The organism is Aeromonas sp. DNP9 (assembly GCF_001728955.1).
Classification (GTDB): Bacteria; Pseudomonadota; Gammaproteobacteria; order Enterobacterales; family Aeromonadaceae; genus Aeromonas; species Aeromonas veronii.
Map to the genome: position 1 here is coordinate 1 of NZ_LYSQ01000014.1, position 113,870 is coordinate 113,870.

The following is a 113,870-nucleotide window of genomic DNA, read 5'->3' on the forward strand; positions in this document are numbered from 1 at the left end:
CGGACAATAAAAAAGCCAGCTGATGCTGGCTTTTTTATTGTCCGTTATCTGCAAGTCGCGGGCGACTTATTCGTCGTGCTTGCACTCACCGGTAGCACAGTGACCGTAGAGGTAGAGGCTGTGGTTGGTGAGACGGATATTGAATTTCTTGGCGATCTCGCGCTGGCGCTGTTCGATCACTTCGTCGGAGAACTCGATCACCTTGCCGCAGTCAAGGCAAACCAGGTGGTCGTGGTGCTCCTGAGTGGCCAGCTCGAATACCGACTTGCCACCTTCGAAGTGGTGACGGGTAACGATACCGGCATCATCAAACTGGTTGAGAACGCGATAGACGGTAGCGAGACCAATCTCTTCACCCAGGTCGATCAGTCGTTTATAGAGATCTTCGGCGCTGGTGTGCTGGCAGTCCGGCTGTTGCAGGATTTCCAGGATTTTGACCCGGGGCAAGGTGATCTTGAGCCCGGCCTTTTTTAACGCTTGGTTGTTGTCTGCCATATTCTACTTATTCGCATTCTCGAAGGTGGGGTTATTCTGATGGACTGCCGCAGGAATGGCAACCTTGAACTCGCTTGGCCTGTCATTATAGGTCGTAGCCTCCCTAAAAATAAACCCAGCAATTCAAGGGGTTTAGCCATAAATGGCCGGTTGGATTGAAATAATCAATCGTGTCGTCCGACTTGCTGGCATGGCAGATGTTGATAAGATGTAACTTTCATATTCTGGTCGGATGAGATCCATGGATTGGCTTTTTGACAATGCGGCCTGGGTGCGCCGTGCACTCAACGCCTGGCCCCCTTTCTGGGGCGCCGGTATCAAAATAGAGACCCTGAGCGATGACTTTCGCTACTGCCGGGTTACCCTGAAATCCCGCTGGTGGAACAAGAATGCCAACCGCACCCAGTTTGGCGGCAGCATGTTTGCCATGACGGACCCCATCTATCCGCTGATGCTGATGGGCTACTTCAAGAATCGCTACTACGTCTGGGACAAGGCGGGCAGCATCAACTACATCAAGCCGGGCAAGGGCAAGCTGGTGGCCGAGTTCAACCTGACCGAGGGCAAGCTGGCCGAAATCGTGGCGGCGACTGAAGGTGGCAACAAGCACTTCCCCGAATTCGAGGTCACGGTACAGGACAAGAGCGGCGAGCTGGTGGCGCAGGTCAAGCGCACCCTCTATGTGCGGGCCAAACCGGAGCACAGAGGTGAATAACAGGGAAGAATAAAGGCAGGCATCGCAACAAGCAGATACAACAAGGGCCCCGTCGGGGCCCTTGTTGTCAGAGGTATGAGGGGAAGCGGATTACTCCAGCTCGCCCAGGCACATCTCTTCGTGCAGCTGCTTGCACCAGCCCTTGACGCGCTCGGCGGTCAGCTCCGGTTGGCGATCTTCATCGATACCCAGACCGACAAAGTGCTTGTCATCGACCAGTGCCTTGGAGGCTTCGAACTCGTAGCCGGCAGTCGGCCAGTGACCGATGATGATGGCGCCTTTGGCTTCGACGATGTCGCGCAGGGTGCCCATTGCGTCGAGGAAGTACTCGGAATAGTCTTCCTGATCACCGCAACCGAAGATGGCGACCAGCTTGTTGGTGAAGTCGATTTCGCCCAGATCGGGGAAGAAGTCGTCCCAGTCGGCCTGGGCTTCGCCGTAGTACCAAGTCGGGATGCCGAACATCAGCAGATCAAAGCTCTCGATGTCGGCCTTGCTGCTCTTGGCGATGTCACGGACTTCAATCAGGTTTTTGCCCAGCTCTTTCTGGATCATCTTGGCGACAGCTTCGGTGTTACCGGTATCGCTGCCAAAAAACAGACCTACACTTGCCATAGTGTTTAGTTACCCGTATTTGGTGTTAATGCTCAACGCTCAGACTGCAATGTCCACCGCAAAGGCGGACTCAATCTGTTGTTTCAGGATAGATTGGATCAGCTCGGCTCGGCTGATGTTCTGTTGTAACGCAAGTTGGTTCAGGCGCTCCAGCAACTCGGCCTCCACCTTTAACTCTACCCGCTTCAGCCCATTTTCCCGATCGCGCTTAAGCTGGTTACGCTTGTTGATCTTGAGCTGGGTCTCGCGGGGGAGTGGATTGGTCTTTGGCCTGCCGGGGCGCTTCTCATTTGCGAACAGATCCAGTGTTGTTCGATCAGTTTGCTGTTTGGCCATACATCACAGATGAAAATAAGTTAGCCGAGTCCTGAGCCTTCCCAGCCCAGTTCGATCAGCCCCTTGGCGACAAAACCCGCACAACCCAGAAACAGTACCAACCAGACGATAAAACGACCGAAACGGGGCACGTTGCCGCGCTTGAGCACGTCCTGAATGGCCAGGCCAATCAATATGAAAATGGCCACAAAGAATAACTTGAGGCCCAAACTTTCGATCAGGTCGATATGTTCACTTAGCATGGATTGCGCACACTCCTTATGACCGGCGCACTATATCACAAAGGATTTGAAACTGTTAACCGCCTGTCGACAGGAAATCCACAACCAATTTGTTGAACAGAGCCGGTTTTTCCGCATGCAGCCAGTGGCCGGTACCCGCGATGACACGCACCTTTGCCGCCGGGAATTGAGCCAGTGCCGTCTCGCTGTATTGGGGCTGCATATAGTCAGAATCCCCCCCTTTGATAAAGAGCACCGGCCCCTCGAAGCGATGCTCATCCTCTGGCCAGCCCATGATGTTGGCGTAGTTTTGCTCAAGAGCAGGCACATTGAAGCGCCAACCCCAGCCATGCTCGCCTCTGGCGAAGGATTTGAGCAGGAACTGGCGCACCCCGGCGAGCTCGATATGCTGCGCCAGCATGGCTTCCGCTTCACTGCGGCTTTGCGGCGGCGTGCGCAGTGTGGCGTTGAGTCCGGCGAACACATTCTGGTGGCGGGAGTGGGGATAGGCGACCGGCGCCATGTCGGCCACCACCAGCTTGGTCACCCGCTCTGGCGCCAGCTTGGCGACCTGCATCGCCACCTTGCCACCCATCGAGTGGCCAATCAGGGTCGCTTCGGCAATCTCCAGCCGATCCATCAGGGTCAGGATATCGGCCGCTTGCGCCGGATAGCTCATCTCGCTGCTATGAAAGGAGGCACCGTGGTTGCGCAGATCGACGCTGATGACCCGGTACTGTTCGCAGAGGGCACGGGCCAGCAGTCCGAGGTTATCGAGGCTGCCAAACAGGCCGTGGATCAGAATGACCGCCGGGCCCTGACCCTGCTCCTTGAAGTTCAATATGCTGTTTTGTTGCAAAATGACACCTTGTCGGTCGTGGGTGCGTATCGCTGTTTTATTTAACGCACTGGAAAGAAAAGGATTTCGTCCAATGAATTGGGATTTTATGTGGTTTTTTTTCTAAAAAATCCCGTCCGGATCGGCTATCAGTGCGGCTGATCACACACTTGGGCCGCTATTATGCCGTATTCTCGATGAGATTCATGTACATCTGCCAGCCCCTTGCTTGGGCTGTCGGGTTTGCCTATGTATAATCGCCGCATCCGAATTTCGACGAGTCCAGCGCATCCCTATGAAAACCATCGAGCTTGATGACGATCTCTACTTCTATATCGCCAGCCAGACCCGGCACATTGGTGAGAGTGCCTCCGATATCCTGCGCCGTCTGCTGGAACAGCCTGCTCACCAAGGTGTGCCGGTTGCCGAGCCCGTTGCCGTCGCGCAGCCCAGTGCGGTAGCCACCCAACAAGGGCTGCAAGCCCTGCTCGATTCCGGTGAACTGCAAAAAGAAGAGAAGTCCATCAACCGCTTCATGCAGGTGCTCAGTACCCTCTACCGGGATAACCCGGAAGGCTTTACCCAGGCCACCGAAATCAAGGGGCGCAAGCGCGTCTATTTCTCGCAGGATCCCGAGGCTCTGCGTGCCAGTGGCAGCACCACCAAGCCCAAGCCGGTACCGGAGACCCCGTTCTGGGTGATCACCAACACCAACACCAGCCGCAAGCAGAATATGGTGGCCCAGCTGATGGCCAGCATGGGCTATGGCGAAGAGGTGATCGCGCAGGTGTGTGGCGCAATTTAACGATTCTTCAAGACTCAGGCCTTGCCCGGCAAGGCCGCCATTACGCAAGGAAAACGCCATGGCTCAGCATTCCCACGCCGGTCAACCGGCCCGTTTAAGCGACCTGACCAACATTCCCCGTCTGGTCAGCGCCTACTACCTCAACAAGCCGGACATGAGCCGCCCCGAGCAGCGGGTTGCCTTCGGTACCTCCGGCCACCGCGGCAGCGCTCTGCACAATGCCTTCACCGAATCCCACATCCTGGCGGTGACCCAGGCCCTGGTGGAGTATCGCCAGCAGGTCGGCATCACAGGCCCGCTGTTTGTCGGCATGGATACTCACGCCCTGTCCGAATCCGCTTTTGCCAGCGCCGTCGAAGTGCTGGCGGCCAACGGCGTTGAAACTCGCATTCAAGCCGGTATGGGCTTTACCCCGACCCCGGTCATCTCCCACGCCATCCTGCGCCATAACGCGGGCAAGCCTGCAGCGCGCGCTGACGGCGTGGTGATCACTCCGTCCCACAACCCGCCGGAAGATGGTGGCTTCAAGTACAACCCGCCCCATGGTGGCCCCGCCGAAGGGGAGATCACCAAGTGGGTGGAGGACCGTGCCAACGCCATTCTGGAAGCGGGTCTGGCCGGCGTGAAACGGATGCCGTTCGCCGAGGCGCTCAAGAGCCCGTTCGTGGTCGAGCACGACTATGTCACCCCCTATGTGGATGATCTGAAGAACGTGCTGGATATGGATGCCATCAAGAACGCGGGCATCAAGATCGGTGTCGATCCGCTGGGTGGCTCCGGCGTTGCCTACTGGGACGTCATCGCCAAGACCTACGGTCTGAATATCGAGGTGGTGAACTACAAGGTCGATCCGACCTTCTCCTTCATGACCCTGGATAAAGACGGCAAGATCCGGATGGACTGCTCCAGCCCGTTCGCCATGGCGAGCCTGATTGCCCTCAAGGACAAGTTCGACATCGCCCTTGGTAACGACCCTGACTACGACCGTCACGGCATCGTCACCAAGTCCGGCCTGATGAACCCGAACCACTATCTGGCGGTGGCGATCCAGTATCTGTTTACCCATCGCACTGGCTGGTCTGCCGATGCCGCCGTCGGTAAGACGTTGGTCTCCTCTTCCATGATCGATCGGGTTGCCGGCGAGATTGGCCGAACTCTGAAAGAGGTGCCGGTCGGCTTCAAGTGGTTCGTGGATGGCCTCTACAGCGGCGAGTTCGGCTTTGGTGGTGAAGAGAGTGCGGGCGCCTCCTTCCTGCGCAAAGATGGCACCGTCTGGACCACCGACAAGGATGGTTTCATTCTGGCGCTGCTGGCGGCGGAAATTCTGGCGGTGACTGGCAAGGATCCGCAAGCCCACTACGACGCACTGGAGGCCAAATTTGGCCGCTCCAGCTACCGCCGCATCGACGCCCCGGCCAACAGCGCCCAGAAAGCAGTGCTCTCCAAGCTGGATCCGGCACTGGTCGAAGCCTCAACGCTCGCCGGTGAACCCATCATCGCCAAGCTGACCAAGGCGCCGGGCAACGATGCCGCCATCGGCGGCCTCAAGGTGGTGACCGAAAACGGCTGGTTCGCGGCGCGCCCCTCCGGCACCGAGTCCATCTACAAGATTTACATGGAGAGCTTCAAGGGCGACGCGCACCTAGATCTGATCCAGCAGGAAGCCCAGCAGATCGTCTCCGCGGCACTGGCCAAGGCTGGCGTCTGATTTTCGGGCCAATCAGCCGTGAATAAATAAAGTATTTAGCTTAAAAAAAAGGAGCCGTTAAGGCTCCTTTTTTTATCTGCTGATCGCGGTTTGTCAGCGCGCTGCCTTCACCGCCAGGCCCAGCTGCCATACCGCCATCGCGTAGTGGGTGCTGTGGTTGTAGCGGGTGATGGTGTAGAAGTTGGGCAGACCGTACCAGTATTGGTAGCCGGTGCCGACATCGAGGCGCAGCAGGCTCGACTCGCTGTGGTTGCCGAGGGTGCTGGTTGGCGTCAGCCCTGCGCGGCGCAGGGTGGCGACCGGGTAGCGGGTCTGGAAGCCATGCTCATAGCCGGGCAGTTGGCCCTGACCGCGTACTGCAACCGGTTGACCTTTCTCCCAGCCGTGGGCCTTGAAGTAGTTGGCGACGCTGCCGATGGCATCCACCGGATCCCACAGGTTGGTGTGGCCGTTGCCGTCAAAGTCCACCGCATAGCGCTGGAAGCTGGAGGGCATAAACTGGCCGTAGCCCATGGCGCCCGCATAGGAGCCCTTGGGTTCGGTGGGATCCATTCCCTCATCGCGGGTCATCACCAGGAAGGCTTCCAGCTCGCTGGTGAAGAACTCGGCCCGGCGCGGGTAATCAAACGCCAGCGTGGCCAGTGCATCCAGAATGCGGGTCTTGCCCATCACCCGGCCCCAGCGGGTCTCGACCCCGATAATGCCGACGATGATCTCCGGCGGCACCCCGTAGATCTGCTCCGCCCGATTCAGCTCGCTTGCGTATTCACGCCAGAAGTTGACGCCGTTCTGTACGTTGTCGGGGGTGATGAACTTGGCGCGATAGCGGTTCCAGGCACCGGTCGGGCCGGTGGGCTTGGCGGTGGTCGGCGCCTGGGCATCCATCAGGCGAATGATCCAGTCGTAACGCTCTGCCTGTGCCAGCACCTGATGCAGCTGGGCGTTGTCAAAACCGTGCTTCTCGACCATTTTCTGGACGAACCGGTCCACGTTGGGGCGATTGGCGAAGTCCCCCTTGCTAACCCCTTGTGTATAAACGGGTTTGCTGGATGGCGCCTGATTGATAAAGGCGCTCGTGGGCTGGGGGACGACCACGGGTTTTGGCGCTGGGGCGCTGCTGCAGCCACCGAGCAGGGGGAATAATGACAGAGTGAGAAGAGAGGCAAGGCGACGCATAGGGTTCTCAAAGAGACTGATAAAAGTGCCGTCATGGTAAAACATTGTCATCCCCGTGCAAGTGTTCCGTGTGCCTTGTTTGCCGCCAATTCATCGTGCGATGGACTAGCCCTCCGGTGAGGGCTGTGCTGTTTAGCGCTGGGGGGGACGCAGGGTGTGGTAACCGCTCCAGAGCCGGGTCAGGGTGGTGATGGCGCAGAGCAGGGCAAAGCCGTAGGCGAGCGGGGCGAAAGCGGCTGGCCACAGGCACATCAGCACAAAGAGGGCGATGGTCTCGCTCCCCTCGGTGAGGCCACCCAGATAGTAGAGGGATTTGTGGTGGTAGACCGGATTGTCGATGCCCCGTTTGCCCGCCATGATGGCAAACGCCAGAAAGCTCGAGCCGGTGCCCATAAAGGCAAACAGCAGGGTGGCGGCGGGCAGCGCATTGGCGGGGGCGGCGAGGGCAAAGCCCAGCACCACGGCGGCGTAGAAAATAAAGTCCAGCGTGATGTCGAGAAAGCCGCCGCAGTCGGTGATGCCGGTTTCCCGCGCCACGGCGCCATCGAGCCCGTCCAGCAGCCGGTTGAGCAGGATGGTCGCGAGTGCCCACTGATAGCTGCCAAAGGCCAGCAGCGGCAGCGCCAGCATGCCGATGGCAAAGCCGGTGAGGCTCACCTGATTGGCACTGATCCCCGCACGGCAGAGCGGTTTGGCAAGCTGGGTGAGGGGGCTGCGGATCACGGGGATCAGATGGCGATCAAACAAGGTGAACACTCCTCGGTTAACAGTGGCATTCGGTGAGGTTGAGTATGGTGCCCGGCGCGTCTTCCGCATCGTGGGTCACCAGGATGGCGGGGATGGCCAGCGCCTTGATCTGCGCGAACACCAGTTCGCGAAAGGCGGCCCGCAGCGGCTTGTCGAGGCGGGAGAAGGGCTCGTCCAGTAGCAGGGCGTCGGGTTCGGCCAACAGCGCCCGCAGCAGACTGACCCGCGCCCGCTGACCCCCTGACAGCAAGTGCGGCAGCTTGTCAGCCTGATCCTCCAGCGCGACTTGTGCCAATGCGGTCAGTGCCTTTTCCCGCCGCGCACATTTTCCCTTGATGGTCGCTGGCATGCCGAACATCAGGTTCTCCGCCACCGTCAGATGGTCGAACAGCAGGTCATCCTGAAACAGCATGCCGATGCGCCTCGCTTGCGCAGGCAAGGTGTTGAGTGGTCGCTCGCCGAGTCTTATCTCCCCCTCCAGCCGGATCGGGCCGCCATCTGTCTGCGCGCCGGGCAGTACCCCCGCCAGCACCGCCAGCAGCGAGCTCTTGCCACAGCCGCTGGGCCCCATCAGGGTCAGCACCTCGCCCGGCGCCACCTGCAGGGCAGGGAGCGAAAGCAGCAGATTTTCATCAAGGTAAAGTCGAAGAAGCGTGGTGCTCAGCATATGGTTGTTTCCATCATCAGAGTTCATCGTTGGCAGCTCCCCTTGAGCGCCGGATTGAGCCGCGTCGGCAGCCAGAGTGCCAGCAGATAGATAACGAGCGGCAGCAGCAGTTGCAGCAGGCCGTAGAGCCCCGCCAGCCTCCGGTTTAGGCCGCTGCCGATGGCTACCGCTTCGGTGGTGATGGTGACCACTCTGCCAGCACCAAAGAGCAGGGTCGGCAGATATTGGGCCAAACTCACCGCCGCCCCGACGCTGAAGGCAAATAGCAGCGGGCGCGCCAGCAGCGGCGCTTTCACCTGCCACCAGGCTCGCCATGGCGTTGCCCCCAGCAGCAGCGCGCTCTGGGTGATCCGTGGATCGAACTGGCGATAGGGGCCGTGCAAACACAAATAGACATAGGGAAAGACAAACAGCAGCTGGCTCCAGAGCACCCAGCCCCAGCCAATGCCGCTGCTTATCGAACCATGTGCAAGCCAGTCCACCCCGAGCCGGATACCAAACAGCAGGCTCGCCTGCGGCAGCAACAGCGGCAGGCAGATAAGCCAGAGCGGCCAGGGGCGGCGCCCGGCTTGCGCCTCCAGACTGCACACCGCCATCACCAGTGCCAGCAAGCCGCTCGCCAGCGCCAGCAGTGCACTGGTTGCCAGCAGCGGCAGCAGGGTTGGTAGCAGATCCAGCCAGTAGTGGCAGCTCCACTGGATGGGCCAGAGGGCGGGAAAGGGCCAACGGCGCGCCAGTGACCAGAGCAGCAGGGCCGCCAGCACCGCCAGATTGAGGGTGATCAGAGTGAAGGCAAAGCCCGCTGCGAGCCGGTTGGCAAAGAAGTGGCGCGCCGCCCGTTTGCCATCGAGCCAGCAGCCTTTGCCCACCTCTTGATGAAGCCACTCCAGTAATCTGAGCATGGCAATGAGCAGCGCCGTGATGGCGAGCAGCAGCAGGGCGCCACTGGCGGTGGCGCCGCGCCAGAGCAGATCCGGATCCTGATACCAGAGCCACAACCGCACCGCTAGCGGGGCGGGGGCATCGGGCCCTAGCAGCTGGGCGAGATCCACCACCGCCACTCCGTAGGCCGCCACCGCATAGATGGGCAGGCGCAGGGCAGGCCACAGCGCTGGCAGCAGCAGGCGCCACCAGATCTGGGGGGCGCTGAAACCGAGGCTCGCCCCCAGCCACTGCTGGCGTGCCAGTTGGATGGGTTGTTGCGCAGCCATCGCCATCAGCAGCAGAAAGGGGGTCTCCTTGAAAACGAGCAGTGCAATCAGCCCGAGCCCTAGAGAGTCGCGAATGGTTTGCCAGTCGGGGGGGAGAGCAAAACCCGTTAGAGCTGGCGAGAGGAGCCGCAGCAGCCAGCCGGAGGGGGCGAGCAGAAAGGCAAAGCCGATGGCAAAGGCGACGTGGGGCATGGCCAGCATGGGCGAGAGCAGACGACGGAGCAGCCCGAAAGCCCGGCTGTCGCTGTGGGCCAGCAGCAGGGCGGTCATCAGCAGGCTGCCGAGGGTGGAGGCGGCGCCAATCCACAGGCTCAGCGCAGCGGAGTGCCATAGGCCAGGCTGGGCCAGGAGCAAGGCGAGATGAGAGGCGGTCATCCCCTCCGCCAGCAGTTGCCACAGCCCCGCCAGCAGAGGGATGACGAAGATCGCCAGATAAATGACCGCCATCCCCGTACTCATACTGGGATGGCGTGTCAACCGGCGCCATGGTCGGGAGAGGGCAAGTTGGTGATCAGCAACACTCATCAGTGGCCGTAACGCTCGGCCCAGGCCGCTTCCAGTTTGAGCTGCCAGCTGGGGTGAGGCTCGGCTACCGATTTGAAGCGCAGTGCCGGTTGCCCTTTGGCGGGATCAGGCAGCGCATCGGCCCGCAGCACGCTGGGATCACCCCAGAAGGCCGGATTGGCTTTTCGCGCCTGCGCCGCCGGGCTCAGCAGGAAGTTGGCCACCACCTTGGCACCCGCACGGGCACTGGCGTTGAAGGGGATGGCGAGAAAATGGCTGTTGGTGAGCGCCCCTTTTTTCATGGCGACCGCTTCCACTGTGGGGGGCAGGGCGCCAATCTGGGCGGCGCTCTGCGCCTCCTGCGGGTTGAAGCTGATGGCCATGGCCAGTTCGCCATCATCGAGTAGCTGGCGGGTTTCGGCGGCGCTGGTGGGGAACAGTTTGCCCTTGCGCCAGAGTGCCGGATGCAGCTCATCGAGCCAGGCCCAGAGCGGGGCGGTGAGTTGGGCAAAATCGCTCTCGGTCGCCTCCCGATAGAGGGGGGCGGGGTTTGGCGTCAACTCCAGCAGGATCTGCTTGAGAAAGCTGGAGCCATGGAATTGGGGCGGCTTGGGATAGGTGAAACGGCCGGGATGGGCCTTGGCCCACGCCAGCAGGGCTGCTGCCGAGGTGGGCGGGCTGGCGACCTCTTCGGTATCGACCATCAGGTTGAGCTGGCCGATTCCCCATGGGGCTTCCAGCCCTTCCACCGGCAGGGTGAAGTCCTCACTTACCGGCAGGCTGCTGTCGACCAGCGCCATGTTGGGTAGCTCGGCGGTAAAGGGAGCGCCAAGCAGCCCCTGCTCCTTGAGCGCCTTGAAGTTCTCGCCATTGACCCAGAGCAGATCGATGGGGCCACCCGCTTGCTTGCCTGCCTGCTTGTTGGCCAGCAGTTGGCTGACGCTCTGGGCGATGTCATCCACCTTCACCTGTACCAGCTTGACCTGATAGTCGCGCGCCAGCTCCTGCCCGGCCCACATCAGATAGGCGTTGATCTCCGGGCTGCCGCCCCAGGCGTTGAAGTAGACGGTCTGTCCCTTCGCCTCCTCAAGGGTCTGTTGCCAGTCACCGTCTGGATTGGCCGCCAACTGCGAGCCGCTGGCCAGCAGTGGCAGGGCGCACAGCAGGGCGTTTAGCCGCTGTTTGAGCCAAGAGTTGCGGTGCGAGTTGAGGTGTGAGCCGAGCAGTGAGAATGGCTTGAGCATAAACGTTTCTCTGGTTGTCAGGCGCCACGGCGCCAGCGGTGATAACGGGCCAGCAACGCCAGTACCCGGGTGGGCTGGTGGGCCCGTTTCCATTCACCCGCCACATATTTGTTCCCCTCCATCAGGGTGGGATAGGCGTGAATGGTGCCGAGGATCTTGCCCAGGCCGAGGCGGTGACGCATGGCGAGCACGAACTCGGCAATCCGCTCACCGGCGTGAGTGCCCACTATGGTGGCGCCAAGGATAGTATCCTTGCCCGGGACGGTCAGCACCTCGACAAAACCGTGGCGCTCCCCATCGGCAATGGCTCTGTCCAGCTCGGCCAGCTCGAAGCGGGTCGCCTCGAAGGGAATCCCCTGCGCTTCGGCCTCCTTGCGATTGAGGCCGACCCGGGCAATCTCCGGCGTGGTGTAGGTGGCCGCCGGAATGACCCGATAGTCGGCCCGAAAGCGCTTGAACTGGCCAAACAGGGCATTGGCCGCCGCATACCAGGCCTGATGGGCGGCGAAGTGGGTGAACTGGTAAGGGCCCGCTACGTCTCCTACCGCCAGTATGCTGGGGAAGTTGGTGGCAAGGAAGCCATCGACCGCTATGGTGCCGCGGGGGGCAAGCTCGACTCCCAACGCTTCGAGCCCGAAGCCGCTTACATTGGCGGTCCGACCCAGTGCCAGCAGCAGTTGATCACCTTCCACCACCTGTGTCTCATCGCCACGGCGCAGTTGCAGCCGGATGGGGAGATCCCCATCGGCTGCGGGCAGATAGTCGGCTCGTTCGGCGCGCCAGCCGGTGAGTAGCTGCACGCCATCTCGGCTCATTTGCCCGGCAAGGGCGTCGGCTACCTCACTATCTTCGCGGGGCAGCAGTTGCTCCGAGAGTTCCACCAAGGTCACGGGAATGCCGAGCAGGGCGAAGCTCTGGGCCAGCTCGCTGCCGATGGGGCCGCCGCCCAGCACCAGCAGGCGGCGCGGCGGGGTGCGCAGCTGCCAGAGGCTATCCGAGGTGAGGTAAGGCACCTGATCCAGCCCCGGCAGCTTGGGCACCAGCGGCCGGGCGCCGGTGGCGATAACGATATGGCGGCTGGCGAGGCGCTGGCCGTTCACCTCCACCTCCCAGGGAGAGACCAGCCGCGCCTCTCCTTCAATGCACTCCACTCCAAGCCCCTGATAGCGTTCGATGGAGTCGTGTGGCTCGACCTCCTTGATTACCTTAGCCACCCGCTCCATCACGGCGGCAAAATCGGCGCGGGAGTGGCTTGGGCTAAAGCCCAGCTCGTCGGCTTTACGCTGCTCTGCGGCAAAGCGGGCGCTTCGGATCAGTGCCTTGGAGGGAACACAGCCGCTGTTGAGGCAATCGCCCCCCATCTTGTGTTTCTCGATGAGCGCCACCTTGGCCTTCACCGCCGCGGCGATATAGCTGGTGACCAGCCCACCTGCACCGGCACCGATCACCAGCAGGTTGTAGTCGTAGCGAGCGGGTTTGCGGTAGGGGGCGAGCAGGCGCCGCTGCGCAAGGTATGCGGTTAATTTCTTGACCAGCCAGGGCATCAGCCCCAGCAGGGTCAACGCGACCATCAGGCCGGGGGAGAGGATATTGCCGGTGCTGGTTAACTGGCCAAGCTCGCTGCCCGCCAGTACATAGACGAAGGTGCCGGGCAGCATGCCAAGCTGGCTGACCCAGTAGTAGGTGCTGACTCTGATGGGGGTGAGCCCCATCAGCAGATTGACCAGAAAGAAGGGGAAGATGGGGATGAGGCGCAGGCTGAGCAGATAGAAGGCTCCCTCCTTCGCCATGCCGGACTGAAAGGTGGCCAGCTTGTCGCCAAAGCGGGCGGTGACCCAGTCGCGCAGCAGAAAGCGGGCGCTGAGAAAGGCCAGGGTTGCGCCTATGGTGCTGGCAAAGGAGACCAGCAGCAGCCCCCAGGCGACGCCGAACACCGCGCTGCCACCCAGGGTGAGCAGGCTGGCTCCGGGCAGGGAGAGGGCGGTGCTTAGCACATAGATAAGCACGAACAGCAGGCTGGCCGAGACAAAGTGGCTGTCGACCCATTGCGCCACTGCCGCCTGCTGGGCCTGCAAGGCGTCCAGAGTGAGGTAACGACCGAGATCGAGGGCAAAAAAGGTGCCGATAAGGCCCCCCATCACCAGTGCAAGCAGCAGGCGGGTCCGGTTCATCAGGCGTCCTTGCTGTCTGGCTGTGCGGGGCGTTCCGGCTGCACCGGCAGCTGACAGAAGCCCTGCGGCGCGATATCGAGGGCGGCGTTGAACTTGGCCGACATGTTCTGGAAGGCGATAAGGCCGGTCAGTTCCACCATGGCGTCGTCATCGAACCAGGGTTTGAGGCGGGCCGCCTGCTCATCGCTCACCCCATCCAGCCCGGTCATCGCCTCGGTATAGTCGAGCACAGCTTTTTCCCGCTCGTCAAACAAGGGGCTTTCGCGCCAGTTGGCTAGCGCCTCCACCTTCTCGCTGGAGCCGGCTCTCTTTACCAGGGTCATGGCGTTGATGTCGACACAAAAACGACACCAGTTGAGCTGGGAGACCCGCACCGTCACCAGCGAGCGCAGCACGGGATCGATGGGGGAGCGCTTGCGGTTGATGACGCCGTAGAGGGTGGCGACGGCGGCAAAGAGGCGCGGCGAGCGGCCCCAGCATTTGCCCGGAATAAGCACCTGACCATAGTTGCGCTTTTGCAGCCAGAAAAAGGGACGGATAAACCAGGCATATTCCCGGTCGGGTTTGACCTCAACGCGCATCAGTTACCTTCTTGTTGTTTCACACTTACGGTTTCAAATTGGGTTTGTAGGCCTGACCGAGGCGCTCGTTCAGGCGGGTCAGGAAATCCTCGATCCGCGCTCGGTTGGTGCCCAGATCGCTTTGCCCCTGACGGGAGGCTGATCGCATATCGATGCGGGTCTCTTTGGGGCCAGCAAAGACCCGCAGCGCCACATCATCCTGAAAGCCGAACCAGCCGGTGGTGACCACTGCATCCAGACCATCCTGGCTCGGTCGTACCTGCCAGCCCAGCTCCTGCATCAGTTCGCTGGCTTCAATCACTACCTCGGCAGGAGAAGCCCTGGTAAAGAGAGGACCGGGTTTTGCCTCAACTGCTTTCAGCGGTGCGCTATTTATTGGCAGATCCTGCGCCGTTCTCAGCTCTGCCGCCCAGCGCAGTTGGGGGGGATTGTAGGGATCTGTGCTCACATCGTTGATCAGCGGCATGCGCAGCGCCTGTGCCACAAATGTCAGGGGCAGCAGTAGCGGCAAGGCGCCAAGGCCGCTGGCGTAGCGGTTGCGGCTCCAGGGCAGGCGTACCAGCAAGATCAGGGAGACAAGAGCTCCGATGAGACAGATCGCAAAACCGATCCACCATGGCCAGAGATGAAAGCGGCTGCCGAGTGCGCCAGCGAGCGGGAGTAACCAGGCCAGCAGGGGCCACAAGCAAGAGCGGGGCATAGCACGGGATCCATCGTCGAATGTGGACAATGTCGAGAAGGATAAACTTAATTGCCTGATAACGTTAGTAAATTGATGAGAGTTTGGCGTGGTTTTGGTCAGTTTTGCGAGGGGGGGATGCAGAGGTCGGTGAAGCCCGCCTGATGGGAGCTTCACCGAGAAAATGGTCAGTTGCGATGACTTAGTTGCGATAGAGCACTTTGATCAGATGAAAGCCGAACTTGGTGCGCACCGGTCCCAGCACCTTGAGCAGTTCGCCCTTGAAGACGGCATCGTCGAAGGGCTTGACCATATCCCCTTTATTGAACTCCCCCAGATCGCCGCTGCGTTTTGCAGAAGCGCAGGTAGAGAAGCGCTTGGCCATCTGGCCGAAGTCGGCTCCCTTCTCAATCTTCTCCTTGATCTCCAGACACTGTTTTTCGGTCTTGACCAGAATGTGCTGGGCACAGGCTTTTTTCATCGGGGCGCTCCTGGGAGTGATGGCGAAGGTTGTTAACGCCAAGGGTGGTAGCAAATGGGGGCGCAAGAGTACCCCAATTTGCCACCGGCGTCAGCCATCACAGCCCGCCATTTACCGGCGTTCGTCAGCCCTGTTACTGGCGAGCGCGGGTGGCCAGCACGGCGCGGGGACGCGCTTGCCAGATGATCTCCAGCCCGAGCAGGGCGTAGAGGCTCCAGATGGCCAGCGGATTGAGCCATTCGCCCCCCAGTTGCAGGGTCATCAGGGCGCAACCTGCCAGCAGCAAGGTGATCCCCGGCAGCCGCCAGTGGGCGGGCAGGGGGGCCAGCAGCGCCATCGCCAGCAAAATGCCGAGGCCAAACGGCAGGTTCAGGGCGGTAAAGGCCAGTGCCTGTTGGCCACTCATGCCGGTCAGCAGGGCCAGCAGGGCACTGCAACAGGCGAGAAAGGTGATGAACTCAAGACGATCGGCAATATAGTCAGCCATCTGTTCGCTACGTGCATGCATGATGTGTCTCCTTCAGTTGATGGTTCAAGTGTGAGGGAGGGGCGCTTGCAAAGGCAGCGGGATAATTCGATTGCGCTGAACGAGCAATTCTTAATCACCCGCAACGGCGGGCTTTGGTGTGTGCCGGGCCTGTTAAACGGTGAGGGTGGGGTGATGCCGACAAACTCTGTCGTGGTGGGTTTCTGGTTGCAAAGAGAGGAGGAGAGGTGACAAATGGTGCCTGATGGTGGGGTGAGCCTTATTCAGGGCGGGTCAATTCGCTTCCATCGGGAAAGCGGGCGGCGTCATTGTCACCAAAATGTGTGATTTGTGGTCAACCTCTTAAAAGATATGGCGAATTTGCCAATGGCGCCGCGCTGTCGCTGGCCGATGCCTATGTTAGGATAAGGTTCGCCATTTTTCTGGCGCGCATTTTTGTGTCACGGCCATGCACTGCATGGCGTGCTGCGCCGCATTCGGGGTTGGCCCGAAAGGGCGATGGTTTCCTTCACCACAGATTCAGGAATATTGACCTTTGACAGGATGCATTTCATCCCTGCTGGCAGGGCGTTCACTGTCCGGCCTTGCCTTTCGCCGCGGCCTGCGGGTTCTGGGGGGGGGCCTGTTGCTGTCGCTGCTGGCTTCGCCCGCGTTTGCCGCCAAGCTCACCTATCAGGTCAAGGGGTTGAAAGGGGAGAACAAGGATAACGTCGAAGCCTACCTCAATGCCCTGCCGATCTATCAGGAGCGGCAATACCGCCCGGCCCGCGCCAAAATCACCGAGAGCGTGCAAAAGGCGCTGCAGGTTTATGGCTACTACCAGCCGAAAATCACCCTGAGTCGCGACAAGAAAACCCCGTCCAAAGTGGTGATTGAGGTGGACAAGGGGGAGCCGGTCATCGTCTCCCGCCTCGATATTCTGCTGGAGGGGGATGCGGGCAGCGACGAGCTCTACAGCGCCCTGCTGGACAAGTTGCCCCTCAAAGAGGGAGAGCCCCTCAACCACGCCAAATATGAATCCATCAAGGCCGATCTCGGCAGCCTCGGGCTGGCCCGCGGTTACTTTGATGCCAAGCTGAGCAAGAGTCAGGTCAAGGTGTTCCCGGACAAGGGGACGGCAGAGATCTTTATTCTGTTCGAATCGGGCCATCGCTACCGTTTTGGCGAGATCCGCTACGATGCCACTCCCGAAGCGCTTCACCTTATTCGCCCGCTTATCAACATCAAGAGCGGCGATCCCTATCTCGCCATCCGTCTGGCCGAGATGTCGCAGGATGTCTCCTCCACCAAGCTGTTCCGTCAGGTCGATATCAAGCCGGTATTGAGCGAGGCGAGCAACTATCGGGTGCCCATCGCGGTGACGCTGGATAACCGGGTCGATCACGAAATCGAGACCGGTATCGGTTACGCCACCGACGTAGGCCCGCGGATGAGTGCTACCTGGGAGAAGCCCTGGGTCAACCGCTATGGTCATCGTCTGTTTGCCACCGCCAAGGTGTCGGCGCCGGAGGCAGAGCTCAGCTTCGACTATCAGATCCCGGTGGGCAACCCGCTGCGGGACTACTACTCCATCCAGACCGGCTACCAGTACAAGGACAACAACGATACCCGCTCCGATCTCACTACCATCGGTGTACACCGCTGGACGCGGCGGCCGGAGAGCTGGGATCGGGACGTCTTTATCCGGCTGGAGAACGAAATCTATACCCAGGGCGCCGACGAGGGGAACAGCTTGCTGCTGATCCCCGGGGTCTCCTGGTCTCGGTTGCGGGTGCGCGGCACCCTGGTGCCCGATTGGGGGGATCGCCAGCAGCTGACGCTGGAGTTCTCCGACCCCAGATGGGGTTCCGACATCAGCTTTATGCGGGTGTGGGGGCGCAGCAAGTGGCTGCGAACTCTTGGCGATAACCACAGATTCCTGATGCGGGCAGAGCAGGGGGCCATCATAGGTGACAGCTTCTCGCTGGTGCCACCGTCCTTGCGCTTCTTTACCGGTGGCGATCAGACGGTGCGCGGCTTTGGTTACGAGAGCATCTCCCCCACCGGGCCGGATGGCAAGCTGACTGGTGGCCGCTACACCAGCGTGGCCAGTCTGGAATACAACTACCGCTTCAGCGAGAAGTGGCTGGGGGCCATGTTTGTGGATGGCGGCACCTCCACCACCGATTACAGCGAACCCTGGAAAATAGGTACCGGCGTCGGTGTGCGCTGGGTCACCCCCATCGGTCAGGTCAGGCTGGATCTGGCGGTCGGGGTATCGGAGGAGGACAAGCCCTTGCGGCTGCATTTCGCATTGGGGCCTGAATTATGATGTTGTCTAAACGCTTTTTTCTTTGGCCGCTGCGGCTGTATCTTGCGCGGGGGTCTGCATTGTGATCTGGCTAAAACGTATTTTTCTCTGGCTGATGGGGCTGGTGTTCCTGCTGCTCATCGGCGTCAGCCTGCTGGGCTTTACCCATCAGGGCAACAAGTGGTTGTGGCAACAGGCCAAGGGAGCGCTGCCTTCTCTCAAGGGGGAGCTGGTGGCCGGTCAGCTTGGCTATGGCTGGACCCTGGAAGGGGTCGGCTGGCAGGATGAGCTGGTGGATGTGACGGTGGATCGCGCCGTGCTCGACTGGGATCTGGGCAAGTTGCTGCAGGGCAAGCTCTGGATAAAATCCCTGGCGGTGACTCATCCGGTGGTCAAGGTAGCCAATTCCGAGCCTGCTCCGGAAGAGCCTTCCGAACCCTTTGTCTGGCGCCCGCTGCCACTCAAGATCCAGGTCGACAGCCTCAAGGTGGCCGATCTCGATCTGGCGGTGCCCGGTGTGGCTGTGACCCTGGGGTCCCTCGATATCGGCGCCACCCTCAACCGCAAGGGGCTGATTGTACGCGGCCCGGTGCTCGATAACCTGACGGTGACGCTGGATGACGCGGCACCCGCCAGCGCAGCCAAATCTGCCAAGCAGCCGGCCGCTAACGAGAAGCAAGCCGGTGCTGCGGTGGCGCGCAACGACAAGGCCAGCGCCAAGACCCCCAAACAGGGCAACGGGGCGCCAGCTGCAAATACGGCAAAGGCAGCCCCCATTCTCCTGCCCGCCATTCATCTTCCTTTCCCCATCCAGCTGGAAGGGGTCAGCGCGACCCGGGTGCAATATAAGCAGGGCGAGCTGATTGAAGGGCTCGACAAGTTGCTGCTGTCGGCCACTGCTGCCGACGATCGCATCGAGGTGCGCGAGCTCTCGCTGCGCCACGCCATGGCCGATCTGGCGCTCAAGGGCCATATCCAGCTCAGTGACGACTACCCGCTGGCGGTGACCCTGGATGCCAAGGCCCGCAAGGGGCTGCTGGATGGCGAGCTGCAGGGTGAGCAGGCCACGTTGGCGCTGAGCGGCTCGGTCGGCAAGCTGGGGCTGGCGTTGTCGGCCAAGGGGCCGATCGCCGCCAATCTCAAGGGCTCTCTGGCCTCGCTCGACCCGGATCTCCCTTTTGATTTGGCCCTCGACTGGAAGAGCCTCGGCTGGCCGTTGCACAAGCCTGCCAAAGATGAGCCGAGCTATCGGCTGGACAAAGGGAGCCTGACTGCCAAGGGCAAGCTCTCCGGCTATCAGTTTGCCCTCAATACCTCCGGCAAGGGAACCGATGTCCCCCCCTTCAAGCTCGCGCTGGACGGCAAGGGGGATCTGGAGCGGCTCAGCAAGATCGCTTTGCAGCTCAACGCTCTCAAGGGGGAGCTGAAGCTCGATGGCAAGCTGGCCTGGAACAAGGGGATCGAGTGGCAGGGAACCACCCTGTTCAAGGGGATCAATCCGGCCGAGCTGCTGCCTGAGCTGAAAGGGACGCTGGCCGGTGAGCTGGAGAGCCGTTTCGTGATGAACGAAGCGGGCCACTGGGAGCTGAAACTGCCCAAGCTCAAGGTGGATGGCAAACTCAACCAGTACCCGCTGGCCCTCAAGGGGGAGCTTAGCGGTAACGACAAGATGGAGTGGCTGATCCCGGCGCTCTCGCTGCAAAGTGGCCCCAACCAGTTGCAGGCCAAGGGCAGTATCAGCAGCGCCCAGTGGAGGCTCGATGCCAACCTGCAGGCTCCCCAGCTGGGGGGCATCTATCCCGGCCTGAAAGGGGATATCAAGGGACAGGTGAAGGTCAGTGGCAATCAGCAGACGCCAAAAATCGATGCGGATCTCGCTTCCGAGCGGCTCTACTATGCCGGCACCGACCTGAAGGGTATTAGCCTCAAGGGCAATGCGGTGATCGGCGCCAAACCGGCCGGTGAGCTCGCGTTGTTGGTGGCGCAGCTGAAACAGGGGGAAACCAAGCTCAGCCAGCTTGCCCTGAACCTCAGCGGCGATATCAGTCAGCATCTGTTGACCCTGACCATGAAGGGGGACCCTGTTGCGGCCAACCTCAAACTGGGTGGCGGCGTACGCGGGGATCACTGGCGCGGGGCGCTCTCCGAGTTGCAGCTGAAAACCCCGCTGCGCCGTTGGGACTTGAGTTCTCCGTGGGCGCTGGATCTCGATCTGCCGCGTCAGCGGCTGGCGATGGGGGATCTCTGTCTCGGCTCCCAGGGTGCCAGCCTCTGCGTCAAGGGGAGTCAGGTCTCCGCTGCCCAGGGCACTCTGGAGTTTGCCCTGAGCGAGTTTGATCTCAAGCGGCTGCGCCCCTGGTTGCCAGACAACTTCCGCTGGCAGGCGATGCTCTCGGCCGATGGCCGCGCCAGCTGGCGCGGCAATCAGCCTACCCTGCATGCGGTGGTGCGCACCACGCCGGGCACTTTTGTGGCCGATGGCCTCAAGACCGACTATCAGCAGCTGGCTCTGGCCCTGGATTTCGAGCGGCAGCAGGCGGCCATTCGCCTCGATTTTGCCTCCAAACAGATCGGCAATATCGATACCGATCTGCTGATCAGGGAGCCCGCCGGTCGCGGTCTGCTCGGTGGTCAGCTCAAGTTTGACGATCTCAAGCTCAATACCTTTGCGCCACTGATCCCTGAGGTGCGCTCCCTGCAAGGGATCATCTCCGCCGATGCCCGCTTCGACGGCACCCTGGCGGCGCCCCTGTTGTTTGGCCAGCTCAACCTGCGTGACGGTGAAGTGCAGACCCACTCTGACATGGTGACCCTGACCAAGCTGGTGACCCGCCTCAAGATTGAAGGCAATCGGGCCGAGCTGGATGGTTCCATGCTGGTGGGCAAGGGGCCGCTGGCGTTGGGCGGCTGGCTCAGCTGGGCCAAGATGCCGGTCAGCGGCAGCCTCACCATTCAGGGCAAGGATCTGGAGGCGCAATATCCGGGCATGGGCCGGGTCAGAGTCTCGCCCGATATCGCGGTGTCGCTGGGGGAGGAGACCCGCATTACCGGTCAGGTGGATATTCCCTGGGCGCGCATTCTGGTCAAGAGCTTGCCGGATTCGGCGGTGGCGGTCTCAGACGATGTGACCGTGGTCTATGACGATCTGCCCCCGGCTCCCAAGCAGGCAAGTCTGCCGCTGGCGATGAAGGTGGCGATCCGCCTTGGCAACGATGTGAAGCTCGATGCCATGGGGCTGAAGACCGATGTCTCCGGTGGCCTCAATATCCGTCAGGATCCCGAGAAGCCGCTGGCTGGCAATGGCCAGCTGGTGCTGACCAACGGCCGCTTCAAGGCCTATGGTCAGAACCTCATCATCAAGGAGGGGCGGATCCTCTTCTCCGGTCCGCTGGATCGGCCCTTCCTCAACATCGAGGCTAACCGGGATCCCGATACCATCGAGGGTCAGGTGACGGTCGGGGTGCGGGTGACTGGCCCTGCCAGCAAGCCTGAAATCACGGTCTACTCCGAACCGCAGATGGCGCAGTCGGAACAGCTCTCCTATCTGCTGCGTGGCAAAGGGTTGCAGACTGGCGGTGAGGATGGCGGTTTCAACGGTCTGCTGGTGGCCGGTGCGGTGAGTCAGGCCAACGGTGTTGTGTCGAGCATCGGCGAGTCGCTCGGGATGAGCGATGTCTCCCTCGATACCGCGGGCAGTGGTGACAACACCCAGGTGACTCTGTCTGCATATCTACTGCCGGGCTTGCAGTTCCAGTACGGGGTCGGGGTTTTCAGCCCCATCGCCGAATTCAAGCTGCGCTATGAGGTATTGCCACGGCTCTATCTGCAGGCGATGAGCGGGGTGGCTCAGGCGGTTGATATCTTCTATCGCTTCACCCTGTAACGCTTCATCCCGTAACTGGGCTGATATGAACGTAAACGGGAGGCGCAGGCCTCCCGTTTTTTTATTGCGCGATCGGCAGCAGGCAAACGGCGATAAGGGACTGGTGTGCAGAGGAATAACGGATTGGGCAGACCAGAAATGCGAAAACCCAGCGCTAGGCTGGGCTTTCTGAATGATGGTGGAGGGAGAAGGATTCGAACCTTCGAAGGCAGAGCCGTCAGATTTACAGTCTGATCCCTTTGGCCGCTCGGGAACCCCTCCACGGGGTATTGCTTTCAAATTGTCGCACTTGAAATGGTGGAGGGAGAAGGATTCGAACCTTCGAAGGCAGAGCCGTCAGATTTACAGTCTGATCCCTTTGGCCGCTCGGGAACCCCTCCACAAGTGCGAGGCGCATACTAACAGATCTTCCGGTTTTGTGAACCCCCAAGCAGGATTTTTCCATTAAAAGAATTGGATTTGTGGCCGATAACCAGTGAAATCGCCATTTTCGAGAGTTATCTCATGTTGCCCAGTTCAATCCGTAATCACCTGCTCGTCGATGAGGGACAGTTGGGGCAGCGCCTCAATCGTGACCTGCAGCATGGGGATCGGGCGGATTTCCGGTTGCATCTGGCCCTGCTCACCGACGCGGTGGAGGAGCAGCCCTGGTTTGATGCCAAACCGGCGGCCACACCCCAGAGCCGTGACTGGCGTCTGCACTTTGAGCTGAGACCGGCAGAGGTGCTGGTGGCTGAAGGGGCGGGGAGTGACTGCAGTGCCATCAATGAGCGGTTGCAACAGGGGGGAAGCATGGTGGATGTGCGGCTCTGGCTGGCGCTGCAAACACCGCCGCTGGCGGTCAAACAGCCGCTGCTGGATGAGGCTGTCTACGACAACCTGTCACCGCTGGCGCGGGAGCGGTTGCAAGGAAAGCTGGCCGATGTGCCGAGGCAGGAAGATCCGCTGGTATTGCTGCCGATCCTCGACCGTTTGCAAGAGGGGGTGGATACCCGGTTGCACTGGCTCAGTTGATGGTGCCTGTTCACTGGTGTAACGCGATGCTTGTGGTGTAAATCACAGGCAACAAAAAGGCGGGTGACCCCGCCTTTATGCTCTTTGGAATTTTTAGCCTTGCGGCATGCTATCAAGCGTCAGCTTCATCCGGTTGCGGCTGCTCTTTGAGGGCGGCATTGGCACGACGGGCAATCGGCTTTTCGGTATGGCGATTGAGTTGACGCTCCAGTTTTTGCCCCAGTTCGTTGATGGCGGCGTAGAGATCCTCATGCTCTGCCTGGGCAAACAGTTTGCCGTTGGGGATGCCAGCACTGGCTTCGACAGTGAACATCAGACGCTCTTTGGAAACAATCACATGGGGTGTGATGAGAGGCACCTGAAGACGTTCGAGCTTTTCAAAACGGGATTCGATGCGCTCGCGGATAGCCGGGGTGATGTCGATGATTTTGCTGGTAATTTCGATTTTCATATTGGCCCCCTTCGGGTCGTCTTGCTTGTGTCTTCACCTTCAGATTACTCATTGGTAAAGATTGAAATGTGATCCATGTCACATAACCTTCCCTTGGCTATTCAGCAACTTATAAATTGTGATCTTTTCCGGTTTCGTGCCAAAAACAGCTTGAGCTCCATGAAACTGGCAGGCAGTATGACGGGAATAGGATCGTTTCTGTCCCTTCTTGGCAGCACTTCGTGTCGACCTCATGTCCGGTTTCCACTGCTTGATATCGCATGTTTGTACTCTTCCCTCGCAACCTCTGATCTGATGAGCGGATGCAGGGGGCGTTGCTATGCCTGATTGGACATCAAACGTGGTTGGTTGTTGTGTTGGAGTGGTAAATGAAGCAGCAGGCCACGCAAGTCATGTGGTTTTTCGATCGGCAACATGATCAGTGGAGTCTCTCTGATCAGGGGGCCTACCAGCAGTGGCAAGGGGAGGGCAATCATCCCTGGGCCGCTCGCCTGTTACCGGAAGATGAGGCAGGCTTTGCCGACTTTCTCGTCCGGCTTCATGAATCACATCTGCCTGAACAGTTCATCGGTCATCTGAAAGATGATCAGGGGCAGCTCAACCATGTGCTCTGGAGCGGCCAGTTTGTGCCTACCCAGCAGATCTGCTGTGGCTGGCTGGCCCCTCTTGATACCGCCAACAGTGCGGTCTCCTCCCTCAATCTCTCTTTGCCGTTGCTGCAAACCACCCTGCTTACCCAGTTGGCGCAGGCGCTCTCTGCCCGCACCGGGCTCGATTTCTTCAATACCCTGGTCAGCCAGCTGGCCCATATCCTCAAGGTGGATGCGGTCTGGGTGGGTGAGTTGTGCGGTGCCGACCGGGTCAAAGTGCTGGCTGCCGACGGTCTGGCGCAGAAGGACTATCCGCTGGCGGGTTCCCCCTGTCAGGAGCTCTACAAGCAAGGGGCCATCTGTTTCGAGGTGATCGACGAGTCGCAGGAGTATCAACCCTGGCTGGCGGCTGGGCAGACTTATTATGGTCAGCCGCTGTTTGATGCCAGAGGCCAACTTCTGGGCCATCTGGCGCTGCTCTATTCGGCCCCGGCAGATACCAGCAATCTCACCTCGGTGCTCAATACCTTTTCGGTACGGATGGTGGCCGAGCTGGAGCGATTGCAATCAGATGCCCAGATGCGCCTCTCTGCCGTTGCATTCGAGACCCACGAAGGGATCATCATCACGGATCCGGGGTTCAAGATCCTGCGGGTCAACAACGCCTTCAGCCAGATCACCGGCTTTGACAGCCAGTCGGTGCTGGGCCTGCATCTGGAAGAGGATCTCTGGCCAAATCTGGGTGGGCTCGGTTACGAGCTCAATACCCTCAGCCGCTGGCAGGGGGAGACCCAGCGTCGCCATGTCGATGGTCACACCTATCCCCAGTGGGAGATAGTGACGCCGGTGCAGGACGAGAAGGGGGTGATCAGCCACTTTGTCATCTGTTTCGAGGATATCTCCGAGCGCAAGGCGGCCGAGCGACGCATTCAGGATCTCGCCTATTACGACGAGCTGACCGGATTGCCCAATCGCCGTCAGCTCCACGAGACTCTGGTGCAGACCTTCAACGAGGCGACCCGCGACGGTCTGATTGGCGCGCTGCTCTTTATCGATCTCGACCACTTCAAGACCATCAACGACTCCCTCGGTCACGCTACCGGTGACTGGCTGCTCAAGGAGGTCGCCGCCCGTCTCAAACGGTTGGTGCGACAGGGGGATTGCCTGGCCCGCCTCGGCGGTGACGAGTTTGTGTTGCTGCTGCCATCGCTCTCGGCCAGCCCGCCCCAGGCGGAGATGCAGGCCGATATCATTGCCGAACGGCTTATCACCGAGATTGCCGCTCCTTATACCTATGTGGGGCAAGTGCTGCACATCGGCGCCAGTGTCGGCATTACCCTGTTTCCGGATCGGGAGCAGGGGGTCGATGATCTGCTCAAGCAGGCGGATACCGCCATGTATCAGGCCAAGTCCGCTGGCCGCAAGACCCGTCGCTTCTTCGATGCCTCGATGCAGCAGCAGGCGGATCGCCGTCTGCTCATTCACAACGAATTGCGTAACGCCCTCAGCCAGCAAGAGCTGACCCTCTACTATCAGCCCCAGCATATGGTCGATGGCGGCGATATCATTGGTGTCGAGGCGCTGATCCGCTGGCAGCCGGCCGGTCGCTCGCTGGTCTCGCCGGCAGAATTTATCCCCATCGCCGAGGAGACGGACCTGATTGTCGATATCGGCAACTGGGTGCTGCACGAGGCGTGCGCCCAGTATGTGCTGTGGGAGGAGAACGGCATCCATATTCCGCAGATCTCGGTTAACGTCAGTGCGAAGCAGTTCCATGCCACCGATTTTGTCGAGCGGATCCACGATGTGTTGGCGCAAACCGGCATGGATCCGGCCTGCCTCAATCTGGAGATCACCGAATCCGTGGTGCTGGGCCATGCCGAGGACACCATCAGCAAGATGACCGAGCTCAAGGAGCTCGGCATCAGCTTTGCCATCGATGATTTTGGCGCCGGTTACTCTTCCCTGAGCTACCTCAAGCGGCTGCCTGCCGATGAGCTCAAGATCGACCGCTCCTTCATTCAGGACATCCCGAAAGATGGCGACAACATGGCCATCGTCGAGGCGGTGATCGCCATGGCGCGACATATGGGGTTCAATGTCACGGCGGAAGGGGTGGAATCCCGTCAGCAACTGGAGTTTCTCAAGGCGCAGGGGTGCAGTTTCTATCAGGGCTATCTCGCCTCCAAGCCGCTGCCGGTGCCCTATCTGGAGAAATATGTACAGCGGCTGACCAGACCGGAGCAACTGCGCGAAATGCAGCTGAGCGAGGCAGAAAAATAGTCCCTGCTCCCCGCTGTAGCGCTGCTCGGCAACGGGTAGAATGAGAGGCAGTAGACCCACCGCCACCGGGCGGTGTATTGCCCTCAATGGAGATGTTCAGTGAAAGCTGTATGGGGAATTGTTTTGTCGGCGCTGTTCGTGCCGACCCTGATGGCGCAGACTGCCGACCAGACGCTCTACCGTCAGGCGTATGACGCCGTACGGGCCAATGATCAGGCCCGTTTCCAGCAAATTCGTGCCCGTTTGACCCATTACCCCCTGCTCCCTTACCTCGATTACTATCAGCTCGCCTTTCGTCCGGGGGCGGCGGATTACAACGATGTGACCCGCTTTATCCGCCAGCATGGGGATACCCCCCAGTCCAACCGGCTGGAGCGCAGCTATCTGACCTATCTGGCCCAGAGCCAGCAGTGGTCGCAGTTCCTGCGCTTCTATCCGGCCAAGCCGAGCTCCACCGATCTACTCTGCATGCACTATCAGGCGCTCTATTACACCGGCAAGCCGAAAGAGGCGTTGCAGGGGGCGGGCAAGATCTGGATGAGCGGCCAATCCCGTCCCGATGCCTGCTCACCGCTGTTCCAGCTGTGGCAGGCATCCGGTCAGCGTACCCAGGAGAAGATCTGGCAGCGGATGACGCTGGCGTTCGAGGCGGAAAACCCCAATCTGATCCGCCATCTTGGCGCGACCCTAGGTAGCGGCTTGCAAAGCTATGGCGATCAGATGGTGACCCTGTTCGAGCAGCCAGCCAAGGCGATGAACCCAGCCTATTTCAGCAGCAATCCTTATTCCCGTAAGCTGCTCTCCCTCGGTTTGACCCGCTATGCCAATCAGGAGCCGAAGTCGGTGCTGCGCCAGCTTGCGCTGTTTCGCAGCCGTTTCGGCCTGACCCAGGCCGAGGTGAAACCGGTAGAGCGTGCCATTGCCCGCCGCCTGCTGCTGGATCGCTCCATAGCCCAGCGCAGCTGGGTCGACAGCACGGTGAAAAAGCTGGCGGATCCCGACATTACCGAGCTGCGGGCGCGACTGGCCATCTGGGAGCAGGATTGGCGTGGCCTCTCCGGCTGGGTGAAGATGATGCCGATGGCCCGTCAGAAAGAGGATCGCTGGCGCTACTGGATGGCGCGCTCCCTTGAAGTGCAGGGGCAGCAAAAACCGGCGCGGGATCTCTATCTGGAGACCGCCAACCTGCGCGGTTTCTACGGCTTTATGGCCGCCCAGCGCACCGGCGTGCCCTATCGCATCAAGAACCAGAGCGTCAAGCATGTACCGGACTGGCGCACGGCCAGCCAGCGCTGGCCCTTCTTGTTGCGGGTGCGCGAATTGCTGTCGATGAACGAGATTGCGGCGGCCCGCTCGGAGTGGATCCACAACATGGATCGCAATCCGGTGGCCCAGCGCATCGAGTTTGGCCATATCGCCCTCAATCAGGGTTGGCACGAGCTGGCCATTCTCGCCAGCATTCGCGCCGAAGCGTGGGATGCCCTCGACCTGCGCTTCCCGCTGCCGCTCAAGCGCACCTTCTCCCAGATGGCGCAAGAGCGCACCATGAACACCAGTTTGCTCTATGCCATTTCCCGTCAGGAGAGTGCCCTCTATCCGCTGGCCCAGTCGCCGGTGGGGGCGCGTGGTCTGATGCAGCTGATGCCTGCTACAGCCAAAGAGACTGCCGGCAAGCTGGGGGTGCCCTATCGCAACGAGCAGCAACTGTTTGATCCGACGATGAATATTCGTCTGGGAAGCGCCTATCTCAAGCGCTTGCTGGATGTCTATGACGGCAACCGGATCCTGGCGGCGGCCGCCTACAACGCCGGGCCGGGACGGGTAAAACGCTGGCGAGAGCAGAGTGACAACAAGCCGATGGACGTGTGGGTCGAGAGCATCCCCTACAAGGAGACCCGCAACTACGTGCAAAACGTGTTGTCGTTCGATCTCATTTATCAGCACAAGCTGCAGCAGCCGCTGCGCTTCATGTCAGAGCGGGAGCTCAATCACGCCTATTGAGTCGGGGGCCGCCAGCCGGCCCCTGTTTTCAAATTTCCCTGCTGCCGGGTATCATCGGGTAAGGTTTTGTTACCAAAGGAAACATGCCTGGTGACCTGGCTCCGGGAATTGCATCAGGCCGCAGGGTATACTCGGGCGTCGGCACCGACAGGTTCCCCCACAATAAAGGAATGGATAGTGGCAACGATTAAAGACGTTTCTCAGCTGGCAAATGTGTCTATCTCCACCGTGTCGCGGGTTATCAACAACACGGCACAGGTAGCACCGGAAAAGCGTGAGGCCGTACTGGCGGCCATGAAGGAACTGAATTTTCGACCCAACAGTTTTGCCCAGGCACTGGTCAGCAAGCGTTCCAACTGCATTGGCGTGCTGGTTGGCGACCTCTGCGGCGGCCCCTTCTTTGCCCAGATGATGCGTGGCATCGAAACCATGGTCGATCAGGCCAACAAGTTCACCATCGTCATGTCTGGCAACCACGATATCGCGCGCGAGCGTCACGCCATTCAGGCGCTGCTGCAGCGCCAGTGCGATGCGCTGATCCTCCACAGCAAGGCGCTTCCGGACGAGGAGCTGAGCGAGCTAGCGGCAGGCTCTACCCCCATCGTGTTCATCAACCGTCAGGTGCCGGGAGCCGAAGATCGCTGCGTCTGGCTCGATAACCAGGCGGGGATCACCACCGCGTGCCAGCACTTGCTGGATGCCGGTCATCGCAACATAGCCTTTATCACCTCCGATGATGAAGAGTTTGTCGATGGTCAGCAGCGGATGGCCGGTTACACCCAGACCCTGGCCAGAGCCGGGATCGCCTTTGATCCTGCACTCGTCAGCCGCGCCTATGCCGACGAAAATGGCGGCTATGTGGCGATGAGTGAACTGCTGGCCCGTGGTGTCGAGTTCACGGCCGTGCTCGGTTTCAACGACGGTATGGTGGCGGGGGCGATCTCTTGCCTGCTGGAGCGGGGTTACAAGATCCCGCAGCAGGTATCGGTGGTGGGGTTCGACGATATCCCCTACGCCCGCTACATCTATCCCAAGCTCACCACGGTGCGCTACCCCATCGAGGAGATGGGCAGCCGCGCTGCCGAGCTGGCGCTGCGTCTGCTCGATCACAAGCCGGTGGACGGCCTGGCGCTCAAGTTTGAAGCCCAGCTGGTGGAGCGTGAGTCAGTCGCCTGATGTGCGTCAAACAGTGAACAACAAGGTGGCCCCATCGGGGCCACACTCTTTTCTGCGTTATCTCTCTAATCCGCTATTTATCCCGCCAGGGCGATCCGCTGTTGACGGCGCGCCTCCACTCCTTCTGCCATCATATCGAGCAGTTGCCTTGTCTGTTCCCAGCCGATGCAGCTATCGGTGATCGACTGGCCGTAGCGTAGCGGTTTGCTGCCGATATCCTGATGCCCTTCGCAGATAAAACTTTCCACCATGATGGCGGCGATGGCATGGCTACCAGCACCCAGCTGGTCGGCAATGTCACGGGCAACCAGCAGCTGGCGGGCGTTCTGTTTCTGGCTGTTGCCGTGGCTGCAATCGATCATCAGGCGAGGGGAGAGATGATGCTGGCGCAGCAGCTCGCCAGCCTCTGCCACATGACTGCTCTGATAGTTTGGCTGGCGGCCACCGCGCAGGATCAGGTGGCAGTCGGGGTTGCCATGGCTGCGCACCAGTGCCAGCTGGCCATCACCGGAAGGCTGGGTATAGAGGTGGGCCGCCCGGCTGGCGAGGATCGCCTCTACCGCGATCCGGATATTGCCATCGGTACCGTTTTTAAAGCCGATGGGGCAGGGAAGGGCCGAGGCCAGCTGGCGGTGGAGCTGGGATTCGGTGGTGCGAGCGCCAATGGCACCCCAGCTGATGAGATCCCCCAGATAGAGCATGCTGGTGAGATCGAGAAATTCGGTGGCACAGGCGAGCCCTTCCTGTCCAAGGGCCATAAGTAACTCCCGGGCCTGGGATAGGCCCTTTTCCAGTCGATCGCTGCCATCGAGGTCGGGATCGAAGATAAATCCTTTCCAGCCGAGCGTCGTGCGCGGCTTTTCGAAATAGGTGCGCATCACCAGTTGCAGCTGCTCCCCGTATTGGCCCTGCAGTTCAGCGAGCCGGCCACCATAGTCGCGGGCGGCTGCCGGATCGTGAATGGAGCAGGGACCGATCACCAGCAGCAGGCGATCATCCTCTCCCTGCAGAATATGGCGGGCTTGCTGGCGGCTGTGTGCGATTTGGCGAGCGAGCCGTGCCGGACAGGGTCTGGCCTTTAACATCTCGTCAGGGGTGGGCAGGGTGGCAAGGGGTGAAGCATTCAGAAGTGAGGTGAACATGAGCGATCCTGATGAAAATGGAAATCTGCATGCTCTTTGCTGTCCAGTGGGGATCTTCCCCTTATTCTCTTGGTTAACAGAGCGCGGGCATGGGCCCGCGCGCTGTTATATCGGCCTTGGCTACCTTAGAAGCGGGCTGAGCCGCTGACGTAGTAGCTGCGACCCGGTTCGACGTTCTGGAAGACGGTATCTTTCTCTTGCAGGCGCACGTCGGTCAGGTTGGTGATCCCCAGTCGCAGGTCAAAGTTCTCGGTGACCTTGAAACCGGTGCCGAGATCGAAGGTCTGATAGCTGGGCAGCTTGTGCAGCACCACGGCCTTGTTGACGGTCTGCTCGGCAAACTGGGTGCCGGTGTAGGTGGTGCCGACAAAGGCATTGACCCGCTCGGTGGCCTGCCAGTTGATCTTGGCGTTGGCCTTGTGCTCCGGCCGCTCGGGCAGTGCCTGACCCTGATCGCCTTCTGCTTTGAGGTAGGTGTAGTTGGCACCCAGACTGATGTCGTCGGTCAGATCGAGTTTACCGGTCAGCTCCAGCCCCTTGGTGGTGGCTTTCTCCAGGTTGTACCAGGTGCGGTCAGTGGAGTTCGGCAACTGCTTGAAGGTGAGCATGTCGTCGATGTCGGAGTAAAACAGGGTGGCGCTGGTTTCCCAGATCCCTTCTCCTGCGATCACTCCCAGCTCGTAGTTGGTGCTGGTTTCCGGCTTGACCTTGTCGCTGCCATAGATGCGGCAGCTGCCGCCGCAGCTCTCGATGCTGTAGCCGTTGGAGTACTGGTGCGGTGCTGGTGCCTTGAAGGCCTGGCTGACACCGCCTTTCACGGTCACCAGCTCGTTCATCTCATAGACCAGATAGCCGCGCGGGGTGAAGTGGCTGCCGTAGATCTCGTGGTGATCGTAACGGCCGCCCAGCGTGAAGGTCAGGCTGTCGGTCAGGCCAATTTCGTCCTGAGCGAACAGCGCCTCCTGAGAGTGACTCTCTTTGCCGCCGATATCCTTGTAGCTCACCGCATCCACCAGCTCCCGATCCAGATATTCACCGCCCAGGGTCAGGTAGTGGTTGGCCAGCGCCAGGTTGGTATAGCCCTTGAGGGTCAAGGTGTTCTCTTCCAGCTCCCGCTGCTGCGGGGCAGAGTAGCTGGTGTTGAAGTCGTCGATCTGGGAGGTCTCGTAGTTGGCCATGACGGTGGTGTCACCCCAGCTCCAGTTCCCCTTGTGTGTCAGCCCAAACAGGTTGCGATCGTTTTGCTGCTGGCGGCTGTGCACCTTGTTGCCGGTTTTGCGGAAGATATCGAGAGGCCGCTCATCCTGGTTGTAGAGGTAATCCAACTCGAAGCGCTGCTGCTCATCCACCAGCCAGCTGAGGGTAGAGGCGAAGTTGCGGGTCTGCTTTGCTTCGATAAGGGGGATACCTTCAGCAGCTTCGGTGGGGGTCCAGGCTTGACGGTCATACACCTCGCCGTTCATCCGGATCAGCAGGTTGTCGGTCAGCGGGCCGGTAAAGCCCAGGTTGGTTCTGTGCTGATCGCCGCCATCCTTGCCCTCGATGGCTTTGAAGTCGGCATCGGCCGCCCCTTGCCAGGTTTTGCCCGGCTGCTTGGTGATGATGTTGATGACACCACCGATGGCATCGGAGCCATAAAGTGCCGACATGGGGCCACGGATCACCTCGACCCGCTGGATCATGCCAAGGGGCACGGGAGTGTTGTCGAAGTTGCCGCCGCGCCACAGGGCATTGGAGGAGGAGAGGCGTTTGCCATCCACCAGTACCAGGGTGTACTTGCCGGACATGCCGCGAATGCCGATATCGCTGCGGCCATTGGTGTCAGCTTCAGCCTGAATGCCCACTTCGTGGCGCAGCAGGTCGGCAAGGTCATTGACGGGCGCGGCGGCGATCTGTTCGGCCGTGATGACAGAGATGGAGGCTGGTGCCGATCGGGTATTGTGCGCCGTGGTGGTGACGGTGATCACTTCATCGGCTTGAGGGGCGTTGCTGGCTGCGATCGCTTGCTGGGTCAGCAGAGTGACGATGGTGGTGGCCAGCAGGCTGGGAGCAATAAAACGGGAGGTTGAGGATTTCATTATTTACATCTTCCATAATATACAAATGATAAGCGTTATCATTATCAAGTTGAATTTGCTCCGATCGCAACTCTTTTTTATCGGCGAAGCTCAGTTTCGTTCGTCACCCTCTTTTGACTAAAAAGAAGTTAATGAAATTGATTCTCATTTGTATTGATCGTTTTTTCGCTCCTTGTTAGGATGCCGTTCACCCTGATATCTAGTGAGTCAAATGACTCACTTCAAGTCGTGTCAGGCAGTGATTCATTCCAAGGAGTAGCACCGTCATGTGTGACCATGCACTGGAAGGAGAGTGGCCCGCCACAGCGGTCGGGTTGGATAAAGTGTGCTGTTTTGCCAGCGGTGACAGGGTACTGGTCGCTTCCGGTATCCACGACAGTTTTACCGGCATCCCGCCGGAGAAGCTGCTCGCCCATCTGCGTCAGTTGCGCCAGCAGGGGATGGTCAATCCCATCGCCATCGGCGCCATTCCGTTTGATACCCAATCCCCCTGGCATCTGGTGATCCCGGCGCAATCGCAGTGGGTCGCAAGGGATGCAATGTTGCCCGCCAGCTGTTGCCAGCTCCATGGCGAGGTGAGTGAAGTGACCGGCGCTGCCCACTATCAGGGGGCCGTGCGGGCAGCGTTGCAGCAGTTCAGCGAGGGACAACTCGAGAAGGTGGTGTTGTCGCGCGCCATTGATGTGCAGAGTGCAGAGCAGACCTCCCCCGCACACGCCTATGGCTCTCTGCTGGCCCAGAATCCGGGGGCCTATGTGTTCCATATCCCGCTGCCGGAGGGGGAGACCCTGCTTGGCGCGAGCCCCGAGCTGCTGGTATCGCGCAGCGAGATGGCGGTGATGAGCAATCCGCTGGCGGGCTCCCGTCCGCGCTACGCGTTTTCCGATCAACAGGCGGCCAGTGCCGAGCTGCTGGGAGCGCAGAAGGATCGCTATGAACATGCGCTGGTGGCCGATGCGGTCGCCGCCGCCCTCGCTCCCTTCTGCCGAGAGCTGGACGTCCCTCCGGAGCCGCAGGTGATCGCGACCCCTACCATGTGGCACCTCTCGACCCGCATCGCCGGGCGGCTCCATGAGCCATCTCCCGTGTTGGCTCTGGCGCTGGCACTGCACCCGACACCGGCGGTGTGCGGCACGCCGCTCTCGGCAGCGCGTCAGGCCATCGCCCGGCTTGAGGGGTACGATCGCCGTTTCTACTGTGGCGCTGTCGGCTGGATGGATGCCGATGGCAATGGCGAGTGGGTGGTCACCATTCGCTGTGGCGTGCTGGCCGGCAAGCAGCTGCGGCTCTATGCCGGCGCCGGGGTAGTGGTGGGCTCTTCGCCGGAAGCGGAGTGGCAGGAGACCGCCGCCAAGCTCGGCACCATGTTGCGTGCCTTCGGCCTCGAAAGCCGGGAGCCGGAGGTAACTGCATGAAGCCGCTGGTACCCTTTACCCCCTGGCCCGCCGAGCTGGCAGCCCACTACCGGGCACAAGGGTGGTGGCGCGGACAACCGCTCACCGCCCTGCTCGATGAATCTGCCGAACGGTATCCCGAGCGCACGGCCCTGATCTGCGGCGAGCGAACCCTCAATTATGGCCAGTTAAAGCGTGAGGTTGATGCGCTGGCGGCGCGGCTGGCCGCGCGCGGGTTGGGCCATGGCGATACTGCGCTGGTGCAGTTGCCCAACTGCGCCGAGTTCTATATCTGCTGGTTTGCCCTGATCCGCTGCGGCGTGGTGGCGGTGCATGCCCTCTACAGCCATCAGCGGCGCGAGCTGGTGGCCTTTGCCCGCCAGATTGAGCCCGCCTTGCTGGTACTCAGCCCCTCCCATCCCGGCTTTGCCGGTGAAGCGGGGAGCTTGGCGGCCCTTGATGAGTTGGTATATCCCTCCTGCCAGACACTGCTGTTCGAGCAGGCTGAAGGCTCCGATCTTCAGTCAGGATTTGCATGGGGTCGGCCTGAATCCATGGTCAGAGCTGATGGTTTTGTGCAGGTGGCCACTGCGCCTACACCGACTCCAGCCGATCAGGTCGCCTTTTTCCAGCTCTCCGGCGGCAGCACCGGTACCCCCAAACTGATCCCCCGTACCCACGATGACTATGGCTATAGCGTGCGCCAGAGCGTAGCGGTGTGCGGTTGGGATGAGCGGGTGATCTATCTCTGTGCCTTGCCAGCGCCCCACAACTTTCCCCTGAGCTCCCCCGGGGCACTCGGGGTGTTTTATGCCGGTGGCTGCGTGGTGCTGGCAAAGGATCCCTCTGCTGCAACCTGTCTGCCGCTGGTGCAGCGCCATCAGGTCAACTGGGCGGCACTGGTGCCACCGGCCCTGGCGCTCTGGCTGGAGGCTGCCAGCCACTATCCGCAGACCTCTCTGGAGTGTGTGCAGGTGGGCGGCGCGCGCCTCAGCCCGGCTCACGCCGAGGCGGTAGCGAGCCTCCTTGGCTGCCGCCTGCAGCAGGTGTTCGGCATGGCCGAGGGGCTGGTCAATTACACCCGCATCGAGGATGACCAGTGGCACATCGTCAATACCCAGGGCCGCCCGATGAGCCCGGGCGACGAGGTGGAAGTGAGGGATAACGACGGGCGCCCCTTGCCCGATGGTGAGTGTGGTGAGCTCTGGACGCGTGGCCCCTACACCTTTCACGGCTACTTCAAGGCAGATGCCCACAATCAGCGGGCTTTTGATCGGGACGGTTTCTACTGCACCGGGGATCTGGTCTGCCGCTTGCCCGGCGGTCATCTGATGGTGGTGGGGCGCAACAAGGATCAGATCAATCGGGGCGGGGAGAAGATCGATGCCCTCGAGATTGAAGAGCTGTTGCTGACCCACCCGGAGGTACGGCAGGCGGCGCTGGTCGCCATGCCCGATCCCATGCTCGGGGAGCGCAGCTGCGCCTTTTTGATGTGCCGCGAGCCCCTCAATCTGCCCCGTTTGCGCCGTTTCCTGCGCGAGCAGGGGGTGGCCGATTACAAACTGCCCGATCGCCTGGTGCTGGTGGAGCAACTGCCCCACACCCCGGTCGGCAAGATAGACAAACAGACGCTGCGCGAGCAGCTCGCCAAGGAGTGTGCATGACCATTCAATCCCTCGCCGCCTATCCGCTGCCCACTGCTGAGGAACTGCCCAGCGGGCGGGTGAACTGGCCTTTCGAACCGGGCCGGGCTGCCTTGCTGGTCCACGATATGCAGCACTATTTCGTCGACTTCTACGGGCCGGGCAATCCGCTGATCAATCAGGTCATCGACCATATCGCTATCCTGATCCGTCAAGCGCGTGTTCTTGGCATGCCGGTGGTCTATACCGCCCAGCCCGCCGAGCAGAGTCAGGCCGATCGGGCGCTGCTCAACGACATGTGGGGGCCGGGGTTGACTCGGGCGCCGGAGCGCCAACCCATCGTCCCGGCGCTGGCGCCCGAGCCGCAGGATACGGTGCTGACCAAGTGGCGCTACAGCGCTTTTTGCCGCTCACCGCTGGCCGAGTTGATGGCCGGATGGGGGCGAGATCAGCTGGTGATCTGCGGCATCTACGGCCATATCGGGGTGATGCAGACGGCGGTCGATGCCTTTATGCGTGATATCCGCCCCTTCCTGGTGGCAGATGCCATCGCCGACTTTTCCCGCGAGGATCATCTGCTGGCGCTCTCCTATGTCAGCCGCAATGCCGGTCGGGTGATTACCGTGGCCGAGGTGATGGCGGCTAGCAAACGCCCTCTGACTCGAGAGTCACTGCGTGATCTGGTGTTGGCGCGGCTGCCCGCCGAGATGCAGCAGGAGCAGCCCACCGAGGATGACAACCTGCTCGACTACGGTCTCGACTCGCTGGCGGTGATGGGGCTGGTGGAAGAGTGGCGTCAGCAGGGGCTGGTGGTGGAGCTGGCCGAGCTGGCCCGCACGCCGACCCTGGCCCACTGGTGGGCGCTCCTCTCCCGTCAGCTTAAGGTCAGTCAGACCACGGCTTATCAGGCCAACGAAGTGCACGTCAGCGAACCGGAGTGCACCCCATGAGCGAGTGGCAAGGCAGAACCGTCTGGGTAACCGGTGCGGCGCAGGGAATTGGCCATGCGGTGGCGCGCACCTTTGCCGAGGCAGGGGCCAGCGTGGTGTCGTTCGATCTGCAACTGGCCGAGGCACTGCCCGGCAACGTGAAGAGGGTGGTGATCGACGTGAGTGACAGCGAGGCCGTGACCCGCTGCTGCGAACAGCTGCTGGACGAGGGGCTGGGGCCCGATGTGTTGGTCAATGTCGCAGGCGTACTGGCGACCGGCAGGATCGATGAGGTGGATGACGCCCTCTTGCAGCGCACCTTCGCCATCAACACTTTCGCCCCTTTCTACCTGATGCGGGCCCTGACCCCCTGGTTTCAGGGACGGCGCAGGGGCGCCATCGTCAATGTCTCCTCCAATGCCGGTCGGGTGCCACGAGTGGGTATGGGCATCTATGGCGCCTCCAAGGCGGCGCTGACCAGCCTCACCCAAACGGCGGGGTTGGAGCTTGCTCCCTACGGTGTGCGCTGCAATCTGGTGTCGCCGGGCTCGACCCGTACCCCGATGCTGTACGGCATGTGGCAGGAGGGGGAGGCGGCGCAGCAGGAAGGAGAGCTGCGTACCATCGCGGGCCTGCCCGGGCAGTTCAAGCTGGGGATCCCTCTTGGCAAGCTCGGGACACCCGACGAGGTGGCTGCCTGCGTGCTGTTTCTCGCCTCCGATGCCGCCAGCCATATCACCCTGCAGGATCTGGTGGTCGATGGCGGTGCCACCCTGGGGGGCTAGCCGACGTGCCGCCAATCTGGCAGGCGTGACACTCTCTTTATGGAGGAGGCCTGGCCTCCTCGCTTTTCAGCCATGCGGGCAGGGGCAAGCCGCTGCCCGCTTGATGTTTGCGCAAGGACATTCCCATGGAACAGACAATGGCGATGCGCGCCACCCACCAGCGTGGTGATCACCCGCGCTGGCCGCTTACCACCGCTCAGGCGGGCATCTGGTTTGCCCAGCAAAAATACCCGCAGAGCCCCGCCTGCAATACCGGCGAATACTGGTTGCTGGAAGGGGCGCTGGCTCCCCATCACTTCACCCGTGCGGTGCGTCAGACCATCGACGAGATCCCCGGTCTGCACTGCGCCTTTGTGGCCACTGCCGATGGCCCGCAGATGGTGGCCAACCCCGCCTGCTGGCAGCTGAGCGAGCGGGATCTGCGCAGCGAAGCCGACCCGCTCGCCGCCGCGCAGGCCGAGATGCGTGCGCAGCTGGCCGCCCCCTTCAATCTGGCCGGGGGGCCGCTGTTTGCCACCACCCTCTATCGCCTTGGCGAGGGGCGGTGGGCCTGGTTTATCGCCGTGCACCATATCGCTATCGACGGCTTTGGCCTGAGTTTGCTCTGCCAGCGGGTGGTGAGCTGGTATGAGGCGCTTTGTGCCGGCGAGCAGCCTGCCTCCTGCCGTTATGCGACTCAGCAGGAGTTGCTGGCCGAAGAGGCGGCCTATCAGGATTCGCCGCGCGCCGCGCGGGATCGCGATTTCTTCGTGCAGCAGCTGGCCGGGGTGGAGAGCCCTGCGTCGCTCTCCCGCCGTCCGGCGCAAGGGCCGGGCCCCACATATCGTCTTGAGCAGCGGCTTGCTGGCTGCCAGTGGCAGGCATTGGTGGCACGGGCGACTCGTTCGGCCTGCCACCCCTACAGCTTGCTGCTGGCGGCGGTGGCCAGCTATGTGCAGCGAATGAGCGGCGCTGGCAAGGTGGTGCTGGGTATTCCGCTGATGGGGAGGCTGGGCTCAGCGGCGACCGATACCCCCTGCATGAAGGTCAATGTGGTGCCCCTGCGCATCGAGCTGAGCGGCACCAGCCGGGTAGGAGAGTTGCTGGCACAGGTCGAGCGGCAATTTGCCGCCCTGCGCCGTCATCAGGACTGCCGTCAGGAGTGGTTGCAGCAGCGTCAGCCGGGCCAGCCGCTGTTTGGCCCTCAGGTCAATTTGATGCCCTTTGCCCGCACCCTCAGCTTTGGTGAAGGGCACAACCAGGTTCGTGGCGAGGTGCAGGTGTTGGCGGCGGGGCCGGTGGAGGAGTGCGCCTTCTACTTTGCCGAGGAGGCCGGCGCGATGACCCTGACTCTCGAAACCCGTCAGGGGCGCTTCAGCCATCAGGAGAGTGAACGTCATCTGGCCCGGCTGCTGGCCTATCTGGCCGCCTGGAGTGAGGCGGATGACGAGGCCCTGGCGGTGCGCTTGCCGCTGCTGCTGCCCTGCGAGCAGGCTGAGCTGGCGTGCTGGAATCAGACCGACCATCCGCTGCCGACCACTACCCTGAGCGCACTGCTGGCCGAAGGGCTGGCGGCGGCGGATCAGAGCGCCATCGCGCTGGAGTGTGGTGCCGAGCGCTGGAGTGTGGCCGAGCTGCGCCAGCGTACCCGCCAGCTGGCATGCTATCTGGCGGGGAGGGATGTGGGCCCCGGTTGTCGGGTGGCGGTAGTGATCCCGCGCTCTCCCGAGCTGATTCTCGCCCAGCAGGCCATCATGGCGGTAGGTGCCGTCTACGTGCCCGTCGACCCGGACTACCCAGCGGAGCGGATCGGCTACATTCTCGCCAGCAGCGATCCTGCGCTGGTGTTGACCAGCCGTACGCTTCAGATGCCGCTCGACGTGGCCGCGCCACTTGTCTGCCTCGATGCCCCCGGTGTGGCAGAGCAGCTGGCGGCGGTAGAGTTGGCAACGACAGCACCTTGTGAGCTGGCAGCCCCCGGGCCGGAAGATGCGGCCTACATCATCTACACATCCGGCTCTACCGGTCGGCCCAAAGGGGTGGTGGTGAGCCATGGCGCCATCGTCAACCGGCTGCTCTGGATGCAGCACATGTATCCCATCGGCCCGGCGGATCGGGTGCTGCAAAAGACCCCGGCCGGTTTCGATGTCTCCATCTGGGAGTTCTTCTGGCCCTTTATGACCGGTGCGAGGCTGGTTCTCGCCAAACCGGGCGGCCACAAGGATCCCGCCTACCTTGCCGAGCTGATTGAGCAGGCCGGGATCACCACCTTGCACTTTGTCCCCTCCATGCTGCAGATCTTTGTCACTCAGGCCGAGCCTGCGCGTTGCCGCGCCCTGCGCCAGGTCTTCTGCTCCGGCGAGGCGCTGCCCGCGGATCTGGTGCAGCGCTGGTATGGGACATTCTCAGCTCCCCTGCATAACCTCTATGGCCCGACCGAAGCGGCGGTGGATGTCACCTGGTATCCCTGCCGGGCAGACGAGGCGGTAACCAGCGTGCCCATCGGCTATCCGGTCTGGAATACCAGCATCCACATTCTCGACCCCTGGTTGCAGCCGGTGCCCCCCGGTGTAGCGGGGGAGCTCTGGATCGGCGGCGTGCAGGTGGCGGAGGGCTACTTTGGCCAGCCTGAGCTCACCGCCGAGCGCTTTATTGCCAACCCCTTCGGGGCGGGACGGCTCTATCGCAGCGGCGATCTGGCCGCCTGGCGCGAGGATGGCGCCATCGAGTATCTGGGGCGCCTCGATTTTCAGGTGAAGATCCGTGGTCAACGCATCGAACTGGAGGAGATCGAACAGGTGCTGCTGCGCCATCCCCGGGTAGCGCAAGCGGTAGTGCTGGCCCCCGAATTTGCCCCCGATGATCGCCGTCTGGTGGCCTATGTGGTGGCCGCAGATAGCAGAGCGCTGACGCTGGCCGAGCTTGCACCCGCCCTTGGCGCTGCCTTGCCTGACTACATGGTGCCGGGGCTCCTGGTCACTCTGGCTGAGCTGCCGCTCACCCCAAATGGCAAGCTGGATCGCAAGGGGTTACCGCTGCCCGATATGGCATCGGCAGTGGGTCAGTCGCTGCCGAAAACCCTGCTGGAGGAGCGGCTCTGTCGCCTCTTCGCCGAGGTGCTGGGGTTGGCGCGAGTCGGCGCCGACGATAACTTCTTTGCCCTCGGCGGCCACTCTTTGCTGGCGGCACAGCTGGTGGTGCGCATTGAAGAGTCGACCGGACAGGCGCTCACTCTGGCCAGCCTGTTCGAAGCGCCGAGCCCTGCCCAGCTGGCGCGCCGTCTTGGCGGCGAACGGGAGGCAATGCCCATGCTGTTGCCCCTGCGAGCGTCCGGTGCGCAGGCGGGTACATCTGGCCCCACCCTCTTTTGTGTCCATCCCGCAGGGGGGCTCGGCTGGTGTTATGCGCCGCTGGTGCCCCATCTGCCGGCGGACATGGCGGTCTATGCCCTGCAGGCGCGGGCGCTCTGCCAGCCGGATGCGCCGCTGCCTGCCAGCTTCGACGAGTTGGCCCTCGATTATGTGACCGAGCTGCGTCGTCAGCAGAGCGAGGGGCCCTACTGGCTGCTCGGCTGGTCGCTCGGGGGCATGCTGGTGCACCGGATGGCCGCCATGCTGCAAGAGCAGGGACAGGAGGTGGCCATGGTGCTGCTGCTCGATGCCTACCCCTGTCAGCAGTGGCAAACCCAGCCGTTGCCCGACGAGCAGCGGATGCTCGATGCGCTGCTGCGGATGGGGGGGATTGCGGTTGCGGACGAGGCGCTCGATTCCCTTACTCGGGGTGACGTGGTAGCCCGACTGGGGGCGGAGGGAAGTGCGCTGGCCATGCTCGACGAGCAGGTGGTGAGCGCCATGATTGAGCTGGTGGGCCACAACAACCGGCTGATCCGTGAGCCGGTCGACTACTGCTACCACGGGGAGGTGATCTTTATCGAGGCGTCAGCCTCCCGCCCGCCCTGGCTGGATGGACGCGGCTGGGCGTCGCTGACAAAAGGCGAAATCCGCTATGAGCGCTTCCCCTGCCTGCATCAGGAGATGGTGCATCCCGACTGGCTGGCAAAGATCGGCGCCCTTATTTGTGAGCGGGTCGATGGGGTCGGGCAACAACCGCACATCCGGCAGGAGGGGGACTCATGACCCCGGTTGCCGCTATCCGGGAAGCCTTGCAGGCGGGCAAGCTGGTGGGGCTGGGGGAGCCGCACTGGCACCCGGATTTTATCCGGCGCCAGCACGCCTGGCTGTGTGATCCGGCGCTCTGGGGAGTCATGACTGATCTGGTGCTGGAGTGCGGCAACCACCGTCATCAGGGCTTGCTCGATGCCTGGCTGGCGGGGCAGGAGAGCTGGCAGGGGGAGCCGCTCACGCTGGTAAGACTCTATCCGGTCTGGCTCGACTCCTGCGCCTTTCCTGCCTGGATGGCCCCCGAGTTTCCGGCCCTCTTTGCCGCCCTGCGCCAGAGCAATCTGGCGCGCCCCGAACATATGCGGCTGCGGGTGCATCTCTGCGAGCCCTTATTCGAGTGGCAGGAGATGAGCCCGGAGCGATGGCAGCAACACAACAGGGGGCGGGATCAGGCGCTGGTCGACTATCTTCTAACACTTCCCCCGCGCGGCGTGGTGGTGCTGGCAGGGGCGCGCCATCTGCTCAAAGCTGCAGGGGATCCCCACTTTGCGCAGCCGACGCTGGGCCAGTTGCTGGAGGCCGCACGGCCGGGCTGGCTGCAGGTGCTTCACCCCTGGCCAATGGCTGATGGAAAGGGAAATGAGGAAGAGGAGCGGGTGTGCGAGCTGGCCGGGATCGCGACTGCCGACCTCTATCCCCACTGGCCGACGCATCCGCCGCTGGAGACTCTTATCGACAGGTTGGTGAGCATGACTGACCGGGGACGGGAGATGCGAATTTGCCCGACTTTGCTGGCCGAGCCCTGGCGCAGCCACTTGCTAAGTCGCGCTCACTTGCTGCCAGCTGGCATGGCCAGCCAGCTGCAACAGTGGCTGGCGTAACTGCTGGTTGGAGTAACCCCTGACAAGAAGTAACAGCTAACTGAAGTAACTCAATGGGGGAGCAAGGCTCCCCTTTTTCACATTTGGCATCCTGCGTTCAGTGCTGCAAAGTTGCACCATTTACGGCATACCTTGCCACTCATCGCCGAAAATTCAGCTCCTTCGCTACTTTAAAGAAGTTTCTACTGGTCTTACCTGAGTAAATCCCTTTGCTTTTTGTTTAACAAGGTATTTACATCTAGGTGTCACCAGCATCGGTGACGCTCACAACGGCAAGGAGCCAGTTATGACCCATGTCGACATCCCTTTCCTTCGTTACCTCGATGCGGAAGGGTGCCCGGTCGCCACCTTACCGACCTGGCTGGACAAGGCGATACTGCACACTTTCTACCGCAATATGGTGATGGTGCGCAGCTATGACAAAAAAGCGATTGCGCTGCAACGAACCGGCAAACTCGGTACTTTTCCCTCCCATCTCGGCGCAGAAGCCGTGGGGATTGGCATTGGTCTCGCCATGCAGCCGCAGGATGTCTATGTCCCCTACTATCGGGACATGCCCACCCTCTATGTTCGGGGCGTGCCGATGGAGAAAAACCTGCAATATTGGGGCGGTGACGAGCGGGGCAGTTATTTTCTCAAGCCCGATGGGACTCCCTCTGAAGATCTCCCCATCTGCGTCCCCATCGCCACCCAGATCACTCACGCCTGCGGTATTGCCTCTGCCTTCAAACTGCGTAATCAACCGCGGGTTGCCGTGGTCACTATCGGCGACGGAGGCACCTCCAAGGGGGATTTTCTGGAGGGGCTCAACTGCGCCGGGGTCTGGCACCTGCCGATGGTCATCATCGTCAACAACAACCAGTGGGCTATCTCGGTGCCGCGCAAGCTGCAATCGAGCGCTCCTACGCTGGCCCAGAAGGGTATTGGCGCCGGGGTGCGCAGCCTGCAGGTGGATGGCAACGATGTGGTGGCGGTCTACGATGCCGCCCGCAGTGCCGTTGAACGGGCCCGCAGCGGCAAGGGGCCGACTCTGATCGAGGCGGTCAGTTATCGCCTCGGCGATCACACCACGGCCGACGATGCCACTCGCTATCGCGATGGGGGCGAGGTCGAGGCCGCCTGGGCCAAGGAGCCGGTCAAGCGGCTGCGCCAGTTTATGCACAGCCAGGGCTGGTGGGATGAAGAGCAGGAGCAGAGCCTGCTGGCGGAGGCTACCCGAGAGGTAGAGCAGGCGGTCGCCCGCTATGAGGCGATGGCGCCCCAGCCGCCGGAGGCGATGCTCGATTATCACTACGCCAGCCTGCCCGCCGAACTCGTGCCCCAGCGCGAGCGAGTGATTGCCAAGGGGATGAAGCAGGAGGTTGGCCATGAGTGAGATCAGTTTGCTGGAAGCGGTCAACATGGCTCTTCACTACGAGATGGAGCACGACCCGGATGTGGTGGTACTGGGCGAGGATGTGGGGGTCAACGGCGGGGTGTTTCGCGCCACCGTAGGGCTGCGCGACAAGTTCGGTTTCAAGCGGGTGATCGACACGCCGCTGGCCGAGGGATTGATCGCCGGGGTGGCGGTCGGCATGGCGACCCAGGGGCTCAAGCCGGTGGCTGAGTTCCAGTTTCAGGGCTTTATCTTCCCCGGGATGGAGCAGATCATCTGTCAGGCGGCGCGGATGCGAAACCGCACCCGTGGCCGCCTCTCCTGTCCCCTCGTCTATCGCTCCCCGTATGGCGCGGGCATTCATTCGCCTGAACATCACAGCGAGAGTGTCGAGGCGCTGTTTGCCCATATCCCTGGGCTACGGGTAGTGATCCCCTCCAGCCCGAGACGCGCCTATGGCCTGCTGCTCTCGGCCATCCGCGATCCGGATCCCGTGATGTTTTTCGAACCGGACCGCATTTATCGCTCGATGAAATCCGAGGTGGTGGATGACGGTGTCGGCTTGCCGCTGGATGTCTGCTTCACCCTGCGCCCGGGCCGGGATATCACGGTAGTGGCCTGGGGGGCCTGCATTCAGGAGGTGATGCGGGCGGCTAACCTGCTGGCCGAGCAGGATATCCAGTGCGAGGTGCTGGATCTGGCCACCATCAAGCCGCTGGATATGGAGACCATCCTCACCTCGGTACGCAAGACCGGCCGATTGCTGGTGGTACACGAGGCGTGTGGCAGCTTCGGGGTCGGGGCCGAAATTGTGGCGCGGGTGACCGAGCAGGCACTTCCCAGTCTCAAGGCGCCGCCCAAGCGGCTGACCGGCGTGGATGCCGCCGTTCCCTACTATCGCAACGAAGCGTATTACCTCATCACCGAGCAGGATATCGCCGATGCGGCTCATCAGCTGATGGAGAACCAGTGGCTATGAAATTTTTCAAATTACCGGATCTGGGTGAAGGGTTGGCCGAAGCCGAGATCGTCGAATGGAAGGTGAGTGCCGGTGATACCGTTGCGGTCGATCAGGTGCTCTTGTCGGTGGAAACGGCCAAGGCGCTGGTGGATGTACCCTCTCCGGTGGCCGGGGTGATCGTCCGTCTCTGCGGCGCCGAGGGGGATATCCTCCATATCGGTGCGCCGCTGGTGGAGTTCGAGGGGGGGGAGGATGATGGCACCGTGGTGGGAAAGGTGAGCGCCCATCAGCAGCATATCGAGGATCACTTCGTGGTGGGGGCCATTGCCCCGGGTGGTGCGCTGGTGCAAGCCATGCCTGCCGTGCGACTGCTGGCACAAAAACTGGGTCTGGATATCGACCGGATCAAGGGAAGTGGCAGCGGCGGCATGGTGACCGAGCTGGATGTGCAGCAGGCATTCGAGGCCCAGCAGAGCACTGGCAACGAATTCCTCAAAGGGTCGCGCAGGGCCATGGCCAAGGCGATGGAGCTCTCTCATCAGACTGTGGTGCCGGTCAGCATCACCGACGAGGTGGATTTGCGTCACTGGCGGCCTGATGAGGATGTGACGGTGCGCCTTATCAAGGCCATTGGCGTAGCGTGCCGCGCCGAGCCCTCAATGAATGCCTGGTTTGATGGCGACACCCTGTCACGGCGGCTGTTCAAAGAGGTCAATGTGGCTATCGCGGTGGATTCAAAGCATGGCCTCTATGTGCCGGTGATGGAGAACGTGGCCGAGCGGGAGGGGGCAGATATCCGGCAGGGGCTGGATCGGATGATCGCCGATGTGAAGGCACGCGCCGTGCCGCGCGAGATGTTGCAGGGGGCGACCATTACGCTCACCAATTTCGGCGCCATCGCAGGCCGCTATGCCAGCCCCATTGTCACGCCGCCGCAGGTAGCCATCATAGGGGCAGGCAAACTGTTCGAAAAAGTGGTGTTCATCCATGGTGAAGCGCGTCCCGTCAGGGCATTGCCGCTGTCGATGACATTTGACCACAGAGCCTGTACTGGCGGGGAGGCTGCTCGTTTTCTCAGAGCACTGGTCGAAGCGTTGGAAGCGGCCACCTTATAACGGTTTGTGCCCTGCCGTTGGCAGGGCACAAATTTGTTTGCGTAATCTACAAAGCCACGTATAATCCAAACCAGCTTGAAAGGGCGATAGTTATGTCAATGAATACGATGTTTCACATCTTGTCCTGTTGTTCATAAGTTAATCCCGTTTTTTGAGCTTTACCCGCTGAAAAGCATAAGTAATTATTTTGAATACAGGTTTAAAAGATATGTCTAACATGATCACCGGTACCGTTAAGTTTTTCAACGAAACCAAAGGTTTTGGCTTCATCCAGCAAGAAAACGGCCCGGACGTTTTCGTTCACTTCAGCGCCATTCAAGGTAACGGTTTCCGTACCCTGGCTGAAGGTCAGCGCGTACAGTTCTCTGTGACCCAAGGTCAGAAAGGCCCGCAGGCTGAGAACGTAACCGCTCTGTAATTCTTACAGAATTTAAGAAAGCCGTGGTACCTCTGGTGCCACGGCTTTTTGTTTATCTGGCTTCTGCTACTGACTCCCATGTGCTGAATCATGCTGCTATCGCTCCTGCTTGCTGCCACCTTGACGCTGACGTCCGATGCGCCGGTACCGGTGCAATCCGCGATGGAAGCGCAGGTGATCTGCCAGCAGTTTGTCCAGGTCCGAATAGGTGCTGCGCTGCAACCCGATGAGGTAAATGCGCGACTGGTACCTGAGAGGGAGGGGGAGTGGCTGGTGGATGGCAAAGTAAAAGGACCCGAAGGTCCTTTGCTGTTTGCCTGTCATCTTCACCAAGGGGAGCGCTGGGAGCTACTCAACTTTTCACTCTGGGCACCACAGCCGGTCAAAGCGGTTTGAGTGCGACCAACAGATGTTGCAGGTGTTCAACCATGGTCATGCCAAACGGGGTGAGATAGCCGCCATCTTCTGCGCTGATGAGCCCCTGTTGATGCAGACGGGCTGCCGCTTGGCACAACTCTTCAGACATATCGCTGCGTAATTTAATCCCCAGGCTCATGTTGGCCGGATCAAAGCATGCCAGTATTTTCAAATCGTTCACGAATTCGTTAGAAACCTGGTCGATCCCAATCATGGATTTACTCCTTACGCTAAAGATGTATGCAAACTAGCATCCCCGGATCCACTTTAGTGGGCGCTGGCTCAAATTATTGATCTTTGGCTGGATGCTGCGTTTCAAATGCTGTTTTTTTCGGCGTAATCAGATGGTTGGCTGACAGCTTCGCCAAGGGCCGAGCCGGACCAAACGTGGTAGGATAGGGCACTTCTTTATATCGGACGGTCTATTGGTGGCTGTTCGCCCTGTTCAAGGTATCGCTCATGGTCAAGATCACTCTGGTATCCCTGCTGCATTCACTTTGTACCCGCTTTCCGGTTTACCCCGCTGCTTCGTTGACGTCCCTGTTGAATGCCCATCAGGGCGAGGTGTGGTTACCTGCACGCAAGGGGGCCGACATTGCGCTGTTACGCAAGCATGCCAAGGGGGCTCATGAGCTGGCGTCACTCGATGCGGGCTGGTGTGATTTTGCCGCCAGCGACAGCGGTGATACACCCGAGCTGGATGCACTGGCCAACTACGACAGCGAGATGATGGATAACCTGCTGATGTACTGGCACACCGCCGCCAAGATCAACAGCCCGATCACCGATAACCTGTTCGAGCTGCGTCGCGAAGTGGTGGATGAAGCCCACGGGGTGAAACTCGCTGCCGCCTGGGAGCAGCAACAACAGCTGCGTTTTGAGCAGCTGATGGCGATGGCGGCCAATGGCCGGGATCTGCTCTGCTTTGTCGAGGTGGAGTCCGCCTACTGGCTGCGGCAAAAGCTGAGCGAGCAGCCTGATGTGGAGCTGATCACCCCTGCGTTGTAAAAGGGGCAATATGATAGCTGGCGGTCTCGTTATCGAGGAGGCTGCTCTATCCTTATTTGCGTCATTGTCCTCCCCATCCGGTGCCAAGGGGCTGCAAGCTGGACAAGCTGACGACAAGATGTGAACATGGCGCCCTTTATCGAGAGAGAGACTTGGCCAATGAGCTATGAACTGAGCGACACCGAGCGCAATGCCGCGCTGCAACTGAACGCCGATTACCGTTACGATCACTTCATCAGCAAGCTGGTCGAGCATGAAGAGCTGTTCGTCCTGACTGACGAGCATGGCGTCATGATGCTGACCACCGACGATGAAGATTGCATCCCGGTATGGCCGCACCCGGAGTACGCCAAGGCGTGGGCCGAAGGTGAGTGGGCCGATTGCAAGCCGCAGTCCATCACCCTCAAGGTGTGGCTGGAGCGCTGGGTTGACGGTATGGAGCAGGATGAGCTGTGTGTTGCCGTGTTCCCGACCCCGGATCAGGAAGGCATCGTACTGGAGCCGGCTGACGTGGCTGACGCCATTGCCGAGAAGCAGGCCAAACGCGGCTGATCACCGCTCGATTCGCAACACCGGTTGCCAACAAAGACCCCGCTCTCTGGCGGGGTCTTTGTTTTAGGTCTGTTTGCCAAACGAGTTGTGGCTATCAGGGCTGGCGATAGGTGGTATCAATGATGGGCGCGGCCGGGAAGGTCTTGCCGCTCTTGATAGCTGCCCTGGTCTCGGATTTTAGCTCTTCATCGATCCATAGCAGACCGCCATAGCTGTAACCGCTGTTGTCGCCACCGAGGGGCCAGTAGAGCTGCTCGCTCTTGGGCGTTGCAGGTACTTTTGGCAGTTTGATCCAGCGCCAGGCGCCTTCCCGGGTGTAGGGCACCTGATAGGCGGGGACGAAGCTGGCCAGCTCATAGAGCCGCTGCTGGATCTGCCGTGACAGGGCCGCCTTTTTGGCAAAGTCGAATTCCTTGTCATACTGCTCCACCAGCGCCGTGATGGCCTCGTCATCGATGTTCATGATGTTGTTGGTCTGGGGCTTGTTGGCGTTGACCTTGTGGAAGAACTCCCAATAGGCGGGATAGCGGCTGCTCGCCCAGGCCATCCAGGCGCTCTGATGCTTTTTCTCCAGCATCGATTTGAAACCGGCCGAGGCATCCATCAGGTTGAGCTCCAGATTAAGCCCCGCCTTCTTGGCCTCTTCACGCAACAGCGTGAGCCGCTGGGCGTGCTCCGCCGTGGTGTAGGTGATAGCGAGGGTAAGTGACTGCCCCTTGTCGTTTTGCAAAATTCCCTGCGGTCCCACTTTTTTGAAACCGGCTTTGGCAAAGTATTCCCGTGCCAGTTTGGGGTCGAACGGACGGGCCTTGATCTCGCTGTTGGTCAACTCACCCTGACCTGAGCCATAACTGTTGAGTCGCTGGTAATCCCCCCGCAGCAGGGTGGCGAGCATTTTGTCGAAATTGAGGGCATGCTGGATGCCGAGGCGAACATCGAGATTGCGCAGCAGCGGATCGGCGGTGTTGAGATAGAGCCCCATCGGCGGTTGCGGGGTCTGGTTGTAGAACCAGCGCCGCTCGATGTAACCCTGCTCGAACTCGGCGGTGTTGGTCTTGTCGTGCCACCAGTTGGGGATCACCAGCGGGAAGCTGTCGAGATCGCCGCGCAGGAAGTGCTGCCAGGCGATGTTCAGATCCCTGAGCACCTTGATCTCGATCCGCGCAGGATTGAAGCGATGCTGGAAGTAGCGCTCGTCATCCCCCCACCAGTTTTCAACCCGTTTGAAGGTGACCGATTTACCCTTTTTCACCTGATCGATCTGATAGGGGCCGGTGACCGGCAACACCTTCCAGTTGTACTCCTTGACCCAGTTGGCGGTGAGCTTGATGGCGTGGCTCGGCTCCGGGCTGATGGGCAGTGATTCGAGTAGATCCTGGCGGCTCTTTTCGGTGCCGCTGGTGATGGCCAGGGTGTGATCATCAAACTTGGTGATATCGGTTATCTGGGTGCTGTAGTAGTTGTTGTACCAGGGGTCGTTGATCTCCTTGCTGCGCATCATCTTGAGGGTAAAGAGCCAGTCATCGGCGGTGACCGGCTGGCCGTCTGACCAGCGCGCCTTGGGATTGATGCGAAAATAGAGGGTCTTGTTGTCGGCGCCGAAAGCCCACTCGTTTGCCAGCATCGGTATGGGGTTGCCGGTAACGGGATGAGTGCTCAGCAGTGGCAGGTTGGTTTCCCGCACGTAACCGGCAAAGCCGCCGTTGGAGTCGGGGCCATATTTGCGCAGGGTCAGGGGGAAGCTGGTCATAAAGGTGCGAAAGGTGCCGCCGCGTTTGGCGGCCGGATCGGCATAGAGAGGATCCTGGTTGTTGCTCTCCCACTTCAAGTCGGCAGGCAGCGTGGCACTCCAGCCAAACGGGCTCCAGCACAGGGTCAGGGTGATAGCGGTGGCGCGAATGATAGGGGAGAGTCGGCGCTCCCCGGCGGTGATGGTCGATGGCATGTCCTTGCTCTCCTGAAGTCTGCTTCCTGCAGATCACGCACTGGTGATGTCAGTCCCGATGGGGACTGGCTCATCATGGAAATTTTATCCTGTCAGGTCAATGAAATAGCGTAAATGGGCAGGCGCTCATCATGTCGCTCTCTGTGGTTTGAGCCAGCGCAATCGGCTACCCAGCAGATGGACCACAAAGCCGAGCAGCACCAGAGCTGAGCCCAGCCACTGCAAGGCGGTCGGATGTTCATCTAGCAGCAGGGCGGCCGCCACCATGCCGACACAGGGGATCAGCAGGGAGAGCGGCGCCACCTGCGCCACTGGATAGCGCATCAGCAGTCGTCCCCACAGGCCGTAACCCAGCCAGGTCGCGACATACGAGAGATAGAGCACGCACAGCAATCCCTGCCAGCTGAAGTTGAGCAGGCTGCTGGCCATCAGCTCCGGCCCTTCGAACTGCCAGGATAGAGCGAAAAACGGTACTATCGGTACCAGACCGCCCCAGGCGATCAGGCTCGGCAGCGTGGTCTGGTAGCGTAGACCAATCTGGCGATTGATGACGTTGCCAAGGCCCCAACAGGCTGCGGCGCACAGCGTCAGGATAAACCCGAGCAAGGTCAGGTTGCCTTCACCGTGGGTGGCAATGAGATAGAGGCCGAAACCCGCCAAGGGCAACGCCACCCAGTGGTGGGGTTGCCAGCGTTCCCCGAGCCAGATCATTGCAAAAAGCAGGGTGAACACCACCTGGGATTGCAGCACCAGCGAGGCCATACCTGCGGGCATGCCGAATTTCATGGCACTGAACAAAAATGCGAATTGACCGAGACTGATGGCGCCACCATAGGCCAGCAGCCAGCGCCAGGGCATGGCGGGTTTGGGCACCAGCAAGATGGCGGGGAAGACCACGCCGATAAAGCGCAGCGCACCCAGCAGCAGGGGGGGAATCCCCTCCAGTCCCCACTTGATGGCGACGAAGTTGAGCCCCCAGCAGAGGATGACCAGAGCGGCCAGACACTTGTCCTTGGTTTGCATGGTTGAAATCCTTGTCATCAGCAGTGCGGCGAGTGGGTGGGTTTACACAGCTCGGCGCGATCGGCAAGGGGGGGAGCATACCCTTGTGCAGGTGGTGAGTGTCAAGAAGAAAGACCCGTTTGGATTTTTCTGGTGGCAGGTCCTGATGGCAAGATCTGGGCAGATCAGGCCGCAACGCAGTGCAGGGTGATCCCCTTGGCCGCGATGGCTGCCCGCATGGGGGCGGGCAGGGCATCGTCGGTAACCAGCACGTTGATCTGGCCCGGCGCGCCAAGCTGGCTCGGGTGGATGGCGCCAAATTTGCTGCTGTCGGTGATCACCACATTGGTCATCCCCTTGGCCAGCACGCTGTTGACCACATCGGCCCGCATCATGTCGCGGCCGGTAAAACCCATCTCGGGATGAAAACCGTCGACCCCGATAAAGGCCTTGGAGAAGTGCACCTGCTCGATGCAGAGGCGAGTGAGCGGCCCCACCACGCTCTCGCTCTGATGCTGGAACAGCCCGCCGAGCAGCACCACCTGAGCCGGGGTGTCTTTGAGCAGATGAGCGATATAGCTGCTGATGGTGATGATGGTGACCCGCTTGTGCAGGGCCAGATGGCGGGCCAGCAGGGCGTTGGCGCTGCCCCCCTCGATAAAGACCGTCTCGCCATCTTCCACCAGCTGGGCGGCCCGCTCGGCGAGGCGCTCCTTGAGCAGGTAATTGATGTTCATCCGGGCATCCGGGTCATCGGTCTCCAGCGCCATGGCCGAGCCGTGTACCCGTCTGAGCAGTCCCTGTTTCTCCAGCGCGGTGAGGTCGTTGCGCACCGTCACCTCAGACACGCCTGTGTGTCGGGAGAGTTCACTCACGCTCATCTTGCGAGCCTGATGGACCAGAGTGAGGATCAATTGGTGGCGTGGATTCATGGTGCGCTCACATGCAAGGTGGTGGATAGCGGCAAGCCACCCGAGGGTGGCTTGCCAATCATATGACGTCACAGGCGCCATGGGGGGCGCCCCGTCAGAGACTGTGCTCGGTGCGGGCGATGATATCATCTTGCGCATCTGGGGATAAGGCGGTGAAGAAGGCCGAATAGCCCGCCACCCGTACCACCAGATCCCGGTACTGATCCGGATTGGCTTTGGCCGCCAGCAAGGTCTCCCGCGAGACAATGTTGTACTGCACGTGCCACCCCTTGTGCACCTCGAAGAAGGTGCGCAGCAGGCTCATCAGCTTGGCCTTGTCCCGCTCGTTCTCAAGGCTCTCCGGACTCAACTTCTGGTTGAGCAACACCCCGCCGAGGATGGCCGCCGTGGGCAGCTTGCCGATGGAGTTGAGCACCGCCGTCGGGCCGAGACGATCCGACCCCGAGGAGGGGCTGGCCCCTTCTGCCAGCGGCGTGCGGGCGTGGCGCCCATCCGGGGTGGCCATGGTGGCGGCACCGAAGGGCACGTTGGCGGAGATGGAGGAGGTGCCGGCATAGTAGGTGCCGCCGATGGGGCCGCGGCCGAAGCGGGTGTTGTGCAACCCCTTGAGCTCGTCGATGTAACTCTGGTAAGCCTGCACCAGCAGCAGGTCAACCTCGTCCAGATCGTTGCCATATTTGGGGGCGGCGTTGGTGAAGCGCTGACGCAGCTGCTCCCCTGCCAGCCCGGCATAATCTTGTTCGAGTGCTTCGGCCAGCTCTTGCTGATCCACAATCCCCTGCTCGAACACCAGTTTCTTCAGGGCTGCCAGGCTGTTACCGAGGTTGGCGATCCCCACCTGCAGACCGGAGACCCAGTCATAGACGGCGCCCCCCTCCTTGATGGTTTTGCCGCGCTCGATGCAGTCATCCACCAGGGTGCTGCAGAGGATGTCATGGGCTTGAGCCTCCAGCACGCTGTCGACCACGCAGTCGATCTCGATGGATTTGCGGGTGAAGTAGCGCACTTGCTCATCCCAGCGGGCCATCACCTCGTCAAAGTTGCCAAAGCTCCCGTCTCGCAGCGACTGGGGCTGGGGCAGGAATACCTTGCCGGTGGTGGCATCGCGGCCGCCATCAAGGGAGGCCAGCAGGATGCGGGCGAAGTTGATAAAGCTCATGCCGGTGCAGCGGTAGCCCCACTTGCCGGGCACGGCGGTCTCGATGCAGCCGATGGCGGCGTAGTGGTGGGCATCCTCGACGCTCACCCCGAGCTTGATGAACTCGGGGATCACCACCTCGTCGTTGTTGAAGGCGGGCATGCCAAAGCCGCAGCGGATCACCTGAATGCAGGCGTCGAGGAAGTCCTCGCTCATCCCGGCGTGGTAGCGCACCGAGAGGTTGGGCTGGGTGGATCGCAGCTGGCCGCAGGACTCCAGAATCGTGTAGGAGAGGCCGTTGACCGCGTCATGGGCACTGCCATCCCGCCAGTTCTGGCCGCCGATGGTGACGTTCTGATAGAGCGGGCTGCCGGCGGAGGCTTTGGAGTGGGTGCCGGAGCGGATCTTGTTCACCTCCAGCAACTTGAGCCAGCAGCCTTGCAGCAGTTCGATGGCGCGCGTTCGAGGCAGGGATTCCGACAATTCCACCTCGCGGCGATACCAGGGGTAGAGGTACTGATCCATCCGGCCAAACGACACCGAGTGACCGTTGGATTCGATCTGCAGGATGAGCTGGATAAAGTAGCAGAGCTGCAGCGCCTGCCAGAAGGTCACGGGGGGCTGGTGGGCGATATGGGCGCAGTTGAGCGCTATGGTCTCAAGCTCGTTTCGGCGCTCGGGGCGAGATTCTTGTGCAGCCATATCATGGGCAAGTGCGGTGTAGCGCGAGATGTGAGCGCTGACCGCATCCAGAGTGATGGCGACGGCGTGCAGGAACTGCTCGCGCTGCAGATCGGCCCAATCCGCCAGATCCAGCCGACTGCGGCGCTCGGCCACCTTGGCCTTGAAGCCATCGAGACCCAGCGTGAGCAGCTCCTCATAGTTGACCGCGAGGTGGGCATCCCCCGAGGTCATGTTGCCCTCGGCCTTGATGATGCCGCTCTCCAGCAGTGCTTTCTGCTCATCGGTAAAGAGGCCGAAGCAGCGATCCTGCACCGTCTGGCCACGCCAGAAGGGGGTGAGGGCGTGGATGGCCAGCTTGTCTGCCTCGCTCACCGCAAAGCCGGCGCCGGGACGGTCTGCCAGCTCGTCGATCTCCTTCTCAATCCAGCTCACCGTGTACTCAGGAAACAGTGGCGCCGCCCGTACCTGACTGGCCTGATTGCCGACGATCAGCTCGTCGTGCTTGATCCAGATGGTGCGCTCCTTGAGGTGATGGGCCAGCGCCAGGGCGCGGCGCACCGGCAGCGGCCGGGCGAGGTGAGCCTGATAGGCCTCGGTGTAGTGGCGGGCACGCTCGGTGCAGACCGGTGGCTGAACGATGTGGATCAGGCTCTCTTTGTGGGCGCGGATCCGCGGGCTGAGGGTATTGAGGTCGAGCTGGGTCATGATCTTATCCTCTGGTCACAGGGGTCAGCCCCTGGCGTTGGGCGTATGCGTGGGCAAAGTGGAGTAAATCGGTGTCGTCGAGCGGTGTCTCCGGCGCCTGATAGGGCAGATCCAGCAGGGCATATTTGCCCACGCCTAAGGTGTGGTAGGGGAGGAAGTGGATCTCCTGCACGGTGCCGAGACTGGCGGCGGTGTCGGTGATGGCGCTGATCGATGCGCGGTCGGCATTGAAGCCGGGAATGAGCGGCACCCGGATCTGCATCGGCACGCCGTATTCGGCCAAGCGTTTGAGGTTCGCGATGGGCAGCTCCACCTTGCCGCGGGTCCAGTGGAAGAAGCGTTCTTTATCGACGTGTTTGAGATCTGCCAGCACCAGATCCAGTGAGGGGAGGCTTGGCTCAATCTGGTGCCATGGCACATGCAGGCAGCTCTCGACTGCGGTGTGCAGCCCTTCGGCCTTGCAGCGGGCGAGCAGGGACGCGGCAAAGTCGGGCTGCATGAAGGGCTCGCCGCCGGAGAGGGTGACGCCACCGCCGCTGCGCTCGAAGAAGGGACGATCCCGCAAGAGGGTGTCCATCAGGGTGTCCAGCGTTTCATCGCGGCCGCACACCTGCAGCGCTTCGCTGGGGCAGAGGCCACGCAGCCGTTCCATATCGTCGGCCTTGAGGGCTGAGCGGCTGAGCTGGATGCCCTCGCTGTCACGCAAGATTGCCGGACAAGCCTGGCTGCAGAGCTGGCATCCCTCGATGCACTGGCGCCGGTCGAGTAGTATGTCCGGCTTGGGAGAGCGGCTTTCCGGGTTTTGACACCAGCGACAGGCCAGCGAGCACCCCTTGAGAAACACCAGGGTGCGAATGCCGGGGCCATCGTGAGTTGAATATCGTTGCAGGTCGAAAATCATACCGCCTCCTTTTGTATTTGCATTCTATTTGCTTTCATTCGAAAGTTGATTTGATTTCGATCAAGTATTTCGAAGATGTTTTATCGCTAGAATGGCGACATATTGAACATCCCGTTAAGGAGTTAGAGATGGAGCTGTATCTCGATACCGCCGATGTGGTGGCAGTGCGTCGCTGGTCACGGATCCTGCCGTTGGCCGGTGTCACCACCAATCCTTCCATTACCGCCGCCGGGGGATTGCCGCTCTGTGAGCTGCTGCCCGCCCTGCGCGACGTGTTGGGCCCCAAGGCGCGCCTGTTTGCCCAGGTGATGGCCAAAACCGAAACCGAGATGGTGCGCGAGGCATTCGCCCTGCGTGAACTGGACCCGGATCTGGTGATTAAGATCCCGGTGTGCGCAGAGGGGCTGGCTGCCATCAAGAGCCTGACCGCCAACGGTGTGCCGACGTTGGGCACCGCTGTCTATACCCCGCTGCAGGGTTGGCTGGCGGCGGTGGCGGGGGCGGAATATGTCGCGCCCTACGTTAACCGGCTGGATGCCCAAGGTGGAGATGGCATTGCCACCGTGCAGGAGCTGCAACAGCTGCTTGCGCTGCACGCACCGAACAGCAAGGTGCTGGCGGCGTCATTCCGTACCCCGCGCCAGGCGCTCGACTGCCTGCTGGCTGGTTGCCAATCGATCACCTTGCCGCTCGATGTGGCGGAGCAGTTGCTGAACGTGCCAGCGGTGGATGCTGCGCTAGCGAAGTTTGATCAGGATTGGCAGCGCGCCTTCGGTCGCTGATCCCGGTGACAAGCTGATTGCCGTAATTGAGAGGGGGAGGGTGAAGACGCGCGGGTGATGGGGATTGACCGACTAGACTGGAAAGAGGTGGCCACGTTCGCGGGCCGCCCTGCAGTCTACCGGAGGTATCCCATGAGCGACCATCTGCTACTCCCCCATGGTGAAGATTTGCGTCGTGCGGTGCTTTGGCTCAGCGAGCATCACCAGCACGATCTCGCCGCCATTGAAGAGGCCAGCCTGCGTTTTGATCTCTCGCCGCTGGATGAGGAGTTTCTGATCCGGCACTGGCTCGACAGCCAGCGCCAATCATGAAGATCCGAGGTGAGAGATTTAGAAGAAGTTGGCGAGGTTGATGCCAAACTCTTTGGGGTCGACCGTGTTTTCGATGCTCTCCTGCACCCCTGACTTGGCCAGATCCAGCCACTGTACGTCGAGGTAGTGACGCTGGGTGGCGTGATAGATCACCTTGACCACCGGCTTGAGCGGCTGCTGCTCGTTGCGCTGCATCACGATAGCCAAGCGCTGGTTTGAGAGCTGTACCAGAGTGCCCACCGGATAGACCCCCATGCACTTGATGAACTTGGTAACCAGTTCGGCATCAAAGTGCTGATTGATCCCCTTGAGCAGAATGCGGAAGGCCTGGGTCGGCTGCATACCTGCTTTGTAGACCCGATCTGCGGTGATGGCATCATAGACATCGACGATGCCGCTCATCCGGGTATAGAGGGAGAGCTGCTCCCCCTTGAGTCGCTGCGGATAGCCGGAGCCATCGAGCCGCTCGTGGTGGTTGGCGGCCACCTCCAGCATGGTGGGGGTAATGCCAGGGGTATTGCTGAGGATCTCGTAACTGTGCACCACATGCTGACGCATGATGGCGAACTCCTCATCGGTCAGCTTGCCCGGTTTGTGGAGCACCTCATCCGGAGTCATGATCTTGCCCACATCGTGCAGCAGGCCACCCAGGGTCAGCTCCTTGAGCACGCTGCGCTCCAGTCCCAGATAGCGGCCGAAGTTGGCCAGCAGAATGGCCACGTTCATGGAGTGCTCCATCAGGTAGGCATCCTTGGCGCGAATACGGGCCAGACAGAGCATGGCATCACCGTGGGTGAACATGGTGTCCACCATCTCTTCGGCGACTTCGGCCAGCGGGGTGATGTCGATGGGTTCACCCGCTTTGAGGTGACGAATGAACTTGCCTTGCAGCTCGCGCGCTTCCTGATAGAGGCGGCGGATTTTAAGCTCCCGTCCTTCTCCGTTGGCACTGGCCCGGCGCCCTACCTGGGCGCTGTTGGCATTGAGATCGGGGGAGGTAACGGCGTCACTCTCGGCACTGCCCAGCTTGCTGCGGGCCAGGTCGATGCGTACCGTGAGCACCCCCTGACGCACCAGATTGGCAATTTGCGCCACGCTGGTCACCAAGCCCATCTGGGCGATCTCCATCCCACCTGTCTGGCTGGCGATAGCAATGACATACATGCCGGGTTTCAGCTGGTTGACGGGAATGACGGGATAGGATGCTTGAGACTTCATGAGGGCTTCCTGACTCTTATTATTATGAGTATCGTTCGGATGGGTCACACCGGAGAAGTGTAACATCGGATGACCAGTTCGTCATAATTGGCAACCCCTTAACAGTGGCGTTGTCGCCCCCGCCCGATATAATGACGCCCCTTTACTTGTTGGACTCCGAGGTTGTGAATGCGGCTTGATAAATTTCTGTGCGATTGTTCCGATTTGACCCGCTCGCTGGCAGGCAAACTGATCCGTCAGGGTGAGGTCATGGTGGATGGCATTGTGGTCAAGCAGCCCGCCTTTCATATCAATGAGCAGAGCCAGATCGAGTTTGACGGCGTGCTGCTGACGCTGGAGCAGCGCAACCGCTATTTCATGCTGCACAAGCCGGAAGGTTACGTCTGCTCCAACGAGGATCCGGATCACCCGACCGTCTTCTTCCTGATGGATGAACCGGCGATGGGCAAGCTGCATGTAGTGGGGCGCCTCGACCTCGATACCACGGGTCTGGTGCTGGTGACAGATGACGGTCAATGGTCCCACCGTATCACCTCGCCGCGCCACGAGTGTGCCAAGACCTATCACGTCTGGCTGGCCGATCCGGTGAGCCCGGATGCAATCGCGCTGTTCGCCGAAGGGGTCTACCTGCGTAACGAGACCGATAAAACCCGTCCTGCCCAGCTGGAAATTCTCGGTGAGTGCGAGGCCCGTCTGACCATCCACGAAGGCAAGTACCATCAGGTCAAGCGGATGTTTGCCTCCATCGGCAACAAGGTCGTTGGCTTGCATCGCGAGCGGGTGGGCGGTCTGACGCTGGATGAAGAGTTGGCTCCTGGTGAATACCGCGAGCTGACCGTTGAGGAGATTGCCCTGTTCTGATCTGGGATGGTGCCGGGTGTCAGTGAGTGCTGAAACCCAGTACTAGCGCGGTACCCAGGGTGGCAATCAGTGCCCCCGCCCAGGCGGCAATGGATGGCCGCTCCCCCGAGTGCCACCACAACAGCGGCAGCAGCAGTACCGGCGTGGTGGAGGAGAGAATGGCCACCATGCCCACCTCGCCCTGCCGCAACGCCATCAGGATCAGTGTCATCCCCAGCCCCATCGCCAGAAAACCGTTGGTGGCAATCATGGTGAGGATATGACGATTGACCGGTTTGAGCGGCATGGCCAGCGGCAAGCGCCCCAGCCGCAGGACGCAGTGGGCCAGCAGGGCACTGACCATCCGGATACCCGATGCACTCACCGCATCCACCTCACCACTCATCATCACCGGCTTGGCGATGATGGCTCCCACGCTTTGACAAAGTGCCGCCGTCAGGCCAAGGCCAATTCCCAGCGCCAGATTGCCACGGATCTGCTCCCACTCGTTGCTGCTACTGCGTCTGCCAAACAGGATTGCCAGCATCACGCCAGCAAAGACCAGCACGCCCCCCAGCAGTCGCCAGCCCGTCAGCTGTTCATTAAAGAGCCAGAGCCCAAGCTGGGCGGAAAACAGCGCATGGCAGGAGAAGAGCAGGGCACTGCGTCTTGGCCCCAGCCGATTCATGCAGGCAAACAGCGCGGTATCGCCCACGAAGATGCCGACCAGCCCCGAGATGGCGAGCAGGGGCAGGGCGCTTGCGGTGAGGGTTTGCCAGCCACCGGTGAGCAGACTCATGGTGCCGAGCATCAGGCTGACCAGAAACATGCGCCAGCGGCTGTAGGCAAATGCGCCGAGATGACGGGCCGGTTTGACCGAAATTAGCGCTGCAATTGCCCATAAACTGGCCGACGCGAGGGCCAGCCACTCATAACCCATAAAAACTCCTGAAAAAATTAACCCGAAAGACTCCATCTCCCGGGCAAGCCCGATACAATACGGGGCGTTTTCGGGGATAACAAGAGCGGCATCAGGCATTCATCAGGCGCGCCGTCGGCCTTCCCCTCCTGCAGTGGTTTTATTCGAGGTTTTGTCATGAGGTATGGTTTCTTCCCCAAGCTGGCGCAACGCTGGCTCTCCCCGCTATTGCTTGCCGTGCTGGCTGGGCCCCTGGCCCATGCCACCACAGTTGAGCAGCAGCCTCTGCTTGCCGATCGGCAAACCCTGGTCAAGGGCAACGGTGCCGAGCCGGAGTCACTGGATCCGGCGCTGATGCGCTCCGGTTTTCCGGGGGAGGCCGTGCTGGTCGATCTGTTTGAAGGGCTGGTCAGCGAAGATGGTCAGGGGCATATAGTCCCCGCTCAGGCACAGCGCTGGGAGGTGAGTGAAGATGGGCTGGAGTGGCGATTCTTCCTACGCCCCCAACTGAAGTGGTCCAATGGTGAGCCGCTGGTGGCCGCTGATTTTGTCTATGCCTGGCGCCGTCTGCTCGATCCGGCCATCAACTCCCCTTCTGCCGGATTGCTGCTGGCGACGGGGATCAACAATGCGCAATCCATCTATGCCGGCGCGCTGGAGCTCGGCAATCTGGGCATTGAAGCGCAAAGCGATCAGATTTTGAAAATCACCCTAGAGCGGCCGGCTCCCTATTTCCTGCAGCTCATCAGTCAGCGCCCCTTTGTGCCGGTCAATCAGAAGGCGATAGCTAAATTTGGCAAGCAGTGGACCGAGCCCGGCAAGCTGGTGAGCAATGGTGCTTATCGGTTGGCAAGCTGGACGCCTAATGAGCGGATAGAAGCCGAGCGCAATATCCACTACTGGGATGACCTTCACACCCGTATCGGACGGGTCACCTACCTGCCGATCACCTCGCAACATGCCGAAAGGCTGCGTTATGAGGCTGGTGAAATCCAGCTCACCAACAAGGTCTCCCTCGGCTATTACCAGAAGATGAAGCGCGAATCTCCGGAGCGGCTCTGGGGCTTGCCGCTGTTTGGCACCTATCTCTATGCGTTCAATCTGAAGCGCCCCGAACTGCAGGATGTGCGGGTGCGTCAGGCGCTCTCCATAGCGGTTGATCGACAGTTGCTCATTGAATCGGTGAGCGGGCAGGATGAACAGGCGGCATGGTCGCTGTTGCCGGAGATGCCGGGTTACCCCCGGGTGATATTGCCTGTGGCGCTTGAAGATATGCCAACCCGCCAGGCCAAAGCGGCAGCGTTGCTGTCAGCGGCCGGGTATAACAGTGCCAATCCACTCAAGCTGAGCATTACCTACAACAGCGCAGAAACCCACAAGCAGATGGCGATGGCCATTGCTGCCATGTGGCAGAAGCTGGGGGTGCAGGTCACCCTCAACAGTCTGGAGTGGGGCGCCTATCAGGTGGCCAAGGATAGCGGTGATTTCCAGGTGGCCAGAAGCTTCCTGTTTGGCGATTACGTGGAGCCGTCAGCCATGCTGGGCAGCTTCCGTTGTCAGGATCTGCGCAACGAGAGCGGCTACTGCAATCCCGACTTTGATCTGCTGCTGGAGCAGGCAGCCAATACGCTGGACAGCGCGAGCCGGGTTGAACTCTACCGGCATGCCGAACAGTTGCTGCTTGAGGAGGCGCCGATCCTCCCCGTGTATCATTACAATCAGATGAGACTGGTCGATCCCGCGCTGCGAGGGCTGCCCAGCCAGAATTTGAAAGGGACGATTGCCACCAAGGATCTCTATTTCAGCCCGCAGTGAGGAGCATTTCATGAAACTTGCCATCATTTCCGACATCCACGGCAGCATCATTGCGCTGGAGCGAGTACTGACCCAACTTGAGCCCTGGCAGCCGGATCACTATCTGCTGCTCGGCGATCTGCTCAACCATGGCCCGCGCAATCCTCTGCCGGAAGAATATAACCCGGCCGCCGTGGCTGATCGGCTCAACGAGCTGGCACCGCAGATCATCGCGGTGCGGGGCAATTGTGATTCCGAAGTGGATCAGATGCTGTTGCGCTTTCCCATTACCGCCCCCTACAACCAGCTGCTGGTCGATGAGCGGCGCTGGTTTGTCAGCCATGGTCATCTTTACCGTCCGGACGAGGTTCAGCTCCCGGCGGGCAGTCTGTTCCTGAGTGGTCACACCCATGTGCCGGTGCTGGAGTGGCAGGGGGATCGGGTATTGATGAACCCGGGATCGATCTGTTTCCCGCGCGGCGAGCTGCCTGCCAGTTACGGGTGCTATGAGGACGGGGTACTGCGCGTCAATGCGTGTGAGGACGGGCGAGAGCTGTTGCGACTGGAGCTTTAAAACGGACAGCAAAATGCAAGGCCTGATAAGAGATGTCAGGCCTTGATACCGTAGGAGCGGGTGCCAGAGCGAGTGTTGCCCTTGGCGTCATAGGTCAGGCTGTTGCGATCGCGCAGCTGACTCAGAAAGGTTGCCAGACGACGGTTTGAGACGATGCTCAATTCAAGCAAGCGACCGTTGATATCATTTTGTGCCTGGCAAGCATCCAGTTTTGAACGAAGCTGCGCCATCTCGTCGGGATAGGCTGCCAGCTGCAGTGCCAGTTCCGGCATCTCTGCGAGGGTCTTGTCCAGCGTTTCTATCGCAGCAAGCAACTGCTGTTTGCGCTCGGTCAGTGCGGGCAGGGCCAGTGCCTGATGCTGTTCGAGCAAGCTGAACTCCTCTTCCAGAATGCCTTGCATCTGGCTGAGGTAATCATCTTGGGTGTGCAGTAACGAAGGTAAGTCCATCATCCCAGAACTTTGTCCAGATTGGCCTCGAAACTGAACATCTTCTTGGCCACAGCGTCGCTGTTAACCTGATATTCGCCACTCGCGACGGCTTTTTTCAGCCGTTCGACCTTGCTCTCATTGCCGGTCGAGGCGGTATTGAGGTTTTGTTGCATCTTTTGCAATTGTTGCGCCTCACTGGTCAAGGAGACGGAGTCCAGCTTGACAGTAGCCGCTTTGTTTTCGGGCGATGAGGTGACTGACTTGCTGCCTGTCCCCTGGCTATTAGCGGTATTTTGCAACCGATTATTCGCCAAGTTGTTGATATTGTTGATGGCCATTTTAGTTACCTTCGTCTGCTTTAAGGTTTGCTTACCTGTTTATCGGTGTGGCAGATCAAAACTTTAGAAAAAAGTTGTCAAGGATCCGGATTTAAAAAGTGACCGATACGGCACCTACCGCACTGACTTTACCCTCAACGGTTTTGCCGGAGCGAATATTGACGAGTTTGATGATCTCTCCGAAGCTGCCATCTTGCAAGGCTCGGGCCATAGTTTTGATCTGGAAGTTGCTGTTTTCTGCCGTCAGGGTGACCTGATCCCCTTTGCACACTACACAAACCTGGCTCAAACGGATGGGTTGCCCCGGTTTTAGCTCCCGCTTGCTGCGTACTCCGACAAGAGGGGCCGTGTCAGCCAGGTAGTCGCCACGGATCAGGGTCTGATCTTGATAAGCCAGCACCAGCTGGCTTTCACTCAGCAGGTCCCCCTTGGCGATGGGGTTGGTCACAGTGACATAGGGCTTTTGAATACTGACCCGCACCGGGAGATAGACGTCCCAGGGCCTATCTTCCTCACATTTAAGGTAAACTGTTGTATTACGGCGAATTTCCATTTTTGCTGGTAAGCTGATAGTGAGCAGATCTTCGCAGCGGGTCAGTGGGAGTCGTTCATCCAGCGTGGCAGAGGTGACCTCGGCTCTGGCATCCAACGGAATATCCAGCTGGCTGTAAACGAACTCTTGTGCCTTTTCTTGCAGATAAGTAGTGACGTCCGAGGCGTAGCTGGAAGATATGCTGCCAAAAAAGAGGCTGATGAGTAAAAGTCGGTTAATCATTTTCGCTCGTTGGTCGATAAGTTGTTCACGCATATCACCATATTTAACTATGATTGCTTCAGAATCTGTTCGTTGTCACATCGATAGTCTGACGCAATCCATCACGCATGCATGATTAATGCCAAGCGTTTTTAGGGAGTGTTTATGGCCAGTATCCTGGACTCGGTCAACCAACGTACCCAGCTAGTGGGGCAAAACCGGCTGGAGTTGTTGTTGTTTCGTCTCAATGGACGTCAAAGATTTGGCATCAACGTATTCAAAGTGCGTGAAGTATTGCAGTGTCCCCCCTTGACCGTGATGCCCAAACTGAACTCCTGCATCCGCGGGGTTGCCCATATTCGTGGCCAGACTATCTCGGTCATCGACCTCAGCATGGCGGTTGGCAAACGCCCGATTGATGATCTGAGCAAATGCTTCATTATCATCTCCGAGTACAACCGCTCTATTCAGGGTTTTTTGGTGCATTCGGTCGAGCGCATCATCAATATGAACTGGGAATCTATCCTGCCTCCGCCCAAAGGTGCGGGTCGCATCAACTACATGACAGCAGTGACCGAAGTCGATGGCGAGTTGGTCGAAATCCTTGATGTTGAGCGGATATTGAACGAAATTTCGCCGGTTGCAACGGATGTGAGTGAGGAGTTGGTTCAGGCCAGCGTCGACCACCCGACTCTGGGGCGTCCTGTTCTTGTTGCGGATGACTCCTCAGTGGCACGCAAACAGGTACAACGTGCGCTTGAGGCTATCGGTGTCGAGTGCGTGTTGGCAAAAGATGGCCGCGAAGCATTGAACATGCTGCTGGAAATGACCAAAAATGGTCCTATCAAGGATCAGGTTGCGCTGGTTATTTCGGATATCGAAATGCCGGAAATGGATGGCTATACCTTCACTGCCGAGATCCGGAATAATCCCAATCTCAAGGATTTGCATGTTATTCTGCATACCTCGCTCAGTGGAGTATTCAACCAGGCAATGGTGCAGAAAGTTGGTGCGAACAATTTTATCGCCAAGTTCCAGCCTGATGAATTGGCCAAGGCCGTACAAAACGCACTCTAATAAAGAAGAACAGCTGCATGAAGACACTTTCGGACGACTTATACAAACAGTTCAGCAACTTTCTGGCGGTACAGAGCGGAATTGTGCTGGGGGATAACAAACAGTATCTGGTGAAGAGCCGTCTTTCACCTTTGATGGCTCAGTTTGGCATCGAGAGTCTGTCTGATCTGGTTACCCGTGCAATGAGTGTGCGAGAGCGTGACCTGAAAATGGCCGTGGTGGATGCCATGACGACCAACGAGACCCTCTGGTTTCGTGATACCTATCCGTTTCAGCTTCTTACCGACAAGATTTTCCCCGAGTTGGGGAAAAGTGGCCGCCCCATCAAGATCTGGTCGGCTGCATCCTCGTCAGGTCAGGAACCCTATTCCATTGCCATGACGGCACTGGAACAGCAGATGAAAAAGCCGGGTACCTTGCCTGGTGGCGTGCAGATTGTCGGGACGGATATTTCGACGACCATGCTCAATCAGTGTAAGGAAGGCGTTTACGATAGCCTTGCTCTGGCACGCGGTTTGTCACCGGAGCGCAAGAAGATGTTTTTTGAGCCTTACGGTGACAACAAGATGCGGGTTGCCGAGCGAGTCAGAAAATTGACCACCTTCCGGCCACTCAACTTGCTGGAGAGTTATAGTCTGCTCGGCAAGTTTGACATTATCTTTTGCCGTAACGTGCTCATCTATTTTGCGCCGGAAGTGAAGTCGAAGATCCTCAACCAGTTTGCAGCCAGTCTCAATCCCGGTGGATATCTGATGTTGGGAGCGTCGGAGTCACTGGCCGGGTTGACCGACCGGTTCGAGATGATCCGCTGCAATCCGGGGATTGTCTACAAGGTCAAATAGGCTTGATGGCCTTGATATTCGGGGTCTGCCGAATATTGCCAGTTCATGCAAAGAGGGAAGCTACGAGCTTCCCTCTTTCTTTATCTGCAGCTCAGTCTTTCTATTTACCTACCATATCTCGCCACTGCAAAAGTGGTTGAAGCCTTAAGGTGACCAAATGATGCCGTCTGACTCAATGCGCGAGATGCTCCTGCCGTTTTCGGTCTGAAATGTGCTCATACCCAAACCATCGATCTGAGAGATTTGCTTATGGCACACCTCTTGCAGACAAAATAAACCAAGCAGGAGGTGTGCTATGGCTCTTTCATTTGACAAGGCATTCGGTGTGCATCAACACACCATAAGCGTTCGCGCCAAGCGTGCTGAGGTGCTTTCCAGCAATATTGCCAACGCAGATACCCCGGGCTTCAAAGCTAGGGATATCAATTTTGCTCAGGCATTGCAGGAGGCCCAGTCGCATCAGGGTTTTGGTTTGGCAACGACCAGCGAAAAGCACTTTGCCTTGAATATGGACGCTCCGGGTACCGTGCAATATCGCAACCCGCTGCAACCGGATACCGGTGACGGCAATACGGTCGATGTGCAGCAGGAGCGCAGCGAATTTCTGCGCAATAGCCTCGAGTATCAAACCTCCCTTGAATTTATGAATAGCAAGATCAGTGGCCTGCTCAAGGCCCTGAAAGGAGAGCAGTGATGAGTTTGTTCAAGGTCTTTGACATAGCAGGCTCGGCTATGAGTGCACAGTCAGTGCGCCTCAACACGGTTGCCAGCAACATGGCCAACGCGGACAGCGTCAGCTCCAGTGTGGAAAATACTTACCACGCTAGGCGGCCAGTCTTTGCCGCCCAGCTCGATCAGGCGATGTCTGACAAGCAGGGCTCGGTCGGGGTGGAGGTGAAGGGGATTGTCGAGAGCAAGGCGCCACTGCTCAAGGAGTACAACCCCAACCACCCGATGGCGGACAAAGACGGTTTTATCTTCAAACCAAACGTCAACATGGTTGAAGAGATGGCCGACATGATCAACGCCTCGCGCAGCTACCAGACCAACGTACAGGTTGCAGATTCGGCCAAGAAGATGCTGCAGCAGACGCTCCAGCTTGGCAAGTCCTGATAGGAGGGATGCAGCATGGTCGATACAACCAATAATGTGAACGGCATCAGCCGTACCACGACCCAGACAACAGGCACCACTACAACGCCGAAGAAAGAGCTGGATCAAGCTTCTTTTCTGAAGCTGCTGACCATGCAGCTGTCGTATCAGGATCCTTTCAAGCCTGTTGATAACGCCCAGATGCTCTCCCAGATGACATCCATGTCGACCTCGGAGGGGATCAACAGCTTGTCCACCCAGATGGGCAATCTTAATACTCTGATGACATCTAGTCAGGCGCTGCAAGCCTCCGCACTGGTCGGACAAAATGTGCTGCTCCCTAGCAATATCGGTTATTTGGAGAAAGAGGGGTCCATCTCCGGGGTTGTAGCTGTCGGTGTCGAGAACAAGTATTCGAATGTGAAAATCACGGTGGAAGATGAAAAGGGCCAGGTGATCAAGGAGTTTCCTCTGGAAGGTGATTTGCGCGGCAATGTTGAATTTGCTTGGGATGGTAAAGACAAGAGTGGCAATCCGGCCAAGCCTGGAAAATACGTGATTAAAGCTAACGGCACCATGGATGGAAAGTCGGAGAGCATCTCGGCCCTGACCTATGGCAAGGTTGATAGTGTAGTCCTGGGGAACGGAACCAGCCCGACTCAACTTAATCTGAGAGGTCTAGGCACTACAACGCTTAACAGTATCCTGCAAATTTCAGGATCTAATCAGAACAAACCAACAACTCAGTCAACAACCACGTCGACAGCATCGATCTAAGGAGCTGGATATGTCATTTAACAATGCCTTGAGCGGTGTCAACGCGGCACAAAAAGACTTGAACGTCACCGCCAACAACATTGCCAACGTTAATACCATGGGCTTTAAAGAGTCCCGAGCCGAGTTTGCGGATGTTTACGCCAACTCCATCTTTGTCAACGCCAAGACCCAGGTCGGTAATGGTGTGGCGACTGGCGCGGTTGCCCAGCAGTTCCATCAGGGGGCGCTGCAATTTACCAATAACGCGCTGGACCTGGCGATTCAGGGGAATGGATTCTTTGTGACCTCCGATGGCCTGACCAACTTGGATCGCACCTATACTCGTGCCGGTGCCTTCAAGCTCAATGAAAACAGTTATATGGTCAACAATCAGGGCCATTATCTGCAAGGCTATGAGGTGAACGTTGATGGAACGCCAAAAGCGGTGAGCATAAACGCAACCAAGCCTATCCAGATCCCTGATCGGGCTGGGGAGCCGAAACAAACAACCAAGATTGAAGCCAGCTTCAATCTGAAGTCTGATTCAACCCCGTTGGCTGCAGGTAACACTGCTGCAGACGCCTCCATTTTTGATCCGATCAATAATCCTAAAAGCTATGCCTCATCTACATCTGTCACTATTTATGATTCATTGGGTTCTCCTCATGTGATCACACAATATTTTGTCAAGGAAGCTGACCCAGCTGATGTGACAAAGCCTGCCAACCCTACCGCTTGGCGTATGTACATGTATGAGGGGGATAAACCCATTGATGTTGCTGGGGGGGTTCCAACAACGATGGCGGCTGGCGTGACTCCTGTTCCACCGCTTGCCGCACGCATCACCTTTGGTGCTGATGGCAAGATGGTGACGCCAACAACACCGGCAACCATCAAGACAGAACAATTGGGGGTCGCGCCCCCGGCAGGTGCTGGCATTATCACCAACGGTGCCGATCCCACTCAGGAAGTTGAGATTCAACTTGGCACTGTGACTCAGTATTCTTCTCCGTTTGAAGTCAACAAGTTGACCCAAGATGGCTCTACTGTCGGCCGTTTGACCAAGGTGGAGATCACGCCAGACGGGATTGTCTCTGCTACTTATAGCAATGCCACCACACTCAAGGTCGCTATGGTTGCCATGGCAAAGTTTGCCAACTCGCAAGGATTGACTCAGGTTGGCGATACCTCCTGGCGACAGTCCTTGCTCTCTGGCGATGCCTTGCCGGGGACGCCGAACTCGGGCACTTTCGGGACCATCAAATCATCGGCGCTGGAGCAGTCCAACGTGGATTTGACCTCGGAGCTAGTGGATCTGATCACTGCTCAGCGTAACTTCCAGGCCAACTCCCGTTCTCTGGAGGTCAATAGTTCGCTACAGCAAACCATCCTGCAGATCCGTTAATCGCGCAATACATGATAATGAGAGGGGGCTTGGCCCCCTCTCTGTTTCTGTCGCATTCCCATCCTCCTTATCCCCCCATATCTCTGCTGTTGGCACTCTAATTGCATTTCTCCTGTCAGAGTCATCTGTTTGACGGAGAATTCCATGGATCACCTGCTTTATATCGCCATGTCCGGGGCCAAAGAGACCATGAACAGCCTGGCTGTTCGGGGCAACAACCTCGCTAATGCCAATACCACCGGCTTCAAGTCCGATTTTGAGCAGGCCAGAAGCATGCAGGCGTTCGGAGAGGGCTTGCCAAGCCGGGTGTTTGCCATGGCTGAGCGCCCGGGTCAGAACCTGCAGCATGGCATGCTGATGACCACCGGACGGGATCTGGACGTGGCGGTAGATGGTCCTGGCTGGATTGCCGTGCAGGATCCCAAGGGGGGCGAGGCCTATACCCGCATGGGGAATTTGCAGGTCAATGCGACCGGCAACTTGCAGACCTCGACCGGCCTGAATGTGGTGGATGACGGCGGTCAGCCAATCGTGTTGCCGATGCCGATGGAGAAACTCGAGATCAATCGGGATGGCACCATCAGCGGTCGTCCTGAGGGGGCTGCCGCCAACTTGCCGGAAGATTTTCAGCGGATCAAGCTGGTCAACCCGGCCGCCGATGCGGTGGAGAAGGGGCAAGATGGTCTGTTTCGCCGCAAGGATGGTCAGAATGAACCCGCCTCTGCCAACGTTGGCCTGATTGCCGGCTCCCTTGAGGGGAGCAACGTCAATGTGGTGGATGAGATGACCAACCTGATCCGGCTGCAACGTCAGTTCGAAACCCAGGTCAAAATCATGAAGACGGCCGAAGAGAATGATGAAGCTCAAACCCAACTGCTGCGAATCAGCTAATCAAGGAGTTACACTATGAATCCTGCACTCTGGATCAGCAAGACCGGGTTGGATGCACAGCAGACCAATATTTCGGTCACCTCGAACAACCTGGCGAACGCCAGCACCGTGGGCTTCAAAAAGTCACGGGCCATCTTTGAAGATCTGCTGTATCAAAACATCAACCAGCCCGGTGGCCGCTCCTCTGCCGATACCGAGCTCCCCTCCGGCCTGATGCTGGGGGCGGGTGCCAAGGTGGTGGCGACCCAGAAAAACCACAGCCAGGGCAACGTGCAAACCACCGACAACTCGCTGGACCTGATGATCAGTGGTCGTGGTTACTTTGAAATTCAGCTGCCGGATGGTAGTGCGGCCTATACCCGCAACGGTCAGTTCACCCTCAACGATGAAGGGACCATAGTGACCCCGGGTAATGGCTACCCGCTGCAACCGGAAATCCAGATCCCGGAAAACGCCCAGAGCGTTACGGTGGGTGAAGATGGTCAGGTCTCGGTGCAGCTCAAGGGCGATGGCGCTTCTCAGGTCGTCGGTCAGATCAACATCTCCGACTTCGTCAACGCCAGCGGCTTGCAGCCGATGGGGGAGAACATGTTTGTCGAGACCCAATCCAGTGGTGCTGCCGCCCAGGGGACTGCCGGTGCCGATGGCTTGGGGGTGATCAAGCAGGGGATGCTGGAGACTTCCAACGTCAACGTGACCGAAGAGCTGGTGAACCTCATTCAGGCTCAGCGGGTCTACGAGATGAACTCCAAGGTGCTCTCCGCCGTGGACGGCATGATGTCCTTCCTGATCCAGCGTACCTAATTAGGAGGTGCATGATGAAAGCCGTATGGATGCTGGGATTGTTGGTGCTGGGAGGGTGTAGCAGCACTCCCAATACGCCCAAGCCTGATGATCCCGAGTTTTCCCCCGTCTACGGGGAGTCGGAGCCGGTGTCGGTGCGGCCGACAGGGGCGATTTTCCAGCCGGATCAGGTCAATGGCATCTATTCGGATATCAAGGCGCACAAGGTAGGCGACATCATTACCATCGAGTTGTCGGAGTCGACCTCCGCCTCGAAAAAGGCCAATACCCAGAGTGGCAAGGACAATAAATTCAATCTGGATCCGGTCAAGCTGGGTGGCGTGCCAGTCACCGCCAGTCCCTATGATCTTTCGGCTTCCATTGGTCAGAACAGCGCGTTCAAGGGACAGGCCAAAGCGGACCAGAGCAACAGCCTGCAGGGCAATATTTCGGTCAGCGTGGCCAAGGTGCTGCCCAACGGCAATCTGGTTGTGCGCGGCGAGAAGTGGATCATGCTCAACAATGGCAACGAATATATCCGGATCACCGGCCTTATTCGCCCGGAGGATGTGACGTCTGATAACAGCGTTTCGTCCCAGAAAGTGGCCAATGCCCGCATTTACTACGGTGGTACCGGCGATCTTGCCAATAGCCAGGAGCAAGGGTGGCTTACCAGCTTTTTCAATGGTCCCTGGTGGCCGCTCTAGGAGATGTTATGAAGTCACTCCGTCTTGTCACTCTGCTCTGCTGTCTGCTGCCCTTGGGCGTGGCCAATGCGGCGCGGATCAAGGACATCAGCTCGGTTGAAGGGGTGCGTAACAACCAGCTGATTGGTTACGGTCTGGTGGTGGGGTTGCCCGGTACTGGCGAGAAGAACAACGCCTTCACCGAGCAGACCTTCCGTACCATGCTCAACAACTTTGGCATCAAGGTGCCGGATAACATCAAGCCCAAGATCAAGGATGTGGCGCCGGTGGCGATCCATGCCGACCTGCCCCCCTTTTCCAAACCCGGACAGACCATCGATGTAACGGTGTCGGCCATTGGCGAGGCCAAGAGCCTGCGGGGCGGCACCCTGTTGCAAAGCTTCCTGAAAGGGCTCGATGGCCGGGTTTATGCGGTTGCCCAGGGCAGTCTGGTGGTTGGTGGTCTGGGGGCCGAGGGGGCTGATGGTTCCAAGGTAGTGATCAATACCCCGACCGTCGGGCGGATTGCCAACGGTGCGACCGTGGAGCGGGAGGTGCCCAACTCTTTCAGTCAGGGGGACACCATCACCTTCAACCTTAACCGACCCGACTTTACTACTGCGCGCCGTCTGGCCGATGTGGTCAACGATCTGGTGGGGCCCAATACCGCTCAGGCACTCGATGCCACCTCGGTCAAGGTCTATGCCCCGCGGGATCCGGGTCAGCGCGTCTCCTATCTCGCCACCATCGAGAATCTGGAGGTGGATCCGGCCAATGAGGCGGCCAAGATCATTGTCAACTCCCGCACCGGCACCATAGTGATCGGCAGTCAGGTCAAGCTCAAACCGGCGGCCATCAGCCATGGCGGGTTGACGGTGACCATCGCCGAAAACCAGCAGGTCTCCCAGCCCAACCCGCTGGCAGGAGGAGAGACAACGGTGACCAACAACTCGACCATCAATGTCCAGCAGGAGCCGGGGCGGATGTTCAAGTTTGATACCGGTGCGACCCTGGACGATCTGGTCCGGGCGGTCAATCAGGTCGGGGTCGCCCCCGGTGATTTGATGGCCATCCTCGAGGCGCTGCAGCAGGCAGGCGCCATCGAGGGGCAACTGGTCATATTGTAATAAGCGGCAAGTGGTTGCCACGGGTGGCAATGAGGTAAGCAAAATGGCGGAGTTTGACAGCAACAGCGGCATGAATCTCGGGATGGTACAGGACATCAAAAACCTGGATCGCCTGCGCCAGATGAGCCAAAGCAAAGAGGGACAGGCCGAAGCGCTCAAGAGTGCGTCACGCCAGTTCGAGTCAATCTTTACCCAGATGCTGTTTCAGAGCATGCGTCAGGCCAACGGGGTGTTGACTCAGGACAACCCGATGAACAGCAGCTATACCCAGTTCTATGAAGGGATGCTGGATGAGCAGCGGGTTGCCGACATGTCGAGCAAGGGGGGGCTGGGATTGGCTGACATGGTGGCCAAACAGCTCTCTCCCGAGACCTTTACCCATCAGGATGGACGGGTGCTCAAGATGCCGCAGCGCACCGAGCGGACCTACAAACCCTATCAGTCACCCACGGCGGCTGCCAATGATTTGATCGCAGCATCAAAAGTTGGCAAAGATTTTGCTGAGAAAGAGATGACCGAGGGGGCAAATGAGAGTCACGCACTCACTATGCCCCGTCGTCCTCACCGCAGCATTCCGCCCATGGGGCGCATGGCCAGCGAAGAGGGCAGTGCCACCGGTAGTGGGAGCAAAGAGTTCGATACGCCGGAAGAGTTCGTCAATCGCCTGATGCCGCTGGCCAAGAAAGCGGCCGACAAGCTGGGGTTAAGCCCGGCGGTACTGGTCGCCCAGGCGGCACTGGAGAGCGGTTGGGGCAAGCGGGTGATCAAGGATGGCGAGGGGCAGGTGACCCATAACCTGTTTGGCATCAAGGCCGATCCGCGCTGGGAAGGGCCAAAGGCTGTGGTCAGCACGCTCGAGTATGAGCAAGGCGTCGCCTCCCGCCAGAAAGCGGCATTTCGCTCCTATGAGTCGTTTGAAGAGAGCTTCAACGACTACGTGGACTTCCTCACTTCCGGCTCTCGCTACAAAGGAGCCCTGGCGAAGGTGGATAGTCCCGATCGCTACTTTGAGGCGCTGCAACAGGCGGGTTATGCCACCGACCCGCACTACGCCAGAAAATTGAAACAGGTATTGCGCAGTGACGCCATTGCCCAATACAACGAGATGGAGCTGTAACGTATGGCAAGCGACCTGCTTGGGATTGGTTCATCGGGCGTGCTGGCACAGCAACGCCTGCTGCAGACCACCAGTAACAACATAGTGAACGTCAATAGCCAGGGCTATGTGCGTGAGCGTACGCTGGTGTATACCAATACCATCGGTCTGGGGACCGGTGACATCAAGACCCAGCGGGTAATCAACGACTATATGCAGGGGGAGGTGCGCCGTGATACCTCTGCCTATCATGCCTCCCTGACCCATTATGAACAGCTGGCTGGCGTTGACAGCTTGCTTGGGGATACCAGCAACAGCGTGGGGGCGGCCATCACCTCCTACTTCAAGTCATTTCACTCTGCCAATGAATCGCCTGCCGAGATCGGTGGGCGCAAGGTGGTGATGACGGAGTTAAGTGGCATGGTCAACCGTTTTCATACCCTCTCGGCGCAGCTCGACAAGCAGAGCGATACCCTCAACACCCGCATTGAAGATGAAACCAAGCAGGTCAACAGCCTGCTCACCAGCATCAATGATCTTAATCAGGCCATCATCCGCACTCAGGGTTCACCCGAAGAGAACCTGATGCTGTTTGATCAGCGGGATGAGGCGATCCGCCAGCTGTCGGAAAAGATGGATATTCGCACCGTCGCCCAACCCAACGGCAGCATGCTGGTCAATATGAGCACTGGCCATTCGCTGATCCTCGATGGGGGCGTCGCCCAGTTCAAGGTGATTGCAGGAGATCCTGACTCCCGGGATCAGGAGCTGCAGCTGACCCTGGGGGCGAACAAGGCAACCATCGATCACGATACGTTTGGTGGTGCCATGGGGGGGCTGTTCAAGGCGCGTACCGACCTTGAGCCTACCAAGCGCGAACTGGGGCAGCTGGCCGTGGCGATGGCCGATGCGATGAACCAGCAGAACCGCCTCGGGATGGATCTGGATAACGAGATTGGCGGCGATATCTTCACCCTGCCTACCAGCAAGGGCTTACCCTACGGCAATAACACGGGGACGGTCGGGGCGAATGTCAGCTTCGTACCGGGCAAGGGGACATCAGTGACCCCGTTTGATTACGAAGTGCAATTTAGCAGCGCTACCGGTTATGAGGTGTTCTCGCTCGACAAGTCTGGCAATCGTACCTCTGTCAGCACGGGGACCATGCCGCCAGCGACCTTTGAGCTGCCCGGGCACGGGATCTCGATCGATCTTACCGGCACGCCGGCTGCGGGTGACAGACTGTTGCTGCAACCGACCAAAAGTGCGGCCGCCGGTCTGGGTCAGCTGATCACCCGACCGGAAGATTTGGCCCTGGCCTCTCCGCTTAAAGCGGAAAAGACCACCAATAATGGCGGCGGGGCTGATATCAAACTGGGTGGCGTATTCAATACAGGTGCAGGGTCCGGCTTTGGTACCAATAGTCTGAGCCCGACAGCGCCTCAGGTCGTCAAGATTGCCGCCAACGGTGACTATCAGGTGTTTCAAGCTGATGGCACTACCTTGATTGGCACAGCCCCTGCGAGCAGCAAGGGGCAGAATTTGATGGCAGCCTTGCAACTGCCACCACCCACTGGTGGACCTGCTTATCCAAACCCGAAACAGGTGCCCGGCTACGAGTTCAGCATCACCGGAACGGTGAATGCTAACGACAGCTTCAAGCTCAGTTACAACAGCAATGGCTTTGCCGATAACAGCAATGGCCTGGTTCTGGCCGAGCTGCAAAACAAGGATCTGGTGCGCAAGAGCACCAATGGTGGGACGACCAACGACAAGATGACCTTCAATCAGGCCTATTCCGGGTTGGTGATGGAAGTGGGTAACAATACCAGTCAGGCAAAAACGCTGCTCAAGGCCAATGAGTCCAAGCTTATCCAGAGCACCGGCATCTTTGAAAGTGTGTCAGGGGTCAATCTGGAGGAGGAGGCGGCCAATCTGATCCGCTTCCAGCAATCCTATGCGGCATCGGCGCAAATCGTCAGCACGGCCAAAACCATTTTCGATACACTGCTCTCTTCCGTGAGGTAACGTCATGCGCATCACCACTAACATGATCTACGACCGGAATTTATATTCCCTCAACAGTGCCAACGAGCGCTTGAATACTGCCTATCAACAGCTGCAAACCGGCAATAAATTTCAGACAGCTGGAGAAGATCCCGCAGGGATGAGTCAGAAGATGGCACTGACCAAGGAGATTGACCTGTTCAAGCAGTACAGTGTCAATGGCAGCTTGCTGGAAAACAGCCTGGGGCATGAAGAGACAGTATTGGATTCTCTTAATACGGCGATGCTCAGTGCCCAGACCCTGATCCAGAAGTCAAATAACGGCTCTATCAGTGACGATGATCGCAAGGCCATCGCCAGCGAGCTTGAAGGGTTGCAGCAGCAGATGTTCGACCTGATGAATAGCAAAAACTCATCGGGTGAATTTATATTTGGTGGCAATCAGAGCAAGACCCAGCCATATATCAAAGACGTCAACGGAAAATATATTTATCAGGGTGATCCAGGTCAGCGAAATATTCAGGTCTCACCCACAGTACAAATCGCTGCCAATGATTCCGGGCAGGATCTGTTTGAAATCGTGGCGACCAGAAGAACCGCCAGTGCAACCACCGCAAATATCAAGGTCGGGATAGGCGATCAGGGCAACTTTGATAATTTCTATAAGTCCAATTATAACTCGGCACTGCCCAGCAACACCTATACCGTATCAACCACCATAGGTCCGCCTGATACCTATGATATCAAGGATGCCGGTGGCAATACGTTGCAAACGGGTAACTACACTGCTGGCACCAAGATCCCCTTTAATGGTCTGGAGTTGACCCTTGATTTGCCTGCAGGTGGTGCTGCTCAGCAGTTTGATCTTAATCCACCGAAGAATGACAACATATTGAATGGTATGTCGGACTTTATTACGGCTCTGCGAGATCCGGCTATTTCTGCCGAGACCTTCGAGCAGAAAATAGCCGATGCCACCGTTCATATGAAAAATGCCCGCCTGAATATCGATCATGGGTTGGGTGAGTTGGGCGGCCGGATGAACAGTCTGGAACAGGCCATGGGCTCCAATGAGGGATTGAGTACCCTCAACGCCGAGGCGAGAGCCAAGGTGTCGGAAGCGGATCTCTATGAAGTGATTTCCGCTCTGTCAAAAGAGGATGCGGCATTGAGTGCCTCGCAACTCTCTTTCAGCAAAATAAGCCGTCTGACACTGTTTGACTATATTCGCTAATTAGAGAAGGGCCCCTTTGGGGCCTTTTCTTTTATCCAGGTTATGAAATTTGGTTCCGTGTCATCTCCTTGCAATTGTAACAAGCTGTTACCGTTGCCCATTTAATGGGGACTGCGGGGTTGACCTCTTTGCGGGATTGGATAATCATGCCGCCCGCACAACAGAGGGTTGTGCGAATTATTTGCAGCATCTCGTTAGGCGAGGCTCCTGTATAAACACAGGCCACTGATCTCACGACGTCCAGAGACGCCCAAGATCAGGACAGTTTTCATCGGATTAAGGTGTAAACCCAAGTGGCTTCCGGCATGCCGGATACGTTATACAGTGCTAAAGCTGGTACGTGGGGATGATGACACGCCGAACGGCGTCATTTCCTGCCTATTACTCGTCAATCAAATTGCTGTTTTCTTGTCGTTGCCTCCGGCTGTTTCCGGAAGCATTCAGGCTCGCCTGAAATCACATGAGGATATCTGTGATGAAGAAAACACATACCATTCTTAACCGTCACCAACTGCTCGATCTGGCCGCCCTGCAGGGTTGGTTGGAACATAATCTGGATCCGGTTCAGCGCGCCGATCAACTGCTGACCCTGCGTCCGGAAGAGCTCAACTGCATCTTTGATACCCTGCCAATCCCGCAAGGGGCCGAACTGCTTGGTTCACTCTCGGCCGAGAGTGCCGGGCGCCTGTTGCAGCGGCTCCATGGCAGCATCGTCAGCGTGTTGCAGGAGGCCATTCCCCGTCGCGAGATGGTCGCCATCCTGCGCAAACTGAGTCGTCAGGATCGCACCATGTTGCTGGCTCGCTTCCCGACCCAGGCGCAGGCCATCTACTACTCCCTGCTGGATTGGCCCACCGAGTCGGTGGGGGCCAACATGCGCCACGAATATCTGGCGGTGCGGGAGGAGGATACGGTCGGTCACGCCAAACAGCTGATCCACGATGCCTGGGATAATGCCCAGCTGTTTCGCCATATCTATGTGGTCAACGGGGATGGTCGTCTGCAAGGGAGCCTCTCCCTCAAGACCTTGCTGATCGCCGACCCGCTGGCCAGTGTCGCGACCCTGATGGATCGGGAGACTGTGCGGATCAACGCCCGTGCGGATCAGGAGTTGGCAGCGCGCCTGCTGATCGACCGCGACCTGTCGGTATTGCCGGTCGAGGATCAAGGACGATTGGTCGGAATTTTCCATGTCGATGATGCAGCGGATATTCTGGAGCTCGAATCCACCGAGGATGCCGAGATGCAGGGGGGCTCATCGCCACTCGATACCCCTTACTTGCAGGCGACGCCCTGGCAGCTGTGGCGCAAACGGGTGGGCTGGTTGCTGATCCTGTTTGTGGCGGAAGCCTACACCGGCACCGTGTTGCGGGCATTCGAGGAGCAGCTGGAAGCGGCTATCGCGCTGGCCTTCTTCATTCCGCTCCTGATCGGTACTGGTGGTAACAGCGGCACCCAGATCACCACCACCATAGTACGTGCCATGGCGGTCGGGGAGGTGAGCCTGCGCAATCTCGGCACCGTGCTGAAAAAGGAGCTCTCCACCGGTCTGCTCATCTCGGGGGCCATTGCCATGGCGGCCTGGGTAAGGGCATGGAGTCTCGGCGTCGGTCCCCAGATTGGTATGGTGGTAACCTTTACCATCATCGCCATCGTGCTCTGGAGTGCCACGGTCGCATCCATTATTCCCATGGTGCTGCGTCGTTTCCGCATCGATCCGGCGGTGGTCTCTGCGCCATTCATCGCGACACTGGTGGATGGTACCGGCCTTATCATCTACTTCGAGATGGCCAAGTGGTTGTTGCCCGAGTTGCAGTAACCGGGAGATTGAGATGCAAAAGGCAGCCAGTGGGCTGCCTTTTTCATTTATCTTTCCGGTTTAGCCTAGCTGGAACAACAGTGGCCAGCCCTGCTCCTGACAGTAGCGGTGCTCCTTCTCCAGATTCTGCATCAGGAGACGGTTCTCCTCGCACCAGTCGATCGGCAGGGTCACGACCAACTGATCGCCTTGTACCGCGACTTTCCACTCGGGCAGCAGGTTGTCCTGACGCTTGTGGTGAGCGGCGACTGCGAGGCGCAGGATGCGGATGCAGCGCAGCACCGTCTGCATGTCGTGGTTGGGCAGGGGAGGCAGCTCGGAGAGCTTGAGCCCCTTGCGCTGAAAGCGTACCAGCGCCGCCAGCAGGGCCTGATCGTCCTGGTTGAAGCCGGGCAGGTCGGTGTGTTGCAGGATATAGGCGGAGTGACGGTGAATGCCGCTGTAGTTGATGGCAAGGCCAATTTCGTGCAGCCGCGCTGCCCAGCCTAGAATGGCGCGATAGGGTTCTACTTCCATCTGCCAGGGCTCTTGCAAGGCATCGAACAGCGTCAGTACGCTCTGCTCCACCCGGGCGGCTTGTTTGCGGTCCATCCGGTAGTGGGTACCGAGCGCCTGTGCGGTACGCTCGCGAATATCGTGGTGCTGCAAGCGCTCCTCGAACTCATACAGCAATCCTTCGCGCAGGGCTCCGTCGGAGTAGTCGAGCCGCTCGATGGGCAGCGAGGTAAACAGCCCGAGCAGGATGGCGACCGCAGCGGCAAACACCTCCTGACGCTCCTCGGTCAGCCCTGTCAGCTTGAGGTTATCGACTCGCTTGCGCTCAATCATCAGCGCCTTGAGCCGCTCCAGCCCCTCCAGCGTAATGCTGCCGTCAGTCAGCCCTTCACCCTGCAGAACATCCCGTACCGTACGAATGGAACCTGAGCTGCCAAGGCAGCTCTGCCAGCCCAGCTTGCGGTACTGGTTGACGATGGGGGCGAGCTGGTGCTGCGCCTCCAGCACGGCATTGGTGAAGTGCTTGTCGCTCAGCTTGCCGCTGGCGAAGAAGCTTTGGGTAAAGCTGACGCAGCCCATCTTGCGACTGGTGAGGGCCTTGTGTTCAAACCCTTCACCGATGATGAGTTCGGTGCTGCCGCCGCCGATATCGATCACCAGTACCTGGCCCTCGATATGCTGGGTATGGGCAACACCCTGATAGATGAGCCGTGCTTCTTCCTGCCCGCTGATGATCTCGATGGGGTGGTTGAGCACCTTGGCTGCTTCACTCACAAATTCGCGCGCGTTGCTGGCACGGCGCAATGTGTAGGTGCCGGCGATGCGGATCTGATCCGGCTTGATATTGGTGAGGCGCTCGGCAAACAGCGACAGACAGGCGAGGCCGCGTTCCATCGCCTCCGGGCTCATTCGTTTTTGCTCATCCATCCCTTCCGCCAGCCGCACCCGCTCCTTGATGCGATCGACGATGCGAAAACGCCCTTCGCTCAGATGGGCGATCACCATGTGAAAACTGTTGGAGCCGAGATCCACGGCGGCATAGAGACTATTATCCATTGTTTGACTCGATACGTTTGAGATAGTCGTAAATCGCCACCTGAGAGCGGATCTTGCGGCGGTTGCCCCGCTTCACATATTCGTTCTGCTGGTCGGCATCAATGACCCGCGCCTTGCAGGTATCACTCAGTTGTAGTTCGAGAATGTCCATGATGCGCTGCTTGAGCCGCTCATCATAAATGGGGGTGCCCACCTCGATCCGGCCGTCGATATTGCGGCTCATCCAGTCGGCGCTGGAGATATAGAGCTGGGGGTTGCCCTTGTTGTGGAACACCATCACCCGCGGGTGCTCGAGGAAGCGGTCGATGATGCTGATCACCTTGATGTTGTCACTGAGGCCCGGCACGCCCGGACGCAGGGCGCACATGCCACGGATGATCATCTGGATCGGTACTCCCGCCTGGCCGGCGGCATAGAGGCGGTTGATGAGATCCTTGTCCACCAGATTGTTGATCTTGAGGATGATACCGCTCGGTTGGCCCGCCTTGGCGTTGGAGAGCTCGTTGTCGATGAGACGATAGAGCTGACGGCGGCTGTTGATGGGGGAGACCAGCAGGTGGTTGAATTTGTATCGTTTATAGGGGTACTCGATGTATTCAAACACCCCTTCCACTTCGGCGGTGATATCCGGATTGCGGGTGAGGAGCGAGAAGTCGGTGTAGATCTTGGCGGTCTTCTCGTTGAAGTTACCAGTGCCGATATGGGCGTAGCGCACCGCTTCGCCATTTTCGTGGCGGGTGATGAGGCAGAGCTTGGAGTGGATCTTGAGGCTTGGCACCCCGAACACCACCTTGACCCCGGCATCGGTGAGGATGTTTGCCCAGTCGATGTTGGCCGCTTCGTCGAAACGGGCGCGCAGTTCGACCACCACGGTCACCTTCTTGCCATTGTTGGCAGCATCGATGAGGGAGTGGATGATCCGCGACTTCTTGGCGACCCGGTAGATATTGATGCGAATGGCGCTCACCGCCGGATCGAACGCCGCCTGGCGCACCAGCTCGGTGAAGTGGTGGAACTTGTGGTACGGGTAGTAGAGCAGGATATCCTGCTTGGTAATCGCATCGAAGGCGTTGACGAAGCCGTCAAAATCGCGGCAATCGAGGGCCGGCAGCTTGGGGTTTTCCAGATAGTCACGGCCCACGTTGGGAAAGCCGATGAAATCCTTGAAGTTGTGGTAACGCCCGCCCGGCATGATGGCGTCGTAGGAGCTGATCTGCAGCTTGAGCTTGAGGAAGCTTATCATGGCAGCGGGCATCTCCCGCTCGTAGACGAAGCGCACCGGCATGGCGGTGAGACGCTGCTTCAAGCCGTCGCTCATCTTGTCCACCAGGCTCAAGTCCAGCTGGTCGGAGAGATCATATTCGGCATCCCGGGTCAGCTTCACCGCATAGGCGGCAATCTCGTCGTAGTCGAAGAAGCCCTTGAAGATCTCGTCGAGGCAGAAGCGGATGACGTTATCCAGAATGATGATCTGCTTCTTGCGGCGGGTCCCTTCCGGTGGCAACTGGAAGAAGCGGGGCAGGTCGTCGGTCGGCACTTCCACCAGGGCGTACTGGATCACCTGACCGTTCTTCTTCATCTCGATGGCCAGATAGGTGTACTCATCCTTGAGGAATTTGACCGGATTGACCTCTTTGTTGAGCAGGATCGGGATGATGTGACGCAGCACCTTCTCCTTGAAGAAGACCCGCAGCCACTTCTGAATGGCATCGGAGAGCTGGTTCTCGTTGACCAGAAAGATGTTGTGGCGGGCCAGCGCAATCAACAGCTCTTTATAGGTGTTGTCGAATGCCTCGCCAAGGGCCATCACTTTTTGCTGGATGGCGCGAAGCAGCACTTTCGCTTCATCATCGCCACCATGTACTTCATTGATGAGGATGCGGCGCTTGACGTCCGATACCCGTACCTTGAAGAACTCATCCTGGTTGGAGGAGAAGATCCCCAGAAAACGAACCCGCTCGATGAGGGGCACCGTCTTGTCCATTGCCTCTTGCAACACCCGTTCATTGAATGAGAGCCAGCTCAGCTCTTTCTCTTCATACTGCTTGTCGGTGCTCATCTTGTGCCTCTGTTTCAGGTCGCGTCTGCGCGGCAGTTATGGCGTTAATATATGACAAATAAATGACAGTATTGTTACTGCTCGCTGAACCCTTCGTCGATGTCGACCACCAGATCGTCGGAGAGGGATTCCAGCGCGGTGATAAGCGTATCCATCGCGAGCCCGTCGGGCAGGGCAACCAGTGCATGGGCGTAGAAGAGCGGGGCGCCGGAGTGGGGGGCCGGTTCACAGCCGGTGGTGAGATCGGCCACGTTGATCTCGAGCTGGCGCAGGATGCTGGCTACTTCATGGACGATGCCGGGGCGGTCGTTGCCGGTCACTGTCATCATGACTTGATGGGCTGGCTCAGCGGTCGGTGTCCCTTCGGCAAAGCTGATGGTCAGACCCGGTAGCAGGGCCAGTGCTTCGCACAGGCTGCGATAGTGCTCATCGGGGACAGAGACATGGAGGATACCGGCAAACTGGCCCGCCAGTTCGCTCATGGCGCTGCCCAGCCAGTTACCCTGTTCGCGGCTGATGACAGCTGCCAGACTCTCGACGATCCCGGGTTTGTCTGCACCGATCACGGTGACCACCAATTGCTTTTGCATCCTGCTCTCCTTGAAATGGGATTTCTTGCTCTATCCCTATTGTGCCTGCTGGGACTGGTCATATGAACCCCCGCCTGCTGACAAATAGATAAAAAGACGGGACTTTTCACTTTCTATACACGGGTCTGCTGCCTTGCTCCGTGGCGGCTGTGGTAAAGTAATTCCCCTTTCGTGTCGTGAACTGGATCGTGCTCTCATGAATACCCTTGTCCTATCGGGATTGTTGTTGCTGGCGCTGCTTGTGCTGGCGATCTTCTGGAGCAGAGGCAGACAGCAAAAGCGCCTGCCCTATGATATGCAGGAGACCCTGTTCAGTCCTGCCGAACGATCGTTCCTCGGGGTGCTGGATCTGGCGGTGGGTGACAAGGCCCGGGTCTTTGCCAAGGTGCGGGTGGCTGATGTGCTGACGCCACAGGCCGGGATCGGCAAAAGCAAATGGCAGCAGCACTTCAACAAGATCAGCGCCAAGCATTTCGACTATCTGCTTTGCCACCCCGCTGATCTCTCCTTTATCTGTGCCATCGAACTCGATGACAGCTCCCACCGTCACCAGAAGCGCAAGGCGCGGGATCTCTTTCTGAAAATCGCCTGCGACAGCGCCGGACTGCCGTTGCTGCAGATCCCGGCAAGTGCCAGCTATCTGGTGGAAGAGCTGCGCGAACAGATCCTGCCACTGCTGGTCAAAACCAGCGAACCATTGATCGACGATCTGCCGCACGGGGCGCGCCGCGAGCCGACGTTCAACCCTCTGCTGCTGGACGGCGTGGATGTCGGTGCCGGGATGCGTGGCCGCACTGCCCATGCCGAGGCGATCTCGCCTGCGTCGCTCCGCGAGCCCGCCATCCAGCCCAAGGGGGTAGTGGAGGCGCCACAGAGTGAGGGTGAGCTGGTCGATGGTTTGTTCGCCGATGTAGAGGATGACGAGGAGCATGAAGTGCACCACTGCCCTCGTTGTGATGCGCAGCTGGTGGAGCGGGAGGCGAAAAAAGGCCCCCACGCCGGTCGACTCTTTCTGGCTTGCAGCCGTTTTCCCGAGTGTCGTTACGCGGCGCCGCACCACCATAATCGCCACTGAGAGCTCTTCACCGTGTCGTATGCTGCCCTCTGACGAGGGCAGTTTTCTTTCCGCTATTGGCGGCGTTTGTTAGCGGCGCCAACAGCGGAAAATTCCTCGGCAAAATTTATCTAATCTCTGGTTTCTGTCGATACACTTAGCCTGAATACGACAATTTTTGACAATGTGTCGGAATTTTGGCACTTTGTGTGCCAGCAAAAAGACAGTAGGTAGCTGTTTTATCATTAAATAAAACAATAAGTTAGTTCAGGACATCGCGAGGAATGGATATGGTGGAGATGGGCGTGTTGATTGTTGATGCCGATGCGCAGCGGCGCCAACAGTTGGGAACAGTGCTCTCGTTTATGGGGATCCCGTGGCAGGAGGTGGCACAAAGCGATCTGGATGTGGCCATCGAATCCTCCGGTCCGCTGCAAGGGGTGCTGGTGGGTGAGTTGACCGACCGTCCCTTGTCAGAGCTGCTGGCTGCTTTTCCCCGTACCCCCTTCCTCTCGTTGGTTGAGGCTGAGCTGCCCAACAGCAACTTTATCGGGGTCGCGCTCTCGCCCTTTACCTATGAATCCCTCACCCGTCATTTGCACTTCTGTCAGGCGTTTGTCTCCTTGCATCCCCGTCAGCAGACCCATGACAAGGGTCAGGCCCTGCTGCGCTTGCTGGTGGGCAAGGGGAAGGGGATCCAGGAGGTGCGTCGGCTCATCAGCCAGGTGGCCGAGACCGACGCCAACGTGCTGATCCTCGGCGAGTCCGGCACCGGTAAAGAGGTGGTGGCTCGCGCAATACACGAACTCTCTTCCCGCAGCAGTGGCCCCTTCGTGCCCATCAACTGCGGCGCTATTCCGGCCGAATTGCTGGAGAGCGAACTGTTTGGCCACGAGAAGGGGGCGTTTACCGGCGCCATCGCGGCCCGTCGTGGTCGCTTCGAGCTGGCGCAGGGGGGCACTCTGTTCCTCGACGAGATCGGCGATATGCCTATGCCGATGCAGGTCAAACTGCTGCGGGTGCTGCAAGAGCGGTTGTTCGACCGGGTCGGTGGCGGCAAGCCCATTCAGGCCGATGTGCGCATCATTGCGGCGACCCACCGGGATCTGGAGGCGATGATCCGCACTCAGGGTTTCCGCGAAGATCTCTACTACCGCCTCAACGTTTTCCCCATAGAGACGCCGCCGCTGCGGGATCGCATCGATGACATCCCGCTGCTGCTGCAGGAGCTGCTTAACCGCCATGCCGAGCAGCACCACGGCTTTATCCGGCTGACCCAGCGGGCGCTGGAGTCGCTGATGCAGTACCCCTGGCCCGGTAACGTGCGCGAGCTATCCAACCTGCTGGAGCGGCTGCTGATCCTCTACCCGCACCAGATCGTCGATGTGGCCGATCTGCCTAGTCGTTATCGCCTGCTGCCGAGCGAGCCGCGGGATGAGCGGCTGACCGAGATGGATGAGCGGGATGCGCTGGCGGCGGTGTTTCAGGATCCGCCCGAGCTGGATCACGCCCTCGCCTCGGCCCGCACCATGCAGTTGCCGGAGGAGGGGGTCAATCTCAAAGAGATGCTGGCCGACCTCGAAGTGGAGCTGATCCGTCAGGCGCTGGAGTCTCAGGACGGGGTGGTGGCCCGCGCTGCCGATCTGCTCGGCATGCGCCGTACCACCTTGGTGGAGAAGATGAAAAAGTACGGGATGAGCAAGGACGTCTGAGGGTCAAAGCCTTGACGCAAATGCGCAACTAATTGTTTTAATTCATATAATTTAGTGGCATGGAAATTGAATAACCTGACCCAATAGCCAGTTTGAGGTCAGGTTTATGACAATCCAGCAGCAGGACATGCCACTCCAGTCCCACGAAGTGAGCCAGCTCTATGCCATCTTCAAGGCGCTTCCCACCGGGGTGTTGCTGCTTGACGGGGCAGGGGTGGTCACCCGCGCGAATCCGGCGGCCATATCCCTGCTGGGGGAGCCGCTGGAAGGGGAGCTCTGGCGCCACATCATTGCCCGCTGCTTCGAGCCGCGCGAGGATGATGGCCACGAGATCTCCCTGCGCGACGGGCGCCGGGTCCAGCTCTCGACTCAACCGCTGCCGGATCAGCCCGGCCAGCTGGTCTTTATCAACGACCTGACCGAAACCCGTAAACTGCAAGACCGCATCAACCACATGAAGCGGCTGTCGGCGCTGGGTAATATGGCGGCCTCGCTCGCCCACCAGATCCGCACGCCGCTCTCCGCCGCCATGCTCTATGCCGCCAATCTGGCCAACCGCACCCTCAAGCCGGAATCCCGCACTCAATTTCAGCAAAAGCTGATGGCCCGTTTGCAGGATCTGGAGAAGCAGATCAATGACATACTGCTGTTTGCCCGCAATGGCGACAATCAGGTGGTCACCCCCATCTCGGTACAAGGGCTGCTGGCCGAAGTGCAGGCCGGTGCCGAGGCCTTTTGCCAGCAGCAGGGCTGCGAGCTGCACATGGAGGCGCCGGAGCCCGATCTCTGTCTGCTGGCCAACAGCAGTGCGCTGGCGGGGGCCATCAACAACCTGATTGCCAATGCCCAGCAGGCAGGGGCTACGTCACTCTTGGTCAGCGCGGTGCGCAGCGGTGCCCGGGTGGAGATGCGGGTCATCGATAATGGCAAGGGGATCCCTTCCCATCAGCTCGGTCAGGTATTCGAACCCTTCTTTACCACTCGCTCCCAGGGCACAGGTCTCGGGCTGGCGGTGGTGCAATCTGTAGTGCGTGCCCATCAGGGCGAGGTCGGTGTGGCCTCGGTTCCCGGTGAAGGCACCTGCTTTACTCTGTCGTTCCCCCTGCACCAGCAACCGGTGCAGCTTGGAGGTGTAGCATGACACAGGCCAGGATCCTGGTAGTTGAAGATGACAATGGCCTGCGCGAAGCGCTGGTGGATACCCTTTTGCTCGGCGGTTATGAGTGCCGTGAAGCGGACAGCGGCGAGCGGGCTCTGCTGGCCCTCTCCCGTCAGCCGTTTGACATGGTGATCTCCGATATCCAGATGGGGGGGATGGACGGCCTCACCCTGCTGGCCACCATTCGCCAGCAATATCCGCAGATACCTGTGCTGCTGATGACCGCCTACGCCAACATCGACGGTGCGGTGCGCGCCATGCGTGAAGGGGCCATCGACTATCTGGCCAAGCCATTTTCGCCGGAGGTGCTGCTTAATCAGGTCAGCCGCTATGTGCCCGCCCAGAAGGTGGAGAAGCGCGCCGTGGTTTACGGGGACCCCAAAACTGCCGAGCTGTTCCAGCTGGCGACCCGGGTGGCCAGAAGCGAAGCGACCGTGATGGTGACCGGCCCGAGCGGGACGGGGAAAGAGGTGCTGGCCCGTTACATTCACGATAACTCCAGCCGCGCCGAGCAGCCCTTCGTCGCCATCAACTGCGCCGCCATTCCGGAAAACATGCTGGAGGCGACCCTGTTTGGCTACGAGAAGGGGGCTTTCACCGGTGCGGTACAGGGGTGCCCGGGCAAGTTCGAACAGGCGCAGGGGGGCACCCTGCTGCTTGACGAGATCACCGAGATGGATCAGGGGCTGCAAGCCAAATTGCTGCGGGTGTTGCAGGAGAAAGAGGTGGAGCGGCTCGGCAGTCGCAAGATGATCCCGCTGGATGTGCGGGTCATCGCTACCAGCAACCGGGATTTGAAAAAAGCGGTGCAGGATGGTCTGTTCCGCGAAGATCTCTACTATCGCCTCAACGTCTTTCCGCTGCGCTGGTCTGCCCTGTGCGAGCGGCCCGGTGACATTCTGCCGCTGGCGGAACATCTGCTGGCGCTTCATGCCAGTCAGCAGGGGCTGCCGACACCACAGTTGACGGATGCCTCGCGGGAGCGGCTGCTGGCCCACCCTTGGCCCGGCAATGTGCGGGAGCTGGACAACGTGGTACAGCGCGCCCTGATCCTCAGCCCCGACGGGGTCATTGATTGTGACCACCTTATTCTGGAAGAGCTGGACGAGCAGGAGATGGAGTTTGTCAGCGTGGAGCGCAGCTATGGCGGCGATCGCCTCGGCAGCGAACTCAAGCAGCAGGAGCACCAGATCATCCTCGACACCCTGCAAGATTGTAACGGCAGCCGCAAGGCGGTGGCCGACCGACTCGGGATTAGCCCGCGCACCCTGCGCTACAAGCTGGCCCAGATGCGGGAGGCGGGGATCGACCTGCCAGCCTGAGGCCGAGAGGGAAACCGCACTGTGTGGGGGCTGTCATGGTCTTGACGGCCCGGCTCGATTATTATGGGGCCCTTGGCGTTTTGAGCCTGGGCCCTGTTTTTATTGGTAAAGCAGGGGACCGAGCCTTAATAAGGGACCCCTATGATCTCTCATCGAAAACTCGAAACCGTACTGAACCATCTGCTCGAACCGCACGCCATCAAGGATTACTGCCCCAACGGCTTGCAAGTGGAGGGGCGTGAGCGCATTCGCAAGGTAGTGACCGGTGTCACCGCCAGTCAGGCGCTTATCGACGCCGCCGTGGCTGCCGAGGCCGATGCCATTCTGGTCCATCACGGCTACTTCTGGAGCGGTGAACCGGCCCAGATCACCGGCATGAAGCAGCGTCGGCTCAAGACCCTGCTGACCCACGATATCAACCTGTTTGCCTACCATTTGCCGCTGGATGTCCATCCCGAGGTGGGTAACAACGCCCAGCTTGCCAAGCTGCTCGACATCAAGGTGCGTCGCGGTCTGGAGCCGTGGAACAGCAAGAGTGTCGCCATGGTGGGCAAGCTGGAAGAGCCGATGAGCGGTGCCGACTTTGCCAAGCTGATTGCCGAGCGCCTTGGCCGTGAACCACTCTATTGTGGCGATACCGGTCCCGAGCTTATCCGTTCCGTGGCCTGGTGCACCGGCGGCGGTCAGAGCTACATCAATCTGGCGGCGGAGCAGGGCATCGATGCCTTTATCTCCGGTGAAGCCTCAGAGCAGACCATTCACACCGCCCGCGAGATGGGGATGCACTTCTACGCCGCGGGCCATCACGCCACCGAGCGTTACGGCGTCAAGGCGCTGGGGGAGTGGCTGGCGACCGTGCATGGGTTGGATGTGACCTTTATCGATATCGACAATCCGGTCTAGGGTCGCTTGGCCGCGTAGCGGCGTAATCGGACCTGACCTCAGCCAGCGTGTGGTAGTTAGAAATGACAAGGGAGGCCTAAGCCTCCCTTGTTGTATCTGACATGCAGTTGTTAGCGGTTACTCGCAGGCGTAACCAGCGGGGCCCAGCAGGGCGCCATCCAGTTGCACGGCGCCATCTACCATCTGCAGCCTGCCTTCGCAGAACCAGCGCACCACCAGCGGGTAGATGCTGTGTTCCTGCGCCTGTACCCGTGCCGCTACCTCGTCCGCCGTGTCCCCTTCAAAGATGGGCACGCGGGCCTGCAGGATCACCGGGCCACCATCCAGCTCTTCGGTGACGAAGTGGACGCTGGCGCCGTGTTCACTGTCACCGGCATCTATGGCGCGCTGGTGGGTGTGCAGGCCCTGATACTTGGGCAGCAGGGAGGGGTGGATATTGATCATCCGCCCGGCGAAATGGCGCACCAGATCACCGCTCAATATCCACATAAACCCGGCCAGTACCACCAGATCCGGCTGATAGTCTGCCATCAGCGCCAGCAGGGCGGCGTCATACTCCTCCCGGCTGGCGAACTGCTGCTGGGTCAGAATGGAGGTCGCCACCCCCGCATCTTTCGCGCGAACCAGACCATAGGCATCGGCCTTGTTGCTGATAACGCCGACCACTTCACCGGCAATCTTGCCGCTAGCGCAGTGGTCGAGGATCGCCTGCAGGTTGCTGCCGCTGCCAGAGATTAGGACGAGGATCCGCATCATTTGATGACGACCTGCTCCTCACCGTCTGCTGCCTTGGCGATATGACCGATGTGCCATGCGTTCTCGCCTTCCGCCTTGAGCAGGGTCAGCGCCTTCTCCAGCTGGTTGGCGGGCAGGGCGATGATCATGCCGACGCCGCAGTTGAAGGTGCGATACATCTCGTGACGGGTGACGTTGCCAGCCTGCTGCAGCCAGCTGAACACCGCCGGCCACTGCCAGCTCTGCTCGTCGATCACCGCTTGAGTGTTGGCAGGCAGTACGCGCGGGATGTTCTCCCAGAAGCCACCACCTGTGATGTGGGAGAGGGCGTGGATCTCGCACTCCTTGATGAGCTTGAGCACAGGTTTCACATAGATGCGGGTCGGCTCCAACAGGGCGTTGGCCAGGGTGGTGTCACCCAGCGGCTGATGCACGTCGGCTTTGGAGACTTCCAGAATTTTACGGATCAGGGAGAAGCCGTTGGAGTGAGGGCCGCTGGCGGCCAGCGCGATCAGGGCATCCCCTTCACCGACCTTACTGCCGTCGATGATTTCGCTCTTCTCCACCACACCGACGCAGAAACCGGCGATGTCGTAGTCTTCCCCTTCATACATACCCGGCATCTCGGCGGTCTCGCCGCCCACCAGGGCACAGCCTGACTGCTCGCAACCGGCACCGATCCCGGTGACCACCGCGGCCGCGGTGTCCACGTCCAGCTTGCCGGTTGCATAGTAGTCGAGGAAGAACAGCGGCTCGGCGCCCTGTACGATCAGGTCATTGACGCACATGGCCACCAGATCGATGCCCACGGTGTCGTGCTTCTTCAGGTCGATGGCCAGCCGCAGCTTGGTGCCCACACCATCGGTACCGGAGACCAGTACCGGCTCCTTGTAGCCCGCAGGGATTTGACACAAGGCCCCAAAGCCGCCAAGACCACCAAGGACTTCAGGACGACGAGTGCGCTTTGACACGCCCTTGATACGTTCAACCAGTGCATTGCCGGCATCGATATCTACGCCAGCATCCTTGTAGCTCAGTGAGGTTTTGTCAGTCACGAGTATTCCCCGTCATGTAAAGAAGTGGAGGGTAAAATTCGGGGCGTATTCTAACAGTGGCGGTGAAAAACCAGAAAGGAAATCGTTTGCGCGTTTTTGCGCGGAAATGCTCTACAAGCGGCGGCTTTTGTTGTATGATTCCGCGATTTTTTTGCGGCAGGTTAGAGGAGATAATAATGAAAGTCGTTGAAGTCAAACACCCCCTGGTCAAACACAAGATCGGTCTGATGCGTGAAGGCGATATCAGCACCAAGCGTTTCCGTGAACTGGCCAAAGAAGTGGGCAGTTTGTTGACCTATGAAGCGACCTCTGACTTCGAAACCGAGAAGGTTATCATCGATGGCTGGAATGGGCCAGTAGAAGTTGACCAGATCAAAGGCAAGAAGGTAACCGTCGTACCTATCCTGCGTGCCGGCCTTGGCATGATGGATGGCGTGCTGGAGCACATGCCGAGCGCCCGCGTCAGCGTGGTCGGTATCTACCGTGATGAAGAGACCCTGCAACCGGTTCCCTATTTCGAAAAGATCGTCAGCAACATCGAAGAGCGTCTGGCGCTGGTCATCGATCCGATGCTGGCCACCGGCGGCTCCATGATCGCTACCATCGATCTGCTGAAGAAGAAAGGCTGCCAATCCATCAAGGTGCTGGTACTGGTTGCCGCGCCGGAAGGGATCAAGGCGCTGGAAGCCGCTCACCCTGACGTAGAGCTCTATTGCGCTTCTGTCGACCAGGGGCTGAACGAGAAAGGCTACATCGTGCCGGGTCTGGGCGATGCAGGCGACAAGATCTTCGGTACCAAGTAACTTAATGCTTTAACCTGCTTCCCATGTGGAAGGGGTGATCGGAGCCGGCGCATCGCCGGCTCTGCTGTTTGTGGCCGCTTGTGCCAGCCTTGCCGCAGGGCGCGCCTTGCCGCTACCATAAGCACACTCTCCCATTTCGAGACTCTGTTCATGTTCAAACGTGTTGTGACCGCCCTCTGCTGCGGCTTGTCATTCATGGCCTCGGCCGCTCAGGTGACCGACCTCTATCAGGGCAAGGTCCCGACCAGTGGCGACATGGTGGCCGCTCAAGGGCAGGCACTGGGTCAGGTGCTGATCAAGGTGACCGGCAAGCGCGACATCCTCACCCAACCGGTGGTGGTCAAGGCGCTGGCGGCGCCGGGCGACTATGTCAAAAGCTATGGCTATCAGGATCAGGACACCGTCAAGTATCTGAAAGCCGAGTTCAAGAGTGACAAGGTCAACAGCCTGGTCTCCGAGAGCCAGTATGCCCTGCTTGGCCCGGCTCGTCCCCAGATGGCGATCTGGCTGGTGGTGGATCAGGGGGAGCGTCGCCTACTGGCGGATCAATCCAGCGATGGTTGGGCGCAAGCCTTGCGCGAGCAGGCCCAGACGCTGGGGCTGCCCATCAGCATTCCGCTGATGGATCTCGATGACAACATGGCGGTCAGTGCCACCGACGTCTGGGGACGCTTTGCCGACCCGATTTTGCAGGCAAGCCAGCGCTATGGCGCCGAGATGGTGGTGTTGGGCAAGCTGACACCGGAAGGTGACAAGTGGAGCATCGATTGGGGACTCTACGGCCCCAAAGCGGCTGGTGAAGTGACCGAGCTGACCCGTGGCAATAGCACCGGCACTCAGGCCGAAGTGGCGCAAGGGTTTGCTGATACCCTGGCGGCCTGGCTAGTGAAAAACTACGGTGCCCGTATCTCGGGTCCGGTAACCAGCCAGACCCTGGTGGTGGATGGCCTCTCCGAAGTGGACAGCATGATCGCCGTGCAGAAGATGCTGCAGGGGATGGCCAATGTCAGCAAGGTGACGATCGGCAAGCTGGAGGGGGACCAGGTCACCTTCAACTTTACCCTGCAAGGGGAGCAGGCCGAACTGGTGCGGGCGCTGCAACTTGAGAGTCGTTTGCGCAAGGTTGACGATAATGGCAGCGGTTTGCGTTACCAATGGTCGCAGCCCTGATTTTATAAGGCTTTTGTAGACCGCCCGGCCTGTCCGGGCGGTTCTCTATCCGCCTTTGCGATGATACACTTAGCCACAAATGTCACAGTCAAAGCCCAACGAGTGAAGCAACCGGCCCAACTGTCTTTAGCCGTACAACTACCGGATGATGAAACCTTCGTCAGTTTTTATCCCGGCACCAATGCTCATCTGATCACCGCCCTCAAGAATGCGGCCATCGGTCAGGGGTCGCCTTTCCTCTATTTCTGGGGAGCCAAGGGATCCGGACGCTCTCATCTGCTCCACGCCACCTGTGCCGAGGTCAACGCCCGCGATGCAGCGGCGGCCTATCTCTCCCTCGATCAGTTTGAACAGCTTGATCCCAGCATGCTCGATGCTCTCGAAAGCTTGCCGCTGGTCTGTCTCGACAGCCTCGAGGCGATCGCCGGCAATGCCGTGTGGGAGCGGGCGCTGTTCGATTTCTACAACCGCTGGCAGGAGAAGGGGGAGGGGACGCTGGTGGTCACTGGCTGCAGCGCGCCGCGCAAACTGGGGCTGCAACTGCCGGATCTCGCCTCGCGCCTCGACTGGGGGGTGAGTTTCCATCTCGAAGAGCTGGATGATGAAGGCAAGCTCAGTGCCCTGCAACTGCGTGCCGAGTTGCGGGGCTTCAAATTGCCCATCGATGTGGGCCGCTTCCTGCTCAACCGACTCTCCCGCGATATGCGCACCCTGCTCACCACCCTCAATCAGCTCGACAACGCCTCTTTTCGCGCCAAGCGCAAGCTCACCATCCCCTTTGTCAAAGAGATCCTAGAGCTCTGATCCTGCCGCTGGTGTGCGTCTGACCGACATTGGAATGGCTGATAAAAAGAAACCCCGGCTTCAGGCCGGGGTTTTGCTATTTCAAGACAGCTCTGCCTATCAGTGGAACTGATCTTCTTCGGTGGAGCCGGTCAGGGCGGTCACCGAGGATTGGCCACCCTGAATGACGGTGGTCACCTTGTCGAAGTAACCGGTACCGACCTCCTGCTGGTGGGCCACGAAGGTGTAGCCGCGGCTGGCGGCGGCAAATTCCGGCTCCTGCACCATCTCGACGTAGTGCTTCATCCCTTCGCCACGGGCGTACTGGTAGGCCAGCTCGTACATGTGGAACCACATGTTGTGGATACCCGCGAGGGTGATGAACTGATACTTGTAGCCCATGTCGGAAAGCTCCTGCTGGAAGCGGGCGATGGTGGCATCGTCCAGATTCTTCTTCCAGTTGAAGCTCGGGGAGCAGTTGTAGGCCAGGATGCGATCCGGGAACTTGGCCTTGATTGCTTCGGCAAATTTACGCGCTTCGTCCAGATCCGGCTTGGCGGTTTCACACCACACCATGTCGGCGTAGGGGGCGTAAGCCAGACCGCGAGCAATGGCCTGATCGATACCGGCACGTACCTTGTAGAACCCTTCGGCAGTGCGCTCGCCAGTCAGGAAGTCTGCATCGTACGGGTCGGCGTCGGTGGTCAGCAGGTCAGCCGCGTTGGCGTCGGTACGGGCGATCACCAGGGTGGTGGTGCCGCACACATCGGCTGCCAGACGGGCGGCAACCAACTTCTGCACCGCTTCCTGAGTCGGTACCAGCACCTTGCCACCCATGTGGCCGCACTTCTTGACCGAAGCGAGCTGGTCTTCGAAGTGCACGCCAGCGGCGCCCGCTTCAATCATCCCCTTCATCAGTTCGAAGGCGTTAAGCACACCGCCGAAACCGGCTTCCGCATCCGCCACGATCGGCAGGAAGTAGTCGATAAAGCCCTCATCCTGCGGCCCGACCTTGTTGGCCCACTGGATCTGGTCGGCACGGGCGAAGGAGTTGTTAATGCGCTCCACCACGGACGGCACCGAGTTGGCCGGGTAGAGGGACTGATCCGGATACATGGTGGAGGACAAATTGTTGTCCGCCGCCACCTGCCAGCCGGAGAGGTAGATCGCCTCGATCCCCGCCTTGGCCTGCTGCACCGCCTGACCACCGGTCAGGGCGCCGAGGCAGTTGACGTAGCCTTTCTTGGCGTCGCCGTGGATCAGACCCCACAGCTTGTCGGCACCACGCTGGGCCAGAGTGTGCACCGGCTGCAAGCTGCCGCGCAGATTCACCACGTCTTCGGCGCTGTAGCCGCGCTTGATCCCTTTCCAGCGGGGGTTTTCCGCCCAGTCTTTCTCGATAGCCTGGATCTGTTGCTCACGGGTCAGTGCCATATCAGTTCCCTCTTTCATTGATTTCACGTTTCCATTGACTTGTTATTGGCGAGCCCCGCTGGGGGCCCGTGATTCAGAGCCGCTCGTAACCGGGCAGCGTCAGAAAATCGATCAGGGTATCGGCGCAGGTGATCTCTTCCATCAGCTCGCTTGCCTCGGCAAAGCGTCCTGCCTGCCAGCGCGCAGTACCCACCTCGGCTTTGACCACCTCCAGCTCCTCGGCCAGCATCTGGCGGAACAGCTCTTTGGTCACCACCTTGCCATTCGACAGACTCTTGCCGTGGCGGATCCACTGCCAGATGGAGGTGCGGGAGATCTCGGCGGTGGCGGCATCTTCCATCAGACCGTAGATGGGCACGCAGCCGTTGCCGTTGATCCAGGCCTCCAGATATTGCAGGGCAACCCGGATATTTGTACGCATGCCTGCTTCGGTCCGCTCGCCCTCACAGGGGGCCAGCAGGTCGGCGGCAGTGATGGGGGCATCCTGCTCGCGCAGTACGCCGATCTGGTTCTTGGCGCCAGCCGCAATGGTGGCGTTGAACACCGCCATGGCGGTATCAGCTAGGCCAGGGTGGGCGACCCAGGTACCATCGTGGCCGTTGTTGGCTTCGCGCTCCTTGTCGGCCTTGACCTTGGCGAAGACCTGCTCGTTGGCGGCAGCGTCTTTGGCCGGAATAAAGGCGGCCATGCCACCCATCGCCAGCGCACCGCGCTTGTGACAGGTCTTGATCAGCAGCCGCGAGTAGGCGGAGAGGAACGGCTTGTCCATGGTCACCACCTGACGATCAGGCAGGACGCGATCCGGATGGTTCTTCAAGGTTTTGATATAGCTGAAGATGTAGTCCCAGCGGCCGCAGTTCAGCGCAACGATGTGATCCTTCATTTGATAGAGCAGCTCATCCATCTCGAATACGGCTGGCAGGGTTTCAATCAGCACGGTGGCCTTGATGGTGCCGCGGGGCAGACCGAACTTGTCCTCGGTCCAGGCGAACACCTCGCTCCACCAGCGCCCTTCCAGATGGCTCTGCAACTTGGGCACGTAGAAGTAGGGGCCCGAGCCTTTGGCCAGCAGCGCCTGATAGTTGTGCAGGAAGTAGAGGGCAAAATCGAACAGGCCGCCTGGGATGGGCTCGCCATCGAAGGTGACATGTTTTTCCGGCAGGTGCAGACCGCGCACCCGGCAGATGAGGACGGCCGGATCGGTGCTCAGGGTATAAGCCTTTCCTTCCGGACTGGTGTAAGAGATGGTGCCGTTGACCGCATCGCGCAGGTTTATTTGGCCCTCGATCACTTTATTCCAGGCGGGGGCCAGTGAGTCCTCGAAATCCGCCATGAACACCTTGACGTTGGCGTTGAGGGCGTTGATCACCATCTTGCGCTCGACCGGGCCGGTGATCTCCACACGGCGGTCTTGCAGGTCGGCAGGAATGCCGCGAATGGTCCAGTCACCTTCACGGATGTGGGCGGTTTCCGGCAGGAAGTCCGGCAGCTCGCCGCCATCGATACGGGCCTGGCGTGCCACACGTTGTTTCAGCAATTCCCCTCTTTGGGGAGCAAAACGTTCCACCAGTTCGGAGACCAGAGCCACCGCGTCCGGCGTCAGAATTTGCGCGTATTCGGGCAGCATCTCGCCCTGGATGCGAAGGCGGGCGCTGCAGTGGGTCTGAGCCGGTGCCGACATAAGTTTCACTCCTTTGAGAATTACATTTTGAACTTACTAACTACGACTAAAGTCGAATCCCTGTTCCTGAAACGTTCCCGCAACAACGGGGTAACACGATTGATAAGGTGCGAAATATTGTTGAGTACGTCAACAGTTTTTTTTAAACGCCTGTTTTTTCGATATGGTTAAGTTGATGTTTTTTATTGTTTTATTGGATTGGTATAAAAGCTCTACGCAGATGGTTATGCTCCTGCTTTTTCCCATCGGACAACGGCTAATTTGGGCCGTTACCCCGCTCCTCGTTTCGTAACTTATTACGTAATAAAATTACAAGTGCAAAAACAACTCCCGACCTAACTCCAGGCTTTGCCAAAACAGTCGTATAAAGTGCGTTTGAATGTGGCAATGAAGGTTTTGCTATTGCTAGGTCTGGTTGGTGGACGCACGTTTTAAACTTGGCGTGGTGATGCGGGCTCTGTTGGCACCAGCGGCTTCAGTGATGGAATGTGAAGCGCAATAACGTAGGTTTGTATCAGTTGTCGGGGGGAATGCCGGGTTGGAAGGGGAGAGAAGCTGCAGTCAATAATACTGCCATCCTAGATAGGATTAGCAGTTTGTCGTTTTTTGCTGATTTCTCGCCAAGGACGGGAAACGGAGGGCGTTGAATAGGCGATGCGCCGGGGATTGAGCGGCCATCTGGCCGGGCTCAATAGTCATCATCCGGTTCGGCAAGATCGATCACATCCAGCTGGATGACCTGTTCATCTTCGTTTTCGGTATTGCAGGGGGTGTCGTGAGGAACGGAATAAAGCGCATTGGCGGGTGTGACATCGGTGGTCTGGTGCATGCCTGGTCCTGTGTTGAACGCAAGCCGGACAGTGATCCCTTCACTCGTGTTTCCACCTCCCTGTGTTGTTTACCGGCGGAAAGTTACGCATCTTAATGAGTTCGGAAAAAAGATTCAAGTGGTTCTGAGTGTTTTTTGTTCTTGGTGGGCTGGCATCGTCAGGAGGATAAATAGGAGGCAAAAAAATAGCCCAGTCGTTTGACTGGGCTATTCTCGGGGAAAATGGTCGGTGTGAGAGGATTCGAACCTCCGACCCTCTACACCCCATGCAGATGCGCTACCTGGCTGCGCTACACACCGACGGAGTCAGACTCGGCTGACGGGGAGGAAGTCTAATAGCATGGCCAAACGGGTGCAACTCCTTTTTTATCATAGAGATGCCGATTGCTTCTTTATTGCTCAGTCGGGATGCGGCTTGGGTCTGACGTGCAGATTTGGCATAATCGCCGCCCTGTCACTGCGAGCTATCATGCCTGCTATCTATGGATTCATCTGACAGGTATGGATAGCGGGAATGTAAACAGCACAATTGAACAATATAAAGAGGGGATGGGCGTGAAACCATCAGAGGTCCCAGAAATACCGAGTCAGACCGAGCAGGACGAACAGTGGATGCGCCATGCCATGGCATTGGCCGCCCGGGCCGAAGGGATTGGCGAGATCCCGGTCGGTGCCGTACTGGTGCTGGATGGTCAGGTGGTGGGAGAGGGGTGGAACCGCTCCATCAGCGAACACGATGCCTGTGCCCATGCCGAGGTGATGGCAATCCGGGCGGCGGGCAAGCAGCTGGAGAACTACCGCCTGCTCGACACCACTCTTTATGTGACGCTGGAGCCCTGCTGTATGTGTGCCGGTGCGCTGATCCATAGCCGGATCAAGCGGGTGGTTTACGGCGCCCGAGATCTCAAGACCGGTGCTGCGGGGTCGGTGTTCGAGATCTTGCTGGACCCGCGCCACAATCACAGAGTCGAGCTGACCGGCGGTGTGCTGGCCGATGCCTGCTCGGCCCAGTTGTCGGCCTTCTTCAAGCGCCGTCGCGCCGAGAAAAAGACAGCCAAACTGGCGCTGCAACAATCAAACGATACCCTTTCCTGAATCATTCGGGGGCAGCGCAGGCTGCCCTTGCTGATTATCAGCATAAATATCCCTTTATAAACAATATATTGCGTCCATCTTCCTTCGAAAGGATCCCCGCCCATTTTTCCGCTAACAACCTCTGTTAAAGCGTTCTCGATGTAACAAAACTGTCATGCAACCGCCATATAATGCCGCGAAGCCTAGCTTACATTGAGGTCTTGCATGTCATCGGAATCGTTAAACCTGGTCATGGCGGGCAGTAGAAAACGCCGGATCAAGGATAAATTGGCCAAATATGGCGTCACCACAGGCGGAGCCCTGGTACTGGTGGCGCTGTTGCTTATCTTCTTTTATCTGCTCTATGTGGTGAAACCCATCTTCAATGGCGCCTCCATGGAGCCAGCCACCTCGTTTACCCTGCCCGTCGCAGGGAAGACAGCCTGGCTCGGCATGGAAGAGCAGAACGAGATCGGCTATCGCTTCAACGATAAAGGTCAGGTCAACTTCTTCGCGCTACAAGGAGATGACAAGATCAAGGTTGGCCAGTCACTGGGCCAAGCCCAGGTTGCTGGCGACATCAGCACGGCCACAACGCCGGCGCCGGGCCAAAAGCTGATTGCCTACGGCTTTGCCGATGGCAAGGCACTGGTTGTCCAGCCTGCGTTCAAGGTCTCCTATCCTAACGATGTGCGGGTGATTGAACCCAGCCTGAAATATCCCTTCGGCGAAGAGCCTGTGGTGATCGACCCGCAAGGGAAGGCGCTGCAACGGATGGTGTTCGAAGCCACCAAGGACAAGATGGCTACCGCTGCCGTGACCGAAGATGGTCGTGGCGTGATGACTGTGATGAGCGGCGAGGAGAACTTCATCTCCGGGGAGATTGAGTGGAGCAGTGAAAACTACACGATTCCCTCTTTGCCGCGTCATGTGGATCAGATGTTGCTGACCCCCAATCTGCGGATCCTCTTTGTACGTCAGGGAAATCGTCTCTCCGTCTATGACATTCATAACCTGAGCGAGATCTCCTTGCGCAACGTGCTGGAGATCAATGCCACCAACGCCAACGTGACTCGGGTCGAGCTGCTGGCAGGCGCTTCTTCGCTGCTGGTAGGTAATGACAACGGTGTCATCTCCCAGTGGTTTGAAGTGGCAAAGGATGGCAAACGTCAGTTCACCCAGATCCGTGATTTCAAGGGTGATGGCGCAGTGGATCTGTTGACTCCCGAGCACTTTCGCAAAGGCTTCATCAGTGCCGACAAGGACGGCATCATCAGCTTCTTCCACGCCACCGGCGAGACCAAGCTGCTGACCGAGACAGTAGAAGGGGGGGAGCTTTCTGCCCTGGCCATCTCTCCACGCCACAATGCACTGTTGATGCAACAAGGCGACACCTTCAAGTTGTTTACGGTTGAGAATGATCACCCCGAAGTGACCTGGTCTGCCCTCTGGCAAAAGGTATGGTACGAAGGGTATCCGGAGCCCCAGTATGTGTGGCAATCCACCTCCGCCAGCAACGACTTTGAAGCCAAGCTGAGTCTGGTCCCCCTTTCGTTTGGTACTCTCAAAGCCGCTTTTTATGCGCTGTTGTTTGCTGTACCACTCGGGATTGCCGGTGCCATCTATACCGCCTACTTCATGTCTCCGGGGATGCGCAAGTTTGTTAAACCGACCATCGAGATCATGGAGGCATTGCCAACCGTTATCCTCGGTTTCCTGGCAGGTTTGTGGCTTGCTCCCATCGTGGAAGATTATCTGCCGGGCATTTTTATGATGCTGGTGATGCTGCCGATGGGGATGCTGCTTGCAGCTCTGCTATGGCATCTGTTGCCTGACGCTCTCAAGCAAAGTGTGCCTGAGGGCAGTCAAGCCGTCTTGCTGATCCCTGTCGTTATTCTGATTGGCTGGATGGCTCTTACTCTCAGTCCTGTCGTCGAAAATGCGTTTTTCGGTGGTGATACCCGTAGCTGGCTCACCAATGTAATGGGGATCAAATTTGACCAGCGCAACTCGCTGGTGGTCGGTATCGCCATGGGCTTTGCGGTCATCCCCACCATCTTCTCCATCGCTGAAGATGCGGTCTTCTCGGTGCCCAAGCATCTGACCCAGGGCTCGCTGGCGCTGGGGGCCACCCCGTGGCAGACCCTGAGCCGGGTGGTAATCCTCACCGCGAGCCCAGGCATCTTCTCTGCGGTGATGATGGGCCTTGGCCGCGCCGTGGGCGAGACCATGATCGTGCTGATGGCCACTGGTAACACCCCCATCATGGACTTCTCCATGTTCCAGGGGTTGCGTACCCTCGCCGCCAACATTGCGGTGGAGATGCCGGAGTCGGAAGTGGGTAGCTCCCATTATCGAGTGCTGTTCCTCGCGGCCTTCGTACTGTTTGTGTTCACCTTTTTCTTCAACACCCTGGCCGAGTTTGTCCGCCAGCGGTTGCGTGAAAAATACAGCTCCATGTAACGGGCAAGGAATCGACAATGGGTAAGTGGTTTAAATCAGGGGCCCCCTGGATCTGGATGACCGGCGGTGCCGTCAGCCTGAGCCTGGTAGCGGTACTGGGTCTTTTGTTGCTGATCGGCTGGCGTGGTCTGGTCTACTTCTGGCCCCACCCTATCTATGAGTGGCAACTGGAAGACGCCAGCGGTAACAAGAGTGTGTTGGTTGGTGAAATCAATGACAGTGAGCAGGTGCCGGTTGAACGCCTGCGAGCCGCAGGATTGCCATTGGCAGGTGAAGAACGTGAGGTGTTGACCCGTTATCTGGTCAAGACCGGCAACCGCGAGTTCGTTGACCTCGATTTTCGCTGGGTTCTGGAGACTGATATCAAGTCTCAGGCTCTTCCTGTCGAGATGGCAATGATAGAGCGTACTACCAACGGCAACTTCTATGGCTATGTGGTAGAGGCCAGGGAAGATGGCGTCGTGCATGAGCAAGATTTACACAAAGTGCTCAAGCGGATGCTGGCTCGAAGCAACGGTTTGTCTGAACAAGCCAACGAGTTGCAAAAAGGCCCCATTGGCGCCATCAACTACCAATTAGAGAAACTGCGCCTCAAGGAACGTAAAGCAGAGCTCGAAAATGAGCTGACCGATCAGCTCAAAGCGGAGCTGGCCAGTGAGCGTCAGGCCCTCAACGATCGTTATCAGGTGCAGGAAAAAGAGCTCTTCTCTCTGCGTAGCCAAGCCGATCGCGACGCCATCACCGTCAAGGATATGCGTGGCGAGCTGGTGACCATGCCGATGTCCAAGGTACTGGACGTGGTATGGCCCAACGACATGAGCCTGCTGGCCAAGGTGGGTCACTGGTTCCATCAGATCGGCAAGTTTGTTTCCGGTGAGCCTCGTGAAGCCAACACCGAGGGCGGGGTGTTCCCGGCCATCTTCGGTACCGTCTTCATGGTTATCCTGATGGCGATCATCGTGACCCCGCTGGGGGTGGTGGCCGCGGTTTATCTGCACGAGTATGCGGGCAAGAACAGTCTGACCAAGCTTATCCGCATTGCGGTGATCAACCTGGCGGGCGTGCCCTCCATCGTTTACGGCGTGTTTGGTCTGGGCTTCTTTGTCTACACGCTCGGCGGTTCGTTAGACCAGCTGTTCTACCCGGAAGCGCTGCCGAGCCCGACCTTTGGCTCACCCGGCGTGATCTGGTCGGCGCTGACCCTGGCCATCCTGACCCTGCCGGTGGTGATTGTCTCCACCGAAGAGGGGTTGGCGCGGATCCCGAGCACCATCCGTCAGGGCTCGCTGGCACTGGGCGCGACCCAGGCCGAAACCCTGTGGCGCATCGTGCTGCCGATGGCGAGCCCGGCCATCATGACCGGCCTTATTCTGGCGATTGCCCGTGCAGCCGGTGAAGTGGCGCCGCTGATGCTGGTGGGGGTGGTGAAACTGGCACCGACCCTGCCGATGGATGGCAACTTCCCGTATCTGCATGTGGAGCGCAAGTTCATGCACCTGGGCTTCCACATCTATGACGTCGGCTTCCAGAGCCCTAACGTCGAGGCGGCCCGCCCGCTGGTCTACGCCACCTCCTTCCTGCTGGTGACGGTGATCGTGGGTCTGAACCTGACCGCTATCGGTATTCGTAACCATTTGCGCGAGAAATTCCGGTCGCTGGAGCATTAATCCGGCGCCGCTTGAGTGATACAAGAGTGAGATAACAGAGTGGCGGCCGAGCGCGAGCCGCCATCTCTCTGCACCAATACGTGAGGGGCGCCGGCAGCTGTCCGGCCACTCCAGATAGATTTTGAGGTAACAGATGATCAACGTAACGACCACGTCTACCCAGCACACCGCGCTGGACCTGCTCAACCTGACCCCGGAGCAGACCGCGCTGGAGGTGAAGGATCTCAACCTGTACTACGGCAGCAAGCAGGCGTTGTTCAACGTCAACATGAAGATCCCCAAAGGGCAGGTGACCGCCTTTATCGGCCCGTCAGGCTGTGGCAAATCGACCCTGCTGCGCTGCATCAACCGGATGAACGATCTGGTGGAGATCTGCCGCATCGAGGGGGAGATCCAGCTGCACGGCCACAACATCTATGACAAGAGCGTCGATGTTTCCGCCCTGCGCCGTCAGGTGGGCATGGTGTTCCAGCGCCCGAACCCCTTCCCCAAGTCCATCTACGAGAACGTGGTCTATGGTCTGCGCCTGCAGGGGATCAACGATCGTCGCACTCTGGATGAAGCGGCCGAGCGCTCCCTGCGTGGTGCGGCCCTGTGGGACGAAGTGAAGGATCGTCTGCATGACAACGCCTTCGGTCTCTCCGGTGGTCAGCAGCAGCGTCTGGTGATTGCCCGTGCCATCGCCATCGAGCCGGAAGTGTTGCTGCTCGATGAACCGACCTCGGCGCTCGACCCCATCTCCACCCTCACCATCGAAGAGCTGATCAACGAGCTCAAGAGCCAGTTCACCGTGGTGATCGTGACCCACAACATGCAACAGGCTGCGCGCGTGTCGGATCAGACCGCCTTCATGTATATGGGCGAGCTTATCGAGTACTCGGATACCAACACCATTTTCACCACCCCGGCCAAGAAAAAGACCGAAGATTACATTACCGGTCGTTACGGCTAAGGAGAGGAGAGGATGAATCTCAGCAAACAGATTGGCAGTCGGTTCAACGGCTAAGGCATAATCGGAGCAATCAAGGATTATTTGTATGGACAATATGAACCTCAATAAACACATCTCCGGTCAGTTCAATGCCGAGCTAGAGAGCGTGCGCAACCAGGTGCTGGTGATGGGCGGTCTGGTGGAGCAGCAGCTCACCGACGCCATCGCAGCGATCCACGATCAGGATCTCGATGCGGCGCGCAAAATCGTGGCCAACGACCACAAGGTCAACGCCATGGAAGTGGCGATCGACGAGGAGTGCACTCGCATCATCGCCAAGCGTCAGCCGACAGCCTCCGACCTGCGACTGGTGATGGCCATCATCAAGACCATCACCGACTTGGAGCGCATTGGCGACGTGGCCGACAAGATCGCCCGCATGCTGACCGACAACGCCAACAAGCCGCAGCCGCCGCTGGTGTCGCTGGAGAACATGGGCCGTCGTACCATCAAGATGCTGCACGATGTGCTCGACGCTTTCGCCCGCATGGATCTGGATGCGGCGCTGGCGGTCTATAAGGAAGATGACAAGGTAGACCGCGAGTACGAGTCCATCATCCGCGAGCTGATGACCTATATGATGGAAGATCCCCGCACCATCCCCCAGGTGCTCAACGTGCTGTGGGCGGCGCGTGCCATCGAGCGGGTCGGCGATCGCTGCCAGCACATCTGCGAGTACATCGTCTACTACGTGAAAGGCAAGGATGTGCGCCATACCAAGGCGGACGATCTGGGCACCTTGCTGGGCAAGGGCTAACCGGAAGTGAATAAAAAGGCGCGTGAAGCGCCTTTTTTGTTGCATAACTGGTCGGAGTAAGATAAAGCCCCCAACTGGCTGTTTTCTGATAGAATACTCCCCCTGTGTGAGTCCCGGATGGGCTCACGGTCCGGTCTCCCGGGCCCAGTTTGCCGTCTTGTGCTAAGGCGGGTGTAGCAATAGGTTAATCATGAGTTTTGCCGATAGTTTGTTCTTTTTAATGCTGCTGGTTGGCGGCAGTGTGTTCTTCTCCCTCTCCGAGATCTCTCTCGCCGCGTCTCGCAAAATCAAATTGCAGGTGATGGCGGATGAAGGTAATCGCCAGGCCGAAAAGGTGCTGGCCCTGCAGGCCCAGCCGGGCAACTTTTTCACCGTGGTGCAGATTGGCCTCAATACCGTCGCCATTCTGGGCGGTATCCTGGGTGAGTCTGCCCTCAACCCCGCCATCAAGGGGATTGTCTCCCAGTTCTACCAAGGGCCCTGGCTTGGCGAGATCAGCTCCGGAGCCTCCTTCGTGTTCGTCACCGGCATGTTTATCCTGATCGCCGACCTGATGCCCAAGCGTCTGGCAATGACCATGCCCGAGCAGATTGCCGTGGTGGTGGTGCGCCCCATGCTCTTCTTCGTCACCGTGCTGATGCCGCTGGTGTGGGTCTTCAACGGATTGGCGAACTCCCTGTTCCGTCTGATGCGCGTCTCCACGGTGCGTAATGACGAGATCACCTCCGACGATATCTATGCGGTGATGGATGCCGGTGCCGAGGCGGGGGTTATCCAGCGCGAGGAGCATCAGCTCATCGAGAACGTGTTCGAGTTGCAGTCCCTTGGTGTCACCTCTGCCATGACGGCCCGCGAGAGCCTCATCTACTTCACCCTGCAAGAGAGTGAAGAGAGCATCAAGGCGAAGATCGCCGAACATCCCCACAACAAGTTTCTGGTCTGTGACCACAACCTCGACAGCATCAAGGGCTTTGTCGATGCAAAAGAGCTGCTGATCCGCGTTATCGGTGGCCAGAGCATCGACCTGATCGGTGGCAATCTGGTGCAGAACGTCATCATCATCCCCGATACCCTGAACCTCTATGAGGCGATGGAGTACTTCAAGAATCATCGTGGTGACTTTGCCGTGGTGATGAACGAGTACGCGCTGGTGGTGGGGATTGTCACCATGAACGACCTGATGAGTACCGTCATGGGCGAGTGGGCGACTCACGTGGTGGAAGAGCAGATCGTCCAGCGCGACGAGAACTCCTGGCTGGTGGACGGGGTCACCCCCATCTCCGACGTGATGCGCGCCTTCGATATCGAAGAGTTCCCCGAGAACCAGAACTACGAGACCATCGCCGGCTTTATCATGTATATGCTGCGCAAGATCCCCAAGCGCACTGACTCGGTCAAATACGCCGGTTACAAGTTCGAAGTGGTGGATATCGACAGTTACAAGATTGATCAGCTGCTGGTTACCCGGGTCGAACCGGTTGTGGCCGAGAAGCCAGCTCAGGAATCGTAAAAGGAGCGACATAAGAGTCATGAAGATGCAGTCTCATTCCCGTGCGCTGGCCTGTGTCGCGCTCGCCCTGGCACTGGGTGCCTGTAGCCAGAGTGCGCCGCGCAAAGCCACAGTGGCAGCCAAGCCGGTTGCCCCCAAGCCTGCCGTGGTCGTGCCGCAGCCGGATCCCGATGCGGTGGTACAAAGCGGCATGGCCGAGCCGAGCCCGGTCTTTGACGAGCAGTATCACGGCCCGGATCAGGGGTCGCTGGAGTCGGTGACCGCTCTGTTTGCCCGTGGCTACATCGAGTCCGCCATGCGCGAGACCATGCTGGCGGCGGTGCACAACGACTATCCTCTGCTCGGCATGCGGGATGTGCGGTTGACCGATCCGGTCTCCAAATTCCTCACATCCGAGCATGCGGCCACCACGGCCCATGACTACCTCTATGCGGGTGTGCAGCGTCGCCTCGGTCGTCCGCTCAGCCCTGCCCAGTGGGAGCAGATCTGGCGCGGTTTGCCGCAGCAGGGTCGGGTCTCCGACTGGGTCAAACAGATCAAGCGAGTGCTGGCCGGGCGTTAAGTTACCAGCGGATCAAGATTGTGATGAGGCCACCTTAGGGTGGCCTCTTGCATTTCTGCGTTTGCCTCGCCGTTTGCACGCTGATTTCTGCTGATACTGATTGCCGCCCGTGGCACTTTGTTTTATCTTGTTTTGGCCATCTAAACATCTATATGTTTTTATGGCTGCATAATAAAAGGGCTTCCCAGGATGAAGCAGGACGATCTGCAGCGATTCGATGCGAAACCGCAGATCAACAAAACAAACAGATAAATACGCAAATAAACAACGCACATAACAAAGAGACACGACAGATGGAAACCAGGGAATTTTGGGTGCTGGATGGGGGCATGGGGCGCGAGTTGGCGCGGCGGGGGGCACCGTTTCGTCAACCCGAGTGGTCGGCGCTGGCCTTGATGGAGGCGCCAGAGACGGTGCGTGATGTGCATCAGGCCTATGTGGCGAGCGGGGCCAGGGTCATCACCACCAACAGCTATGCGCTGGTGCCGTTTCATATCGGCGATGAGCGTTTCTTTGCCGACGGGGAGGGGTTGGCGGCGCTGGCTGGTCAGCTGGCCCGTGAGGTGGCTGACGAGCAGAAGGGCGCCGTGCAGGTGGCGGGTTCGCTACCTCCGCTGTTTGGTTCCTACCGTGCCGATCTGTTCAAGGCGGACAAGGTGAGCGAGCTGGCTATCCCGCTTATCCGGGCACTATCCCCTCATGTGGATATCTGGCTGGCCGAGACCATGAGCCTGATTGCCGAACCACTGGCCCTGAAAGCGCTGCTGCCTGATGACGGCAAGCCGTTCTGGGTCTCCTTCACGCTAGAAGATGAGGCGCCGGGCAACGAACCGCGACTGCGTTCCGGCGAGCAGGTGGCCTATGCGGTGACCGCGCTGGTGGCGGCCGGAGTCGATGCCATCCTGTTCAACTGCTGTCAGCCCGAGGTGATCGAGGGGGCCCTCGAGGTTGCCCACACCCGATTGCAGGCGCTGGGTCGCATCGATATTCGCCTCGGTGCCTATGCCAACGCCTTCCCGCCGCAGCCCAAAGAGGCCACCGCCAATGACGGGCTGGACGAGATCCGCGCCGATCTGGGGCCGCTGGATTATCTCGGCTGGGCCGAACGCTGGCGCGCAGCCGGGGCGAGCCTCATCGGTGGTTGCTGCGGCATCGGCCCCGAGCATATTCAGGCGCTGAGCAGCCGGTTGCGCTAAGGAGCCCCCATGAAAGAGAGCAAGATTGGGCTCTGGTCCCTCACCGCGCTGGTGTTCAGCTCCATGGTGGGGGCGGGGATTTTCAGCCTGCCCCAGAACATGGCCGAGGTGGCAGGCGCCCGCGCCGTGCTGATCGGCTGGGGCGTGACGGGTGTGGGCATCCTGGCGCTCGCCATGAGTTTTCTCTATCTGTCGCGACTCAGACCGGATCTCGACGGCGGTATCTACAGCTACGCCCGCGCCGGTTTTGGCGATCTGGTGGGCTTCTTCTCCGCCTGGGGTTATTGGCTCTGTGCCACCATCGGCGTGGTGGGTTATCTGGTGATCGCATTTGCGGCGCTGGGCAGCTTCGTCGATACGCCGGAGCAGGTCTGGTTTGGTGAGGGAAACAAGCTGGCGGCGTTTGTCGGCGAGTCCTGCATCCTCTGGGCTGTGCACCTGCTGGTGGCCCGCGGCGTGCAGCAGGCGGCGCTATTCAATCTGGTGGCGACCCTGGCCAAGAGCCTGCCGCTGCTGCTGTTTATCCTGTTTGCCTGCTACTTGTTCGATCCGGTCACCTTCGCGGCGGATCAGCAGGGCAGTAGCCTGGCGGTGCCGGTTTCCGAGCAGGTGCGCAATACCATGCTGATCACTCTCTGGGTCTTCACCGGTATCGAGGGGGCCGCGGTGTTGTCGGCCCGCGCCAGAAACCGGCGGGATGTGGGCACGGCCACCGTGCTTGGGGTGCTATTGGCGCTGCTGCTCTATGTGCTTATCTCGGTGCTGGCGCTCGGAATATTGAGCCGACCCGAGCTGGCGGCGCTGCCCAACCCCTCCATGGCAGGGCTGATGGCCCAGATGACCGGCTCATGGGGTAAGCTGCTCATCAGCGTCGGCCTGATCGTCTCGGTGCTTGCCTCCTACGTGAGCTGGACCCTCTTCTCGGCGGAGGTGCCGTTCAGCGCAGCCCGCCACGGCGCGTTTCCCGCCATCTTCCGGCGCCAGAACCGCAACGGGACGCCTATCGCCTCGCTCTGGCTCACCAGCCTGACGGTGCAGACTTGCCTGCTGCTGGTGTGGCTGCTCGGCAAGGGTTACACCAGCCTGCTGCTTATCTCCACCTCGATGATCCTGGTGCCTTACCTGCTGATCGGGCTGTTCTTGCTCAAGCTTTCGTTCAGCAGGAAGGGGGAGAGCGGGCAGGGCCGGAGGTTGATGCAGGCGGTGGCGCTGGTGTCGAGCGGTTATGGCTTCTGGCTGCTCTATGCCGCCGGGGTGGAGTATCTGCTGCTGTCGTTGTTGCTCTACGGGCCGGGCTTGCTGCTGTTTCTCTACAGCCGCCGTCAGCTGGGCGCAGATCTTTGCCTGAGTGGTCGCGAGCGGCTGTTGGCCGGAGTGACCTTGCTGAGCCTGATCCCCGCCGTCTGGTCGTTCGCCCATCTCTGACATCGAAGAGGTGACTGATCATAAAAGAGAGCGCCGCCGTGGCGCTCTCTTGTTATCAGGGACTGGTTATCAGGGGCTTGCTATCCCGGAGTTGCTATTCGGGGCGAAGGCTCAGCGGCTGGCAGGTCCGGCCGGTTTGCCAAACAGCACCGCGAGTTTTTGTCGCCACGGCAAGCCACGGGCGTCGCGCAGCATGTCGCGCCACTCGTGGAAGGTGAGAGTGAGGGGGTTGAAGCTGTGGATCGGCTTGGTGATGCCAAAGCGACACGGCTCGGCCGGATCCTACTCGACAAAGGTGCCAAACAGCCGATCCCAGATGATCAGCACCCCGGCGAAGTTGCGGTCTATGTATTTGGCGTTGCTGGCGTGGTGCACCCTGTGGTGGGAGGGGGTGTTGAAGAGCCACTCAAGCCAGCCGAGTTTACCTACCACCTGGGTGTGGACGAAGAACTGGAAGCCCAGACTCAGCAGCACGGTGGCGACCACCGCCTCGGGCGGGAAGCCGATGACAATCATCGGGATCCAGAACAGCCACATGCCGGAGATCGGATACATCAGGCTCTGGCGAAAGGCGGTAGAGAGGTTGAGCCGCTCCGAGCTGTGATGTACCACGTGGGAGGCCCACAGCCAGCGAACATGGTGGCTGGTGAAGTGGAACAGCCAGTAACAGAGATCCTGCAACAGGAACAGCAGTAGCACACTCCAGAGATTCAGCTCGATATCGAACAGTCGCCAGCCCCAGAGGGTGTCATACAGATAAGCAATGGCGATGGCCGCCAGGGCATCGCCCCCTTGGTGCATCAGGGCCAGCGCGGCGTTGGCGAACAGATCCCGCCACTGGTAGGTGGCGGTGGGAAAGGCCGCGCCATGTTTGCGCAGGTAGAGCATCTCCCAGCCGATAAAGGCCAGAAAAATCGGGGAGAGGTAGAGCAAAAGCAGTTGCACATCCATATGCGACCATCCATTCAGAGCAATTGCTCTCCAGCATAAAGGATGGTTTTAATATTTCATTAACATTTTTTAGTCAACGAAGAGATGGCATGAAATATGGCGCGGCAGCAGAGGAAGGCGCGCTGGATGGCTATGCTTGATGCAGGCTTTTTCAGGAGGTGCTGGCTTATGCGCGTCTGGTGTTGCTTGTTGCTGGGGTTGTGCATGATGGCGCACGCCAAGACCCGGGTCGAGATCCTGGCGGATGCCGCCTATCCCCCCTACTCCTGGCAGGAGGGGGAGGAGGTCAGGGGGATCTATGCCGACATTATCCGCGAGGTGACCTCTGCCATGCCTGACTATGAGGTGGTGCTCAAGCCCATGCCGTGGCGGCGCGGCCTGAGCATGGTGGAGCAGGGGACCGCCTTCGCCATTTTTCCACCCTACTACATGCCCGACACCCGCCCTTACATGTGGCCCTACTCCCAACCGATGCTGGATGAAGAGCTGGTGGTGATGTGCGGCGCCAGTGTGGCAGCCAATACCCCGCAGGCCAGGTTTCCGCTCGACTATCACGGTTTGCGCTTTGGTATGAACGCCGGTTTTGCCGTCGGCGGCGATGCCTTCTGGCAGGCGGTAAAAGAGAAGCAGATCGACGTGGAGGAGGTGAAAAGCAATCGGGAGAACCTGCTCAAGATTGTCCGCGGCAGGGTCGATTGCACCATCAATGATCGCCTCTCCCTGCTCTATGAGTTGCTCAACATGATAAAGGCCGATCAGCTGGCGGTGGCCGATATGTCCCTGCTCAAACAGGGTCCGGTGCTCAGCAAGGAGCAGGGGTTTCTCGGCTATAGCCGCAAGGGGGAGTACCCCTACAAACAGGTCTTTATCGACCAGTTTGACAAGGAGCTCTATCAGCTCAAAAAACGTGACGGGGTGAAAGTGATCGTGGAGCGCTATTTGGGAAAGTCCCCGCGCTGAGCCGATGAGATGGGCACTCGGGTTCAGCTGGGTTAAGCCTGCTCAGCGTGACACACAAGAGGAGGGACCTTGCGGTCCCTCTTCGTTTATCCAGCAGAGCGTGTTGGCTACAGCACCTGACTCAGGAACTGGCGCAGGCGTGGGGAGGGAGGATTGTCGAAGAAGTCGGCCGGTTTTTCATCTACTAGCAGTTCGCCACTCTCCATAAAGAGCACCCGATCCGCCACCTCGCGGGCAAAGCCCATCTCGTGGGTCACCACCACCATGGTCATTCCTTCGCGGGCCAGCCCCTTCATCACATCCAGCACTTCCCCCACCATTTCGGGGTCGAGCGCACTGGTGGGCTCGTCAAACAGCATGATACGTGGCTGCATGGCGAGTGCCCGGGCGATGGCCACCCGCTGTTGCTGACCGCCGGAGAGTTGGGAGGGATAGCTGGCCGCTTTCACCGACAGCCCCACTTTCAGCAGCAGCGTCTTGGCTCTGTCTTCGGCCTCACGGCGCGACAGCCCCCGCACCTTCTGCGGGGCGAGGCAGATATTATCCAGCACCGTCAGGTGGGGAAAGAGGTTGAAGGACTGGAACACCATGCCCACCTCTTCCCGCAGCTTGTTGACATCGCCCGGCTCGGTCAGGCAGATGCCATCGACCACGATATTGCCGTCGTTGATGGTCTCCAGCTGGTTGAGGGTGCGCAGGAAGGTAGATTTGCCCGAGCCACTGGGGCCGACGATCACGACCACTTCCCCTTCGGCGACCTGGGTGCTGACGTTTTTCAGGGCATGCACTTCACTGCCGTAGAACTTCTCTACACCGGTCGCCTTGATAATCGGATCAGTTGCTGTACGCATATTTCGCCTCCAGAAAACGAACCGGGAAGGCGAAGGGGGTGCCGTTGATGGCTGCACTTCTCGACGCCCGTTGCACCTTGATGATGGGATCAGTTACTGCGTGCATATTTCACCTCCAGAAAACGAACCGGGAAGGCGAAGAGGGTGTCGGTGATGGCTGCACTTCTCGATGCCTGTTGCACCTTGATGATGGGATCAGTTGCTTTTCGCATATTTCACCTCGAGACGGCGCACCAGAAAGGAGAGAGTACCGGTTAGCACCAGATAGAGCAGCGCCACGGTGAACCAAACCTCGAACGGGCTGAAGGTGGAGCTGACCACCTCGCGTCCCGCCTTGGTCAGATCGGTGATGGAGATGACCGACACCAGCGAGGAGTCCTTGATCAGGTTGATGAACTGCCCCGCCAGTGGCGGCAGTACCCGCTTGAACGCCTGCGGCAGTATGACGTAGCGCATGGTCTGGGCCGAGGTGAGACCCAGACTGCGACCCGCCTCCATCTGCCCCTTGTGAATGGAGCTGATGCCGGCGCGCACGATCTCCGCCACATAGGCGCCGGTAAAGACGGCCAGTGCCGCGACCCCGGCTGTGAAGCGATCGAGGTTCAGCACGGTGCCGATAAAGAAGTAGACGATGAAGATCTGCACCAGCAGCGGGGTGCCGCGAATGAGCTCCACATAGGTGACGGCCAGATTGCGCAGGGCCGGGTTGGGGGAGAGTCGGGCCAGCCCGGCCAGGGTGCCGAGCAAAATGGCGAAGAGGCCCGCCACCAGCGAGAGCTTGACGGTGACCCAGACGCCCCAGGCGATGGGGCCTGCGGTCCAGCTCAGTTGGGTGTCGAGGGTATCGCCACGAAAAACGGTATCCCCTTCGGCGACTTGTATGCCAGTGCTGGCGATGGCTTGCCGCACATTGGGGTCGAGATCGTCTTGCAGGAACAGCTTGCCTTTCTCGGCCTCGCTGGTACCCGCGATCACGGTGCCGTCAAATTCGGCGAGATTCTTCTGTTCCGCCTGATAGGCGATGTATTGGGGAATGCGTTCCCAGCGCCAGGTGTAATCCACTGACTGGACAGCCTTGTAGATGCCGAATACGGCAACCAGCAGCATCAGCAGGAAAACCCCATGCCAGAGTAGCTGATTGGGCTGTTTTTCCATCTGTCTTGTCGGTTTGGGTGTGTGCACAGTCACAACCTCTTCTCGTTATTGTGTGGGGAGCTGCGTGGTGCAGGGGCGGCATGTGCCGCCCCCCGGAGGTTATTTGAGCTGATTCAGCCAAGCGTTGGATTCGAACCACTTCTTGTAGAGACGGTCGTAGCTGCCATCGCCCTTGATCTGGCGCAGGTAGTTGTTGAACCAGTTGAGGGTGTCCTGATCTCCTTTGCGGATGGCCCAGGCCAGCGGCTCGAAGGTGAACGGCTTGTCGAGGTGCACCACGGCGCCCTGATTCTGGGAGGCGAAAATAGCGTTGTAGGGCAGGTCATAGACGAACGCATCGACCTTGCCGTTGATCACTTCCAGCTTGGCGTCATCCTGGGTTTCAAACTGCAGCAGGGTGGCTTTGGGGATCAGGCGCTTCACTGCCTGCTCGCCGGTGGTGCCGAGCTTGACCGCGATCTTGTATTTCGGGTCGTTGAGGTCGGTGAAGGATTTGATTTCGCCCGCCTTCTCTTTGCGCAGCACGATGGTCTGGCCGACCACGATGTAAGGATCGGCGAAGTTGACCCGCAGGTTGCGCTGGGGAGTGACGGTCATGCCGCCCATGATGACGTCGAACTTGTTGGTCAGGAGCGCCGGAATGATGCCATCCCAGGCGGTGTTGACGAACTCGACCTTCACGCCCATCTCTTTGGCGACCATTTTGGCGAGATCCACGTCAAAGCCGATGTATTGGCCCTGCTTGTTGGTCATCTCGAAGGGTTGATAGCCCGCATCGAAGCCAACCCGCAGCACGCCGCGTTCGAGCACGGCATCCAGGGTGGAGGTGGGGGCTGGTGTCGGGGCCGCCGTGGCGATCCCGCAAAATAGCAGGGTAGAAAGAATCAGTTTTTTGATCATAAGTGACGTCTCTGTCGGTGGTGTGTTCGGCCTTGAACCTGATCCCGTGCGACTCCGTGGCACAAGAGACTGCTGCATCCGGCAACAGGCAAGACAGGATGAATGTCTTGAGCGGGACAAAAGCCCCATATGAGATGCTATGAATAGTGGTTGAGTGAAAAATGTACCAAAAACAGATTGTGTCAGAAGACTCAACAGGTTAGAGACATTTATTGCTCATGGCTTCATTCATAAAATCACACGAAAACAACATATCTATCTAACGGGGTGGGTTCAAGCCCAAATTATGCCCAAGACATTTTGTTACAAAGCCTAGG

At 59.3% G+C, this 113,870-nt stretch carries 101 protein-coding genes, 3 tRNA genes, 1 pseudogene and 1 riboswitch; of the genes and pseudogenes, 59 read left to right on the forward strand and 46 right to left on the reverse strand.

Annotated features, from left to right (window positions below):
* Positions 1-66 precede the first annotated feature (66 nt).
* Positions 67-495 carry a ferric iron uptake transcriptional regulator gene (fur, locus tag A9G06_RS10890; protein ID WP_005334301.1) on the reverse strand — a complete coding sequence of 143 codons (429 nt, stop codon included), beginning with the start codon at positions 493-495 and terminating at the stop codon, positions 67-69.
* A gap of 241 nt (positions 496-736) precedes the next feature.
* Here fur and A9G06_RS10895 point away from each other — a divergent pair, with 241 nt between their 5' ends.
* Positions 737-1,210 (forward strand): DUF4442 domain-containing protein, encoded by a 474-nt coding sequence (locus A9G06_RS10895; protein ID WP_005334300.1) that lies wholly within the window; start codon positions 737-739, stop codon positions 1,208-1,210.
* Positions 1,211-1,300: 90 nt separating this feature from the next.
* Here A9G06_RS10895 and fldA read toward each other — a convergent pair whose 3' ends face one another.
* The 4 genes from fldA to A9G06_RS10915 are packed head-to-tail and all read right to left on the reverse strand — an operon-like array spanning position 1,301 to position 3,241.
* Entirely contained in the window at positions 1,301-1,825 is a 525-nt protein-coding gene (gene fldA, locus A9G06_RS10900; RefSeq protein WP_005334298.1) for a flavodoxin FldA, read from the reverse strand.
* 39 nt (positions 1,826-1,864) lie between these two features.
* Positions 1,865-2,161, reverse strand: coding sequence for a LexA regulated protein (ybfE, locus tag A9G06_RS10905; RefSeq protein ID WP_005334297.1), 297 nt, complete (start codon positions 2,159-2,161; stop codon positions 1,865-1,867).
* Positions 2,162-2,181: 20 nt separating this feature from the next.
* Entirely contained in the window at positions 2,182-2,403 is a 222-nt protein-coding gene (locus A9G06_RS10910; protein WP_005334296.1) for a DUF2788 domain-containing protein, read from the reverse strand.
* A 55-nt stretch (positions 2,404-2,458) separates the two neighbouring features.
* On the reverse strand, positions 2,459-3,241 hold the full coding sequence (locus A9G06_RS10915) for an alpha/beta fold hydrolase (RefSeq protein WP_083243773.1): 783 nt from the start codon (positions 3,239-3,241) through the stop codon (positions 2,459-2,461).
* Positions 3,242-3,515: 274 nt separating this feature from the next.
* Between A9G06_RS10915 and seqA the strand changes: the two genes are divergently transcribed.
* Positions 3,516-4,025: a replication initiation negative regulator SeqA gene (seqA, locus tag A9G06_RS10920; protein WP_069555241.1), complete on the forward strand. Its 510-nt coding sequence runs from the start codon at positions 3,516-3,518 to the stop codon at positions 4,023-4,025.
* A 58-nt stretch (positions 4,026-4,083) separates the two neighbouring features.
* Positions 4,084-5,733 carry a phosphoglucomutase (alpha-D-glucose-1,6-bisphosphate-dependent) gene (gene pgm / locus A9G06_RS10925; protein ID WP_069555242.1) on the forward strand — a complete coding sequence of 550 codons (1,650 nt, stop codon included), beginning with the start codon at positions 4,084-4,086 and terminating at the stop codon, positions 5,731-5,733.
* A 93-nt stretch (positions 5,734-5,826) separates the two neighbouring features.
* On the opposite strand, the gene mltB is transcribed toward pgm, so the two are convergent.
* The 10 genes from mltB to A9G06_RS10975 all read right to left on the reverse strand — a co-directional run bounded on the left by mltB (position 5,827) and on the right by A9G06_RS10975 (position 15,702).
* Positions 5,827-6,909 (reverse strand): lytic murein transglycosylase B, encoded by a 1,083-nt coding sequence (gene mltB / locus A9G06_RS10930; protein ID WP_069555310.1) that lies wholly within the window; start codon positions 6,907-6,909, stop codon positions 5,827-5,829.
* 132 nt (positions 6,910-7,041) lie between these two features.
* A complete protein-coding gene (locus tag A9G06_RS10935) occupies positions 7,042-7,656 on the reverse strand; it encodes a CDP-alcohol phosphatidyltransferase family protein (RefSeq protein WP_069555243.1) in 615 nt (204 codons plus the stop codon).
* A gap of 16 nt (positions 7,657-7,672) precedes the next feature.
* Entirely contained in the window at positions 7,673-8,323 is a 651-nt protein-coding gene (locus tag A9G06_RS10940) for an ATP-binding cassette domain-containing protein (RefSeq protein ID WP_069555311.1), read from the reverse strand.
* Positions 8,324-8,346: 23 nt separating this feature from the next.
* Positions 8,347-9,981: an ABC transporter permease gene (locus A9G06_RS10945; RefSeq protein ID WP_139126221.1), complete on the reverse strand. Its 1,635-nt coding sequence runs from the start codon at positions 9,979-9,981 to the stop codon at positions 8,347-8,349.
* A gap of 77 nt (positions 9,982-10,058) precedes the next feature.
* Complete coding sequence (locus A9G06_RS10950; RefSeq protein WP_253182326.1) at positions 10,059-11,282, reverse strand: ABC transporter substrate-binding protein; 1,224 nt, start codon at positions 11,280-11,282, stop codon at positions 10,059-10,061.
* 17 nt (positions 11,283-11,299) lie between these two features.
* Positions 11,300-13,453, reverse strand: a complete 2,154-nt coding sequence (locus tag A9G06_RS10955; protein WP_069555245.1) for an FAD-dependent oxidoreductase — start codon at positions 13,451-13,453, stop codon at positions 11,300-11,302.
* Entirely contained in the window at positions 13,453-14,034 is a 582-nt protein-coding gene (locus tag A9G06_RS10960; RefSeq protein WP_021231092.1) for a carboxymuconolactone decarboxylase family protein, read from the reverse strand. Before A9G06_RS10960 ends, A9G06_RS10955 begins: the two co-directional genes overlap by 1 nt.
* Positions 14,035-14,059: 25 nt before the next feature.
* Positions 14,060-14,734: a DUF1499 domain-containing protein gene (locus A9G06_RS10965; RefSeq protein WP_069555246.1), complete on the reverse strand. Its 675-nt coding sequence runs from the start codon at positions 14,732-14,734 to the stop codon at positions 14,060-14,062.
* Positions 14,735-14,915: 181 nt separating this feature from the next.
* Positions 14,916-15,194, reverse strand: a complete 279-nt coding sequence (locus A9G06_RS10970; RefSeq protein ID WP_005334269.1) for a peptidylprolyl isomerase — start codon at positions 15,192-15,194, stop codon at positions 14,916-14,918.
* Positions 15,195-15,327: 133 nt separating this feature from the next.
* Positions 15,328-15,702 carry a hypothetical protein gene (locus A9G06_RS10975; protein WP_069555247.1) on the reverse strand — a complete coding sequence of 125 codons (375 nt, stop codon included), beginning with the start codon at positions 15,700-15,702 and terminating at the stop codon, positions 15,328-15,330.
* 514 nt (positions 15,703-16,216) lie between these two features.
* Between A9G06_RS10975 and A9G06_RS10980 the strand changes: the two genes are divergently transcribed.
* Together A9G06_RS10980 and A9G06_RS10985 are read left to right on the forward strand one after the other, a co-directional pair.
* Positions 16,217-17,992, forward strand: a complete 1,776-nt coding sequence (locus A9G06_RS10980) for an autotransporter assembly complex family protein (protein WP_069555248.1) — start codon at positions 16,217-16,219, stop codon at positions 17,990-17,992.
* A 61-nt stretch (positions 17,993-18,053) separates the two neighbouring features.
* Positions 18,054-21,854: a translocation/assembly module TamB domain-containing protein gene (locus tag A9G06_RS10985; protein WP_069555249.1), complete on the forward strand. Its 3,801-nt coding sequence runs from the start codon at positions 18,054-18,056 to the stop codon at positions 21,852-21,854.
* A 176-nt stretch (positions 21,855-22,030) separates the two neighbouring features.
* Here A9G06_RS10985 and A9G06_RS10990 read toward each other — a convergent pair.
* Positions 22,031-22,115 (reverse strand) — tRNA-Tyr (locus A9G06_RS10990).
* Positions 22,116-22,149: 34 nt separating this feature from the next.
* Positions 22,150-22,234: transfer RNA gene (locus tag A9G06_RS10995), tRNA-Tyr, on the reverse strand.
* A 124-nt stretch (positions 22,235-22,358) separates the two neighbouring features.
* Here A9G06_RS10995 and A9G06_RS11000 point away from each other — a divergent pair.
* Positions 22,359-22,868 (forward strand): VC2046/SO_2500 family protein, encoded by a 510-nt coding sequence (locus A9G06_RS11000; protein WP_069555313.1) that lies wholly within the window; start codon positions 22,359-22,361, stop codon positions 22,866-22,868.
* Between the two features lie 112 nt (positions 22,869-22,980).
* Here A9G06_RS11000 and raiA read toward each other — a convergent pair whose 3' ends face one another.
* Positions 22,981-23,319, reverse strand: a complete 339-nt coding sequence (gene raiA / locus A9G06_RS11005; protein ID WP_005334257.1) for a ribosome-associated translation inhibitor RaiA — start codon at positions 23,317-23,319, stop codon at positions 22,981-22,983.
* A gap of 368 nt (positions 23,320-23,687) precedes the next feature.
* On the opposite strand from raiA, the gene A9G06_RS11010 reads away from it, so the two are divergent.
* The 3 genes from A9G06_RS11010 to A9G06_RS11020 all read left to right on the forward strand — a co-directional run bounded on the left by A9G06_RS11010 (position 23,688) and on the right by A9G06_RS11020 (position 29,369).
* Positions 23,688-26,192 (forward strand): EAL domain-containing protein, encoded by a 2,505-nt coding sequence (locus A9G06_RS11010; RefSeq protein WP_040066125.1) that lies wholly within the window; start codon positions 23,688-23,690, stop codon positions 26,190-26,192.
* Between the two features lie 99 nt (positions 26,193-26,291).
* On the forward strand, positions 26,292-28,193 hold the full coding sequence (locus tag A9G06_RS11015) for a transglycosylase SLT domain-containing protein (protein WP_069555250.1): 1,902 nt from the start codon (positions 26,292-26,294) through the stop codon (positions 28,191-28,193).
* 177 nt (positions 28,194-28,370) lie between these two features.
* Entirely contained in the window at positions 28,371-29,369 is a 999-nt protein-coding gene (locus tag A9G06_RS11020; protein ID WP_005350588.1) for a LacI family DNA-binding transcriptional regulator, read from the forward strand.
* A 77-nt stretch (positions 29,370-29,446) separates the two neighbouring features.
* Here the strand turns inward: A9G06_RS11020 and A9G06_RS11025 are convergent, their stop codons facing one another.
* On the reverse strand, positions 29,447-30,511 hold the full coding sequence (locus tag A9G06_RS11025; protein ID WP_069555251.1) for a 3-deoxy-7-phosphoheptulonate synthase: 1,065 nt from the start codon (positions 30,509-30,511) through the stop codon (positions 29,447-29,449).
* Positions 30,512-30,636: 125 nt separating this feature from the next.
* Positions 30,637-32,589, reverse strand: coding sequence for a TonB-dependent receptor (locus tag A9G06_RS11030; RefSeq protein WP_069555252.1), 1,953 nt, complete (start codon positions 32,587-32,589; stop codon positions 30,637-30,639).
* A 266-nt stretch (positions 32,590-32,855) separates the two neighbouring features.
* On the opposite strand from A9G06_RS11030, the gene A9G06_RS11035 reads away from it, so the two are divergent.
* The 11 genes from A9G06_RS11035 to A9G06_RS11085 all read left to right on the forward strand — a co-directional run bounded on the left by A9G06_RS11035 (position 32,856) and on the right by A9G06_RS11085 (position 46,586).
* A complete protein-coding gene (locus A9G06_RS11035) occupies positions 32,856-34,004 on the forward strand; it encodes an isochorismate synthase MenF (RefSeq protein WP_069555253.1) in 1,149 nt (382 codons plus the stop codon).
* Entirely contained in the window at positions 34,001-35,647 is a 1,647-nt protein-coding gene (locus tag A9G06_RS11040; protein ID WP_069555254.1) for a (2,3-dihydroxybenzoyl)adenylate synthase, read from the forward strand. Before A9G06_RS11035 ends, A9G06_RS11040 begins: the two co-directional genes overlap by 4 nt.
* A complete protein-coding gene (locus tag A9G06_RS11045; RefSeq protein WP_069555255.1) occupies positions 35,644-36,576 on the forward strand; it encodes an isochorismatase family protein in 933 nt (310 codons plus the stop codon). The genes A9G06_RS11040 and A9G06_RS11045 overlap by 4 nt, the downstream gene beginning before the upstream one ends.
* Positions 36,573-37,340 (forward strand): 2,3-dihydro-2,3-dihydroxybenzoate dehydrogenase, encoded by a 768-nt coding sequence (gene dhbA, locus A9G06_RS11050; protein WP_069555256.1) that lies wholly within the window; start codon positions 36,573-36,575, stop codon positions 37,338-37,340. The genes A9G06_RS11045 and dhbA overlap by 4 nt, the downstream gene beginning before the upstream one ends.
* Positions 37,341-37,465: 125 nt before the next feature.
* Positions 37,466-41,455, forward strand: a complete 3,990-nt coding sequence (locus A9G06_RS11055; RefSeq protein WP_069555257.1) for a non-ribosomal peptide synthetase — start codon at positions 37,466-37,468, stop codon at positions 41,453-41,455.
* The gene (locus tag A9G06_RS11060) at positions 41,452-42,321 is read left to right on the forward strand and encodes a hypothetical protein (protein WP_069555258.1); all 870 of its coding nucleotides are present in this window, start codon (positions 41,452-41,454) and stop codon (positions 42,319-42,321) included. Before A9G06_RS11055 ends, A9G06_RS11060 begins: the two co-directional genes overlap by 4 nt.
* Before the next feature lie 286 nt (positions 42,322-42,607).
* Complete coding sequence (pdhA, locus tag A9G06_RS11065; protein ID WP_069555259.1) at positions 42,608-43,696, forward strand: pyruvate dehydrogenase (acetyl-transferring) E1 component subunit alpha; 1,089 nt, start codon at positions 42,608-42,610, stop codon at positions 43,694-43,696.
* On the forward strand, positions 43,689-44,675 hold the full coding sequence (locus A9G06_RS11070) for an alpha-ketoacid dehydrogenase subunit beta (RefSeq protein ID WP_021231077.1): 987 nt from the start codon (positions 43,689-43,691) through the stop codon (positions 44,673-44,675). The genes pdhA and A9G06_RS11070 overlap by 8 nt, the downstream gene beginning before the upstream one ends.
* Positions 44,672-45,772, forward strand: coding sequence for a dihydrolipoamide acetyltransferase family protein (locus A9G06_RS11075; RefSeq protein ID WP_069555260.1), 1,101 nt, complete (start codon positions 44,672-44,674; stop codon positions 45,770-45,772). Before A9G06_RS11070 ends, A9G06_RS11075 begins: the two co-directional genes overlap by 4 nt.
* A gap of 208 nt (positions 45,773-45,980) precedes the next feature.
* Positions 45,981-46,190 (forward strand): cold-shock protein, encoded by a 210-nt coding sequence (locus A9G06_RS11080; RefSeq protein WP_005302803.1) that lies wholly within the window; start codon positions 45,981-45,983, stop codon positions 46,188-46,190.
* Positions 46,191-46,280: 90 nt separating this feature from the next.
* A complete protein-coding gene (locus A9G06_RS11085; protein ID WP_069555261.1) occupies positions 46,281-46,586 on the forward strand; it encodes a hypothetical protein in 306 nt (101 codons plus the stop codon).
* Here A9G06_RS11085 and A9G06_RS11090 read toward each other — a convergent pair.
* Positions 46,573-46,821 (reverse strand): TIGR02647 family protein, encoded by a 249-nt coding sequence (locus A9G06_RS11090; RefSeq protein ID WP_005334209.1) that lies wholly within the window; start codon positions 46,819-46,821, stop codon positions 46,573-46,575. The genes A9G06_RS11085 and A9G06_RS11090 overlap by 14 nt on opposite strands.
* Positions 46,822-47,066: 245 nt before the next feature.
* On the opposite strand from A9G06_RS11090, the gene A9G06_RS11095 reads away from it, so the two are divergent.
* Positions 47,067-47,615 carry a hypothetical protein gene (locus A9G06_RS11095; RefSeq protein WP_069555262.1) on the forward strand — a complete coding sequence of 183 codons (549 nt, stop codon included), beginning with the start codon at positions 47,067-47,069 and terminating at the stop codon, positions 47,613-47,615.
* Between the two features lie 159 nt (positions 47,616-47,774).
* Positions 47,775-48,167, forward strand: coding sequence for a DUF2750 domain-containing protein (locus A9G06_RS11100; RefSeq protein WP_005334204.1), 393 nt, complete (start codon positions 47,775-47,777; stop codon positions 48,165-48,167).
* Between the two features lie 94 nt (positions 48,168-48,261).
* On the opposite strand, the gene A9G06_RS11105 is transcribed toward A9G06_RS11100, so the two are convergent.
* The 5 genes from A9G06_RS11105 to A9G06_RS11130 all read right to left on the reverse strand — a co-directional run bounded on the left by A9G06_RS11105 (position 48,262) and on the right by A9G06_RS11130 (position 55,474).
* On the reverse strand, positions 48,262-50,112 hold the full coding sequence (locus A9G06_RS11105; protein WP_069555263.1) for an extracellular solute-binding protein: 1,851 nt from the start codon (positions 50,110-50,112) through the stop codon (positions 48,262-48,264).
* A gap of 129 nt (positions 50,113-50,241) precedes the next feature.
* The gene (locus A9G06_RS11110; RefSeq protein WP_069555264.1) at positions 50,242-51,135 is read right to left on the reverse strand and encodes an EamA family transporter; all 894 of its coding nucleotides are present in this window, start codon (positions 51,133-51,135) and stop codon (positions 50,242-50,244) included.
* Between the two features lie 164 nt (positions 51,136-51,299).
* The gene (locus tag A9G06_RS11120; protein WP_047437619.1) at positions 51,300-52,046 is read right to left on the reverse strand and encodes a DNA-binding transcriptional regulator YciT; all 747 of its coding nucleotides are present in this window, start codon (positions 52,044-52,046) and stop codon (positions 51,300-51,302) included.
* 94 nt (positions 52,047-52,140) lie between these two features.
* Entirely contained in the window at positions 52,141-54,573 is a 2,433-nt protein-coding gene (locus tag A9G06_RS11125) for a formate C-acetyltransferase/glycerol dehydratase family glycyl radical enzyme (RefSeq protein ID WP_069555266.1), read from the reverse strand.
* A 4-nt stretch (positions 54,574-54,577) separates the two neighbouring features.
* Positions 54,578-55,474 carry a glycyl-radical enzyme activating protein gene (locus A9G06_RS11130; protein WP_069555267.1) on the reverse strand — a complete coding sequence of 299 codons (897 nt, stop codon included), beginning with the start codon at positions 55,472-55,474 and terminating at the stop codon, positions 54,578-54,580.
* Positions 55,475-55,602: 128 nt separating this feature from the next.
* Here A9G06_RS11130 and fsa point away from each other — a divergent pair, with 128 nt between their 5' ends.
* Positions 55,603-56,256, forward strand: a complete 654-nt coding sequence (fsa, locus tag A9G06_RS11135) for a fructose-6-phosphate aldolase (protein ID WP_069555268.1) — start codon at positions 55,603-55,605, stop codon at positions 56,254-56,256.
* 132 nt (positions 56,257-56,388) lie between these two features.
* A complete protein-coding gene (locus A9G06_RS11140) occupies positions 56,389-56,568 on the forward strand; it encodes a hypothetical protein (protein WP_069555269.1) in 180 nt (59 codons plus the stop codon).
* 18 nt (positions 56,569-56,586) lie between these two features.
* On the opposite strand, the gene A9G06_RS11145 is transcribed toward A9G06_RS11140, so the two are convergent.
* Entirely contained in the window at positions 56,587-57,786 is a 1,200-nt protein-coding gene (locus tag A9G06_RS11145) for an HD-GYP domain-containing protein (protein ID WP_005350638.1), read from the reverse strand.
* A 168-nt stretch (positions 57,787-57,954) separates the two neighbouring features.
* Here A9G06_RS11145 and rsuA point away from each other — a divergent pair, with 168 nt between their 5' ends.
* On the forward strand, positions 57,955-58,647 hold the full coding sequence (gene rsuA / locus A9G06_RS11150; RefSeq protein WP_069555270.1) for a 16S rRNA pseudouridine(516) synthase RsuA: 693 nt from the start codon (positions 57,955-57,957) through the stop codon (positions 58,645-58,647).
* Positions 58,648-58,666: 19 nt separating this feature from the next.
* Here the strand turns inward: rsuA and A9G06_RS11155 are convergent, their stop codons facing one another.
* Positions 58,667-59,566, reverse strand: a complete 900-nt coding sequence (locus tag A9G06_RS11155; protein ID WP_069555271.1) for a DMT family transporter — start codon at positions 59,564-59,566, stop codon at positions 58,667-58,669.
* 156 nt (positions 59,567-59,722) lie between these two features.
* Between A9G06_RS11155 and A9G06_RS11160 the strand changes: the two genes are divergently transcribed.
* Positions 59,723-61,360: a peptide ABC transporter substrate-binding protein gene (locus A9G06_RS11160; protein ID WP_069555272.1), complete on the forward strand. Its 1,638-nt coding sequence runs from the start codon at positions 59,723-59,725 to the stop codon at positions 61,358-61,360.
* A 10-nt stretch (positions 61,361-61,370) separates the two neighbouring features.
* On the forward strand, positions 61,371-61,913 hold the full coding sequence (gene yfcE, locus A9G06_RS11165; RefSeq protein ID WP_069555273.1) for a phosphodiesterase: 543 nt from the start codon (positions 61,371-61,373) through the stop codon (positions 61,911-61,913).
* 35 nt (positions 61,914-61,948) lie between these two features.
* Here the strand turns inward: yfcE and A9G06_RS11170 are convergent, their stop codons facing one another.
* The 3 genes from A9G06_RS11170 to flgA form a co-directional block, all read right to left on the reverse strand.
* On the reverse strand, positions 61,949-62,365 hold the full coding sequence (locus A9G06_RS11170; RefSeq protein ID WP_069555274.1) for a flagella synthesis protein FlgN: 417 nt from the start codon (positions 62,363-62,365) through the stop codon (positions 61,949-61,951).
* Positions 62,362-62,682, reverse strand: coding sequence for a flagellar biosynthesis anti-sigma factor FlgM (gene flgM / locus A9G06_RS11175; protein WP_005334177.1), 321 nt, complete (start codon positions 62,680-62,682; stop codon positions 62,362-62,364). The genes A9G06_RS11170 and flgM overlap by 4 nt, the downstream gene beginning before the upstream one ends.
* A gap of 91 nt (positions 62,683-62,773) precedes the next feature.
* Entirely contained in the window at positions 62,774-63,457 is a 684-nt protein-coding gene (gene flgA, locus A9G06_RS11180) for a flagellar basal body P-ring formation chaperone FlgA (RefSeq protein ID WP_083243774.1), read from the reverse strand.
* Between the two features lie 144 nt (positions 63,458-63,601).
* Here flgA and A9G06_RS11185 point away from each other — a divergent pair, with 144 nt between their 5' ends.
* The 14 genes from A9G06_RS11185 (at position 63,602) to mgtE (ending at position 78,251) form a co-directional block, all read left to right on the forward strand.
* A complete protein-coding gene (locus A9G06_RS11185) occupies positions 63,602-64,513 on the forward strand; it encodes a chemotaxis protein CheV (protein ID WP_005334174.1) in 912 nt (303 codons plus the stop codon).
* A 17-nt stretch (positions 64,514-64,530) separates the two neighbouring features.
* Positions 64,531-65,355, forward strand: a complete 825-nt coding sequence (locus A9G06_RS11190) for a protein-glutamate O-methyltransferase CheR (protein ID WP_005350656.1) — start codon at positions 64,531-64,533, stop codon at positions 65,353-65,355.
* A gap of 295 nt (positions 65,356-65,650) precedes the next feature.
* Positions 65,651-66,049 (forward strand): flagellar basal body rod protein FlgB, encoded by a 399-nt coding sequence (gene flgB, locus A9G06_RS11195; protein ID WP_005334169.1) that lies wholly within the window; start codon positions 65,651-65,653, stop codon positions 66,047-66,049.
* Positions 66,049-66,468, forward strand: coding sequence for a flagellar basal body rod protein FlgC (gene flgC / locus A9G06_RS11200; protein WP_005350658.1), 420 nt, complete (start codon positions 66,049-66,051; stop codon positions 66,466-66,468). Before flgB ends, flgC begins: the two co-directional genes overlap by 1 nt.
* 15 nt (positions 66,469-66,483) lie before the next feature.
* Positions 66,484-67,224 (forward strand): flagellar hook assembly protein FlgD, encoded by a 741-nt coding sequence (locus tag A9G06_RS11205; RefSeq protein ID WP_069555275.1) that lies wholly within the window; start codon positions 66,484-66,486, stop codon positions 67,222-67,224.
* A 10-nt stretch (positions 67,225-67,234) separates the two neighbouring features.
* Complete coding sequence (gene flgE / locus A9G06_RS11210) at positions 67,235-68,608, forward strand: flagellar hook protein FlgE (RefSeq protein ID WP_042080196.1); 1,374 nt, start codon at positions 67,235-67,237, stop codon at positions 68,606-68,608.
* A gap of 144 nt (positions 68,609-68,752) precedes the next feature.
* Positions 68,753-69,499, forward strand: coding sequence for a flagellar basal-body rod protein FlgF (gene flgF / locus A9G06_RS11215; protein ID WP_005334159.1), 747 nt, complete (start codon positions 68,753-68,755; stop codon positions 69,497-69,499).
* Between the two features lie 15 nt (positions 69,500-69,514).
* Positions 69,515-70,303: a flagellar basal-body rod protein FlgG gene (flgG, locus tag A9G06_RS11220; protein WP_005334158.1), complete on the forward strand. Its 789-nt coding sequence runs from the start codon at positions 69,515-69,517 to the stop codon at positions 70,301-70,303.
* 14 nt (positions 70,304-70,317) lie between these two features.
* Positions 70,318-70,989, forward strand: coding sequence for a flagellar basal body L-ring protein FlgH (gene flgH / locus A9G06_RS11225; RefSeq protein ID WP_005334152.1), 672 nt, complete (start codon positions 70,318-70,320; stop codon positions 70,987-70,989).
* A gap of 8 nt (positions 70,990-70,997) precedes the next feature.
* Positions 70,998-72,095, forward strand: a complete 1,098-nt coding sequence (locus tag A9G06_RS11230) for a flagellar basal body P-ring protein FlgI (RefSeq protein WP_005350664.1) — start codon at positions 70,998-71,000, stop codon at positions 72,093-72,095.
* Positions 72,096-72,138: 43 nt separating this feature from the next.
* Complete coding sequence (flgJ, locus tag A9G06_RS11235) at positions 72,139-73,212, forward strand: flagellar assembly peptidoglycan hydrolase FlgJ (RefSeq protein ID WP_069555276.1); 1,074 nt, start codon at positions 72,139-72,141, stop codon at positions 73,210-73,212.
* 3 nt (positions 73,213-73,215) lie between these two features.
* Positions 73,216-75,219: a flagellar basal body rod C-terminal domain-containing protein gene (locus A9G06_RS11240; RefSeq protein ID WP_069555277.1), complete on the forward strand. Its 2,004-nt coding sequence runs from the start codon at positions 73,216-73,218 to the stop codon at positions 75,217-75,219.
* Positions 75,220-75,223: 4 nt separating this feature from the next.
* Positions 75,224-76,432 (forward strand): flagellar hook-associated protein FlgL, encoded by a 1,209-nt coding sequence (flgL, locus tag A9G06_RS11245; protein WP_069555278.1) that lies wholly within the window; start codon positions 75,224-75,226, stop codon positions 76,430-76,432.
* Positions 76,433-76,615: 183 nt separating this feature from the next.
* Positions 76,616-76,785, forward strand: a riboswitch (M-box (ykoK) riboswitch).
* Between the two features lie 122 nt (positions 76,786-76,907).
* Positions 76,908-78,251 carry a magnesium transporter gene (gene mgtE / locus A9G06_RS11250; protein ID WP_069555279.1) on the forward strand — a complete coding sequence of 448 codons (1,344 nt, stop codon included), beginning with the start codon at positions 76,908-76,910 and terminating at the stop codon, positions 78,249-78,251.
* A gap of 60 nt (positions 78,252-78,311) precedes the next feature.
* On the opposite strand, the gene ppx is transcribed toward mgtE, so the two are convergent.
* From ppx to A9G06_RS11265, 3 genes are all read right to left on the reverse strand, one after another.
* Complete coding sequence (ppx, locus tag A9G06_RS11255) at positions 78,312-79,802, reverse strand: exopolyphosphatase (RefSeq protein WP_069555280.1); 1,491 nt, start codon at positions 79,800-79,802, stop codon at positions 78,312-78,314.
* A complete protein-coding gene (gene ppk1, locus A9G06_RS11260) occupies positions 79,795-81,861 on the reverse strand; it encodes a polyphosphate kinase 1 (RefSeq protein ID WP_069555281.1) in 2,067 nt (688 codons plus the stop codon). The genes ppx and ppk1 overlap by 8 nt, the downstream gene beginning before the upstream one ends.
* A 74-nt stretch (positions 81,862-81,935) precedes the next feature.
* Positions 81,936-82,451, reverse strand: a complete 516-nt coding sequence (locus A9G06_RS11265) for an ACT domain-containing protein (RefSeq protein ID WP_069555282.1) — start codon at positions 82,449-82,451, stop codon at positions 81,936-81,938.
* Positions 82,452-82,647: 196 nt separating this feature from the next.
* Between A9G06_RS11265 and A9G06_RS11270 the strand changes: the two genes are divergently transcribed.
* The 5 genes from A9G06_RS11270 (at position 82,648) to A9G06_RS11290 (ending at position 88,601) form a co-directional block, all read left to right on the forward strand.
* Positions 82,648-83,526, forward strand: coding sequence for a DUF2726 domain-containing protein (locus A9G06_RS11270; protein ID WP_069555283.1), 879 nt, complete (start codon positions 82,648-82,650; stop codon positions 83,524-83,526).
* 269 nt (positions 83,527-83,795) lie between these two features.
* The gene (locus A9G06_RS11275) at positions 83,796-85,217 is read left to right on the forward strand and encodes a sigma-54 dependent transcriptional regulator (RefSeq protein ID WP_069555315.1); all 1,422 of its coding nucleotides are present in this window, start codon (positions 83,796-83,798) and stop codon (positions 85,215-85,217) included.
* Between the two features lie 106 nt (positions 85,218-85,323).
* Positions 85,324-86,358 (forward strand): ATP-binding protein, encoded by a 1,035-nt coding sequence (locus A9G06_RS11280; protein WP_005334126.1) that lies wholly within the window; start codon positions 85,324-85,326, stop codon positions 86,356-86,358.
* Complete coding sequence (locus A9G06_RS11285; protein WP_021231049.1) at positions 86,355-87,698, forward strand: sigma-54 dependent transcriptional regulator; 1,344 nt, start codon at positions 86,355-86,357, stop codon at positions 87,696-87,698. The genes A9G06_RS11280 and A9G06_RS11285 overlap by 4 nt, the downstream gene beginning before the upstream one ends.
* 141 nt (positions 87,699-87,839) lie before the next feature.
* On the forward strand, positions 87,840-88,601 hold the full coding sequence (locus A9G06_RS11290) for a Nif3-like dinuclear metal center hexameric protein (protein ID WP_021231048.1): 762 nt from the start codon (positions 87,840-87,842) through the stop codon (positions 88,599-88,601).
* Positions 88,602-88,718: 117 nt separating this feature from the next.
* On the opposite strand, the gene purN is transcribed toward A9G06_RS11290, so the two are convergent.
* Positions 88,719-89,357 (reverse strand): phosphoribosylglycinamide formyltransferase, encoded by a 639-nt coding sequence (gene purN, locus A9G06_RS11295; RefSeq protein ID WP_069555284.1) that lies wholly within the window; start codon positions 89,355-89,357, stop codon positions 88,719-88,721.
* Complete coding sequence (gene purM, locus A9G06_RS11300; RefSeq protein WP_021231046.1) at positions 89,354-90,391, reverse strand: phosphoribosylformylglycinamidine cyclo-ligase; 1,038 nt, start codon at positions 90,389-90,391, stop codon at positions 89,354-89,356. Before purM ends, purN begins: the two co-directional genes overlap by 4 nt.
* A gap of 176 nt (positions 90,392-90,567) precedes the next feature.
* Between purM and upp the strand changes: the two genes are divergently transcribed.
* From upp to hda, 3 genes are all read left to right on the forward strand, one after another.
* Positions 90,568-91,194, forward strand: coding sequence for a uracil phosphoribosyltransferase (gene upp, locus A9G06_RS11305; RefSeq protein ID WP_005334115.1), 627 nt, complete (start codon positions 90,568-90,570; stop codon positions 91,192-91,194).
* Between the two features lie 150 nt (positions 91,195-91,344).
* Complete coding sequence (locus A9G06_RS11310) at positions 91,345-92,364, forward strand: DUF2066 domain-containing protein (RefSeq protein WP_069555285.1); 1,020 nt, start codon at positions 91,345-91,347, stop codon at positions 92,362-92,364.
* Positions 92,365-92,466: 102 nt separating this feature from the next.
* Positions 92,467-93,168: a DnaA inactivator Hda gene (gene hda, locus A9G06_RS11315; protein WP_021231044.1), complete on the forward strand. Its 702-nt coding sequence runs from the start codon at positions 92,467-92,469 to the stop codon at positions 93,166-93,168.
* A gap of 99 nt (positions 93,169-93,267) precedes the next feature.
* Here the strand turns inward: hda and aceA are convergent, their stop codons facing one another.
* From aceA to A9G06_RS11330, 4 genes are all read right to left on the reverse strand, one after another.
* Positions 93,268-94,581 carry an isocitrate lyase gene (gene aceA, locus A9G06_RS11320; protein WP_005344572.1) on the reverse strand — a complete coding sequence of 438 codons (1,314 nt, stop codon included), beginning with the start codon at positions 94,579-94,581 and terminating at the stop codon, positions 93,268-93,270.
* 73 nt (positions 94,582-94,654) lie between these two features.
* Complete coding sequence (gene aceB, locus A9G06_RS11325) at positions 94,655-96,262, reverse strand: malate synthase A (protein WP_069555286.1); 1,608 nt, start codon at positions 96,260-96,262, stop codon at positions 94,655-94,657.
* 688 nt (positions 96,263-96,950) lie between these two features.
* On the reverse strand, positions 96,951-97,091 hold the full coding sequence (locus A9G06_RS22280; protein WP_171903392.1) for a hypothetical protein: 141 nt from the start codon (positions 97,089-97,091) through the stop codon (positions 96,951-96,953).
* A 223-nt stretch (positions 97,092-97,314) separates the two neighbouring features.
* Positions 97,315-97,391 (reverse strand) — tRNA-Pro (locus A9G06_RS11330).
* A gap of 255 nt (positions 97,392-97,646) precedes the next feature.
* Here A9G06_RS11330 and tadA point away from each other — a divergent pair.
* The 9 genes from tadA to A9G06_RS11375 all read left to right on the forward strand — a co-directional run bounded on the left by tadA (position 97,647) and on the right by A9G06_RS11375 (position 108,736).
* Complete coding sequence (gene tadA, locus A9G06_RS11335) at positions 97,647-98,186, forward strand: tRNA adenosine(34) deaminase TadA (RefSeq protein ID WP_083243776.1); 540 nt, start codon at positions 97,647-97,649, stop codon at positions 98,184-98,186.
* 204 nt (positions 98,187-98,390) lie between these two features.
* On the forward strand, positions 98,391-100,628 hold the full coding sequence (locus tag A9G06_RS11340) for an ABC transporter permease subunit (protein WP_069555288.1): 2,238 nt from the start codon (positions 98,391-98,393) through the stop codon (positions 100,626-100,628).
* 17 nt (positions 100,629-100,645) lie between these two features.
* Complete coding sequence (gene pstA / locus A9G06_RS11345) at positions 100,646-102,295, forward strand: phosphate ABC transporter permease PstA (RefSeq protein ID WP_069555289.1); 1,650 nt, start codon at positions 100,646-100,648, stop codon at positions 102,293-102,295.
* A gap of 133 nt (positions 102,296-102,428) precedes the next feature.
* Entirely contained in the window at positions 102,429-103,247 is an 819-nt protein-coding gene (pstB, locus tag A9G06_RS11350; RefSeq protein ID WP_005334102.1) for a phosphate ABC transporter ATP-binding protein PstB, read from the forward strand.
* 85 nt (positions 103,248-103,332) lie between these two features.
* Positions 103,333-104,043: a phosphate signaling complex protein PhoU gene (phoU, locus tag A9G06_RS11355; RefSeq protein WP_005334097.1), complete on the forward strand. Its 711-nt coding sequence runs from the start codon at positions 103,333-103,335 to the stop codon at positions 104,041-104,043.
* A gap of 190 nt (positions 104,044-104,233) precedes the next feature.
* Complete coding sequence (locus A9G06_RS11360) at positions 104,234-105,553, forward strand: hemolysin family protein (protein ID WP_069555290.1); 1,320 nt, start codon at positions 104,234-104,236, stop codon at positions 105,551-105,553.
* A gap of 19 nt (positions 105,554-105,572) precedes the next feature.
* Positions 105,573-106,115 (forward strand): hypothetical protein, encoded by a 543-nt coding sequence (locus A9G06_RS11365; RefSeq protein ID WP_069555291.1) that lies wholly within the window; start codon positions 105,573-105,575, stop codon positions 106,113-106,115.
* Between the two features lie 293 nt (positions 106,116-106,408).
* Positions 106,409-107,311: a homocysteine S-methyltransferase family protein gene (locus A9G06_RS11370; RefSeq protein ID WP_069555292.1), complete on the forward strand. Its 903-nt coding sequence runs from the start codon at positions 106,409-106,411 to the stop codon at positions 107,309-107,311.
* 9 nt (positions 107,312-107,320) lie between these two features.
* Positions 107,321-108,736 (forward strand): basic amino acid/polyamine antiporter, encoded by a 1,416-nt coding sequence (locus A9G06_RS11375; RefSeq protein ID WP_069555293.1) that lies wholly within the window; start codon positions 107,321-107,323, stop codon positions 108,734-108,736.
* Between the two features lie 111 nt (positions 108,737-108,847).
* Here the strand turns inward: A9G06_RS11375 and A9G06_RS11380 are convergent.
* A pseudogene (locus A9G06_RS11380) lies at positions 108,848-109,687 on the reverse strand (sterol desaturase family protein).
* A gap of 168 nt (positions 109,688-109,855) precedes the next feature.
* Between A9G06_RS11380 and A9G06_RS11385 the strand changes: the two are divergent.
* A complete protein-coding gene (locus A9G06_RS11385) occupies positions 109,856-110,647 on the forward strand; it encodes an ABC transporter substrate-binding protein (RefSeq protein WP_069555294.1) in 792 nt (263 codons plus the stop codon).
* Between the two features lie 107 nt (positions 110,648-110,754).
* Here A9G06_RS11385 and A9G06_RS11390 read toward each other — a convergent pair whose 3' ends face one another.
* The 5 genes from A9G06_RS11390 to A9G06_RS11400 all read right to left on the reverse strand — a co-directional run bounded on the left by A9G06_RS11390 (position 110,755) and on the right by A9G06_RS11400 (position 113,553).
* A complete protein-coding gene (locus tag A9G06_RS11390) occupies positions 110,755-111,498 on the reverse strand; it encodes an amino acid ABC transporter ATP-binding protein (protein ID WP_069555295.1) in 744 nt (247 codons plus the stop codon).
* Positions 111,482-111,604 carry a hypothetical protein gene (locus A9G06_RS22470; RefSeq protein ID WP_290439003.1) on the reverse strand — a complete coding sequence of 41 codons (123 nt, stop codon included), beginning with the start codon at positions 111,602-111,604 and terminating at the stop codon, positions 111,482-111,484. Before A9G06_RS22470 ends, A9G06_RS11390 begins: the two co-directional genes overlap by 17 nt.
* Positions 111,588-111,710 (reverse strand): hypothetical protein, encoded by a 123-nt coding sequence (locus A9G06_RS22475; RefSeq protein WP_290439004.1) that lies wholly within the window; start codon positions 111,708-111,710, stop codon positions 111,588-111,590. Before A9G06_RS22475 ends, A9G06_RS22470 begins: the two co-directional genes overlap by 17 nt.
* Positions 111,694-112,653: an amino acid ABC transporter permease gene (locus A9G06_RS11395; RefSeq protein WP_069555296.1), complete on the reverse strand. Its 960-nt coding sequence runs from the start codon at positions 112,651-112,653 to the stop codon at positions 111,694-111,696. Before A9G06_RS11395 ends, A9G06_RS22475 begins: the two co-directional genes overlap by 17 nt.
* Before the next feature lie 99 nt (positions 112,654-112,752).
* Complete coding sequence (locus A9G06_RS11400) at positions 112,753-113,553, reverse strand: transporter substrate-binding domain-containing protein (RefSeq protein ID WP_005334079.1); 801 nt, start codon at positions 113,551-113,553, stop codon at positions 112,753-112,755.
* Between the last annotated feature and the right edge of the window lie 317 nt (positions 113,554-113,870).

What these genes read in the sequence shown, in the direction of transcription:
- fur (WP_005334301.1), bottom strand. Translation starts at nt 495, where the DNA reads ATGGCAGACAACAACCAAGCGTTAAAAAAGGCCGGGCTCAAGATCACC.
- A9G06_RS10895 (WP_005334300.1), top strand. Translation starts at nt 737, where the DNA reads ATGGATTGGCTTTTTGACAATGCGGCCTGGGTGCGCCGTGCACTCAAC.
- fldA (WP_005334298.1), bottom strand. Translation starts at nt 1,825, where the DNA reads ATGGCAAGTGTAGGTCTGTTTTTTGGCAGCGATACCGGTAACACCGAA.
- ybfE (WP_005334297.1), bottom strand. Translation starts at nt 2,161, where the DNA reads ATGGCCAAACAGCAAACTGATCGAACAACACTGGATCTGTTCGCAAAT.
- A9G06_RS10910 (WP_005334296.1), bottom strand. Translation starts at nt 2,403, where the DNA reads ATGCTAAGTGAACATATCGACCTGATCGAAAGTTTGGGCCTCAAGTTA.
- seqA (WP_069555241.1), top strand. Translation starts at nt 3,516, where the DNA reads ATGAAAACCATCGAGCTTGATGACGATCTCTACTTCTATATCGCCAGC.
- pgm (WP_069555242.1), top strand. Translation starts at nt 4,084, where the DNA reads ATGGCTCAGCATTCCCACGCCGGTCAACCGGCCCGTTTAAGCGACCTG.
- mltB (WP_069555310.1), bottom strand. Translation starts at nt 6,909, where the DNA reads ATGCGTCGCCTTGCCTCTCTTCTCACTCTGTCATTATTCCCCCTGCTC.
- A9G06_RS10940 (WP_069555311.1), bottom strand. Translation starts at nt 8,323, where the DNA reads ATGCTGAGCACCACGCTTCTTCGACTTTACCTTGATGAAAATCTGCTG.
- A9G06_RS10945 (WP_139126221.1), bottom strand. Translation starts at nt 9,981, where the DNA reads ATGGCGGTCATTTATCTGGCGATCTTCGTCATCCCTCTGCTGGCGGGG.
- A9G06_RS10950 (WP_253182326.1), bottom strand. Translation starts at nt 11,282, where the DNA reads ATGCTCAAGCCATTCTCACTGCTCGGCTCACACCTCAACTCGCACCGC.
- A9G06_RS10955 (WP_069555245.1), bottom strand. Translation starts at nt 13,453, where the DNA reads ATGAACCGGACCCGCCTGCTGCTTGCACTGGTGATGGGGGGCCTTATC.
- A9G06_RS10960 (WP_021231092.1), bottom strand. Translation starts at nt 14,034, where the DNA reads ATGCGCGTTGAGGTCAAACCCGACCGGGAATATGCCTGGTTTATCCGT.
- A9G06_RS10965 (WP_069555246.1), bottom strand. Translation starts at nt 14,734, where the DNA reads ATGCCCCGCTCTTGCTTGTGGCCCCTGCTGGCCTGGTTACTCCCGCTC.
- A9G06_RS10970 (WP_005334269.1), bottom strand. Translation starts at nt 15,194, where the DNA reads ATGAAAAAAGCCTGTGCCCAGCACATTCTGGTCAAGACCGAAAAACAG.
- A9G06_RS10975 (WP_069555247.1), bottom strand. Translation starts at nt 15,702, where the DNA reads ATGCATGCACGTAGCGAACAGATGGCTGACTATATTGCCGATCGTCTT.
- A9G06_RS11000 (WP_069555313.1), top strand. Translation starts at nt 22,359, where the DNA reads ATGTTGCCCAGTTCAATCCGTAATCACCTGCTCGTCGATGAGGGACAG.
- raiA (WP_005334257.1), bottom strand. Translation starts at nt 23,319, where the DNA reads ATGAAAATCGAAATTACCAGCAAAATCATCGACATCACCCCGGCTATC.
- A9G06_RS11010 (WP_040066125.1), top strand. Translation starts at nt 23,688, where the DNA reads ATGAAGCAGCAGGCCACGCAAGTCATGTGGTTTTTCGATCGGCAACAT.
- A9G06_RS11025 (WP_069555251.1), bottom strand. Translation starts at nt 30,511, where the DNA reads ATGTTCACCTCACTTCTGAATGCTTCACCCCTTGCCACCCTGCCCACC.
- A9G06_RS11030 (WP_069555252.1), bottom strand. Translation starts at nt 32,589, where the DNA reads ATGAAATCCTCAACCTCCCGTTTTATTGCTCCCAGCCTGCTGGCCACC.
- A9G06_RS11035 (WP_069555253.1), top strand. Translation starts at nt 32,856, where the DNA reads ATGTGTGACCATGCACTGGAAGGAGAGTGGCCCGCCACAGCGGTCGGG.
- A9G06_RS11040 (WP_069555254.1), top strand. Translation starts at nt 34,001, where the DNA reads ATGAAGCCGCTGGTACCCTTTACCCCCTGGCCCGCCGAGCTGGCAGCC.
- A9G06_RS11045 (WP_069555255.1), top strand. Translation starts at nt 35,644, where the DNA reads ATGACCATTCAATCCCTCGCCGCCTATCCGCTGCCCACTGCTGAGGAA.
- dhbA (WP_069555256.1), top strand. Translation starts at nt 36,573, where the DNA reads ATGAGCGAGTGGCAAGGCAGAACCGTCTGGGTAACCGGTGCGGCGCAG.
- A9G06_RS11055 (WP_069555257.1), top strand. Translation starts at nt 37,466, where the DNA reads ATGGAACAGACAATGGCGATGCGCGCCACCCACCAGCGTGGTGATCAC.
- A9G06_RS11060 (WP_069555258.1), top strand. Translation starts at nt 41,452, where the DNA reads ATGACCCCGGTTGCCGCTATCCGGGAAGCCTTGCAGGCGGGCAAGCTG.
- pdhA (WP_069555259.1), top strand. Translation starts at nt 42,608, where the DNA reads ATGACCCATGTCGACATCCCTTTCCTTCGTTACCTCGATGCGGAAGGG.
- A9G06_RS11070 (WP_021231077.1), top strand. Translation starts at nt 43,689, where the DNA reads ATGAGTGAGATCAGTTTGCTGGAAGCGGTCAACATGGCTCTTCACTAC.
- A9G06_RS11075 (WP_069555260.1), top strand. Translation starts at nt 44,672, where the DNA reads ATGAAATTTTTCAAATTACCGGATCTGGGTGAAGGGTTGGCCGAAGCC.
- A9G06_RS11080 (WP_005302803.1), top strand. Translation starts at nt 45,981, where the DNA reads ATGTCTAACATGATCACCGGTACCGTTAAGTTTTTCAACGAAACCAAA.
- A9G06_RS11085 (WP_069555261.1), top strand. Translation starts at nt 46,281, where the DNA reads ATGCTGCTATCGCTCCTGCTTGCTGCCACCTTGACGCTGACGTCCGAT.
- A9G06_RS11090 (WP_005334209.1), bottom strand. Translation starts at nt 46,821, where the DNA reads ATGATTGGGATCGACCAGGTTTCTAACGAATTCGTGAACGATTTGAAA.
- A9G06_RS11095 (WP_069555262.1), top strand. Translation starts at nt 47,067, where the DNA reads ATGGTCAAGATCACTCTGGTATCCCTGCTGCATTCACTTTGTACCCGC.
- A9G06_RS11100 (WP_005334204.1), top strand. Translation starts at nt 47,775, where the DNA reads ATGAGCTATGAACTGAGCGACACCGAGCGCAATGCCGCGCTGCAACTG.
- A9G06_RS11105 (WP_069555263.1), bottom strand. Translation starts at nt 50,112, where the DNA reads ATGCCATCGACCATCACCGCCGGGGAGCGCCGACTCTCCCCTATCATT.
- A9G06_RS11110 (WP_069555264.1), bottom strand. Translation starts at nt 51,135, where the DNA reads ATGCAAACCAAGGACAAGTGTCTGGCCGCTCTGGTCATCCTCTGCTGG.
- A9G06_RS11120 (WP_047437619.1), bottom strand. Translation starts at nt 52,046, where the DNA reads ATGAATCCACGCCACCAATTGATCCTCACTCTGGTCCATCAGGCTCGC.
- A9G06_RS11125 (WP_069555266.1), bottom strand. Translation starts at nt 54,573, where the DNA reads ATGACCCAGCTCGACCTCAATACCCTCAGCCCGCGGATCCGCGCCCAC.
- A9G06_RS11130 (WP_069555267.1), bottom strand. Translation starts at nt 55,474, where the DNA reads ATGATTTTCGACCTGCAACGATATTCAACTCACGATGGCCCCGGCATT.
- fsa (WP_069555268.1), top strand. Translation starts at nt 55,603, where the DNA reads ATGGAGCTGTATCTCGATACCGCCGATGTGGTGGCAGTGCGTCGCTGG.
- A9G06_RS11140 (WP_069555269.1), top strand. Translation starts at nt 56,389, where the DNA reads ATGAGCGACCATCTGCTACTCCCCCATGGTGAAGATTTGCGTCGTGCG.
- A9G06_RS11145 (WP_005350638.1), bottom strand. Translation starts at nt 57,786, where the DNA reads ATGAAGTCTCAAGCATCCTATCCCGTCATTCCCGTCAACCAGCTGAAA.
- rsuA (WP_069555270.1), top strand. Translation starts at nt 57,955, where the DNA reads ATGCGGCTTGATAAATTTCTGTGCGATTGTTCCGATTTGACCCGCTCG.
- A9G06_RS11155 (WP_069555271.1), bottom strand. Translation starts at nt 59,566, where the DNA reads ATGGGTTATGAGTGGCTGGCCCTCGCGTCGGCCAGTTTATGGGCAATT.
- A9G06_RS11160 (WP_069555272.1), top strand. Translation starts at nt 59,723, where the DNA reads ATGAGGTATGGTTTCTTCCCCAAGCTGGCGCAACGCTGGCTCTCCCCG.
- yfcE (WP_069555273.1), top strand. Translation starts at nt 61,371, where the DNA reads ATGAAACTTGCCATCATTTCCGACATCCACGGCAGCATCATTGCGCTG.
- A9G06_RS11170 (WP_069555274.1), bottom strand. Translation starts at nt 62,365, where the DNA reads ATGATGGACTTACCTTCGTTACTGCACACCCAAGATGATTACCTCAGC.
- flgM (WP_005334177.1), bottom strand. Translation starts at nt 62,682, where the DNA reads ATGGCCATCAACAATATCAACAACTTGGCGAATAATCGGTTGCAAAAT.
- flgA (WP_083243774.1), bottom strand. Translation starts at nt 63,457, where the DNA reads ATGATTAACCGACTTTTACTCATCAGCCTCTTTTTTGGCAGCATATCT.
- A9G06_RS11185 (WP_005334174.1), top strand. Translation starts at nt 63,602, where the DNA reads ATGGCCAGTATCCTGGACTCGGTCAACCAACGTACCCAGCTAGTGGGG.
- A9G06_RS11190 (WP_005350656.1), top strand. Translation starts at nt 64,531, where the DNA reads ATGAAGACACTTTCGGACGACTTATACAAACAGTTCAGCAACTTTCTG.
- flgB (WP_005334169.1), top strand. Translation starts at nt 65,651, where the DNA reads ATGGCTCTTTCATTTGACAAGGCATTCGGTGTGCATCAACACACCATA.
- flgC (WP_005350658.1), top strand. Translation starts at nt 66,049, where the DNA reads ATGAGTTTGTTCAAGGTCTTTGACATAGCAGGCTCGGCTATGAGTGCA.
- A9G06_RS11205 (WP_069555275.1), top strand. Translation starts at nt 66,484, where the DNA reads ATGGTCGATACAACCAATAATGTGAACGGCATCAGCCGTACCACGACC.
- flgE (WP_042080196.1), top strand. Translation starts at nt 67,235, where the DNA reads ATGTCATTTAACAATGCCTTGAGCGGTGTCAACGCGGCACAAAAAGAC.
- flgF (WP_005334159.1), top strand. Translation starts at nt 68,753, where the DNA reads ATGGATCACCTGCTTTATATCGCCATGTCCGGGGCCAAAGAGACCATG.
- flgG (WP_005334158.1), top strand. Translation starts at nt 69,515, where the DNA reads ATGAATCCTGCACTCTGGATCAGCAAGACCGGGTTGGATGCACAGCAG.
- flgH (WP_005334152.1), top strand. Translation starts at nt 70,318, where the DNA reads ATGAAAGCCGTATGGATGCTGGGATTGTTGGTGCTGGGAGGGTGTAGC.
- A9G06_RS11230 (WP_005350664.1), top strand. Translation starts at nt 70,998, where the DNA reads ATGAAGTCACTCCGTCTTGTCACTCTGCTCTGCTGTCTGCTGCCCTTG.
- flgJ (WP_069555276.1), top strand. Translation starts at nt 72,139, where the DNA reads ATGGCGGAGTTTGACAGCAACAGCGGCATGAATCTCGGGATGGTACAG.
- A9G06_RS11240 (WP_069555277.1), top strand. Translation starts at nt 73,216, where the DNA reads ATGGCAAGCGACCTGCTTGGGATTGGTTCATCGGGCGTGCTGGCACAG.
- flgL (WP_069555278.1), top strand. Translation starts at nt 75,224, where the DNA reads ATGCGCATCACCACTAACATGATCTACGACCGGAATTTATATTCCCTC.
- mgtE (WP_069555279.1), top strand. Translation starts at nt 76,908, where the DNA reads ATGAAGAAAACACATACCATTCTTAACCGTCACCAACTGCTCGATCTG.
- ppx (WP_069555280.1), bottom strand. Translation starts at nt 79,802, where the DNA reads ATGGATAATAGTCTCTATGCCGCCGTGGATCTCGGCTCCAACAGTTTT.
- ppk1 (WP_069555281.1), bottom strand. Translation starts at nt 81,861, where the DNA reads ATGAGCACCGACAAGCAGTATGAAGAGAAAGAGCTGAGCTGGCTCTCA.
- A9G06_RS11265 (WP_069555282.1), bottom strand. Translation starts at nt 82,451, where the DNA reads ATGCAAAAGCAATTGGTGGTCACCGTGATCGGTGCAGACAAACCCGGG.
- A9G06_RS11270 (WP_069555283.1), top strand. Translation starts at nt 82,648, where the DNA reads ATGAATACCCTTGTCCTATCGGGATTGTTGTTGCTGGCGCTGCTTGTG.
- A9G06_RS11275 (WP_069555315.1), top strand. Translation starts at nt 83,796, where the DNA reads ATGGTGGAGATGGGCGTGTTGATTGTTGATGCCGATGCGCAGCGGCGC.
- A9G06_RS11280 (WP_005334126.1), top strand. Translation starts at nt 85,324, where the DNA reads ATGACAATCCAGCAGCAGGACATGCCACTCCAGTCCCACGAAGTGAGC.
- A9G06_RS11285 (WP_021231049.1), top strand. Translation starts at nt 86,355, where the DNA reads ATGACACAGGCCAGGATCCTGGTAGTTGAAGATGACAATGGCCTGCGC.
- A9G06_RS11290 (WP_021231048.1), top strand. Translation starts at nt 87,840, where the DNA reads ATGATCTCTCATCGAAAACTCGAAACCGTACTGAACCATCTGCTCGAA.
- purN (WP_069555284.1), bottom strand. Translation starts at nt 89,357, where the DNA reads ATGATGCGGATCCTCGTCCTAATCTCTGGCAGCGGCAGCAACCTGCAG.
- upp (WP_005334115.1), top strand. Translation starts at nt 90,568, where the DNA reads ATGAAAGTCGTTGAAGTCAAACACCCCCTGGTCAAACACAAGATCGGT.
- A9G06_RS11310 (WP_069555285.1), top strand. Translation starts at nt 91,345, where the DNA reads ATGTTCAAACGTGTTGTGACCGCCCTCTGCTGCGGCTTGTCATTCATG.
- aceA (WP_005344572.1), bottom strand. Translation starts at nt 94,581, where the DNA reads ATGGCACTGACCCGTGAGCAACAGATCCAGGCTATCGAGAAAGACTGG.
- aceB (WP_069555286.1), bottom strand. Translation starts at nt 96,262, where the DNA reads ATGTCGGCACCGGCTCAGACCCACTGCAGCGCCCGCCTTCGCATCCAG.
- A9G06_RS22280 (WP_171903392.1), bottom strand. Translation starts at nt 97,091, where the DNA reads ATGCACCAGACCACCGATGTCACACCCGCCAATGCGCTTTATTCCGTT.
- A9G06_RS11340 (WP_069555288.1), top strand. Translation starts at nt 98,391, where the DNA reads ATGTCATCGGAATCGTTAAACCTGGTCATGGCGGGCAGTAGAAAACGC.
- pstA (WP_069555289.1), top strand. Translation starts at nt 100,646, where the DNA reads ATGGGTAAGTGGTTTAAATCAGGGGCCCCCTGGATCTGGATGACCGGC.
- pstB (WP_005334102.1), top strand. Translation starts at nt 102,429, where the DNA reads ATGATCAACGTAACGACCACGTCTACCCAGCACACCGCGCTGGACCTG.
- phoU (WP_005334097.1), top strand. Translation starts at nt 103,333, where the DNA reads ATGGACAATATGAACCTCAATAAACACATCTCCGGTCAGTTCAATGCC.
- A9G06_RS11360 (WP_069555290.1), top strand. Translation starts at nt 104,234, where the DNA reads ATGAGTTTTGCCGATAGTTTGTTCTTTTTAATGCTGCTGGTTGGCGGC.
- A9G06_RS11365 (WP_069555291.1), top strand. Translation starts at nt 105,573, where the DNA reads ATGAAGATGCAGTCTCATTCCCGTGCGCTGGCCTGTGTCGCGCTCGCC.
- A9G06_RS11370 (WP_069555292.1), top strand. Translation starts at nt 106,409, where the DNA reads ATGGAAACCAGGGAATTTTGGGTGCTGGATGGGGGCATGGGGCGCGAG.
- A9G06_RS11375 (WP_069555293.1), top strand. Translation starts at nt 107,321, where the DNA reads ATGAAAGAGAGCAAGATTGGGCTCTGGTCCCTCACCGCGCTGGTGTTC.
- A9G06_RS11385 (WP_069555294.1), top strand. Translation starts at nt 109,856, where the DNA reads ATGCGCGTCTGGTGTTGCTTGTTGCTGGGGTTGTGCATGATGGCGCAC.
- A9G06_RS11390 (WP_069555295.1), bottom strand. Translation starts at nt 111,498, where the DNA reads ATGCGTACAGCAACTGATCCGATTATCAAGGCGACCGGTGTAGAGAAG.
- A9G06_RS22470 (WP_290439003.1), bottom strand. Translation starts at nt 111,604, where the DNA reads ATGCACGCAGTAACTGATCCCATCATCAAGGTGCAACGGGCGTCGAGA.
- A9G06_RS22475 (WP_290439004.1), bottom strand. Translation starts at nt 111,710, where the DNA reads ATGCGAAAAGCAACTGATCCCATCATCAAGGTGCAACAGGCATCGAGA.
- A9G06_RS11395 (WP_069555296.1), bottom strand. Translation starts at nt 112,653, where the DNA reads ATGGAAAAACAGCCCAATCAGCTACTCTGGCATGGGGTTTTCCTGCTG.
- A9G06_RS11400 (WP_005334079.1), bottom strand. Translation starts at nt 113,553, where the DNA reads ATGATCAAAAAACTGATTCTTTCTACCCTGCTATTTTGCGGGATCGCC.